Annotated in this window: 101 protein-coding genes and 1 pseudogene (2 of these 102 cut by a window edge); 53 read left to right on the top strand and 49 right to left on the bottom strand. The window is 38.3% G+C overall.

The genetic code is table 11. The features are described 5' to 3' along the window. On the top strand, window positions 1–312 hold the 3' end of the coding sequence (thiM, locus tag POD11_RS03890; protein ID WP_239969192.1) for a hydroxyethylthiazole kinase. The gene continues 516 nt to the left of window position 1, outside the view; only the last 312 of its 828 coding nucleotides appear in the window; its start codon lies off the left edge, out of view; it ends in the stop codon at window positions 310–312. Between the two features lie 27 nt (window positions 313–339). Here thiM and POD11_RS03885 read toward each other — a convergent pair whose 3' ends face one another. The 3 genes from POD11_RS03885 to POD11_RS03875 all read right to left on the bottom strand — a co-directional run bounded on the left by POD11_RS03885 (window position 340) and on the right by POD11_RS03875 (window position 3,389). Then, window positions 340–1,191, bottom strand: coding sequence for an AraC family transcriptional regulator (locus POD11_RS03885; RefSeq protein ID WP_239969191.1), 852 nt, complete (start codon window positions 1,189–1,191; stop codon window positions 340–342). 82 nt (window positions 1,192–1,273) lie between these two features. After that, window positions 1,274–1,633, bottom strand: a complete 360-nt coding sequence (locus POD11_RS03880) for a 5-carboxymethyl-2-hydroxymuconate Delta-isomerase (RefSeq protein WP_239969190.1) — start codon at window positions 1,631–1,633, stop codon at window positions 1,274–1,276. A gap of 43 nt (window positions 1,634–1,676) precedes the next feature. Next, entirely contained in the window at window positions 1,677–3,389 is a 1,713-nt protein-coding gene (locus tag POD11_RS03875; RefSeq protein WP_016140621.1) for an AAA family ATPase, read from the bottom strand. Between the two features lie 229 nt (window positions 3,390–3,618). Here POD11_RS03875 and mdh point away from each other — a divergent pair, with 229 nt between their 5' ends. Beyond that, window positions 3,619–4,791, top strand: a complete 1,173-nt coding sequence (mdh, locus tag POD11_RS03870; RefSeq protein WP_016140620.1) for an iron-dependent methanol dehydrogenase — start codon at window positions 3,619–3,621, stop codon at window positions 4,789–4,791. A 194-nt stretch (window positions 4,792–4,985) separates the two neighbouring features. Continuing rightward, complete coding sequence (locus POD11_RS03865; RefSeq protein WP_239969189.1) at window positions 4,986–5,954, top strand: alpha/beta hydrolase; 969 nt, start codon at window positions 4,986–4,988, stop codon at window positions 5,952–5,954. On the opposite strand, the gene POD11_RS03860 is transcribed toward POD11_RS03865, so the two are convergent. After that, the gene (locus POD11_RS03860; RefSeq protein WP_016140618.1) at window positions 5,951–7,141 is read right to left on the bottom strand and encodes a helix-turn-helix domain-containing protein; all 1,191 of its coding nucleotides are present in this window, start codon (window positions 7,139–7,141) and stop codon (window positions 5,951–5,953) included. The genes POD11_RS03865 and POD11_RS03860 overlap by 4 nt on opposite strands. A 142-nt stretch (window positions 7,142–7,283) precedes the next feature. Here POD11_RS03860 and exaC point away from each other — a divergent pair, with 142 nt between their 5' ends. The 5 genes from exaC to POD11_RS03835 all read left to right on the top strand — a co-directional run bounded on the left by exaC (window position 7,284) and on the right by POD11_RS03835 (window position 13,572). Continuing rightward, window positions 7,284–8,795 (top strand): acetaldehyde dehydrogenase ExaC, encoded by a 1,512-nt coding sequence (exaC, locus tag POD11_RS03855; RefSeq protein ID WP_224991302.1) that lies wholly within the window; start codon window positions 7,284–7,286, stop codon window positions 8,793–8,795. A gap of 225 nt (window positions 8,796–9,020) precedes the next feature. Then, a complete protein-coding gene (eat, locus tag POD11_RS03850) occupies window positions 9,021–10,457 on the top strand; it encodes an ethanolamine permease (RefSeq protein WP_262456451.1) in 1,437 nt (478 codons plus the stop codon). A 14-nt stretch (window positions 10,458–10,471) separates the two neighbouring features. Continuing rightward, on the top strand, window positions 10,472–11,857 hold the full coding sequence (locus POD11_RS03845) for an ethanolamine ammonia-lyase subunit EutB (RefSeq protein WP_262456450.1): 1,386 nt from the start codon (window positions 10,472–10,474) through the stop codon (window positions 11,855–11,857). Between the two features lie 10 nt (window positions 11,858–11,867). Then, on the top strand, window positions 11,868–12,683 hold the full coding sequence (eutC, locus tag POD11_RS03840) for an ethanolamine ammonia-lyase subunit EutC (RefSeq protein WP_262456449.1): 816 nt from the start codon (window positions 11,868–11,870) through the stop codon (window positions 12,681–12,683). 166 nt (window positions 12,684–12,849) lie between these two features. Further along, window positions 12,850–13,572 (top strand): glutamine amidotransferase, encoded by a 723-nt coding sequence (locus tag POD11_RS03835; RefSeq protein WP_262456448.1) that lies wholly within the window; start codon window positions 12,850–12,852, stop codon window positions 13,570–13,572. A gap of 408 nt (window positions 13,573–13,980) precedes the next feature. On the opposite strand, the gene POD11_RS03830 is transcribed toward POD11_RS03835, so the two are convergent. Beyond that, entirely contained in the window at window positions 13,981–15,708 is a 1,728-nt protein-coding gene (locus tag POD11_RS03830; RefSeq protein ID WP_262456446.1) for a glutamine--tRNA ligase/YqeY domain fusion protein, read from the bottom strand. 167 nt (window positions 15,709–15,875) lie between these two features. On the opposite strand from POD11_RS03830, the gene POD11_RS03825 reads away from it, so the two are divergent. From POD11_RS03825 to nfsB, 3 genes are all read left to right on the top strand, one after another. Then, a complete protein-coding gene (locus POD11_RS03825; protein WP_002122280.1) occupies window positions 15,876–16,385 on the top strand; it encodes a peptidylprolyl isomerase in 510 nt (169 codons plus the stop codon). A 15-nt stretch (window positions 16,386–16,400) separates the two neighbouring features. Then, entirely contained in the window at window positions 16,401–17,120 is a 720-nt protein-coding gene (locus POD11_RS03820) for a UDP-2,3-diacylglucosamine diphosphatase (RefSeq protein WP_262456443.1), read from the top strand. A 238-nt stretch (window positions 17,121–17,358) separates the two neighbouring features. Then, on the top strand, window positions 17,359–18,012 hold the full coding sequence (gene nfsB / locus POD11_RS03815; RefSeq protein ID WP_262456442.1) for an oxygen-insensitive NAD(P)H nitroreductase: 654 nt from the start codon (window positions 17,359–17,361) through the stop codon (window positions 18,010–18,012). A gap of 36 nt (window positions 18,013–18,048) precedes the next feature. Here the strand turns inward: nfsB and POD11_RS03810 are convergent, their stop codons facing one another. From POD11_RS03810 to tsaE, 5 genes are all read right to left on the bottom strand, one after another. Beyond that, the gene (locus POD11_RS03810; protein ID WP_262456440.1) at window positions 18,049–18,909 is read right to left on the bottom strand and encodes a DMT family transporter; all 861 of its coding nucleotides are present in this window, start codon (window positions 18,907–18,909) and stop codon (window positions 18,049–18,051) included. A gap of 140 nt (window positions 18,910–19,049) precedes the next feature. Continuing rightward, window positions 19,050–19,565, bottom strand: a complete 516-nt coding sequence (hfq, locus tag POD11_RS03805) for an RNA chaperone Hfq (RefSeq protein ID WP_016140609.1) — start codon at window positions 19,563–19,565, stop codon at window positions 19,050–19,052. A gap of 94 nt (window positions 19,566–19,659) precedes the next feature. Further along, entirely contained in the window at window positions 19,660–20,604 is a 945-nt protein-coding gene (gene miaA / locus POD11_RS03800; RefSeq protein WP_262456439.1) for a tRNA (adenosine(37)-N6)-dimethylallyltransferase MiaA, read from the bottom strand. 6 nt (window positions 20,605–20,610) lie between these two features. Then, window positions 20,611–22,560 (bottom strand): DNA mismatch repair endonuclease MutL, encoded by a 1,950-nt coding sequence (mutL, locus tag POD11_RS03795; protein WP_262456438.1) that lies wholly within the window; start codon window positions 22,558–22,560, stop codon window positions 20,611–20,613. Continuing rightward, window positions 22,553–23,026 carry a tRNA (adenosine(37)-N6)-threonylcarbamoyltransferase complex ATPase subunit type 1 TsaE gene (gene tsaE / locus POD11_RS03790; protein ID WP_262456436.1) on the bottom strand — a complete coding sequence of 158 codons (474 nt, stop codon included), beginning with the start codon at window positions 23,024–23,026 and terminating at the stop codon, window positions 22,553–22,555. Before tsaE ends, mutL begins: the two co-directional genes overlap by 8 nt. A gap of 120 nt (window positions 23,027–23,146) precedes the next feature. Between tsaE and POD11_RS03785 the strand changes: the two genes are divergently transcribed. From POD11_RS03785 to POD11_RS03775, 3 genes are all read left to right on the top strand, one after another. Further along, window positions 23,147–24,055 (top strand): pseudouridine synthase, encoded by a 909-nt coding sequence (locus tag POD11_RS03785; RefSeq protein WP_262456434.1) that lies wholly within the window; start codon window positions 23,147–23,149, stop codon window positions 24,053–24,055. A 111-nt stretch (window positions 24,056–24,166) separates the two neighbouring features. Then, window positions 24,167–24,475 carry a type II toxin-antitoxin system RelB/DinJ family antitoxin gene (locus tag POD11_RS03780; RefSeq protein ID WP_224991309.1) on the top strand — a complete coding sequence of 103 codons (309 nt, stop codon included), beginning with the start codon at window positions 24,167–24,169 and terminating at the stop codon, window positions 24,473–24,475. Window positions 24,476–24,573: 98 nt separating this feature from the next. Further along, window positions 24,574–25,017 carry a GNAT family N-acetyltransferase gene (locus tag POD11_RS03775; protein WP_016140603.1) on the top strand — a complete coding sequence of 148 codons (444 nt, stop codon included), beginning with the start codon at window positions 24,574–24,576 and terminating at the stop codon, window positions 25,015–25,017. On the opposite strand, the gene POD11_RS03770 is transcribed toward POD11_RS03775, so the two are convergent. Continuing rightward, entirely contained in the window at window positions 25,010–25,714 is a 705-nt protein-coding gene (locus tag POD11_RS03770) for a pseudouridine synthase (RefSeq protein ID WP_262456429.1), read from the bottom strand. The two genes, POD11_RS03775 and POD11_RS03770, sit on opposite strands and share 8 nt — an antisense overlap. A gap of 102 nt (window positions 25,715–25,816) precedes the next feature. Further along, window positions 25,817–26,035: a hypothetical protein gene (locus tag POD11_RS03765; RefSeq protein WP_016140601.1), complete on the bottom strand. Its 219-nt coding sequence runs from the start codon at window positions 26,033–26,035 to the stop codon at window positions 25,817–25,819. A 251-nt stretch (window positions 26,036–26,286) separates the two neighbouring features. Between POD11_RS03765 and POD11_RS03760 the strand changes: the two genes are divergently transcribed. Further along, on the top strand, window positions 26,287–26,739 hold the full coding sequence (locus POD11_RS03760) for a DUF441 domain-containing protein (protein WP_016140600.1): 453 nt from the start codon (window positions 26,287–26,289) through the stop codon (window positions 26,737–26,739). A 62-nt stretch (window positions 26,740–26,801) separates the two neighbouring features. On the opposite strand, the gene POD11_RS03755 is transcribed toward POD11_RS03760, so the two are convergent. The 3 genes from POD11_RS03755 to POD11_RS03745 all read right to left on the bottom strand — a co-directional run bounded on the left by POD11_RS03755 (window position 26,802) and on the right by POD11_RS03745 (window position 29,392). Continuing rightward, the gene (locus tag POD11_RS03755) at window positions 26,802–27,722 is read right to left on the bottom strand and encodes a LysR family transcriptional regulator (protein WP_224991312.1); all 921 of its coding nucleotides are present in this window, start codon (window positions 27,720–27,722) and stop codon (window positions 26,802–26,804) included. Between the two features lie 290 nt (window positions 27,723–28,012). Next, on the bottom strand, window positions 28,013–28,810 hold the full coding sequence (locus POD11_RS03750) for a DUF4198 domain-containing protein (protein ID WP_262456427.1): 798 nt from the start codon (window positions 28,808–28,810) through the stop codon (window positions 28,013–28,015). A 153-nt stretch (window positions 28,811–28,963) separates the two neighbouring features. Further along, complete coding sequence (locus tag POD11_RS03745) at window positions 28,964–29,392, bottom strand: hypothetical protein (protein WP_025470278.1); 429 nt, start codon at window positions 29,390–29,392, stop codon at window positions 28,964–28,966. A gap of 226 nt (window positions 29,393–29,618) precedes the next feature. Between POD11_RS03745 and POD11_RS03740 the strand changes: the two genes are divergently transcribed. Beyond that, window positions 29,619–30,818, top strand: a complete 1,200-nt coding sequence (locus POD11_RS03740) for an MFS transporter (protein ID WP_262456424.1) — start codon at window positions 29,619–29,621, stop codon at window positions 30,816–30,818. Window positions 30,819–30,843: 25 nt separating this feature from the next. On the opposite strand, the gene POD11_RS03735 is transcribed toward POD11_RS03740, so the two are convergent. The 7 genes from POD11_RS03735 to POD11_RS03705 form a co-directional block, all read right to left on the bottom strand. Continuing rightward, window positions 30,844–31,827, bottom strand: coding sequence for an ion transporter (locus POD11_RS03735; protein WP_262456422.1), 984 nt, complete (start codon window positions 31,825–31,827; stop codon window positions 30,844–30,846). A 123-nt stretch (window positions 31,828–31,950) separates the two neighbouring features. After that, window positions 31,951–32,385 carry a hypothetical protein gene (locus POD11_RS03730; protein ID WP_016140594.1) on the bottom strand — a complete coding sequence of 145 codons (435 nt, stop codon included), beginning with the start codon at window positions 32,383–32,385 and terminating at the stop codon, window positions 31,951–31,953. A 228-nt stretch (window positions 32,386–32,613) separates the two neighbouring features. Then, on the bottom strand, window positions 32,614–35,253 hold the full coding sequence (locus POD11_RS03725; protein ID WP_262456420.1) for a bifunctional aconitate hydratase 2/2-methylisocitrate dehydratase: 2,640 nt from the start codon (window positions 35,251–35,253) through the stop codon (window positions 32,614–32,616). A gap of 253 nt (window positions 35,254–35,506) precedes the next feature. Continuing rightward, window positions 35,507–35,869: a hypothetical protein gene (locus POD11_RS03720; RefSeq protein WP_262456419.1), complete on the bottom strand. Its 363-nt coding sequence runs from the start codon at window positions 35,867–35,869 to the stop codon at window positions 35,507–35,509. A gap of 135 nt (window positions 35,870–36,004) precedes the next feature. After that, window positions 36,005–37,240: a lactonase family protein gene (locus POD11_RS03715; RefSeq protein WP_262456418.1), complete on the bottom strand. Its 1,236-nt coding sequence runs from the start codon at window positions 37,238–37,240 to the stop codon at window positions 36,005–36,007. A gap of 318 nt (window positions 37,241–37,558) precedes the next feature. Further along, on the bottom strand, window positions 37,559–42,067 hold the full coding sequence (locus tag POD11_RS03710; RefSeq protein ID WP_262456417.1) for a translocation/assembly module TamB domain-containing protein: 4,509 nt from the start codon (window positions 42,065–42,067) through the stop codon (window positions 37,559–37,561). A 26-nt stretch (window positions 42,068–42,093) separates the two neighbouring features. After that, window positions 42,094–44,826, bottom strand: a complete 2,733-nt coding sequence (locus POD11_RS03705; RefSeq protein ID WP_262456416.1) for an autotransporter assembly complex protein TamA — start codon at window positions 44,824–44,826, stop codon at window positions 42,094–42,096. Between the two features lie 166 nt (window positions 44,827–44,992). Here POD11_RS03705 and POD11_RS03700 point away from each other — a divergent pair, with 166 nt between their 5' ends. Then, window positions 44,993–46,315: an MFS transporter gene (locus POD11_RS03700; RefSeq protein WP_239968555.1), complete on the top strand. Its 1,323-nt coding sequence runs from the start codon at window positions 44,993–44,995 to the stop codon at window positions 46,313–46,315. Window positions 46,316–46,318: 3 nt separating this feature from the next. Next, window positions 46,319–46,954, top strand: a complete 636-nt coding sequence (gene coq7, locus POD11_RS03695) for a 2-polyprenyl-3-methyl-6-methoxy-1,4-benzoquinone monooxygenase (protein ID WP_016140587.1) — start codon at window positions 46,319–46,321, stop codon at window positions 46,952–46,954. 45 nt (window positions 46,955–46,999) lie between these two features. Here coq7 and POD11_RS03690 read toward each other — a convergent pair whose 3' ends face one another. Next, window positions 47,000–47,548, bottom strand: coding sequence for a DUF2799 domain-containing protein (locus POD11_RS03690; protein ID WP_262456413.1), 549 nt, complete (start codon window positions 47,546–47,548; stop codon window positions 47,000–47,002). Window positions 47,549–47,955: 407 nt separating this feature from the next. Between POD11_RS03690 and POD11_RS03685 the strand changes: the two are divergent. Continuing rightward, window positions 47,956–49,379: pseudogene (locus POD11_RS03685) on the top strand (glutamine synthetase family protein). Between the two features lie 72 nt (window positions 49,380–49,451). Here POD11_RS03685 and POD11_RS03680 read toward each other — a convergent pair. From POD11_RS03680 to POD11_RS03640, 9 genes are all read right to left on the bottom strand, one after another. Next, window positions 49,452–50,168 carry a response regulator gene (locus POD11_RS03680; protein WP_049836999.1) on the bottom strand — a complete coding sequence of 239 codons (717 nt, stop codon included), beginning with the start codon at window positions 50,166–50,168 and terminating at the stop codon, window positions 49,452–49,454. 11 nt (window positions 50,169–50,179) lie between these two features. After that, window positions 50,180–52,834 (bottom strand): sensor histidine kinase, encoded by a 2,655-nt coding sequence (locus POD11_RS03675; protein ID WP_262456410.1) that lies wholly within the window; start codon window positions 52,832–52,834, stop codon window positions 50,180–50,182. Window positions 52,835–52,872: 38 nt separating this feature from the next. Next, window positions 52,873–53,478: a potassium-transporting ATPase subunit KdpC gene (kdpC, locus tag POD11_RS03670; protein WP_262456407.1), complete on the bottom strand. Its 606-nt coding sequence runs from the start codon at window positions 53,476–53,478 to the stop codon at window positions 52,873–52,875. 13 nt (window positions 53,479–53,491) lie between these two features. Continuing rightward, entirely contained in the window at window positions 53,492–55,531 is a 2,040-nt protein-coding gene (kdpB, locus tag POD11_RS03665) for a potassium-transporting ATPase subunit KdpB (protein WP_262456405.1), read from the bottom strand. A gap of 8 nt (window positions 55,532–55,539) precedes the next feature. Next, entirely contained in the window at window positions 55,540–57,249 is a 1,710-nt protein-coding gene (kdpA, locus tag POD11_RS03660; RefSeq protein ID WP_262456403.1) for a potassium-transporting ATPase subunit KdpA, read from the bottom strand. Window positions 57,250–57,507: 258 nt separating this feature from the next. Further along, on the bottom strand, window positions 57,508–57,945 hold the full coding sequence (locus POD11_RS03655) for a 2-amino-4-hydroxy-6-hydroxymethyldihydropteridine diphosphokinase (protein ID WP_262456402.1): 438 nt from the start codon (window positions 57,943–57,945) through the stop codon (window positions 57,508–57,510). Further along, complete coding sequence (gene folB, locus POD11_RS03650) at window positions 57,902–58,282, bottom strand: dihydroneopterin aldolase (protein WP_009391809.1); 381 nt, start codon at window positions 58,280–58,282, stop codon at window positions 57,902–57,904. Before folB ends, POD11_RS03655 begins: the two co-directional genes overlap by 44 nt. 15 nt (window positions 58,283–58,297) lie before the next feature. Next, window positions 58,298–59,596 (bottom strand): ABC1 kinase family protein, encoded by a 1,299-nt coding sequence (locus POD11_RS03645; protein ID WP_016140583.1) that lies wholly within the window; start codon window positions 59,594–59,596, stop codon window positions 58,298–58,300. A 58-nt stretch (window positions 59,597–59,654) separates the two neighbouring features. Further along, window positions 59,655–60,431 (bottom strand): HesA/MoeB/ThiF family protein, encoded by a 777-nt coding sequence (locus POD11_RS03640; RefSeq protein WP_262456399.1) that lies wholly within the window; start codon window positions 60,429–60,431, stop codon window positions 59,655–59,657. A 172-nt stretch (window positions 60,432–60,603) separates the two neighbouring features. Here POD11_RS03640 and POD11_RS03635 point away from each other — a divergent pair, with 172 nt between their 5' ends. Next, a complete protein-coding gene (locus tag POD11_RS03635) occupies window positions 60,604–61,182 on the top strand; it encodes a flavin reductase family protein (RefSeq protein ID WP_262456397.1) in 579 nt (192 codons plus the stop codon). A 129-nt stretch (window positions 61,183–61,311) separates the two neighbouring features. Here the strand turns inward: POD11_RS03635 and POD11_RS03630 are convergent, their stop codons facing one another. Together POD11_RS03630 and POD11_RS03625 are read right to left on the bottom strand one after the other, a co-directional pair. Beyond that, entirely contained in the window at window positions 61,312–62,448 is a 1,137-nt protein-coding gene (locus POD11_RS03630) for an acyl-CoA dehydrogenase family protein (RefSeq protein WP_262456395.1), read from the bottom strand. A 19-nt stretch (window positions 62,449–62,467) separates the two neighbouring features. Continuing rightward, window positions 62,468–63,238 (bottom strand): 3-hydroxyacyl-CoA dehydrogenase, encoded by a 771-nt coding sequence (locus tag POD11_RS03625; RefSeq protein ID WP_262456393.1) that lies wholly within the window; start codon window positions 63,236–63,238, stop codon window positions 62,468–62,470. Between the two features lie 169 nt (window positions 63,239–63,407). On the opposite strand from POD11_RS03625, the gene POD11_RS03620 reads away from it, so the two are divergent. The 3 genes from POD11_RS03620 to POD11_RS03610 all read left to right on the top strand — a co-directional run bounded on the left by POD11_RS03620 (window position 63,408) and on the right by POD11_RS03610 (window position 66,481). After that, window positions 63,408–64,436: an AraC family transcriptional regulator gene (locus tag POD11_RS03620; RefSeq protein WP_262456385.1), complete on the top strand. Its 1,029-nt coding sequence runs from the start codon at window positions 63,408–63,410 to the stop codon at window positions 64,434–64,436. A gap of 227 nt (window positions 64,437–64,663) precedes the next feature. Then, window positions 64,664–65,638, top strand: a complete 975-nt coding sequence (locus tag POD11_RS03615) for an aliphatic sulfonate ABC transporter substrate-binding protein (RefSeq protein WP_262456383.1) — start codon at window positions 64,664–64,666, stop codon at window positions 65,636–65,638. A gap of 3 nt (window positions 65,639–65,641) precedes the next feature. Next, window positions 65,642–66,481 carry an ABC transporter permease gene (locus POD11_RS03610; RefSeq protein WP_262456382.1) on the top strand — a complete coding sequence of 280 codons (840 nt, stop codon included), beginning with the start codon at window positions 65,642–65,644 and terminating at the stop codon, window positions 66,479–66,481. Between the two features lie 2 nt (window positions 66,482–66,483). Here the strand turns inward: POD11_RS03610 and prmC are convergent, their stop codons facing one another. From prmC to POD11_RS03595, 3 genes are all read right to left on the bottom strand, one after another. Further along, a complete protein-coding gene (prmC, locus tag POD11_RS03605) occupies window positions 66,484–67,299 on the bottom strand; it encodes a peptide chain release factor N(5)-glutamine methyltransferase (RefSeq protein ID WP_262456379.1) in 816 nt (271 codons plus the stop codon). Beyond that, window positions 67,299–68,387 carry a peptide chain release factor 1 gene (gene prfA / locus POD11_RS03600; protein ID WP_262456377.1) on the bottom strand — a complete coding sequence of 363 codons (1,089 nt, stop codon included), beginning with the start codon at window positions 68,385–68,387 and terminating at the stop codon, window positions 67,299–67,301. The genes prmC and prfA overlap by 1 nt, the downstream gene beginning before the upstream one ends. A 293-nt stretch (window positions 68,388–68,680) precedes the next feature. After that, complete coding sequence (locus POD11_RS03595) at window positions 68,681–69,520, bottom strand: type 1 glutamine amidotransferase domain-containing protein (protein ID WP_262456376.1); 840 nt, start codon at window positions 69,518–69,520, stop codon at window positions 68,681–68,683. A gap of 119 nt (window positions 69,521–69,639) precedes the next feature. Between POD11_RS03595 and POD11_RS03590 the strand changes: the two genes are divergently transcribed. The 5 genes from POD11_RS03590 (at window position 69,640) to POD11_RS03570 (ending at window position 73,755) form a co-directional block, all read left to right on the top strand. Next, window positions 69,640–70,545: a LysR family transcriptional regulator gene (locus tag POD11_RS03590; protein ID WP_262456375.1), complete on the top strand. Its 906-nt coding sequence runs from the start codon at window positions 69,640–69,642 to the stop codon at window positions 70,543–70,545. A gap of 192 nt (window positions 70,546–70,737) precedes the next feature. Further along, entirely contained in the window at window positions 70,738–71,157 is a 420-nt protein-coding gene (locus tag POD11_RS03585; protein ID WP_016140574.1) for a glycine zipper domain-containing protein, read from the top strand. A 240-nt stretch (window positions 71,158–71,397) separates the two neighbouring features. Continuing rightward, window positions 71,398–71,904 (top strand): hypothetical protein, encoded by a 507-nt coding sequence (locus POD11_RS03580; RefSeq protein WP_016140573.1) that lies wholly within the window; start codon window positions 71,398–71,400, stop codon window positions 71,902–71,904. A gap of 133 nt (window positions 71,905–72,037) precedes the next feature. Beyond that, window positions 72,038–73,042, top strand: a complete 1,005-nt coding sequence (locus POD11_RS03575; RefSeq protein ID WP_262456374.1) for an LLM class flavin-dependent oxidoreductase — start codon at window positions 72,038–72,040, stop codon at window positions 73,040–73,042. A gap of 149 nt (window positions 73,043–73,191) precedes the next feature. Continuing rightward, window positions 73,192–73,755, top strand: coding sequence for a flavoprotein (locus tag POD11_RS03570; RefSeq protein WP_262456372.1), 564 nt, complete (start codon window positions 73,192–73,194; stop codon window positions 73,753–73,755). A 40-nt stretch (window positions 73,756–73,795) separates the two neighbouring features. On the opposite strand, the gene pgaD is transcribed toward POD11_RS03570, so the two are convergent. The 5 genes from pgaD to ppsR form a co-directional block, all read right to left on the bottom strand. Continuing rightward, window positions 73,796–74,254 (bottom strand): poly-beta-1,6-N-acetyl-D-glucosamine biosynthesis protein PgaD, encoded by a 459-nt coding sequence (gene pgaD / locus POD11_RS03565; RefSeq protein ID WP_239976528.1) that lies wholly within the window; start codon window positions 74,252–74,254, stop codon window positions 73,796–73,798. Continuing rightward, window positions 74,251–75,498 (bottom strand): poly-beta-1,6-N-acetyl-D-glucosamine synthase, encoded by a 1,248-nt coding sequence (pgaC, locus tag POD11_RS03560; protein ID WP_262456371.1) that lies wholly within the window; start codon window positions 75,496–75,498, stop codon window positions 74,251–74,253. The genes pgaD and pgaC overlap by 4 nt, the downstream gene beginning before the upstream one ends. After that, the gene (gene pgaB, locus POD11_RS03555; RefSeq protein WP_262456370.1) at window positions 75,498–77,324 is read right to left on the bottom strand and encodes a poly-beta-1,6-N-acetyl-D-glucosamine N-deacetylase PgaB; all 1,827 of its coding nucleotides are present in this window, start codon (window positions 77,322–77,324) and stop codon (window positions 75,498–75,500) included. Before pgaB ends, pgaC begins: the two co-directional genes overlap by 1 nt. Next, window positions 77,324–79,762, bottom strand: a complete 2,439-nt coding sequence (gene pgaA, locus POD11_RS03550; RefSeq protein WP_262456369.1) for a poly-beta-1,6 N-acetyl-D-glucosamine export porin PgaA — start codon at window positions 79,760–79,762, stop codon at window positions 77,324–77,326. Before pgaA ends, pgaB begins: the two co-directional genes overlap by 1 nt. 385 nt (window positions 79,763–80,147) lie before the next feature. Then, complete coding sequence (ppsR, locus tag POD11_RS03545) at window positions 80,148–80,984, bottom strand: posphoenolpyruvate synthetase regulatory kinase/phosphorylase PpsR (RefSeq protein WP_002119749.1); 837 nt, start codon at window positions 80,982–80,984, stop codon at window positions 80,148–80,150. Window positions 80,985–81,131: 147 nt separating this feature from the next. On the opposite strand from ppsR, the gene ppsA reads away from it, so the two are divergent. From ppsA to alr, 12 genes are all read left to right on the top strand, one after another. Further along, window positions 81,132–83,519 (top strand): phosphoenolpyruvate synthase, encoded by a 2,388-nt coding sequence (gene ppsA / locus POD11_RS03540; protein ID WP_224991330.1) that lies wholly within the window; start codon window positions 81,132–81,134, stop codon window positions 83,517–83,519. 64 nt (window positions 83,520–83,583) lie between these two features. Beyond that, window positions 83,584–84,339, top strand: coding sequence for an RDD family protein (locus POD11_RS03535; protein WP_016140565.1), 756 nt, complete (start codon window positions 83,584–83,586; stop codon window positions 84,337–84,339). A gap of 316 nt (window positions 84,340–84,655) precedes the next feature. After that, window positions 84,656–85,708, top strand: a complete 1,053-nt coding sequence (gene cyoA / locus POD11_RS03530) for a ubiquinol oxidase subunit II (RefSeq protein WP_016140564.1) — start codon at window positions 84,656–84,658, stop codon at window positions 85,706–85,708. Between the two features lie 3 nt (window positions 85,709–85,711). Further along, window positions 85,712–87,703, top strand: a complete 1,992-nt coding sequence (cyoB, locus tag POD11_RS03525) for a cytochrome o ubiquinol oxidase subunit I (RefSeq protein WP_224991331.1) — start codon at window positions 85,712–85,714, stop codon at window positions 87,701–87,703. A 4-nt stretch (window positions 87,704–87,707) separates the two neighbouring features. Beyond that, entirely contained in the window at window positions 87,708–88,328 is a 621-nt protein-coding gene (gene cyoC, locus POD11_RS03520; RefSeq protein ID WP_016140562.1) for a cytochrome o ubiquinol oxidase subunit III, read from the top strand. Beyond that, window positions 88,328–88,657, top strand: coding sequence for a cytochrome o ubiquinol oxidase subunit IV (locus POD11_RS03515; protein WP_016140561.1), 330 nt, complete (start codon window positions 88,328–88,330; stop codon window positions 88,655–88,657). Before cyoC ends, POD11_RS03515 begins: the two co-directional genes overlap by 1 nt. Before the next feature lie 10 nt (window positions 88,658–88,667). Then, window positions 88,668–89,546, top strand: a complete 879-nt coding sequence (gene cyoE / locus POD11_RS03510) for a heme o synthase (protein ID WP_239968520.1) — start codon at window positions 88,668–88,670, stop codon at window positions 89,544–89,546. A 181-nt stretch (window positions 89,547–89,727) separates the two neighbouring features. Further along, on the top strand, window positions 89,728–90,111 hold the full coding sequence (gene rpsF, locus POD11_RS03505) for a 30S ribosomal protein S6 (RefSeq protein ID WP_002119610.1): 384 nt from the start codon (window positions 89,728–89,730) through the stop codon (window positions 90,109–90,111). A gap of 11 nt (window positions 90,112–90,122) precedes the next feature. Next, a complete protein-coding gene (gene rpsR / locus POD11_RS03500; protein ID WP_000090661.1) occupies window positions 90,123–90,350 on the top strand; it encodes a 30S ribosomal protein S18 in 228 nt (75 codons plus the stop codon). Between the two features lie 8 nt (window positions 90,351–90,358). After that, a complete protein-coding gene (rplI, locus tag POD11_RS03495) occupies window positions 90,359–90,805 on the top strand; it encodes a 50S ribosomal protein L9 (RefSeq protein ID WP_000382591.1) in 447 nt (148 codons plus the stop codon). A gap of 197 nt (window positions 90,806–91,002) precedes the next feature. Then, window positions 91,003–92,448 (top strand): replicative DNA helicase, encoded by a 1,446-nt coding sequence (gene dnaB / locus POD11_RS03490; RefSeq protein ID WP_016140559.1) that lies wholly within the window; start codon window positions 91,003–91,005, stop codon window positions 92,446–92,448. Between the two features lie 32 nt (window positions 92,449–92,480). Then, window positions 92,481–93,551, top strand: a complete 1,071-nt coding sequence (gene alr / locus POD11_RS03485; protein WP_262456367.1) for an alanine racemase — start codon at window positions 92,481–92,483, stop codon at window positions 93,549–93,551. A gap of 59 nt (window positions 93,552–93,610) precedes the next feature. On the opposite strand, the gene POD11_RS03480 is transcribed toward alr, so the two are convergent. From POD11_RS03480 to POD11_RS03465, 4 genes are read right to left on the bottom strand one after another with little or no spacing between them, the layout of a single operon-like run. Next, entirely contained in the window at window positions 93,611–94,345 is a 735-nt protein-coding gene (locus POD11_RS03480; protein ID WP_016140557.1) for a proteasome-type protease, read from the bottom strand. A 16-nt stretch (window positions 94,346–94,361) separates the two neighbouring features. Next, window positions 94,362–95,141: a transglutaminase family protein gene (locus tag POD11_RS03475; RefSeq protein ID WP_262456366.1), complete on the bottom strand. Its 780-nt coding sequence runs from the start codon at window positions 95,139–95,141 to the stop codon at window positions 94,362–94,364. Between the two features lie 2 nt (window positions 95,142–95,143). Then, complete coding sequence (locus POD11_RS03470; protein ID WP_262456612.1) at window positions 95,144–95,740, bottom strand: alpha-E domain-containing protein; 597 nt, start codon at window positions 95,738–95,740, stop codon at window positions 95,144–95,146. A 22-nt stretch (window positions 95,741–95,762) separates the two neighbouring features. Beyond that, window positions 95,763–97,313 (bottom strand): circularly permuted type 2 ATP-grasp protein, encoded by a 1,551-nt coding sequence (locus tag POD11_RS03465; protein ID WP_262456364.1) that lies wholly within the window; start codon window positions 97,311–97,313, stop codon window positions 95,763–95,765. A gap of 225 nt (window positions 97,314–97,538) precedes the next feature. Between POD11_RS03465 and POD11_RS03460 the strand changes: the two genes are divergently transcribed. Then, window positions 97,539–98,546: a helix-turn-helix transcriptional regulator gene (locus tag POD11_RS03460; protein WP_224991339.1), complete on the top strand. Its 1,008-nt coding sequence runs from the start codon at window positions 97,539–97,541 to the stop codon at window positions 98,544–98,546. Between the two features lie 377 nt (window positions 98,547–98,923). Here the strand turns inward: POD11_RS03460 and mnmG are convergent, their stop codons facing one another. After that, a complete protein-coding gene (gene mnmG / locus POD11_RS03455; protein ID WP_016140552.1) occupies window positions 98,924–100,804 on the bottom strand; it encodes a tRNA uridine-5-carboxymethylaminomethyl(34) synthesis enzyme MnmG in 1,881 nt (626 codons plus the stop codon). 231 nt (window positions 100,805–101,035) lie between these two features. On the opposite strand from mnmG, the gene POD11_RS03450 reads away from it, so the two are divergent. The 11 genes from POD11_RS03450 to POD11_RS03400 all read left to right on the top strand — a co-directional run bounded on the left by POD11_RS03450 (window position 101,036) and on the right by POD11_RS03400 (window position 111,559). Further along, window positions 101,036–101,329, top strand: a complete 294-nt coding sequence (locus POD11_RS03450; RefSeq protein ID WP_151988521.1) for a hypothetical protein — start codon at window positions 101,036–101,038, stop codon at window positions 101,327–101,329. A gap of 155 nt (window positions 101,330–101,484) precedes the next feature. Next, window positions 101,485–102,390 carry a 50S ribosomal protein L11 methyltransferase gene (gene prmA, locus POD11_RS03445; protein ID WP_262456361.1) on the top strand — a complete coding sequence of 302 codons (906 nt, stop codon included), beginning with the start codon at window positions 101,485–101,487 and terminating at the stop codon, window positions 102,388–102,390. 12 nt (window positions 102,391–102,402) lie between these two features. Beyond that, a complete protein-coding gene (locus tag POD11_RS03440; protein WP_262456360.1) occupies window positions 102,403–103,248 on the top strand; it encodes a zinc-ribbon and DUF3426 domain-containing protein in 846 nt (281 codons plus the stop codon). A gap of 376 nt (window positions 103,249–103,624) precedes the next feature. Continuing rightward, window positions 103,625–103,894 carry a DNA-binding transcriptional regulator Fis gene (fis, locus tag POD11_RS03435; protein WP_001086304.1) on the top strand — a complete coding sequence of 90 codons (270 nt, stop codon included), beginning with the start codon at window positions 103,625–103,627 and terminating at the stop codon, window positions 103,892–103,894. Between the two features lie 85 nt (window positions 103,895–103,979). Continuing rightward, complete coding sequence (purH, locus tag POD11_RS03430) at window positions 103,980–105,554, top strand: bifunctional phosphoribosylaminoimidazolecarboxamide formyltransferase/IMP cyclohydrolase (protein ID WP_025465553.1); 1,575 nt, start codon at window positions 103,980–103,982, stop codon at window positions 105,552–105,554. Between the two features lie 123 nt (window positions 105,555–105,677). After that, window positions 105,678–106,964, top strand: coding sequence for a phosphoribosylamine--glycine ligase (gene purD, locus POD11_RS03425; RefSeq protein WP_262456359.1), 1,287 nt, complete (start codon window positions 105,678–105,680; stop codon window positions 106,962–106,964). Window positions 106,965–107,447: 483 nt separating this feature from the next. Beyond that, complete coding sequence (locus POD11_RS03420) at window positions 107,448–108,320, top strand: MetQ/NlpA family ABC transporter substrate-binding protein (protein WP_262456357.1); 873 nt, start codon at window positions 107,448–107,450, stop codon at window positions 108,318–108,320. A 75-nt stretch (window positions 108,321–108,395) separates the two neighbouring features. After that, window positions 108,396–109,421 carry a methionine ABC transporter ATP-binding protein gene (locus POD11_RS03415; RefSeq protein ID WP_016140547.1) on the top strand — a complete coding sequence of 342 codons (1,026 nt, stop codon included), beginning with the start codon at window positions 108,396–108,398 and terminating at the stop codon, window positions 109,419–109,421. Further along, window positions 109,418–110,113 carry a methionine ABC transporter permease gene (locus tag POD11_RS03410; RefSeq protein ID WP_016140546.1) on the top strand — a complete coding sequence of 232 codons (696 nt, stop codon included), beginning with the start codon at window positions 109,418–109,420 and terminating at the stop codon, window positions 110,111–110,113. Before POD11_RS03415 ends, POD11_RS03410 begins: the two co-directional genes overlap by 4 nt. Before the next feature lie 152 nt (window positions 110,114–110,265). Beyond that, window positions 110,266–110,997: a hydroxyacylglutathione hydrolase gene (gene gloB, locus POD11_RS03405; protein ID WP_239968507.1), complete on the top strand. Its 732-nt coding sequence runs from the start codon at window positions 110,266–110,268 to the stop codon at window positions 110,995–110,997. A gap of 358 nt (window positions 110,998–111,355) precedes the next feature. Further along, complete coding sequence (locus POD11_RS03400; protein ID WP_002119766.1) at window positions 111,356–111,559, top strand: hypothetical protein; 204 nt, start codon at window positions 111,356–111,358, stop codon at window positions 111,557–111,559. Between the two features lie 162 nt (window positions 111,560–111,721). On the opposite strand, the gene POD11_RS03395 is transcribed toward POD11_RS03400, so the two are convergent. Together POD11_RS03395 and POD11_RS03390 are read right to left on the bottom strand one after the other, a co-directional pair. Further along, window positions 111,722–113,020 carry a dicarboxylate/amino acid:cation symporter gene (locus tag POD11_RS03395; protein ID WP_016140544.1) on the bottom strand — a complete coding sequence of 433 codons (1,299 nt, stop codon included), beginning with the start codon at window positions 113,018–113,020 and terminating at the stop codon, window positions 111,722–111,724. Between the two features lie 447 nt (window positions 113,021–113,467). Continuing rightward, window positions 113,468–114,040, bottom strand: a complete 573-nt coding sequence (locus POD11_RS03390) for a TetR/AcrR family transcriptional regulator (protein ID WP_239967268.1) — start codon at window positions 114,038–114,040, stop codon at window positions 113,468–113,470. Window positions 114,041–114,174: 134 nt separating this feature from the next. On the opposite strand from POD11_RS03390, the gene POD11_RS03385 reads away from it, so the two are divergent. Continuing rightward, a protein-coding gene (locus tag POD11_RS03385) for an MFS transporter (protein WP_262456352.1) crosses the window boundary here: on the top strand, window positions 114,175–115,343 show its 5' portion. The gene runs 34 nt beyond the window's last position; only the first 1,169 of its 1,203 coding nucleotides appear in the window; it begins with the start codon at window positions 114,175–114,177; its stop codon lies off the right edge, out of view.

Below are 115,343 nucleotides of genomic sequence, written 5' to 3'. Positions count from 1 at the left end.
GAGTCAGATTACATTTTATCTAAAGAATTAGACATCGTTATCCAAGTAAATGGTGGAAGTCCATTACAACCCAAAATTACTGCAACTGGCTGCGCTTTGGGTGCATTAATTGCAGCATATAGCACTGTGACTACCCCAAGCATTGCCGCACTTTCAGCTCATGTTCACTTCGCTATTGCAGGTAAACTGGCAGCAAATCAAGCACAAACTATGGGAAGTTTTAGTACCCTCTTTATGGATTATATCCATATGTTAGATGCCAACTTAATTGAGCAATATGCTGATATCAAACTTTTAAACCTACAGGCATAACCTAAGTTAGACCTGTATCACTTACACTTACTTTAAAAGTAAGTAGATATCTGTAATAAGCTCGGACTCTTTCACCTCATGTACAAAATTGTGATAGTGAAAGAAAACAGGATAATCCCCAGCTTCTTCTGATTGCTCGGATAACCAGTTTCTAAAGATGTAATACACACTATCTTTAATCTGGTCATGACTACCAACATGCCTTACGGTTGCATAACGACCAGCAGGAATTTCTCCTGTTTGTACGCCGTAAGTATTTTCAGGTACAGCCTTTTTAATTGAACCCGCAATATCAAATCTAAACTCTTCAGATGGCGTCTGTTCAGGGTCAGCAAACGGAATACCATAAGTTCTAGATTTGGTCACAGGTGATAAACCCGTTTCTTTACGCCAAGCAATAAAACGTGCAGCCGTTTCAAAGACTTTATCTGGACTGCCTAAATGCGACAGATAGGCAATCTTTTCAGCAGGCCGCTCAACAATATTTACATTCATTTTTAACTCACTTTTTGGAATCGTAAAAACAAACTTCTGGTGCCAAGATTCCCAGTCTGGTTTCTCTCTAAAAGCCCGAGGAGTTTGATCAAATGAACGCTTAAATGCACGAGTAAAAGCTTCTGGACTATCAAACCCTGCTTGCAATGCAATCTCAATAATTTTGAGATCAGGTTCAAATGCCAGTTGAAAAGAGGCCCGCTTTAAACGAGAAAGTTGAATAAACTTCATCACATTTAGGCCAATATGAATGGCAAAAATTCGATGAAAATGAAACTTGGATAAGGCCGCAATCTGGCTCAATCGATCAACATCTAAATCTTCATCTAAATGTCTTTGAATATAATCGCAAACCAGTTGCAGCTTTTGTATATATACAGCCATACATTTATGTCTGTTCATTCGATAGCACTACTTTTACATAGTGCTCATCTCTATTCTTGATCGAAATTGCGCTTTTTTAGTGTTATACAACTTGCTTAAAATAATCTTCTCTTGGCATATCGATAAGCTCAACGCACAATTGAATTTCTTTATTAAAATCTGGTTGTAGATATTTTTTGTTGCTGAGTGCCTCTAATAACTGCTCACCCATAAGTTGTTTTTGTTCGGCTGTTCTTCCTGACAAAATGTAGGCTTTTACATGAATATAGGCTTGATCAGCCCCTAAGCCAATGAGGAAAAAATCATCTTTACGCGCACGGCTTTTAATATCTTCTGGGCTGAATAGCTCTGTCTCAATAAGCGTGGTATTAATTTCTTCAAGTAATTGTTTTGCGTTTAATCCAGTTAAATTTTCTGAATAATCAACTACAACGTGCGGCATAGCCACCTCAATTTATATAATAAGTCATTAAGCGAATTAAACTTTACTCAATAAATAATAAAGCTAATCGAACTTGATCATATCCCATCCGAGGGCTGGTTGCCTCAACAATTGGTCTTAGTTTGATCGAACCATCATCAGAAAAATGATCTGGATTTTGGCGTTTTTTAAGCTTCTTATAAATTTTACGAATTTCTTCGACCACTTCTTCACCCGGATGGGCAACCGAAATATCTAGCTTTTGCTCTTTATGAAGTCGAGCCAAGTGATTAATAATCGTCGCTGGGGTTAGTCCACGTTCATGCGCGATATCTTCAATTTCATAGCCTTCTTCAAACAAGACACGTGTCTCGTCTAGCGTTGCCGTAGCGTAATTTTGCTTGCCACCTTTTGCGAGTTTTTTCTCATTACGAGAAATCTCAGTTTCATTTAAGGTACCCCCACAGTGACGTATAAAGGCTTTATGCTGAGCAGTTAAATCTACATCTGCAAAGTTATCTTCGGCTTCTTTAGACAGCTCTTGAAAACGGCGATCGGCTTTGACAGCTAAACTGTCTAATTCTAAAGCTTGCTCATTAATACCTAATAGCTTTAACCCCGTTAAAGATTTTAAGCGCGAAAGTGCAACATAACCCTGACCTTTTTCAAAAGTGTTCATGAGGTTAATTTCGGCAGCTTCTAAAGTCATACCTTGGCTTTTATGAATGGTAATCGCCCATGCTAAGCGAAGTGGAATCTGCTGAAAACTTGCAATAACCTTACCTGCTTCATTTTCAACTGACCATGTTTCAGGAGCAACCAATAATGTTGTGCCATCGGTCAATTTTACTTTCGGCAGTAAGCCATTTTCGTCATCTTCTTCAAAGCCGATGACTTCGCCTAAACTTCCGTTGATATAACCCATATCAAAGTTGTTTTTTACAAACATGACTTTGGCATGCTTTTTAAGCGTTAACTCTTCTGGCGCACGAACAGAAGATTTTAAAGTTTCTAATAGTTTTTCATTACCATCTAAAACAGCATTGAATTGGTGCCCTTCATTATCAATTTCATTTAGGTGCTGATAATTGATATTGTCGACATCCATATTGTGCGTGTAAAGACGCGTAAAGGTCTCACCAATATCGTGTGAGCGTGATTGACGTAGTGCTTGTAAATGATCTGCTTGAATATTTTGCGCGCGAATAGCATTTAAAATCTGGTTCAGAATTTCATCGTCTTGACGGTGCTGTTCTGTTAAATAACATACGCGAAATTTAGCTTCGACCCATGCATCTGACATAAAACAGAACTTGTCTCGATTGGCTTCACCATTACGGCCAACAGGTGGCAGCTGGAAGAAATCTCCAGCCACAATGACTTGAATGCCACCGAATGCTTCATCACTTTCTTTAAAATATTTTAGAACTTGGTTGACCAAATTAAGCTGCTTCGCATGGAGCATTGATATTTCATCAATCACAAGAACTTGCGCATTTTCAAGGTGTTCCTTGAGGTATTTACGCTCTTTCATGCGTTTTAGATCATCATCGGTTAACTGATCTTTAATGCCGATACCAGCCCATGTATGAATAGTCATACCGTTCATATGCGTTGCAGCAATACCTGTAGATGCCGTAATCGCTACAGGCACTTTACGTGCTTTTAGGTATTGGATGTACTGATTAAGTGTATAGGTTTTCCCTGCACCAGCCGAACCGGTTAAAAAGACATTTTCACCTGCTTTAAGCAGTTTAAGCGCAGTTTCCTGTTTCATAATCTCATAAGTACATCTTCAACAGCCCATAGCTTAACGATTTTCCCGAAAGAATTAAATGAATGTGCCAAACTTTCTAAAAAGCATCCATAAATCAATAATTAATAAACAAATAATATTTGGTAGGTTTTTGGTAGGTAGGAAAATAATCTTCACATCACAATACTAAGGCCATGGTGAGGCTCACCTGTAATAACAAACAATGGATTTATGGAAAAGGAATCACTCCATGGCTTTTAAAAATATTGCAGATCAAACAAACGGTTTTTATATTCCATGCGTATCACTCTTTGGACCAGGATGTGCCAAAGAAATAGGTATAAAGGCACAAAACCTCGGCGCAAAAAAAGCATTAATTGTGACCGATGAAGGCTTATTTAAATTTGGTGTTGCAGATCTTATCGCGAACTATTTAACTGAAGCAGGCGTCGCGAGCCATATTTTCCCAGGTGCAGAACCTAACCCAACCGATATTAATGTTCACAACGGTGTGAATGCCTATAACGAAAATGGCTGTGACTTTATTGTCTCTCTAGGTGGCGGTTCATCTCATGACTGTGCAAAAGGGATTGGCTTAGTTACTGCAGGTGGTGGTCATATTCGTGACTACGAAGGCATCGATAAAAGTAAGGTTCCGATGACGCCATTGATTGCAGTGAATACAACGGCTGGTACTGCATCTGAAATGACTCGTTTCTGTATTATTACCAATACAGACACTCACGTAAAAATGGCAATTGTTGACTGGCGCTGTACCCCACTTATTGCGATTGATGATCCGAAACTTATGATTGCAAAACCGGCAGGTTTAACCGCTGCAACAGGTATGGATGCGTTAACCCATGCAGTTGAAGCATATGTTTCTACGGCGGCAAATCCAATTACTGATGCCTGTGCAGAAAAAGCCATCACGATGATTAGTCAATGGTTACAACCTGCAGTTGCCAATGGTGAAAACATCGAAGCGCGTGATGCAATGAGCTATGCACAATACTTGGCTGGTATGGCATTTAACAATGCATCTTTAGGTTATGTTCATGCAATGGCGCACCAGTTAGGTGGTTTTTACAACTTACCTCACGGTGTGTGTAACGCAATTTTGTTACCACACGTATGTGAATTTAACTTAATTGCTTGTCCAGATCGTTATGCAAAAATCGCTGAGTTAATGGGTGTGAATACTCAAGGGCTGACTCTAACAGAAGCTGCGTATGCTGCAATTGATGCCATTCGCAAACTGTCTTCATCGATTGGTATCCCATCTGGTTTAACAGAGCTTGGAGTAAAAACCGAAGACCTTGCTGTCATGGCCGATAACGCTCAAAAAGACGCATGTATGCTCACCAACCCTCGTAAAGCAAACCATGCACAAGTTGTGGAGATTTTCAAAGCAGCACTTTAATACTGATGTAATGGCATATCCCTCTAGTAAGTCAAATCCCTCCGACCGTTGACTTACTTTTTTGGGAATACTTAGCTCCAGCGGTATTCCCTTTTTTTAGTACCTTTATTCCAACCTTCTCTAAACCTGATTGACAATTCGCCCATTTCATTGAAGGATACTCTGCATGACTTAATGACAATAGCTCGATAAAAATGAATACATCTTCAGCTAATCAAACTTATGTTCCAGATATTTTAGGTACTGGCTACGAACAGCTCACACTCAACTTTCCTAGTGATTATGAAGGTAAAGTTGTAGCAACTTTAGTGCGTAAAAAGGCCTCTCAACCGTCTCAAAAAGCCGTACTTTATGTTCATGGTTTTTTAGATTATTTCTTTCAAACCGAAATGGCTGAGCAATTCAATGCCCATGGTTATGACTTCTATGCACTCGATCTCAGAAAATACGGCCGTTCAAAGCTGCCTCATCAAATTTTCTATAATGTGCTTGATTTAAATGAATATGATGCCGAAATTACTCAAGCATTAGAAATTATTGGCAAAGAGCAACACAATCAAGTTTTACTTGCAGGGCATTCAACTGGCGGTTTGACAGCAACACTTTATGCTGCCCATCATCCAGCTCATCCTCTTATTAAAGCGCTCTGGGCGAATAGTCCGTTTTACGACTTTAATTTAAGCTTGGTCGAGAAAAAATTCGGTATTCCAGTGCTCAGTCGAGTAGGAAAATATCTGCCTAAGGTTAAATTTCCAAGCAAACTTAACAAATGGTACACCACCAGCCTTCACAAACAGCTTAAGGGTGAATGGGACTTTAATCTGGACTGGAAACCTACCTCTGCCCCTACGGTTCAACTCAGCTTTCTACATGCAATTCATACGGCACAAAAAGAAATACACCGCGGCGTTAAACTGAATATTCCCGCACTCATTATGCATTCACATCAAACTAAAAACCCTAAAAAATGGGGAACAGATGCGACTCAAAGCGATGTGATTTTAGACGTTAAAGACATTGCGAAATTTGGTAAAAAAATCAAAGGCGATGTCTCTATTGTCCCTATTCAAAATGGATTGCACGACTTAGTTCTTTCGGCCCAGCCAGTACGAGAACAAGTCTATCAACAATTGTTCCAGTGGCTGGATCAAAAAATCACTTAACTGAGTTTAGGTGAATCAAGGTATTTCACCAGCAATTGATGCGCAGGATGCTCACTCGGTAATAGCTCCATCAGGCGTTCTACCGCATCGATTGCTTCAGGGAAATGGGCGAGATGCTTAAGTAATAAATCTGTTTCTTGGGTTTTAAAAATTGCATCGCTCAAACGTGACTCAAGGCAGTCACGCCATGCACATAAAAATGGACTTTCAGTTTTTGCCAGAAATACGCCTGTGTAAAGCTGCAAAGCAGAAGCCGCATATCCTGCATCCAGTGCCTGTTCAGCTTGTAAAAAATCGGCTTCAACATGCACAAGCAGACGATAGGGACGAGAACCAAGTAAGCCCCCCAAAATATCTCGTAGTTGAGACATTTCAGCTTTAAGTGTACCCATGCTGACTTTACGTTCGCCATAGAGTGCCTGATAAAGATGCTCTAAAGTTAAGCCATGTGGACATAAGGCCAATATCGTCAAAATTTCAATTTGACGCGGCGTTAATAACAAGCTTTTGCCGTTAAATTTGACTTGCGGTGTCGAAAATGCACGAATATGTAACTGTTGACGCTGCTGCTCTAGCAAAGCGGATTGAATAATAGATGCACAACGTTCAGCAGCCAATATTCCTAAACTATTATGATTCTTCCAAGTCGTCGATAAATCAACGACACCAAGAGTTTGTTTCGAGTATGGATCGATAATTGGTGCCGCATAACACACCCAATCATGAATTGATTCCATATAATGTTCATTTGAAAAAACACAGCTTGATTGTTGAGTTTTTAAAGATAAAGCCAAAGCATTAGTGCCTACAAATTCTTCACGCCACTGTCCACCTTGTACAAAATGCACACGCTCAGCAGCACTTTGCATTTGAGCACTTGGCGCCGTCCAAATAATGGTACTACCGATATCACCGACAGCAATCACCATTGAAGATTGCTCTGCAATATGACGCAAGTCGTCGGCACATTGGCTTAAAGCCAGATCTAAAGCATTCTGTGAAGCAGTTTTTTTCTCGACTAATGGAGCAGCAAAACGTTCTTTAGGAATCGCAGCAGAAGCTGATCGTTCCCAAGAGCTTGCAATACTTTGGCCGAGTTTGGCAGCGTTTTGAGGAGAGAGACTATTTTGCGTGCGCAGTTGATCAATCAACGTCCGTTGCTGCAATAAATCCTTTTTTGTGAACATTTGTAAATTCCTTATATATCCACATTTCTATTCCAACCTTTCTCCAACCTTCTTCTTTATATCCTAATTATACAAAGTACGAAAGTACCTACTGACAGGGTTCTTGTTAGTCTTTAGTCCTAAAAAGCAAAGGAATATTTATATGCGCTATATCGATCCAAATCAACCAGGCTCAAAAGTTCAATTCAAATCACAATATGAAAATTTTATTGGCGGTGAATGGGTAGCACCTATAAAGGGTGCATATTTTGATAATGTATCTCCTGTTGACGGAAAAGCTTTTACACGTATTCCACGCTCTAGTGCCGAAGATATTGAGCTCGCTCTAGATGCAGCGCACAAAGCGAAAGCAACATGGAATAAAGCTTCACCAACGGTACGCTCAAATATACTTTTAAAAATTGCTGATCGTTTAGAAGCAAATCTTGAAATGCTTGCTGTTGCAGAAACTTGGGATAACGGTAAAGCAGTCCGTGAAACTTTGGCAGCTGACCTTCCACTTGCGATTGACCATTTCCGTTATTTCGCAGGATGTATTCGTGCTCAAGAAGGCGGTATCTCTGAAATTGATGAAGATACCATTGCTTATCATTTCCATGAACCACTCGGTGTTGTTGGCCAAATTATTCCATGGAACTTCCCAATTTTAATGGCAGCATGGAAACTTGCACCTGCATTAGCAGCGGGTAACTGTGTGGTAATTAAACCAGCTGAACAAACTCCAGTGGGTATTTTGCTGGTCGCTGAACTGATCCAAGACATTTTACCGCCGGGTGTCCTTAATATTGTTAATGGTTTCGGTGCAGAAGTCGGCCGCCCGTTAGCGACAAATCCACGTATTGCCAAAATTGCATTTACAGGGTCAACTCAAACTGGACAAATGGTGATGCAATATGCGACCGAAAATATTATTCCAGTAACGTTAGAACTGGGCGGTAAGTCACCAAACCTTTTCTTTGAAGACATCATGGATAAAGAAGATGACTTCTTGGAAAAAACGCTTGAAGGTTTTGCCATGTTTGCCTTAAACCAAGGTGAAGTATGTACTTGCCCTTCTCGTGCTTTAGTACAAGAAAGTATTGCTGACCAGTTCTTAGAGATGGCTGTCGAACGTGTAAAACGTATTAAGACTGGTCATCCACTTGATACTGAAACCATGATTGGTGCTCAAGCATCGCTACAACAACAAGAGAAAATCTTACGTTGTATTAACACGGGTCGTGAAGAAGGCGCAGAACTTTTACTAGGTGGTAGTGGCCGTAAAGAAGTAGGTGATGGTTACTATGTTGATCCGACTATTTTTAAAGGTCACAACAGCATGCAAGTTTTCCAAGAAGAAATTTTTGGACCTGTACTTGCTGTGACAACATTTAAAGACTTTGACGATGCAATCAAAATTGCCAATGACACCATGTATGGTTTAGGTGCAGGTGTATGGTCACGTTCAGCTCATATTTCTTATCGTGCTGGTCGAGCTATTGAAGCGGGTCGTGTTTGGACAAACTGTTATAACATCTACCCTGCACATGCTGCATTTGGTGGTTATAAGAAGTCAGGTATTGGCCGTGAAAACCATAAGATGATGCTTGATCACTACCAACAAACCAAAAACTTGTTAGTGAGTTATTCAACTAAACCAATGGGCTTCTTCTAAGTTTCGCACCAAGTTGATACCAAATTATCAACATTAGAAAGAAGTAAGGTCATTAATTATATTAAAAGCCGGTAATTTAGATTGCTGGCTTTTTTATTTAGTACAGTCAGCTCTCAGACTTTTACTATCCGGAATAAAAAAGCGTCATCTAATATTTAAAGCACATCATTTAGGCATTGCTTTTGCATTCATTCATTCATACAAACCCACTCGCAGGAGTATTGTATGAATCAACCAGAAACAGCTTCAGTTATTTCTTCAAGTGCAGAAGTCTCATCAGCAGAATATTTTGCTCAGCGTCAACTTAAACAAGGTACCGTGGGTTGGTTACTCCTGATTGGTTTAGGCGTAGCTTATGTGATATCGGGTGATTTTGCCGGTTGGAACTTTGGTATAGCTCAAGGTGGATGGGGTGGCATGTTTATTGCCACTGCCCTCGCTGCAATTATGTATCTGTGCCTGTGTCTTTCTATGTCAGAAATGTCCACCATGATGCCAACAGCAGGTGGCGGTTATAGTTTTGCACGTGCTGCCTTTGGTCCTTTTGGTGGTTATTTAACGGGCACAGCTATTCTAATTGAATACGCAATTGCCCCCGCTGCGATTGCCGTATTTATTGGCGGTTATTGCGAATCTCTATTTGGCATTAATGGCTGGATGATTTATCTTACCTGCTACGCCATTTTTATGGGCATACATCTAAAAGGTGCTGGTGAAGCCTTAAAAATTATGTTTGCGATTACTCTTGTCGCAGCTGTTGCTCTAGTTGTGTTTATTGTCGCAATGATTCCACATTTTAATGCGCAAAATTTGTTAGATATTCCAGTTGGCACAGCAACTGGTGCAAGTCGTTTTCTACCTCATGGCTATTTGGGTATCTGGGCAGCAGTTCCTTTTGCAATCTGGTTTTTCCTCGCAGTTGAAGGTGTTCCTTTAGCAGCTGAAGAAGCAAAAGATCCAGCTAAATCTCTCCCACGCGGTTTAATCGGTGCAATGCTCATATTAACGGCGTTTGCTATGCTCATCTTATTCTTGGGTGCAGGCGCAGCAGGTGCAAGTACTTTACAAAACTCAGGCGCTCCCCTCGTCGATGCATTGGTTAAAGTTTATGGCACCAACACTTGGCTTGCGACTTTTGTAAATTTTGTGGGTTTAGCTGGTTTAATCGCAAGTTTCTTCTCAATTATCTATGCCTATTCACGTCAAATCTTTGCATTGTCACGAGCTGGTTACTTACCTACTTCACTCTCGTTAACTAACAAAAATAAAGCCCCTTATCTTGCAATTATTATTCCGGGCATTATCGGGTTCTTGCTTTCACTGACCAAAGAAGGCGATTCACTGATTTTAATCGCAGTTTTTGGCGCAACCATTTCTTATGTGTTGATTCTCTTATCTCACATCAAACTCCGTCTATCTAAACCCGACATGCCTCGTCCTTATAAAACTCCTGGAGGAATCGTTACTTCAAGTATCGCCTTGGTTCTAGCAGTCGCTGCTGTAGTTGCAGGCTTTATTGTTAATCCGAAAGTTTGGTTTATTGCTGCCGCTATCTATATCGTATTTATTGCTTACTTTTTATTCTACAGCCGCTATCATTTAGTGAAAGGTACACCAGAAGAAGAGTTTGCAAATATTAAAGCCGCAGAACAAGAACTATAAAAAAGGATGCAACTATGAGTTATCGCAATATTGTCGCCAATCAACAGTATCACTTTGCTGACCTAAAAACGTTAATGGCCAAAGCTACACCACTACGTTCTGGTGATGAATTAGCAGGTGTTGCAGCCAGAGATGCAACTGAACATGTTGCGGCACAAATGACTTTGGCCGATGTACCACTTAAAACCTTTTTAAATGAGGTTCTGGTCGATTACGAAACTGATGAAATTACACGACTAATTATTGATGAACATGATCTGGCGGCCTTTGCCCCTATTTCACACTTTACAGTAGGCGATTTTCGAAACTGGTTACTTGGAGAAGATGCCACTGCCCAAAGCTTAAAAGCTTTAGCATCGGGTTTAACTCCAGAAATGGTGGCTGCTGTCAGCAAAATTATGCGCAATCAAGATTTGATTTATGTCGCCAGTAAATGTGAAGTGGTCACCCAATTTCGTAACACGATTGGTTTAAAAGGCCATCTTTCTACCCGTTTACAACCGAACCACCCGACCGACGATGTGCTCGGTATTTCTGCCAGTATTTTAGATGGTTTAATGTATGGCAATGGTGATGCAGTGATTGGTATTAACCCTGCCACAGATAACCTTCATAATTTATCAGAGCTACTGAAATTGCTTGATCATGTGATTCAGGAATATCAAATTCCAACACAATCTTGTGTACTCACACATATCAGCTCAGGTATTCAACTGGCTGAAAAAAATGTACCTATTGATTTAATGTTTCAATCAATCGCTGGCACCCAACTGGCAAACGAAGGTTTTGGAATTTCACTCGATTTACTACAAGAGGGATATGAAGCCACGCTCGCACTTAAACGCGGAACCATTGGACAAAATGTTATGTACTTTGAAACGGGTCAAGGCAGTGCCCTATCAAGTAATGCTCATCACGGCGTGGACCAGCAAACATTAGAAACGCGTGCCTATGCTGTAGCCCGAAAATATAACCCGCTTTTAGTAAATACAGTCGTTGGTTTTATTGGCCCTGAGTACCTCTTTAACGGTAAACAAATTATACGTGCAGGTTTAGAAGATCACTTCTGCGGTAAGTTACTTGGTGTACCGATGGGTTGCGATATTTGCTATACCAACCATGCCGATGCTGACCAAAATGATATGGATGTTCTCCTCACTTTATTTGGCGCCGCGGGCATTAACTTTATTATGGGAATTCCGGGTTCAGACGATGTCATGCTCAACTACCAAACGACTTCGTTTCATGATGCTTTATATTTAAGGCAACTTTTAGGTTTAAAACCCGCTCCTGAGTTTTCCGCTTGGCTTGAGCAGCAAGGTATTTTTAAACAACAAAACTCTCAAATCTGTTGGGCAGACCACATGCCTGACCAATTCTCTCGTCTGCTCATGAACTAGGGAGAACACTATGAAACTGAACCGTGATATTCAATATCTCTCAAACACCCATCAAGATCAGTGGGAAAAACTTAAACAGTTTACTGATGCTCGTATTGCTCTGGGCCGTGCTGGTTGTAGCATTCCAACACGCGCTTTACTTGAGTTCCAGTTGTCGCATGCGCAAGCAAAAGATGCGGTTTATCAAGATATGGATGTTTCCTCTTTATCTGAGCAATTAGCGCAACGGCAGCTGCAAAGTCTTCATGTTCAAAGCAATGCATCTAATAAAGAAATTTATCTTAAACGCCCGGATTTAGGGCGCCAGCTTTCAGATCAATCAAAAGATGTCTTAATTAAGAAGTATGCAGAAGACCCTCAACAATACGATGTTTGTATTGTGGTTGGTGACGGACTTTCAGCAAGAGCGATTGAAGCGAATGCTATTCCATTTATTACCGCGCTAAGTGAACACATTCAGCAAGAAAACTGGAGCCTTGCACCAATTGCACTAGCTACAGGTAGCCGAGTTGCTTTGGGTGATGAAGTCGCAGAAATCTTTAAAGCATCCATGCTAGTGATGCTGATTGGTGAGCGCCCTGGTTTAAGCTCTCCGGATAGTATGGGAATTTACTACACATGGAATGCATATTCGGGTTGCCTTGATGCCAAACGTAATTGTATTTCTAATGTTCGCTCAGCAGGTTTAAGTATTCCAGTTGCAGTACAACGTTTAGTGGCATTAATGAAAAAATCAAAACAGCTCGGCTTTTCAGGAGTTAATTTAAAAGACGAACATCAACTTTCAGATATAGGTCTTGAGGGAACTCAAAAGCTATTATTTTAAGCAATAGAATATGCAAAGAGATTTATTGAAAAATAGATAATCCTTTGCATAACAATATTATCTTAACGAAAAATATCAATTTTCAGGTATTGACGATTTATACAGATATTTTCTTCTTTATATTTATCGCTATACTCCACCTATTGATCTTCTATGAATCATTTGTATGAACACAACAAACGCCTTCCCTAAAACTATTTATGCCATCCAGCATCTTGCTTTCGAAGACCTAGGTTCATTAGAAGATGTCTTTTATCAACTTGGATTTCGCGTCCGTTATTTTGAGGCCGGTGTAGATGATTTAACTGCTGCTTTTACACACGATGGATTAACTATTATTTTAGGTGGACCAATCGGGGTTTACGAAACCGAAGATTATCCGTTTTTAAAAGATGAAATCGCTTTACTCAAACAACGCTTGGCAGCAGACAAACCTACACTTGGTATTTGTTTAGGTGCGCAGCTTATTGCTCATGCACTTGGCGCAAAAGTATATGCAGGACATCAAAAAGAAATTGGCTGGGGAGCCTTAAGCTTAAGTTTACGTGCCAATCAGGTGTTATCTCCTTTGCTTAATAATGTGCATGTTCTACATTGGCATGGTGATACTTTCGATCTTCCTGAAAATGCTGTGCTATTAGCTAGCTCAGAGATTTATACCAATCAGGCATTCGAAGTTGGGAATAATATTCTTGCATTGCAATTCCATATTGAAACGACAGAAGAAAATTTTGAGAAATGGCTGATTGGCCATACATGCGAACTTCGCAATGCCAATATTTCAATTCCAAAACTTCGAGAAGAAAACTTACAACATGCTCAAGCACTCGAACATGCAGCATTTGAAGTAATTCAAAAATTTCTAAAACGCATTGGATATAGTGGTTAATAATATAAGTTAATCTACAATTTAATATATTAATCAAATTATATTTATAAACTGAATGTTTATTTTTTACCCAAAGATAGATTATTAATCTATCTTTGGGAACATTTACTTTTAAATTACGTGTATTATAAATTTATTAATTTTGTAACATAAAATATACGCTGATTTACTATGGACATCTGGAAATTTATTAAAAGCTTTAATACGGTAAATACCTATTTATTGCTTGCATGTATTCTTCTTACCGTATTAGTTCTTTATTTTTATGTGATTAACCCAACCTAAGCTACTTTGCCAAGGACGTTAATCATAAAGAAAAAGAAAATATGAGAAGACATCTAACAAAAAAGCCCAACTTTACAGTTGGGCTTTTTTGTTAGCTAAAATTTAATCAAAATATGTTGGGTCTTACTTTTTCTCAGGCTTAAAGCTGTCTTTTAAATCAAGAACACGGTTAAACACAGGCTTTTCAGGAGTGTGATCGTATTGATCAGCAACGAAATAACCTTCACGCTCAAATTGGAAACGATCTTCTGGCTTCGCTTGAGCTAAAGCAGGTTCAATGACTGCCTGAACTACTTTCAAAGAATCTGGATTTAAGTTTGCTAAGAAATCATCACCAGTTTCTGGGTCAGCTTCTGTAAATAATCGATCATAAATACGTACTTCAGCAGGAATACCTTTAGTTGCAGACACCCAGTGAATCACGCCTTTTACTTTACGACCTTCAGGGTTTTTGCCTAAAGTTTCAGGATCGATTGAACACTTCAGCTCAATCACCTCACCGTTTGCATCTTTAATTACTTCATCACATTTAATGACATAAGCATGGCGTAAACGTACTTCACCATCAGGAATTAATCGTTTAAAGCCTTTTGGTGGTACTTCTTCAAAATCTTTACGGTCAATATAGATTTCCTTAGTTAAAGGAATCACACGATCACCCATATCCACATTAGGATGGCGAGCATGAGTAAGATCCATATCTTCAGGTAAGTTAGTTAAAGTCACTTTAAGTGGACTTAAAACAGCCATACCACGCGCAGCAGTATTTTCTAAAGATTGACGAATACAGAACTCAAGCATTGCAACATCTACAATACCATCAGTTTTTGACACGCCTACACGTTTACAGAAATCACGTAAACCTTCAGGAGTAAAACCACGACGGCGCATACCTACTACGGTTGGCATACGAGGGTCATCCCAACCATTTACATGGGCACCTTCCACCAATTTACGTAGTTTACGTTTTGAAGTGATGGTGTAATCAACGTTTAAACGTGAAGATTCATATTGATGTGGAACTGCTTTAGATTTTACTTTTTCTACAACCCAGTCATAAAACGGACGGTGATCTTGGAATTCCAATGTACAAAGTGAATGAGTAATCCCTTCAATGGCATCAGACAATGGATGAGCGTAGTCATACATTGGATAGATTTTCCATTTATCGCCAGTTTGGTGATGCTCTGAATGCAATACACGATATAAAATCGGATCACGCATGTGTACATTTGAACTTGCCATATCAATCTTGGCACGTAAAACTGCTTCACCTTCTTTAAACTCACCATTACGCATTTTTTCAAAACGAGCAAGGTTTTCTTCAATAGAGGCATCACGGTATGGAGAGTTTTTACCCGGTTCAACAAAGCTACCGCGGTTTAACTTAATTTCTTCTGGAGATTGTAAATCTACATATGCATCGCCCTGTTCAATCAATTGAACTGCCCATGCATATAATTGATCAAAGTAACCTGATGCATAGCGTGGTTCACCATTCCAGTTAAAACCAAGCCATTTCACATCATTCGCAATACCATCAACATATTCTTGTTCTTCAGCATCAGGATTTGTATCGTCAAAACGCAAATTACATAAACCATCAAACTCTTCAGCCACACCAAAGTTCAAGCAAATTGCTTTTACATGGCCAATATGTAAATAGCCATTTGGTTCTGGTGGAAAACGCGTTACGATCTGTTTTGCACGACCCGTTGCTAAATCATCAGTAATGACTTGGCGAACAAAATCTAAGCCAGCCTGTTGTTCTTGCTGCGCAGAATCGACAGAGGCATGAGTATTCGGTGTCGGGTTATTTGGCAGGTTCGAGACAACATCATTAGGCTTCATAGTGTATCAATCACTTCTTTGTAGATAAATTTCGAAAAATTTAAACGCTATCTTCATTTTTCACAAAGATTTTAACGTTTTTTACTTGCCTTGTAGTTTACAGTTTGCTTATGCTTCTCTCAACCAAAAACCCATGGTCATAAGCCCATGTTTAGGAGATTAATGTAATGAGTTTTCCTCAAGTCGAATTAAACACCAATAAAGGTCGTATTGTTCTTGAACTAAATACTGAAAAAGCACCAAAAACAGTAGCAAACTTTTTAGAATATGTACGTGACGGTTTTTATGACGGCGTTATTTTCCACCGTGTCATTGATGGTTTCATGATCCAAGGTGGCGGGATGGATGAAAACTTCAAAGAAAAAGCAACTCGTGATTCTATCGAAAACGAAGCGGACAACGGTTTAAGCAATGATGTTGGTACGATTGCTATGGCACGTACTCAAGCACCTCACTCTGCTTCTGCACAGTTCTTCATTAACGTAAAAAACAACTCTTTCTTAAACCATACCTCAAAAACTGCTCAAGGTTGGGGTTATGCTGTATTTGGTAAAGTTGTTGAAGGTATGGACGTTGTTGAAGCGATCAAAGGTGTTCGCACAGGCAACCGTGGTTACCACGCTGACGTTCCTTTAGAAAACGTTGTTATCGAATCTGCTAAAATTATTTCTGAATAATTTTAGGAATAAGCTGTGACTTATCTGTTTATTTCAGATCTACACTTGTCACCTGAACACCCTCGACTTGTTCGAGGGTTTTTAGATTTATTGGTGCATTATCAAAATAAACAAACACAGCTTTATATTTTAGGTGATTGGTTTAACGCTTGGATTGGCGATGATTACTCAGCACCATGGCTCGATGAAATTGTTGAAGCATTAAAAGAATTTAGCAAAAAAGGAAATCGGGTTTACTTTCAAGTTGGCAACCGTGATTTTGCCTTAAATCAGGTTTTTCTTAATAAATTTAACGGTGTATTACTACCTGACATTTATTATCTCAACATTGCTGGACATCAGTACCGTTTAGAACACGGTGATGCTCTATGTACAGATGATATTTCTTATCAAAGATTTAAGAAGATTATTCGAAATCCGCTCTTAGTTGCTCTTTTACGCCGGACACCTCTCAGTTTTCGTACCAAACTGGTGAATGGTTTTCGTAAAAGAAGCTCTGCTGATAAAGAGCAAAAAAGCTATGAAATTATGGATGTGAATGAACAAGCTGTTATTTCTGCTTTAGAAGATGTAGATATACTGATTCATGGGCATACTCATCGCCCTTCAATTCATCAGGTACAAGCTAAACAACGAATTGTTCTTGGCGATTGGCGTGAAGATCAAGCTTATATTTTGGAAATTGATCCATCTACAAATACGAAACAGCTTGAATTGGTTGTCTGGAATTATTAGCTAGAGAAGACTCAATACAAATGCAAAAATTAGAAAGGCTTTAATAATTCTAATTTCTCGCAGTTTACTTTTTCGATTAATTGATATTAATTCAAACATTTTCAAAAAATTAGTAAAAATTTTATATAAGTATTATATTTCCTTAGCACATTAAAATGCAGAGGTTTTTCTCTAAAATCGCGTATGATGCCAAAGATTAGAACCCTTCCATTGTAATAAGATTAATATGGAGTAAAGTATGGATTTATTAAATACGGTAAAAAGTCGCTACACTACCAAAGCGTACGATCCTGAGAAAAAAATTCCTCAAGAAAAACTTAATAAATTATTAGAAATATTACGTTTCACTCCCTCTTCAGTAAATATTCAGCCTTGGCATTTCGTAGTTGCAGATAATCTCGCTGCTAAAGAACGTATCGCGAAAGCCTTAACAGGCAAATATGCTTACAATGCACCCAAAGTGCTTGAGTCATCACATACAATTGTTTTCTGCACAAAAACAGATATTTCATCTGAATATTTAAATCAATTACTTGAACAAGATGATTTAAGTGGTCGTTTTAAAGATGAAAAAGCAAAGCTTGGCCAAAAAGATACTCGCCATGGCTATGTTGAATTTTATCGAAATGAACAGAAAAATTTATATGGATGGATGGAAAACCAAACATTCATTGCTTTAGGACAGTTACTGTTTGCTGCCGGGTTAGAAGGCATTGACGCAACTCCAATGGGTGGCTTTGATGAAGAAGTTTTAAATACTGAGCTCGGATTAACTGAAAAAGGCTTAAGAAGCTCTGTGATTGTTTCACTAGGCTATCGTAGTGAAAGTGACTTTAATGCCAAACTTCCTAAATCACGTTTGCCAGATGAAGTGATTTTCACATACTTATAAAGATCTAAATAGTTCAAGAGGTTCGACTCTCTTGAACTATGAAGCCATCGCACTTGCCAAACAAATTACCCCACTTATTCCTAAAAGAATCCCCAAAATAGTAGGCCATTTTAATTTTTCTTTATATAAGATCACTCCACTGACAATCCCCAATAACACCACAAGAATATTCATGCTTGCAAAAACAATTGCAGGTGAATCTTTTAAAAGAATATGAGCCTTTACATATAAAGCAATATTCAAAAAATTAAGTACACCTAATACTAATCCAGCTAGCGTACTTTTAAATTGCCACTTTTGATTTTTCTGTACGAGTAAATATGAAATCGATAATATAAAACCAGTAATAAAAATAAGATTTAAAGTAAGTGTAAACTGAAGTCCTAGACTACTTGTATATTTTAAGAGAATGTCTACTGCTGCATAACCACACCATACACTTAATAGAGCAAATATCGCTTTTTGAGATTGATGATTTGAGAAAGAATTCATTTGCCCAAATAAGACAAGTAAGACTGCAAAAATTCCTAGGCCTATTCCCCATAGTTTTAATGCATTAAATTGCTCATGAAAAAAGAAATATGCTGCAAGTAAAGAGAGAACAACCGAAAGTCGTTGGGCAAGTTCTGTCTTAACAATTCCGGCATATTCTAATGATTTAGTAAGACATAAAAAAATACTAGGTAAAATTATCCCTAAGGCAATAATTAGCCACCAAGGCGTATGTTGTATTGAAACATGTTGAATATCAGGCTGAAACCACAAAAAACAAAGCAGACTTGCGCTTGCATAATTCCATGCAATCATTTGTAAGGGTTGATAACCTTTTCTCTTTAAATTTTTTAATAGGATAGACACCAAGACACTGCTTAAAGCAGCAGCTAATATTAATATCATTTGTTAAGCCCTATTTATTTAAATATATTAGCTATCATGTTCAAATCCTTACCCATGACCAGTTAAATATTTGGAAGCAACTTTTAAATACACATAAAAAAACCAGTCATTATCTGACTGGTTTCTTTTTTAGATTTCAATTAACGATTATTTTCGTCGTCTTGACCATCTTCAAATTTAGTATCGTTGTCAAAACCACCTTGATGACCGCCGAAACCGCCTTGACCACCGAAGCCACCTTGACCACCGAAGCCACCTTGACCACCGAAGCCGCCACCTTGACCACCGAAGCCGCCTTGACCACCGAAGCCGCCTTGAGCGCCGCCGAAGCCACCTTGAGCGCCGCCGAAGCCGCCGCCTTGAGCACCGCCGAAGCCGCTACCTTGACCACCAAAACCGCCTTGAGTGCCACCTTGTGCTGGGAAGCCTGTACCTTGAGCGCCTGCTGGACGTGGGTTACGTGCTGGAACAACAGTTGAGATCGCGTGTTTGTAAACCATTTGACTTACAGTATTTTTTAATAAAACAACATATTGGTCAAAAGATTCAATATGACCCTGTAATTTAATACCGTTCACAAGGAAAATAGAAACAGGGATACGTTCTTTACGGAGAGAATTTAAGAACGGATCTTGTAAAGTTTGACCTTTAGACATTTTTAACTCCAAAAAAAAATTTTTAAATCAGCGCAAAAAAACTATCTTTATTTTTCAACTAAAAATTATAAAAAGACAGTGTGCAAATTTTGCTTTATCCATAAGAGTTTCGCAAGTCTTCTTTCGCCTGCTTTATCGTCAAGTAAGTTTTAAAATCGTGTATTTCTTGCAAAGAACGTAACCACGTATATTGACGTTTGGCAAGTTGTCGTGTTGCAAATAAAGCTTTATCCTCCATTTCACGTTTACTTTTGAGACTTAAGTCACTTTTTAATAAAAATTCTAGTGCTTGTCGATAACCCACTGAACGCATTGAGGGTAAATTTTCATCTAAATCGTATTTTTCAATTAGAGCTTCAACTTCACTCAAAAAACCGATATCCCACATTTTGCTTAATCTTTGCTCAATGCGTTGATGTAATTCTACCCGATCTGGAAGCAAAGCATAGTTATGAAATATGTATCGATATGGTACGTTTTTTGGTTGTTCTGCCTGTAATTTAGTAATTGGTTCGCCCGTTATTTTATAAACTTCTAAAGCCCGAATAATCCGTTGCTTATCAGTCACATTAAACTTTATAGCTGCAGCTGGGTCTACAGAAACTAACTCATCATAAACTGCCTGCCATCCTTGATTTAGAGCTTTCTCTTCAATTGCAGCTCGAATTTCTGCATCTGCGCTTGGCAAATTACCAGACAAGCCCTCTAATAATGCCTTGAAATACAACATTGTCCCTCCTACTAAAATAGGAGTTTTCCCACGCGAATGCATTTCATCAATTAATTTACAGGCATCTTCAACAAATTGAGCAGCTGAATAGACTTCTAAAGGAGTAATAATATCAATGAGGTGATGAGGATAGAGCGATTGTTCTTCACGTGTTGGCTTAGCAGTACCGATATCCATATCTTTATAGACGAGTGCAGAATCAACAGAAATTAGTTCAAAATTTCCACGCTCATATAATTCACATGCCAAAGCGGTTTTCCCGCTCGCAGTTGGTCCCATTAAATTGATGACGGGCAATTGATTTGACATGTAAAACTACTCTCCTCGAGCAAATAATTTATCTAGTTGAGATAATGGAAATGCACGCCAAGTTGGCCGCCCATGGTTACATTGGCTCGCAAATTCGGTTTGTTCCATTTGACGAAGTAAAGCATTCATTTCTGAAAGACTGAGTTGTCGATGTGCACGCACTGCCCCATGACATGCCATTCCAGCGAGTAACTCATCTCTTTTTTGAAGTAATCCTTGTGCTTCATCATTCGGATCTAAATCGTTTAAAAGTTCTGGAATGAGATTTTCAAAATCAGCTTTTTGCAAAATGGCTGGCACACCACGAACAATAACCTGCTCATCACCGTATAAATCAATTTCCAAACCTAGGCGCTCAAGCTGAGGTTTTAATTCCTCAACCCTAACAGCTTGCATACGGCTAATGGAAATCACTTTAGGTATAAGCAATTGCTGAGATGTCCAAAATTCCGGTTTATCCCAAGCATTTTTCATTTGCTGCAATAAAATACGCTCATGGGCCGCATGCATATCAACAATAATAAGCCCTTCGGTATTTTGGGCTAAAATATAAATTCCATGTAGTTGAGCAATTGCGATCCCTAATGGAAACTCATCTACTTTAGCAACTGGCTCTATATCTTCATTTACCGAGAAACTCGCAGGTTGATCACGCAGAGGCGCTAAATAAGTTTTTAAAGCATTATTTAATTGAGCAGAACCATTATATTTGGGTGTTTGATCTGCATACTGAACTGCTTGCGGACGGCTAGCGTTAAAATCGGTTAACAACTCTGTTGGCGCAGGCTGGGTTCGTTCTTCGTTATCTGGGTTTAAAGCTTCCTTTGCTCGGTGCAATGAAAATTGTTCTTGATATTTAGGCTGCGGTTGTACTGAGTAATCTGAGCTTTCATCCGCTTTCATCGCTTGAGCTAGATCAGCACTCGCTGTCTGAAATTGCGCTAGAGTTTCTTTTGCATAATGCCTTACAAACTCATGTACTTCTCTTTGATTTAAAAAGCGAATTTCATGTTTAGTCGGATGGACATTGACATCAATATTTTCAGGATCAACTTCTAAGAAAAGTAAATAAGATGAATGTTGATGACCATGCAAAATACCATCATAGGCCATGCGTAGGGCATGTGAAATTGTTTTATCTTTGACAATACGGCCATTCACATAGACATATTGCATGTCGGCCTGTGCACGTGCATCTGAAGGATGACCAAGCCAACCTGATAAGCGCATGCTAATACTTTCAGCATCAATCCAATATGCATTTTGTACGAATTGTGAGCCTAATAACTGCTGAACTCGCTGAAAACGCAGTTCTCCACTATCTGCTATAGGTAAATTAATTCTAATATTATCATTATGTTCAAGCACAAAACGTATATCGAAATGTGTTAGGGCTAGACGGCGAACGATTTCTTCAATATGACCAAATTCAGTGGTTGGTTTTTTTAAGAATTTACGACGTGCAGGAACATTAAAAAATAAGTCCTGAACTCGAATATGGGTACCTTTTTGTGCTGCAACAGCTTGTACCTCTTGATGATCAAATGCTGTACCGTTTACTTCAACCTGGTGACCAATACCACTTTCATCTTGGCTGCTGGTTAAAGTCAATCTTGAGACAGCAGCAATCGAAGCTAGGGCTTCTCCACGGAATCCCAAACTTACAATCGCATGTAAATCTTCAGCGGTTTTAATCTTACTTGTGGCATGACGCATGACAGCAAGCGCCAAATCGTCCGGATGAATACCGTGCCCATTATCAATGATTTCGATTAAAGTCGAACCACCTTGAGCAATTCGTACAATCAGTTCAGTCGCGCCGGCATCGATAGAGTTTTCTAATAATTCTTTGACCACAGAAGAAGGACGCTCAATTACCTCACCCGCTGCAATCTGGTTCGCTAACGCTGCGTCTAATGTATGGATACGACGTTGTGTTAGCTTTTCATCAGTCATGAAGCTGTTCCTGCAAAATCTGGTATAAATTTTCTGTTGGTACAGTTAATGTTACGAACCGGCTCAACTCATCATCTGACTTTTGAATGTCAATGATGATATCCGCTTGTGGAATTTCATCACCACCTTTAGATGGCCATTCAAACAAAAATAACGCATCAGTGATATCTAAATAGTCACGGATTCCCATTAATTCAAGTTCATACGGATCATTCAAGCGATACAAGTCAAAATGAAAAATTTCTTTATCATTAATTTTATATGGCTCAACGAGTGTATAAGTTGGACTTTTAACAGAGCCTTTATGACCTAAAGCCTGTAAGAAATAGCGCGTAAGTGTGGTTTTACCCGCGCCCAAGTCCCCAATTAAATAAATTACACCCGACTGAACATGCTGCGCCAAAGCTTGAGCTAAACGCTCAGTATCTTCTTCATGATTTAAGACCAATTTCAATGAATACGACATAGCACACATAACATGATTCGAAATAATCGATATGATAACATTGCCCTGCCTTAAAAGCCTACTTAAGCCCTAGAAGTTGGCTTTTTTTATATCAATTTTCTTAAATATTCATACTTTCTTATGTCTAGTCCAAATGAATTTCTTCCCCCCATGATTGATGGAGTAAGTGCGAGTCAAGTCTATCTTCCTCCGCAAAAAGATACTCAAACGATTTATGAGTATCTATGTGGTCATTTTGCACATATTAGAACAGATGAGTGGAAACAAAGATTTCAAGACGGGCTTGTATATGCAGCAAATGGGGATAAATTAACTTTAACTAGTCCCTATGTAAGCAACACCCATATTTTTTATTATCGCTTTCTTGCCTATGAACCGCATGTTCCATTTGAACATCGGATTTTATTTGAGAATGATGATTTATTAGTGGTCGATAAACCACATTTTTTAACAATTAGCCCGACTGGACAATATGTTCAAGAAACACTTTTAGTTCGTCTCAAAAAACAAACAGGTAATGAATTTTTAACCCCTATTCATCGTTTAGACCGTGAAACTGCTGGCGTGGTTTTATTTTGCAAGCGAGTTGAGTCACGCGGTATTTACCAACAATTATTCGCAGAGCGCCAAGTAAATAAAATTTATCACGCTGTTGCACCTTATAAAAAAGATTTAAATTTTCCTCAAACCTTACATTTGCATTTAGATAAAGGTCGTCCTTTTTACACCATGCAGGTTATAGAAAATGCTAAAGCCAATACTCAGACTTATATCGAGTTGATCGAGCACAATCAGATTTGGGCAAAATATCGCTTAACCCCAACAACTGGGAAACAGCATCAACTTCGCGTGCATCTTAATTACTTAGGCATTCCGATTAAAAATGACCCATTTTATCCAATAGTTCAGCACAAAGCTGAAGATGATTTCTCGGAACCCTTACAACTTTTAGCTAAGCATATTTCATTTATAGATCCTCTAACAAAAGAGGGAATGTCTTTTAATTCTAAGTTTGAATTGACATTGTAATGCAACCGTAATGACAAAAAGATTATTTTTTATGCCAAATAACATTGAAATTACATTGCGATGGTTTAAAATGAATTCCTAAAAATTAAAAATCATTTGGTTTTGTTATTCATGCGAAAAACAGAAGTTTATCAGGTTCGACTTGACTCCCAAGAAAAAAAGCAGGCTTTTGCTGTTTTTAAACAACTTGGAATTACCCCTGCCCAAGCGGTACGACTTTTTTTCAAACAGGTCGTACTCACTAAATCTATTCCTTTTGCGATCGAAAATCAGAATATTAATATGGAACAATTATTAAAGCTGAGAAAAGCAAAAGCATCTTCATTGAACCAAAACCCTTTGACTTTAGCTGAAGATGACGACCATGAAGATTTATTTGAAGAACTGAATGCTCTTCTTGGTGAAAGCGACAAAACTTAACACTGTTGCATTTATAAACAAGTTTTAACGTCAAAAAGCTCTTTTTTTCGTTATGCTCTCTTTGTAAAAACATAATGATAAGTTACAAGGAGTGCCAAATGATCGTTAGACGAGCGACTTTTGAAGATTTAGAGCAACTCGCCGTTTTATTTGATGAATACCGCCAATTTTATGGGGCCTCTTCTAATTTTAATGAATCTCTTCACTTCCTTAAACAACGTTTTGAGAACAGAGAAAGTGTGTTCTTCATTCATATTAAAGACGAGAAAATTACGGGTTTTATTTTACTCTATTTAGGTTTTTCTTCAGTTGCTTGTTCAACTTACTATATCTTAGATGATGTCTATGTTACACCCGTTTTCCGTCGTCAAGGTTCAGCTAAACAACTAATTGACACAGCAATCTTATTTGCAAAACAAGAAAATGCTTTGCGGATTAGTTTAGAAACCCAAAGTAACAACCATGAATCTCATCGTTTATATGAACAAATGGGATTCATTCGAGATAGTGAGTTCCAAACTTTTCATTGTTTCCTCAAATAATATTTTGAGCGAGCTGTTTTTGTTGTTCAGATAAATACACCCATTCTCCATCTTCAAGTTCAGGTAAAACCAATTGCCCTACTTGATGGCGATGCAATGCTTCTACTTTATTTCCTACAGCTGCAATCATTCTTTTTACTTGATGATAAACACCTTGATGAATTGTCATAGTCAATTGATGAGTTGCTAATATCTCTACATCCGTTGCAGCAAACACACCTTTTTCTTGATGCAAACTTACGCCTTGTCTCAACCTTTCAATTTGCTCAGGTGTGACTGGATCTATAGTCGTAACATGATAGACCTTTGGAACATGTTTACGAGGATGGGTTAAAGCTTGAAGATATTTACCATCATCGGTAAGTAAAAGTAAGCCTGTGGTATCTTGATCTAGACGGCCAATGGCTTGCACGCCACGTTGAATCATGATTTCCGGTAAAAGGCTAAATACACTTTGATGATGGTGAGGCTGATGTGAACATTCAAAACCTTTTGGTTTTTTTAAAGCGAGGTAAACTTTTTCTCTATATTGATAAGTTTCTCCAAAAAGAGAAAATTCTAAATTTTCAGGAGAGAATTGTTTTTTAAGTTCACTTACAACCTCTCCATCAATACTTACAGATCCATTTTTTATTAACTGCTGACAATATTTACGTGAACCAAACCCTTGTGATTGTAAAATTTTTTCCAGCAGCATGAAGTTTTCTCATTAGAACTAAGCTGTTATTTTAACGTAGTTTCTATTTTTTACTAAACACTACTCTCTACTGTTTTCATCTATTTGATTTAAGGCACTCTCTTACTCTTCCACTACTCGATAAATATTTTCGTTTTGTTCACTTTCGAACAATAATTCAGTGGTAGGCAAAATAATTTCATTATCAACAATAATATGCTCAATACGTTGGCTCAGCTTTAAAGGCTCATTTTCATGTTCCACTAAATTTTTCTTTAGTTGCGCTTTTGCATCATGAATCTGGTCAAACTGATCTTTGATCTTAATATCTATAATATCCATAAAATTATCCTGTACTCATGAGTAATGACTATTTTTATATCACAACTTTAAGAAACTAATTTTTTTAACTTGTTAATTTATATAACATTGTTTCCAAGCGTAACCAGAAATTAAAAATCTTTATCATTTATAGATATACAATGATTTTTTATCAAAAATAAGATTTAAAATCAGCTATATCTTTTAAAGCGTTCACATCAACACTCCTAAATATTATACAATTCCACTTATTTACTTCCTCTGCACTCCCCATGCTTGCCCAATTTGATGTGAATTTAGTTGTTTTACTCGTCCTGCTGATTTGCGGCTTATTAAGTCAAAATGCAGCTGTAACGATTGCAGCAGGTGTGCTCATTGTCGTTAAAATTACGCCATTAAATGAGTTTTTTCCCTATATTCAAGCTCACGGTCTTAATTTAGGAATTCTTATTTTAACAATTGGTGTACTTACTCCAATTGCCAGTGGCAAGCTCAGCGGCGAGAGTATTTTAAAATCATTTATTAGTGTTAAATCACTGGTGGCTATCGCAATTGGCTTATTAGTCGCTTGGTTAGGTGGTCGTGGCGTAAAACTAATGTCGAGTCAACCCGATGTGGTTGCAGGTTTACTCATTGGTACGGTCGCTGGTGTTGCTTTACTCCGAGGTGTACCAGTCGGTCCTCTGATTGCAGCAGGTTTACTCTCTTTATTCATTGGTAAATAAGAAGTCGAAATAAAAAGGTGCAATTAAGCACCTTTTTAAATACTTAGGCTAAATTAAATGTTTTAGCCGGAATAATAGGCGTTTCGTTTTAAAGAGAACTTTTCCAACTGCTTTAAAAAGCCTTCAAAATAACTTTTCTCTTTTTCTTCAGTTCGATAACCTGCATATAAAGTACGTCTTAAACCTGTAGGAGAAACACAATCTAAACGACGACTTGTGACCCATCCTTTTTGTTCATATTCATTTACGACCCAATCAGGTAAAGCAGCAATACCGCGTCCACTTGCAACAAGTTGAATAAGCATTTGGGTTAAATCTGTTGTTCGTATTTGCTTAGGCTGAATATTCGTAGGAATAAAAAGTTTAGACATAATATCTAAACGATGTTTATCAACTGGATAAGTAATTAAAACTTCTTCGGCCAGGTCTTGAACTGTAATATTTTCAGCCCGCACCAAAGGATGAGTATTTGATAGGACTAAACGTGATTCGTATTCAAAAATTGGAAAATACTCAATTCCTTTTAAAGCAATTGGGTCAGCTGTAATCAATAAATCAAATTCTGCATTTTGTAAAAGTTCATGCGGATTGGCCTCAAAACCTGAGGCAAAGTCTAAATCAACATCTGGGTATTGCTGACGGTACTGATTTAACAAAGGCATTAACCAGTCAAAACAACTATGGCATTCTGATGAAAAAATAATTCTACCTGTCTGCCCATGCACAATACGTGTGATATCACTATGAGTAATCTGAATTTGTGGCAAAACATCATCAGCTAACTTGAGTAACCGTTGTCCAACATTAGAAAAGCTAACAGGCCTGCTTCGACGATTAACCACTTCTACCCCATACCAATGATCTAATTCTTTTAATTGATGGGAAATTGCAGATGGTGTTAAACAAAGATCGTTAGCTGCCGAAACTAATGAACCATGCTCACGTAAAGCAACTAAAGTTTTAAGGTGACGAATTTCTAACATGGGCCAAGCCTAAAAAAGAGATTTATCTACAAATGGATAAAGCTCATCTTTACTTTTCCATAAAACTTTCGACAAATCTTTATTAATGAATTTTATTCACTTTAACACAAAATTAGTTAGTTTGTCTCAACATGAATTTTATTTCACTATTTTTATTTACGATGAATTTTGGTATCTCCAAAAAAGTAGGAAAATTAACACGATTTTATGAAGATTTTTTTAAGTCGTTAAAAAAGTATGAAAAACTAAAATAGACCTTATAAAGGTCTATTTTTTTAAAACATTAAAAGCTACTGTGGTAATACATTTAAACTAATAATTATATAGCTCTGATCTTTAGGTTTTAATTTCAAATTTAAAGGAGCGGTTACTTCTACTAGATATTCTCCAGCTTTTGGAAATGCAAGCTCAACCTGACCGTTGTTCTCTGCCTTAAACTGCTGAACCTGTTTGTCAGTTGCACCCTTTTCTCTTAAATTAACTTCCGCATAAGCTAAAGGTTGTCCTTTTTCGGTGATAGCTAATTTAACAGGTTGAGCAGCTTTAATCTGGTTTGGGTGTACAGAGAAATTAACTTTAATCGGTGTATTTGGAAGCTGAATATTTGAAACTTTTCCTTTAGAAAGATAACTCTGCAATATCCACTCACGTGTTACTTGCTCTGTTTTAATTGTCTTTGTTTTAAAATCAGTCGGAATCAAATATTCACGTTCTGCTTTAGGGGGAGCTTTGTCAGCTGGCAAATCAAAAAATAAATGCCAAGCTTTTTGGTTATATACATATTTTAAAGGATAACTCGCTTGAGTTTGAACAATATATGTACCTTCTTCAGGTAGATCTACATCAAACACACTTACAGACTTATGCAAAGCTTCTGAGTTGACAGTTTTAACCTCATTTTTAGGTGTGATTACGGTAAGTTTCGCGTCCTTTAAAGCATATTCACTATTTAATGCTTCTTCAGCATAACCAGCAATTATGGGCACTTGGGTTTGTTCGGTTTTATAAGCTATAGGTGCTACATATGGTTCGTGAGCGAAGCCTGTTGTACATATCAATGCAAGTGACGTTATTAGAAATCTATTCATTATTACAAAATCCTGTTGTACACAAAGTTAAATAATTTCAGACAAAGTATAAGCGCATACAGTATACACAAATAAAAATAATTCTTATTATCATTAATGGGTTTAATTTTATACAAAAAAAGACCCGTAGGTCTTTTCTTATTTAATTTGATTTTATTGCTGCTTCACTTTTGGAAATGTCTGTTCGAAATCAATTAGCTTATAGCTTTTCACTAAATCATCTGGTCCGTAAGATACTTCGTATGAGGTTTCTTTACCATTAAAATATGCTTCTGTTGGAGTCCCAAAAACCTCCCAAAGGCCGATTGAAGCCACATCTGCTACACCATGACCAAACGCTCTGCCAACTTTGACCCACTTTGAATACCCTTGCTGAAAAGTATAGATCTCAACACGTGTTCCATCACGGTATTCTGAAAGTACAGGCGCACCAAACTCGGCAATCACATAATTACGAGAGCTGCCTGGATTTAGAACATTTAAATTTTTTTTACTTGGTTGATTACCTGCCATAAATACTGCGCAACCAGACATAGATAACATAGCCATACCTATAAGACAGGTAATAAATAATTTTCTCACGTTTTAGCATCTCTATTTTTTGGATATTTATACAACTTGTTGTAATGCCTAAAGTATTACGCGCTAATCATATATAATTTTTAAAAGTTTTTCGATGAATTATTCCATATAAAATTTAAATTTACTTTATCCGAATATGTAATCATTCTCTCAATATTTTAGTTTTTTATTATTCTGTTCACTTTTCCCTTATACTTCTCTTTTATGTGTTTTTCCTTAACTTATTATGGCGTCCCCACAATCCCCTCTTTCTACACATCAACATTATTCTCTCTTTTTAGCAATTTTCTCACTCGCTGTGGGTGGTTTTTGTATTGGAACCACTGAATTTGTCGCAATGGGACTCATTCAGGAAATTGCAAATAATTTACATATTACAGTACCTGAAGCTGGCCACTTTATTAGTGCCTACGCATTAGGGGTAGTTATTGGTGCTCCTATTATCGCTATTCTTGGAGCCAAAGTACCTAGAAAAACTTTATTACTTAGCTTAATGCTTTTTTATGGAATTGCTAATGCTTGTACCGCTTTGGCTCATACTCCTGAAACTGTCTTAATCTCACGTTTTATCGCTGGTTTACCACACGGGGCATATTTTGGAGTTGGTGCGTTAGTTGTAGCTGAACTAGCGGGTCCATCAAAAAGAGCTTCTGCAGTTGCTCAAATGATGATGGGACTTACTGTCGCAACTGTAATTGGTGTTCCTCTCGCAACGTGGTTAGGCCAGAACTTTGGTTGGAGAGCAGGTTTTGAATTTTCGGCCACCATTGCTTTTGTTACTTTAATTGCTGTTGGCTTCTTTGTACCTAATATTCCAGTCCAAGCTACTGCCAGTATAAAAACAGAATTAGCTGGCCTTAAAAATATCAATATGTGGTTAACACTAGCAGTAGGTGCCATCGGTTTTGGAGGCATGTTTTCTGTTTATAGCTACGTTTCCCCAATTTTGACTGAATATACACAAGTTAATATCCAAATCGTTCCAATTGCCTTGGCTATTTGGGGTATTGGTATGGTTATTGGAGGTCTAACGGCAGGATGGCTTGCAGATAAGAACCTCAACAAAACTATAGTAGGCGTATTAATTAGCTCAGCTATCGCTTTTGTGGTTGCTAGCTTCTTAATGAGTAATATCTATACTGCTATTGCCTCTTTATTCTTAATTGGTCTCACAGTAATGGGATTAGGTGGAGCATTACAGACTCGTCTAATGGATGTAGCGGGCGATGCTCAAACTTTAGCAGCATCACTCAACCACTCTGCCTTTAATATGGCTAATGCCTTAGGTGCATTTTTAGGAGGTTGGGTGCTCAGTCACCAAATGGGTTGGATCGCACCAATCTGGGTGGGTTTTGTTTTAAGTCTCGGCGGTCTTATCATTTTACTTATTGCATTTGCAGTAGAAAAAGCTAGCAAAAAAGCTTAATTAAGAGTGAAGCTAACTTATTTTTCTAATCAGTTAGCTTTCCACCACAGTGTGGACAATAACATTTTTTCTCTCGGACCGACTCTTCTTCCTCTAATACTTTTTCACGCATAATTTGAATAATCAAGTTATGCGCTTGCTCTTTTGGTAATCCCACTTTTTGACGAACTCGTTCTAGTTCAATTTCATCATGTAAAATATCAATACCTCGTGCTTGAAGTAACTCACGGAACTCTTGCTCTAATCTTTGATTACGTTGATTAAGCTCATTTGCGAGCCCAGATGCCAAAATACCGGCTGGTAAAGCCGCAATACCCACACCCAAAATAGTAATAAGAGCCCCTAATAACTTTCCTAGGCTAGTTACAGGAGTGACATCGCCATAGCCTACTGTAGTTAAGGTAACCACCGCCCACCACATAGATTTAGGTATTGAACTAAAGGCTTCTGGCTGAGCTTTATTTTCAACCACATAAATTCCAGAAGCAGTCATAATAATCATGATAATTAAAATAAAGATAACGGCTTGAAAAGATCCCTTCTCACGTTTAATCACACATAACAATATCTGTAGTGAGATGAAATAGCGCGTTAATTTTAATAAACGAAGTAAACGTAAAATCCGAAGCATACGAAGATCGATTCGTACAAAGAAATTTAGGTAAGCCGGTAAAATTGCCATCAAATCAATTATCGCTTCACCGCTTTTCATCCAGTTCAAGCGGGTTTTCCATGAGGGCTGTGTCGTATCCCGATCAGCAATACTCCACAATCTTAATAAATATTCGATACTAAAAATTGCGATAGAAATATTTTCAAAGTAGTCAAACCAAATACGATAACTTGTGTACAGATCATTTACTGTTTCCAATAAGACCGCAGCGACATTACCAATAATTAAAACAACTAAAAAATAGTTAATGCATTTACTTACCCTAGTTTCATAGTCATGGTTATGAAGATTATTATAGAAAAACTTACGCAATCCCTTCAAAGCTGAATTTTGCATATGGCTCTGACCACTTGATATTGTAGTTATAGTAAGCGCTTAGTCTGTATTCACCAATATAGTCTCTAACAATTTTTACTTTTACTTACATCCATATTTAAGACTTAAACTTTACTTCGTGCATCAATCCGCGGCTACACACCGGAATTCATTTTCTTCCCACCACATCACATCGTAGATGCCAGGATGTGATTTTAAAATAATATTTATATAGTTTTGCAGCACCATAATATGATGAGTAATATCAAGCTTTCTAAATAGAAATTTTCTTAAAATTGGAGTATTTGGAGAAATAAAAATTGCGAATCCATTGCTATATTCTTCATAAACGCTGATTCCAAGATACATTGTTATTTCAGGTAGTGGAATCTCAATTTGCCATCCCCATTTCTCACTATATAGTTCTATATTTAAATGATATCTATTCTTTAATATACTAAAAATATATTGCGCAATATCTTCAGTTTTTTGAACTAAAATACCGCCTTCATTAGCATAAGATTTTTGATCATATAATTGATAATCATCAAATTTAAATTCAACAATTGTCTTTAACATTCTTAAGTTCCCTATATAAAATACTCATATTTTTTTTAATTATTATTAAGTTCATTCAATTATTTTAAAGCAAAAAACGTTTTAATATCTAGAGTAATATTTATTTTTACATTTTCATTAAATAAAATTTGATCTATTTATTATTTTTAAAACTAATTATGTATAAAGTCTCATTTAAATAAAAAAGGAGCTGAATAATCAGCTCCTTTTTTGTACTAAATCGACATATTAAGTCAATTGAGCAGCTTGGATTTTCTTAGTATCAACTTGATCAGCTTCTTTAGTATATTCGCTCATCTTATCGAAGTTTAAGTATTTGTAAATGTCAGCAGATGCGCTGTCAATTTGTGACGCATACTGTTGATATTCTTCTGGGCTTGGTAATTTACCAAGAACCGCAGCTACAGAGGCAAGCTCAGCAGACGCTAAGTAAACATTTGCACCTTGACCTAAACGGTTCGGGAAGTTACGAGTAGAAGTCGATACACAAGTTGTGTTCGGTGCTACACGTGCTTGGTTACCCATACATAATGAACAACCAGGCATCTCTGTACGTGCACCAGCACGGCCATAGATGTTGTACAAGCCTTCTTCCATTAATTGATGCTCGTCCATACGAGTTGGTGGAGCCAACCATAAACGAGTAGACAATGAGCCACCAGGTACTTTGTCAAGTAACTGACCAGCTGCACGGAAGTGACCGATGTTCGTCATACAAGAACCGATGAATACTTCATCAATCTTGTCGCCTTGAACGTCAGAAAGAAGTTTCGCGTCATCTGGATCGTTCGGGCAGCAAAGAATTGGCTCTTTGATATCAGCTAGGTCGATTTCGTAAACTTTTAAGTATTCAGCATCCGCATCCGCTTTTAACAAGCTTGGGTTATCTAACCACTTCTGCATGTTTTCAGCACGACGAGCAAGTGTACGTGCATCGCCATAACCTTCTGCAATCATCCACTTCAACATAGTGATGTTAGAACGTAGGTATTCAGCAACTTTCTCTTCAGAAAGTGTGATTGAACAGCCTGCAGCAGAACGTTCAGCTGACGCGTCAGAAAGTTCGAATGCTTGTTCAACAGTCAAGTCATTTTCCATTTCTGATAAATCGATCTCAAGGATACGACCAGAGAAGATGTTTTTCTTACCTTTCTTCTCTACAGTTAAATCACCCGCTTGAATTGCATAGTAAGGAATTGCATGTACAAGGTCACGTAAAGTGATACCAGGTTGCATTTTACCTTTAAACTTAACAAGTACAGACTCAGGCATATCAAGTGGCATAACACCAGTTGCTGCTGCGAACGCAACAAGACCTGAACCCGCTGGGAATGAAATACCGATTGGGAAACGAGTATGTGAGTCACCACCAGTACCTACTGTATCTGGAAGTAACATACGGTTTAACCAAGAGTGGATAATACCGTCACCTGGACGTAGAGATACACCACCACGGTTCATGATGAAGTCAGGTAATGTATGGTGAGTTGTTACGTCAACTGGTTTTGGATACGCAGCAGTGTGACAGAAAGACTGCATCACTAAGTCAGCTGAGAAGCCCAAGCACGCTAAGTCTTTTAACTCATCACGAGTCATTGGACCTGTTGTATCTTGAGAACCAACAGTTGTCATTTTAGGTTCACAGTAAGTCCCTGGACGGATACCTTGGCCTTCTGGTAAACCACATGCACGGCCAACCATTTTTTGAGCTTGTGTGAAGCCTTTGCCAGTGTCAGCAGGTTGTACTGGGGTACGGAACAATGTAGACGGTGCAAGACCTAATTCTTCACGTGCTTTAGCAGTTAAACCACGACCAATGATCAAGTTAATACGACCACCAGCACGTACTTCGTCTAAAAGTACAGGAGTTTTAAGTTCTGCTTCAGAGATTTGTACACCATCTTTAAAAGCAGTTACTTTTGCAGCAGCATGGTCAATCTTCAATACTACTTCGTCGCCCATGTTCATGTTAGCAACGTCGATTTCTACAGGTAATGCACCTGCATCTTCCATAGTGTTAAAGAAAATTGGAGCGATCTTAGAACCTAAGCACACACCACCATCTTTTTTGTTTGGGATGTGTGGAAGTTCATCACCAAAGAACCAAAGAACAGAGTTAGTTGCAGACTTACGGCTTGAACCCGTACCAACAACGTCACCTACGTAAGCAACTTGATTGCCTTTCGCGATAAGTTCTTTAATTTGGCTTAATGGACCAACTTCACCTGGTTTTTCAGGGTTGATACCATCACGCTCGTTTTTCAACATCGCATTTGCGTGTAATGGAATGTCTGGACGGCTCCAAGCATCTTGAGCTGGAGACAAGTCATCAGTGTTTGTTTCACCAGTTACTTTAAACACAGTGATTTTGATTTCTTCTGGAACGTCAGGACGGCTAGTGAACCACTCTGCTTCAGCCCAAGATTTTAAAACAGCTTTAGCAGCTTCATTACCAGCTTTTGCTTTATCTGCTACGTCATGGAATGCATCAAATACAAGAAGAGTTTTCTTTAATGCTTCAGCGGCTAAGCCTGCAAGTTCAGCATTGTCAAGAAGTTCAACAAGTGGTGCTACGTTATAACCACCTAACATAGTACCGAGTAAGTAAACTGCACGTTCTTTAGAAACGAGTGGTGAAGTTGCTTCGCCTTTTGCAATCGCTGCCAAGAACGCTGCCTTTACGTAAGCTGCTTGGTCAACACCTGCAGGAACACGGTTTTCAAGCAAATCAACCAAGAACGCTTCTTCGCCTGCTGGTGGATTTTTTAGTAATTCAACAAGCTGAGCTGTTTGAGCGTCATCAAGTGGCTTCGGTGGGACTCCGAGTGCGGCACGTTCTTCAACGTGTTGGCGGTAAGCTTCTAGCACGGTGTTCATTCCTCTTTTTTTGAAAAATTACTTGCAAATTCCAGCTTTCTTAAAAGCTTCACAAGTAATATGGACTACAAAAGTTTACTAGAGTTCAAGGTAAAAGTTAATGAGCGCGGGGTGTTTCTCCGTGATGCCCATTATTTTGTATCTAAATACCCGTGTATAAATAATGAGCATATTGGGCTAACTTGAACTATTTTTAAGCAAAATGAGCTTTAGCTGGATAGAAATTCAATAATCTGCTCTTCAATTAGAACGATTTATATTTTGGCATTTTGTCATGAGGTGTTGCCAAACATTCATCCATCATTTGCTTTCTAACTTTTTCTTGAATTGCTTGAGAATCTTTTGTCAGTTCTTCTTTTGGAATTGCGTAAACTTTTTCAATAATATTAAGTATGAATTTTTTAGTTATCTCATCTTCAATCTTATTTGCATGCTCGACAGCCTGAGTTTTTTCAATAGCTTGTTGACGATCAAAAACAATACTTCTAGCTGCATTTCCTACACTAGTACAAAAGCCGTGCCACTGCTCTTCTGGCGTTAACGGCTTCTTTTCTGAACAACCGACAAAGAACAAACTCACTGCAATCCATAAAATCTTTTTCATCACTTCACTACACTAATTATTGCTGTTCATATCATACGGAAAATCATCATTTTTGCAAAAACTGCTATAAAAAAACCGAGATAGCACAACCTCGGTCTTTTATTTCAGGCACTAGAAATGCCAGTTTCATGATTCGGATTAATTAAAGAACTTAATATCCGTAGGTGTTGATATTTTTGCTGCATCACCAGCTGGTTTTAAGGTGCCATTTTTTGCGTCAAAACGGAATAAACTAATGTTATTACTAAAAACATTGGTCACATATAGATATTTACCAGATGCATCGAATGAGAGCGCGCGTGGTTCAATACCATTGGCTTCATAAACTACTGGTTTACCAAGCAATCCATTCTGTTGGATTTTAAATACCAAGAGTTTATTGTCCGCCCCCCGATTGGCAGCAATCACATATTTACCATTTGGACTAAGAATAATTCCACTCGCACTCTTAAATTCAGGTGTTTTGTCCTCATGGATCAGTTTCAGCTCAGCCACTTTTTTCAAATGACCATCTTGCACGTTAAATGTCACAATCTCACTTCGCATTTCTGCGGTAACGTACGCTTGTTTGCCATTTGGTGAAAAGACCATATGGCGTGGGCCAGAACCATGGATAAAATTCACATCTCGAATGCTATCCGCTTCGAGTGGTTGAGGCTTGTTAGGGTTATAACGGAAGGTGTAGATTTTGTCATTTCCAAGATCGCTAGCATATAGATACTTACCGTCTGGGCTGAAGGTTGTCGAATGTGCATGACCACTGTCCTGACGACCTTTGACGTGACCAGAGCCTTCGTTAAAAACGATATTTTGTACTTTTTCACCTAAATGGCCATTTGGTAAAATTGGTAAAACAGCCACACCACCACGACCTTTATCAAATGCCGAATAGTTCGATACAAACAGGAATTTACCGTCCAAACTGATTGATGCATGTGTTGGGTGCCCACCATGGCTATCCACAGTGTTCAACACTTCCACCTTTCCATTTTGAATTGATAATGCAGTCACCGCTCCTTCATTTTCTTCATTAGTGGTATATGCAAAACGCCCATCTTTCGACTTCACAATCCAAGAAGGACTTTTCATTTTCAACACATTAACTGGAGTTAAAGTTCCATCGCTATTTACTTGAAGCTGATACAAACCTTCACTGGCTTGTTTTGGTTTTTGCACAAGTGGCGCATCAGGAATTGATGTCCATGTTCCGACTAAAGCAATTTGTTGTTGTGCGGCATTTACGGCGGAACCCCATCCCAATGATAAAAGCGTCAATGACAATGTTGCTGTTAACTTTTGAATTAGTTCACGATATTTAATATTTGTATCGCTTTCCTTGCTATATTTAATTTCAACACAAGTATCTATTTTCACTAGTATATCCTTGAAAAATTACCTTATTTGCACTTATCAACAAGGTATTATTAATTTAATTTCGTTTGATAATTCTGAAAACTAATTTATAAAACAGCAATTTTCAAGTGAATTTTCTTTAATCATAAGCCTGATCAAGGTTTACGGACGTAAAGGAGAATGGATCGTGTATAAGATAAATATTCAAATTTTTAAGTCTTATGAAGATATTATCAAATAAAAAGCCCACTTGAGGTGAGCTTTTTATTTATGAGTCGTATTGAAACCCATTAAGGCATTTCCGATACTAACGTACTTTTAATGTTTGATTTCCAACCACTAAAAACGCCAGTTATAGAAAAGGTCGATTGCTCTTTCTAAAGACTGACTCGCTTCTAGATATAAACGTCGATTCATTTGATAACGTAAAGTGAGTTTATTTACTGGCGTAAATACTCCGACACCATAACGAATAAACAGATCTGGTGTGATATAACCCGTTAAACTCACTTGCGTATCATCACCTGTACCTTGTGCATCTAAAGCAAGGCCGCTCAAACCGAACGTACGTCCAATCTGATTCGTTAAAGCACGTGTACCACCTAAGCCCATACTAATACCTGCAGCCGCAATGGTGTTGTTTACATCAGATTTAAAGCCCTCTGCATTACTCAAGCCACTCGAACCTTCATTAATACGTCCAGTAACAAGCGCATTTAATGCTTCTTGTTCAGATAGACCTGCATCGTTATAAACCTGAATGTTTGGTGATGTCGCCGTACCTGTTACACGAACACCAACCATACTACCCTGAACATTTTTATTCGCATCGATATCTAAAGTCGGGTTTGCCAATGGTCCATTAAAACGGGCAATTGCTCGGTTCAAGTCTAGACTTTGTCCATAAGCTTCAATTTTCACTTTTTGGCTAACACCAATCGCGCCGTTAGCTCTCATTGCCGTCTCATAACCACGTTGGCTCAAGTTTAGACGGCCAACCAATGGAATATTACTGTTAAAGCCTTGGAATATGACTTGTTTTCCAATATTAACAGAAATATCAGCTCGAATATCCCAAGGTTTAGCAGCCCGTAAAATTGCAAGTGGGTCTTGACCTTGGCGTACGATACGAACATCTGATGAGGTATTAATAATTGGTGCAGTTGTTTCAGGCATTGAAATACGTGCGCGAGGAACATCTACAGATCCTTTTAAACTTAATCGCTTATCAAAAGGATACATATCAAGTGTCAGGTTCGGGTTGGCAATTGCGGTAATTAATGGAGCTTGACGCACCAATAAATTATCACCTTTCAGATTTAATTGAAGGCGTGGTGCATCTTTCCATTCAAAACTACCCTTAAGTAAACCCACACCTTGTCCACTGTTAAATGCTCCATCAATTGTTGCCATATCTTGACGAATTGATGAGTAAACCTGAACATTGGTTAAATTAACTGGCAAAGAAATCATACTGATTGCACCATTTTTCAGACGCATTTCACCAGTAAACTGAGGTTGAGTTAACGTACCGTTGATTTTACCCGCCAAGGCTAAGGTACCACTCATTGAACGGACATCTTGGATAAATGGTTTTAAGACTTTTAATTGGACATCATTAAAAGCCACCTCACCATGCATTGGCATTGATGACTGGAATGGATTAACAATAACGTTCGCATAACCCGTACCAATATCAGGTGTTTTAACATCAACTCGGAATAACAGCCCTTCTGATACACTTTTTGCAATCACACCCAATTCATCATAAGCCAGAGTAGTTGCAGGGTCTTGCGGATCTTCAGCGGCTAAACCAATTTCACCTTTACGCGTAATTAAACGTGCATCAAGTTTTGGATTACCACCATTTACCCATGATGCCTTGGCATAGCCATTTAATTGTCCAGTCATTGCCAAACCTTCTGGCATAAATGCCGCGAAGTCGCTTAAATCCATGTTCTGAGTTACAAAGGAAACATTACCTCGTGCTTTACTCACTCGTACTGGCTGATCGAAACAGAGTTGACTGTTAGTACTTTGCCAGCAATGTTGACCCACATATAGCTCAGACTTAGCAGAAGAAAAAATTACTGGAGCATTTTGATTTTGTGCCAGACGGATACGTCTTGAATCAAAACTTCCTTTTTGGATTTGTCCTAACCAATCATTATTTTGGTTAAAACCGCCAGCTAACTGAACATAGAATTTAGAAATACTATTATTGCCGAGTACTTTCAATAAATGCGCTTTTCTTGTTCCTGTTAAATTCACTTCCGCAGACTGAATTTGTCTATTTCCGCTACGCAAATTATCTAATTTTGCGGTTAATTGAGTCGGTGTTGTTTCCGAAGTTGGAAGCTCACCTTGAATACTCAATCTCTTTACGCTGACTAGTGTATTAAAAGCAAAATTATCTACTGCAATATTTGCTGTTGCTTTTAAACGTGGTTGAGATTGAACATTCAGATCACCATAAGCTCGACCACGTAGCCCTGGATATAACTCGTAGAGTGCTGGTGCATTCAGCTTAATTTTTAGATTTTGTGCATTGCCCGTAGCTTGTAACTGGTTCTGCCCATACACTAAAAATAAGTTATTTGCTTCAAACTGCTGAGGTAAAAAGCCATTTTGATTGGAATCCATCAATAGAGATAGATTACCTTTACCTCGAACAGGTTTATTATTTAAAAAGCCTGCAAGATTCAATTGCTGAATATTAATTCGCTTCAAGTGATCAGACCAAACCCCTTGAGTTTTCAGATTCCCTGAAATTTCACCTTTAACAGTTGAGGCAAAATATTGAGGTTTAAAGCGTACCAATGAACTATTAATATCCCATGCGATACGGTCTTTTAAATTTACAGAACCAGTAGCATAGATTTTCCCAGCCACACCATCATGTTGTAATTGGCTAATTCGAATAAAATCCGGTGTGCCGGCTATAGAAAACTTCAACAAACCATTTGCTTGTTTTAAGGCTTTTAAAGACCCGTCATAATTAACTGCAAAGCCTTTAAAACCGCCACCAGCTTTCACATCATGAAATAATAATGCAGCAGTACTTTTTCCACCTAAACTTACAGTTTCTTGACCTGCTTGAGCCAATCGACCCGTTAAATCAATTTTCTCAAATTGGATAATTTGCTGGTTTGGTTTAGCAAAACCATTTGCCTTAATTGAACCATTTAACAAATTAACTGGCGCTGCGGCCTGAATACTTTGCGGATTAAAATCTTTTGCATTTAACAAAGCATTCCAAGCGAGCTGACGTTTTTCAGTAGGTAATAAAACTTTAGCCTGACCCGTTAAGCTACCTTTTTCAGCAGTGAAACTAAAATTAGGAACATTTAAGATATTATCTTTAACATTTAAATTGGCTAGATATTGTCCTGCTGGCAATAAAGTTTTTTCATGCTGATATACTTTTGTTGCAACTTTAATATCTTGCTGACCCTCACGTAATGTTAAATCGACTTGCCCATTATCACTGCTTAACCATCCAATATAAGGCATTGCACGGTCTATTTTCGTCCAAGCTACATTCATGAGCATTGGCTGAGGTTTATTATTCTTTTCTGGAGCCTGATTAAGTTTGAGTTTCCACGACTCATACCGGTCAAAATCAATGTTAGCAAATAATTCTGTACCTTTTTCCAAAGACCCAGTTGAGGCAACAGCCGCATCTAAACTTGGCGGTAAAAAGTCTTGAACCACCTGAGGAATTGCTTTGTCTTTAGGATTAATGTGATCTAAACGGCCTTTAATATCCCAAGTAACATGATCTTTCCAATTCACTAGACCTTTAAGGTTAACGGCACCTTTCATAACTTGGCCGTTAAAATTAGTAATATTAAGCTGATGAACCAAATCAGTATTCATTAAAGCGTTGTACTGACCTTCAGGTAAATTTTCACCTTTTAAATCTGTATCAAGTGCCAAATTAAGTTGTTTAATATCACCTTGAAACTTGATCACACCATTTTTTGCAAAGAGTTTTTGCTCTTCTAGCAAAGGTAAGTGATAGTTTTTTAGCAATAATTCTCCCTGCATTGGAACTTCATCGCGAACAGGATGCAGTACAACCCAACCCGTCAATAGATCAGGAGTGGTTGTTGCTACACCAGCTTTTAAAGTATCTAAACTTCCGCGAGCTGCAACTTTAATATTTTGAATATTTAAACTGTTTAAAGATGGGATTCTTAAATCTGCCGTAGCATTTAATGGATATTTACCACTAAAATCCATTTTCCCTGTCGCGTTATGGACTGAGAGATAGCCCATATCCATACTGGATTTTTCAAACTCTAGTTTGGTCTCTGACCAGAGCGCATCTTGCAAATGAACGTCATGAAAACTTATATCTGAGGTTGCTAATTTAATCTCTAAATGATCAACATCCCCTTCATCTACCCGCAAGACGAAAGGTAATTTAATCGGTTTAAATTCAAAAGGTTTACCAGAAGGCGGAGTTTTATTAATAATACGTAAGTTACGTACATCCGCATGGCTTAAATGCACTTCTTTTTCTAATAATAAAGAGCGCCATCCTAAACCTACATCAGCTCGATCTAATGAGACATCAACATCTTTTAATTGCACCAACACATTTTTGAGAATAATGCCCCGCAGTAAGTTGCCACCTTCATATTCATATTTAATTATTTTCTGAGCTTCTAAAACCCGATCTAATAAAAAACGACTTCCGCGATCTGTTGACATCATAATGACCAACGAAGAAGCCAATAATAACAATATGATCAATATCGTCAGTAAGAAGCTACGCAAAATGCGACGCTTCTTCTTAGGAGAGCTAGGTGCCGAAGTGGGCTGCTGTTCTACTTCCGCCATAAAATAAACCTAATAAAATTTTATTTTTAAAGTTGTGGGCCTATAAAGAAATGTAAACGAATCGGATGATTTTCATCTGAAATACCCGAAGCAACATCTAAACGGATTGGCCCGATTGGAGACTTCCAGCGAATTCCGACCCCAACGCTATAAGCCGCCGGATTATTAAAGTCTTTATCGTAAGCATTACCAAAGTCAGAGAAAACAGCTGCTCGCCATCCATCTTTGAACTGATAATTATATTCTAAAGAACCTACAGCTAAAGCTTGGCCCCCAATTTTATATCCATCTACTTCTGGGGAAAGACTCTTATAGTCAAAACCACGAATTGTTTGGTCACCACCAGTAAAGAATCGAAGATTGTACGGAACTTTATCAAAGTCATCCGTAAAGATGTAGCTAAGATCAGATCTACCAACGAATTGGTGATCATCATTTTCACCTAGAGAATAAATAAATCTCCAACCTGCACTCGCAATTGCCATATTGGCATCAGATAGTAAACTCTCACTACCTAGTTCTAATTTATAGGTTTGTTTAAAAGCTTTGGTTGGGTTTAAACGTGTATTACTCGAGGTTTTAGATGTTTCATAACTAAATAATAATGCTTCTTGCTCAGATGCAGCCGTTTTAAATGCATCCGGTAACTCAGAAATATCAACATCCCCTTGTTGGGTCAAACGGTCTAAACGATAGCGGACCCCAATAGTATGTTGCCAATTTCCTAATGGACGTTTGATTACGCGCTCGCCACCCACAACAGCAGATTCAGTTAACAGACTTACATCTGGACCAATATCATCACGTGTTTCACGCTCATATCCGCCGACAATATTAAAATAGTCATTTAACGGGTGTTTATAAGGAATACTATATCGGCCATCAATAGATTGACGAATTTGTGAGACTTCCAAGTTGGCATCAAAAGAATGACCATACTTATTTACAATAGAACGGCGATACTGACTACGTAGACGCGCCCCCGTATCGGTGCCGTAACCAATACCAGTTTCCAAACTATTTAGCTTATCTGCATTTAAAGTCACAATAACCGGAATTCTTTTTGTTTCTCTGGCTTGGGCTTGTAAACGGTCTTGTTCTGTTTCTTGCTCGTCTTGTGAAACTGCTGCACTTTGCAACATCGCTGTTTGAGGCTCTGCCTCTTTTGCATTTTGTGTGCCAGCAAACTGTTTTTCATCTACTACGTTTTGTGTAACTTCTTTATTCGACGTTGCTAATTGACGCGCTTTAGCAAGTTGTCGTTGTTCTGGTGATAGTAAATTAGACTCATCAACATCGATGTTTTGTTCATCAACCAAAGCTTGTAAATCTGGCGGTAGCTCAAGTGGTTTTTCAATCGGATCTGGTTTAATACTGTCAACCAAGGTGTAATTAAAATAACGTGAGTTGGTTAGATTGTTTGCTAATACATTCACACGCCAGAAGGCATAGTCATCACCCTCTTTCCAAGGTGCCATACTCTCTAATATATTTTGATTTAAAGGTAAAGGTTTCGATGGATCACTCATACGAAACTCGACCTTATCTAATTTATAACGCTCGCCTGTCTCGTAGCGTAAATTGATATCGGCTTTATTTTCTGGTTGACTCACTTTCACGTCGTGTAGTCGCCAATAGGCATCAAAATAACCATTATCAGATGCTGCATCGACAATACGGCTTTTAGTGGTTTCATATAAACCATGGTTAAAGATATCACCGACATCTTGATCAGGAACTAAACGAATAACCTGAAATTGCGGCTGCTTTTCACCTGGACCTGTAAACTCAATATTTTGCTCATTAATCCGTACTGGCTCATTTGGCGTAACTCGGACACGCACCCGAGTCGGACTTAATTTTTCAAATCGGAACTCAGCATTATAGTAACCAACAGCTTGAGCAGCTTGATTACTCAATGTTCTAAGCTGAGGTAAAGCAGCATTAAAGTCTTCAAAAGATTCTTGGGTAAATGTTGATAATTTACCTTTAATATTTTTAGCCAGCACATCTGAAGCGCCTTCCACTTCTGCACTAATACGCGGTACTTGTTCCATCGGAATTGCACGTGGCGGACGCACTTTATTTAAAATACGCTTAAAGAAGCCGGCTTGTTCAGGCGGTTCTTCAACTTCTGGCGTTAATTCAGGTAGTGTTTTCCCAGTCTCATTGGCTTCGACAACAATCTTACTATCAGATTTAATCTCCTGCATGAGCTGATCAATATTTACAGGTGCCTGATTAATTTGATTTAATTCAGATTGAGTTGCATCGCTTACAGTAACTTCAGGCTGTTTTTGTGCCCCATTTTGAAAGTTCTGTGCTTCACTTTTAGCTTCTTCCGCTACCCTATAAATTTCATTTGCCATGTTTTGGTCAACAGGCAAGTCGGGTAAATCTTCAAGATTATCAAGAGTAATTGGCTTAAATTCATCAATTTGATTTGGAAATTGTTCTTGTTGTTGCAATATAGCCAAGCTATCTTGTTGCTGCTGAGCTTGGGTTACAAGTGTAGCAATATCTGTAACTGGAGCGGAGTATTGTTGATTAGTCTGAGTTAATTGTTCAGTTGACTCATCAGATACAGTCTGGTTTAAAGTGGATGAACTATTCTCAACAGAAGTTTGAGCAAAACTTGGCGTTACACAAACACTTAACAACAAGCTGCTACAAATAAGTTTAGGAATGCCCTGCATTTTTAAAATTAAATGCATAGAATGTGAGAGAGTTGACTGTTTAAACTTAATTTTAGAAGGCATAGAAAACTCTAGACTTATTTTTTAATAAAACGCACCAAGGTAAGTGTAAAACTCACTCAAAACCATTGATTTTTCATTTAATCAAGCGTTAAAAATATCATACATGGTTTTCGATGCAAATTAACACTCGGTCACATTTTTTTATAAAACACAATGAAGTTTGCACATGATGAAACAAGATGAGCACCTGATGACCTCACGTCGGTTTGTACCGATGTTTTTTACCCAGTTTTTTGGCGCATTAAATGATAACGTTTTTAAGCAAGCTTTATTATTGGTGATTACTTATGGATGGATTCAGCAACAATCTGCTCCTGTAAGCACACTTAATAATTTGGCAGCCCTCTTATTTATTTTGCCGTATTTCTTTTTTTCGGCAACTGCTGGGCAAATTGCAGATAAATATGAGCGTTCTCAACTCGTCCGTGGCATTAAAATTTTAGAAATCATCATTATGCTCATCGGTACTGCTGGTTTTATGTTGGGTCACTTATGGCTACTTCTTTTCGCTTTATTTTTAATGGGTACACATTCGACATTCTTCGGTCCCATTAAATACGCAATTTTGCCTGAAATCTTAAAACCGAATGAGTTAATGTCAGGTAATGCGCTATTTCAATCTGGCACATCCATGGCAATCTTGTTCGGTATGATTTTAGGTGGTGCCGTAATTGCCTCATCAGATGGAAATTTATTGTGGATTAGTATCACCGTAGTGGCTATTGCTTGCATAGGCTATTTATTTAGTCGCTTCATTTTGCCACAAAAAGTTGCCGCGCCTGACTTAGATATTGATTGGAATTTCATTCGTACCAGTTTCCAAACGATTAAATATGCCAAAAGTTTACCGTTAGTATTTACTATTTTGCTAGGCAACTCATGGTACTGGTTTTATGGAGCGACTTATTTAACTCAAATTCCGCAGTTGACCCAACAAAATCTGCATGCATCAGAAAATGTCGTTAGCCTCTTGCTGACTTTCTTCTCAGTAGGAATTGGTATCGGTTCACTGCTTTGCCGAAAGATTGGCGGTTCAGAAATTAATATTAAAATGGTACCGATCGGTGCAATTGGTCTTACTATTTTTGCGCTTTACCTTGCCGCCAGTTTAGCTTTTGTACCTGAACGAACTGGAGCATTACTGACTTTAAAAGATATTTTCACTCAAGGCTGGGTTTACTACCACGTCATGTTAGCGGTGACTTTACTGGGTATTAGTGGCGGTTTTTATATTGTTCCTTTATATGCCATGATGCAGGCTTACTCACCACGTTCACATCGTGCTCGTGTTGTTGCAGCAAACAACATTTTAAATGCTGTATTCATGGTTTCTTCTGCAATTTTCTCAATCTTAATCTTAAGTGTTTTAAAAATTGATATTAAAATACTATTTATTATTACAGCTGTACTTAGTGCAATCTTTAGTATCTGGCTTCTTGCTCGACTAAAGCCAATGCTTGCCACAGCACATCTTTCTTTGGAGGACTAATTTATGCGCCACTATACTGGAATTGATCAGCTTATTAACTCATTTGATCAAGCATTACGTAGTCTTGTTCCGGGTGCAACAGCAGCACAACGTCAAAACCCAGCTGAAACAGTAGAAACAAAACTTGGTGTAGAGGATGCTCGCCATGTTGCAGGCCTAATGCGTGTTAATCATAGTGGTGAAGTATGTGCCCAAGCGCTCTATCATGGACAAGCCTTAACAGCGAAATTACCCAATGTACGCCGTGAAATGCAGCAAGCAGCAATTGAAGAACAAGACCATTTAGCTTGGTGTGAAGATCGTTTAAAAGAGTTAAATAGCCATACAAGCTTATTAAATCCTATCTGGTATGGCCTCTCATATGGTATGGGCGCTCTTGCAGGTATTGCTGGTGATAAATATAGCTTAGGATTTGTTGCTGAAACTGAGCGTCAGGTAAGCATGCATTTGCAAGACCATTTAAATCAATTACCAGCTCAAGATGAGCGCTCTCGTAAAATTTTAGAGCAAATGAATGAGGATGAGTTGCACCACCGTCATACTGCGCTTGAAGCAGGTGGTGTTGAATTACCTTATGCAGTAAAAATCAGTATGACTGCTATTTCAAAGTTAATGACAAAAACGAGTTATTACCTTTAAAAAACAAAGGATTGATCTTAATCAGATCAATCCTTTTTTCAAATATTATTTTAAACCGTGATCATATTTGAAACGTTCGATATCTCGAATTGAATTCCAATAGTTGCGATTAATACGGTCACGATCAATTTGTAATTCTCTTAAAAGTTTACGATAACGTTCCCGCTCTTCTGGCTTTAATTTTTCGTTATAAGCACTGTCAGAATATTGCTTAAACTTTTCGTCATAACGATCATATTCATTTTTTGCATTATAGTAGTCAGAAGCTGCCTGATAATAAGGTCTTAAACGATTACGCTGCTCAACTGGGCACACATTGATATTGCCACTACCTTCTAAAGCACTATAAAAAATATTTGTTGGCTGGCAATAATACCCTAGACCTTCTTTATATCCCCGTTCATATGACTTTTGATCTGGAACAATATTGGCTTTTCCACATGCTTTGTAATATTGATCTAAACGTGGAGACGAACCTTTTGAACCATCTTTCTCACCCACTAATGACCAATTCGCAGTCTTACATTCTTCTACGCTCATTGCTGCACAACCTGAAAGGCTGATTGCTAGAATGGCTAAACCGATATTTTTCATATTAAGAGAACTCAAAAAAATAAATTAAAAAAACGCAAAAATAAAATTCCAGTAAACACCCTAAAAGGTCCTGCTCTATTCAAGACTTCAAAAATAAGTGATTCACTGGATAAGCCTTAAGTTTAAATCAGTTTGACTATGTCACCAAATTGAAAGGTCATAATTCTTAATATTATTTAATTAAAAAAATCAAATTCGCAGAAATTTGCTCACTCTTAAACTACCTTTATACACTAATTTTACTTAAGATGATTACCTCAAAAATTAATTACAAGTTTATGATTATTAAAAATAAAAAACCAAAACCAATCATAAATTATTCTTTAATCATTTTACTCTTTTTTTACGCGATTAACTTCCAAGGCTAAGGTAGGATTTTAGCTAAATAACCACCAAGGTTTTTTATAATGAGTATGCATATTTACCCAAGTTTAAACTTACAAAATCCTCACTTTAAGGCATTTAAAATATCAGATGATTTTATTCCTCCAACACAACCTCATATTTTCAATTCCGAGCTTTTTTTAAAAGAGGTTGATGAATATTTAAATTTATATCCTCAGACTCAGCACATTGATATTTGTCTGCACGACTTGAACGGACATATTCGCGGGAAACGGATTGATGTTAAAAGTTTAAAGAATCTCTCCAACGGATGTTATTTTCCACTTTCTGTTTACGCCATGAGCCTTGATGGAAAAGTGATTGAAGAGACAGGTTTAGGAAATATATAGGTGAACCAGACAGACTTTGCCTACCCATTTTAGGCAGCTTGCAACCAAGTGCATTATCTCCTGAATTGAATGCTCAGCTTTACCTATCCATGCAAGAAGAAGATGGTTCAGATTGTCACTATGAACCACGCAATATATTAAAAAAGTTATTAAATCAGTTACAGGTTACCAATTATTTTCCTGTCATGGCTGCCGAACTAGAGTTTTATCTTTTCTCACCTCAGCATCAGTCTGAAACCTGCATAGAAAACCAATGTTTCGATATTGATGCGCCGAATAACTATCAGCAGGTCCTAGATGAAGTTGAGAAAGCAGCCCTACTTCAATCTATTGAAATTACCGCTATTGTTGCGGAGTCATCACCTGGACAATATGAATTAAACCTCCAACATAGTCATGATATTTTAAAGCTCTGCGATCAAATTAATGCTTTAAAAAGAATTGTAAAGCAAGTCGCAAGAAAGCATGACTTAACTGCTTGTTTCATGGCGAAACCGAACTTGGCAAAAGCCGGAAGTGGCATGCATTTTCATATGAGTCTGCTTAATCAATATCATGAAAATATATTTAGCTCAGAAGTAGAAAAAGATGAGCTTTCCGTCAAATTACTAAACGCGATTAGTGGACTCATTGAGTTAATGCCTGCATCTATGGCGATTTTAGCGCCTAATATTAATTCTTATAGACGTTTTAAAATTGGTCATCATGTGCCATTAGAAGCCAATTGGGATACCAATAACCGTAATGTCGCAATTCGCATTCCATGCTCAGATGTACAAAATCAACGTTTAGAATATCGTGTTGCTGGAGCCGACTGTAATCCTTATCTGGTTGCAGCGACTATTTTAGCTGGCGTGTCTTATGGCTTATCTCACAAGTTACCACTGCCAAAACCTGCACATCTTTTAAAATTTCAAGACGAGCATATTCTATTAGCCAATACCCAACCAGAAGCCTTAAAAATATTTAAAGGAAGTCTGATTTTAAAAGGATATTTAGGGGCCGACTTTGTAGAGCATTGGTACACAGTGAAACAAGCTGAATATCAAAATATTTACAGCCAAATGACTGAAGCAGAACAACATTGGGATATATAAATAAAAAAAGCTAAAAAACTATAAATCACTTTGCAAACCCTTAGGGAGAAATACCCTAAGGTTTTTTTATATCTAATAATTTTTCTGTTGAGCTAAAAAACGTAATCCAACACCAGGTTCAGTAGCAATATAGCGTGGTTGAATCGCATTATCTCCCAGTTTGCTTCGCAACTTACCCACCAAAATACGTAAATAATGCGTATCTTCCTGATGGGTTGGCCCCCAAAGTTCTTTTAAAAGTTGTGGCTGTGTTAAAAGCTGACCTTGATAGCGCATTAATAACGTCAAAAGTTGAAATTCTTTTCGAGTTAAAGTAATTGGCTGTTGCTCAACCCAAACTAAACGTTGTGTGACATCAACTTTAAGATAACCATCGTCATACACATGTGCTTCTTGCTGAATCGGTTGGTTTCTTAAAATGACACGTATGCGCGCCAAAAGCTCTTGCACACTAAAAGGTTTGGTCATGTAATCATTTGCGCCAGCATCGAGCAGAGCAACTTTTTCATATTCATCGGCACGTACAGATAACACAATGACAGGTACATTCGACCAGCTACGTAATTCTTGGAGTACTTCTTTCCCGTCTAAATCGGGTAAGCCTAGGTCAAGAATAACCAAATCAGCACCTTGGGTCGCCAATGTTTCTAGGCCTTTGTAACCCGTTTCGCAGAGCGTGGTTTTGTATTTTTGTGTTCTTAAGGCGATGTCTAAAAATTTACGGATTTGAGGCTCATCATCAATAATCACAATACGTGTTTCTACAGGTGATGTTTCTGAACTTATCATGACTTTACAACTTATTCTTTTACTGGATGAATGGGTAATCTGATTTGAATTAAAGTACCTTTATTTTGGCGCCCTGAAAATGCTTCTATTGTACCCATATGAGCACCAATAATCGCTTTTACGATTGTAAGCCCTAAACCTGTACCAAATTTTCCACGATCTCCGCGCTCCATGGTGTAAAACATATCAAAAATGCGGTTTCTTTCGTCTTCAGGAATTCCCGCACCTCTATCTTCAATTTCTATTTTTACTTCATCCTCTGATGAAAGATGAGCACGAATCATGACTGGTTCATCTGGAGGTGAAAAGTTTGCTGCATTTTCTAAAACATTAAAAATGGCTTGCTCTACCAGTGCTGGGTGTACATATAAACTAATCGCTTGTTCAGGTAATTCAACCGACACTTGAGTATCTGGTTTATAGCGCTTTAAACGGCGGGTTGCAGAACCAATTAATTCATCCACACCAATCCAGTCTCTTTTTAAAGATAGACCTTCATGCCCCAAACGTGTCATATCAAGTAGATTTTGAATATAACGGTCTAAGCGTTCGCCTTCTAAATGAATGGTTTCGAGTAAATCCTGTTGGTCTTGTTCTGACATATCAGCTTTAAAATGGGCAAGCGTGTCTGCTGCACCAATAATAGAAGCAAGCGGTGAACGTAAATCATGCGATACCGAAGATAATAAAGCCGAACGTAATCGCTCTGTTTCACTGGTGACTTTTGCTTGTTCAAGTTCATTGACCAATTGGGTGCGAAGAGCTGCTTGTGCAATATACTCAATTACACTTTCCGTCAGTTTCTTTTGCTCAAAATTTAGAGAAACCACATCATCCTTAAAGTAAATTCCCACAATACCTAGGCTATTTTTTTGCTCTAAAAGAGGTAAAAACCACCAGTTTGACTGACTGAGTGTATCGGTAAAACGTCCACATGGTTGTTGATGTTTTAAGCACCAATCTGCCGCGACTTTTTCTTTATCGCTTAGCTCTATATCAGATGAAATGACTCTATCTTGAATAGAAATCCACACCTTCGTTTGAAGTTGGGTTTCTAAAGTCATACGACCTGTTTGCATAACCTCTTCAAGATTTACTGCACTAGAAAGTTTACGCGCTAAGTCTTGCATTACCGTAGTGTAGGCATTTGCTGCTTTTAAGGATAAAACCTGCTGACGTAATTGAGAGGCCAAACGCCCAGCAATTAAAGCTGCCGCAAAAAAAGCCACGACAGTAACTACACCCTGGTGTGCTGAAATTTGTAAGGTAAAACGTGGAGCAATAAAGAAAAAATTATAGGCTAAGAAACAAATAAGAGCGGCTACTACAGCAGCGAGCATTCGAGTTCTGGTTGCTACAATTAAAACTGAAATAATGAAAATGACGGAAAAGTCTTCAATACCTAAGAGAACTTCGGCAAAGTGAGCGATAAAAATACTGGCACATGTAACAGCTAGAACAAAAATACTTTCTTTTAATGATAAAAATGATGGCTTTTCAATTTGAGTTGTTTTTTTTGTACCCTGTTCTGGATGCAAAATGGTTAAAGCAATCGAGTTTTCTTGATTTAATAATTGCTGAGCTAAATTTTTCTTAAATAACTTTAACCACCACGGCGAAATACTTTTACCAATGACTAAATTGGAAATACCTCGATCAACGGCGGCATCCATTAATACTGACGCAACTCGATGGCCATATAAAACTTCTGTTCGACCACCGAGTTGCCGGGCCAATTCAAATGCACGATCAATCTCAATATATTCTTTTTTATATGAATTTGCTGAACTCTGTCCAAAGTCCAAACTTTTAGCAACATTCACTACAGTCCACGTAGCACCATTACGCTCTGCTAATCGACAACCTGCTCGTACTAAATACTCAGAAGAACCTTGTCCATCTATCGCAATCATCAATTCATTTTGCAGTGAGATAGACTTCAAACCTTTAGAAGCATAACTCTCTTTTAAATCTGAATCGACATGCTCAGCAACGCATTGCATTGCCAGTTCACGTAATGCTGTTAAATTTGAAATGCTAAAAAAGCCTTGCAATGCCAGATTCGCTTGCTCTGGCACATAAACTTTTCCTTGGTGGAGCCTTTCAATCAGTTCACTGACGGGTAAATCAATTAAGCGAATGTCTCGAATACGATCAAATACCCGATCTGGTACCGTTTCATTTACTCGAATCCCCGTAATCTGGTAGACCACATCATTTAGGCTTTCTAAATGCTGAATATTAATGGTCGTAAATACATCTATACCTGCGTCTAGCAATTCATTGACATCTTGCCACCGTCTTTCATGACGACTATTCGGTACGTTGCGATGAGCCAACTCATCGACCAAAACAATTTCTGGATGCCGAAGCAGAATAGCATCCAAGTCCATTTCTTCTAATGTATGCCCCTGATATTGCATTTCCTTTCTAGCAATTTCAGGTAAGCCTTCCAAACTTTTTAGAGTTTCTATTCTTCCGTGGGTTTCAACAATACCAACAACAACATCTGTGCCCTGTTGAAATAACTCTTTGGCACGGGCAAGCATGGCATAGGTTTTTCCAACACCAGGTGCCGCACCTAAAAAGACCGTTAGTCGACCGGCTTGATATCTGTTGACATGATTTAATAAGGCCTCAGCCTGATTTTCGCGATTGCTTTGCACTTGATATCATCCGGTAAACTAACAACTTTATTTTTAAGTTAATGTGTAGATTGTAATTGATCTAAAGCAATATTGAGCTGTAATACATTAACACGAGCTTGCCCCAATACACCAAACTGCTTCGGTTCAATATGCTTTTGCAAAAGCTCTTCCACAATCTTAGGGTCTAAATGACGCGCTTGCGCCACTCGAGCAACCTGTAACTGAGCAGATTCAGGACTAATATGCGGATCAATACCACTCCCCGATTTAGTCACCAAATCAGTTGGAATTGGTGTATTACCTGTGTGATCTTGTTTTTTCACCACAAGACTCTGAGCATCAATTTGTTGCTGTAGTTCAGGATTAGTACGAGCTAAATTTGTACCCGCCATAGCCATCGGGTCATAAGCGACTGCTGAAGGACGTGGATGAAAATAAGCCTCTCCCACAAATGGCTGAGCGACTAATTTTGACCCTAAAACTTTATGATCTATTTCAATCAAACTACCATTCGCTTGATTGTTAAATAGCACCTGTCCCGCACCTGTAGCAATCGCACTATAAACAGCACCACAGCCAACTAAGGTAAAAATTAATAATCCCAAAGATGCTCTTAAGGCCTGACCCAAATTTGCTTCTGAATTTTGTGCATAAGTTTTCATTTCAAACTCCAGATTACAAACCAAATAATTGAACAATCACAACATCAATCGCTTTAATGGCAATGAATGGTAGAACCACGCCACCCACACCATAAATCAACATATTTCGACGTAGTAACTGAGTTGCCGTTGACGGTTTAAATTTCACGCCTCGGAGTGCGATTGGAATTAATAGCGGAATAATAATCGCGTTAAAAATTAATGCAGATAAAATCGCACTGCTTGGACTTGCTAAGTGCATTACATTCAATACTTGCATTTGTGGAATCGCAGCAGCGAACAATGCAGGCAAGATGGCAAAGTATTTAGAGACGTCGTTTGCTAACGAAAATGTTGTTAAAGCACCACGGGTAATCAGTTGCTGTTTCCCAATCTCAACTACAGCGAGTAGTTTGGTCGGGTCAGAGTCTAAATCGACCATATTGCCGGCTTCTTTTGCAGCTTGTGTACCCGAGTTCATGGCTAAACCGATATCGGCTTGTGCTAATGCTGGCGCATCGTTGGTTCCGTCACCGACCATTGCAACTAAACGACCTTGTTGTTGTTCGGTGCGAATACAAGCCAATTTGTCTTCTGGTTTTGCTTCGGCAATATAATCATCTACACCAGCTTCAGCAGCAATCGCGGCCGCAGTTAATGGGTTATCACCTGTAACCATGACAGTTTTAATACCCATTTCTCTTAAACGGGCAAAACGTTCTTTAATGCCGTGTTTAATTACATCTGAAAGCTCAATCACACCCAATACATGATGTTGATTTGCTACCACTAATGGTGTTGCACCTTTTTTAGCAACTTGTTCAACACGTGCTTTTAACTCTAAATCTCGAGAATAATCTTCATCTACAAACTTTAAGATTGCATCTAAAGCACCTTTACGAATTTGCTCACCATTCGGTAAATTCACACCAGAAATTCGAGTCGAAGCACTAAAAGAGATAAATTCGGCTTGCTCAGGTTCTTGCTGTTTTAAACCTTGCTCTTTTGCTAACTTAACAATCGACTTCCCTTCTGGTGTTGGGTCAGCAAGTGAACTTACCCAAGCAGCAGCTCTCAACTCAGACTCGGTTACCGAAGTTAAAGGATAAAAAGAAGTTGCTTGACGGTCACCATAAGTAATGGTTCCTGTTTTATCGAGTAAAAGCACATCAATATCACCCGCGACTTCTACCGCTTTACCTGATTTCGCCAAAACATTGGCTTTGAGGGCACGGTTCATCCCTGCAATACCAATCGCAGGTAACAAGCCACCAATGGTTGTAGGAATCAGGCAGACCAATAATGCCACGAGCACAACTGGATCAAGTTCAATATGCAAATACTTGGCAATAAATGGCAAGCTAATCACGACAATTAAAAACGTGATTGTCATCACCATTAACAAGAAGCCAAGTGCAATCTCATTCGGAGTTTTCTGGCGATTTGAGCCTTCAACCAAAGCAATCATACGGTCTAAGAAACTTTGACCAGATTCAGCAGTCACTTGCACAACAATACGATCTGTAAGTACTTTGGTTCCGCCAATAACACCTGAACGGTCTGTTCCAGCTTCACGTAACACAGGTGCTGACTCACCTGTAACAGCCGATTCATTAATAGTGGCAAAGCCTTCTACAATCTCACCGTCGGCAGGAACAAGCTCACCTGCATGTACTTCAATAAAATCATTTAAATGAAGTTCAGTAGCTGCGATTTGAGTGGTTTGACGGTCTGTCAAAGAGTTGAGTCTTCGAGCCGTTAAATTGTCTCTTGCTGCACGTAATGAAGATGCCTGCCCACGGCCTCTGGCCTCTGCAACTGCTTCGGCATAGTTAGCAAATAAAATCGTAATAAACAGAATTGCTGTAACCACTAAACCAAATAATAGCGTGGTGTAACCCAAGACTGTACTAATTGCAGTAACCACTGTTCCAAGCCATACAATTGCCATCACAGGGTTTTTAATTGCATGCTGCGGTAGCAGTTTCACAAATGCATTTTTCCAAACTTCAAAATTTGGCACTGCCATGGTTTGTTTATGGCTATTTACATGAGTTTGTGTATTCATTTTCACTCGCCTCCTTAGCCTTTAACCAACAAAAGTTGATCGGCAATAGGCCCAAGGACAAGAACTGGCATAAATTGTAATAAGGTAAGCAACACAACAATCGTAATCAGCGTTAAAGCAAAGGTTGGAGTTTCAACCTGAAGACTACCTGCTGTTTCGGGTGCTTTTCTTTTTGCTGCTAAACGTGTTGCAATCATTAATGGCAAAATTAATGTCGGGAAGCGTCCTAACAGTAGAGCAATACTACAAGTAACATTCCACCATACAGTGTTGTCTCCAAGACCTTCGAAACCTGAACCATTGTTTGCAAATGCAGAAACATATTCGTAGAACACTTGGCTAATACCATGTGGTCCTGGATTACTAATTCCAGATATGTCTGGAACGCTGAGGCTTAATGCGGTAAATGCAAGAATGACTAAAGGTTGAATCAAAATAATAATCGCGAGCAACTTAATTTCTGCGGCTTCAATCTTGCGCCCAAACAATTCAGGGGTACGACCTGTCATTAAACCTGCAATAAATACTGCGAGTAACAGATAAATCATAAACTGTTGCAGACCACAGCCCACACCACCCCAAATGGCATTAATCAGCATGTTAATGAGTTCGACTAAACCGGTAAGCGGTGCAGAAGAATCATGCATCATATTGACCGAGCCGTTATTCACCTGCGTAGTGATCGCTGCCCAAACTGCTGATGCAGCTGGTCCAAAACGTTGTTCTTTACCTTCCATTACGGCAAGTTGAGATGCTGTCGATGACATACTCTCAGACCAGACAGCCGCCGCACCTGAAATAATCGACATGAAAAGCATGCTACCAAACACAAAGTAAGCAAACTTTTTACGCTGGGTAAAATGCCCAACCATAAAAATCACGGTAAGTGGAATAAGTAATATCGCAATCATTTCTAATAAATTAGAAAGTGGTGTCGGATTTTCTAAAGGCACACTACTATTTGGACCATACCAACCACCACCATTACTCCCCAATTGCTTAATCGCTACCATTGGTGCAACTGGCCCTAAAGGAATTTTTTGGGTTTGAACTGTATTGGCTTTATCAATCAGCTGTACTTCTGGCCCGCCTTGGAAAGTCGCTGGTACGCCTTGGCTGTTGAGCAATAAAGACCAGACAAAACAGAGCGGAAGCAAGAATCGGACTGTAGGGCGAATTACATCTGCCCAATAGTTCCCAATTAAAATTTGGTCTGGCTGTTCGGCAACATCGGCTGCAATATGGCTTGGGCGCTGATAAAAGAAAGCTCTTAAGGTCGCGACCACCAAAGCCAGCCCCATCATTGGAGTAATGACTTGCAAGCCCACAATACCTGTCATTTGCGACAAATAAGATAACTGAGCTTGGCCAGAATAATGCTGTTGATTGGTATTGGTTAAAAATGAAATAACCGTGTGTAATGCTAAATCCCAACTCATATTTGGTGCATGATTTGGATTTAATGGTAGCCATGCTTGTGTCATAAAAATAGCAAAAACGGCCACAGCTAGAACAACACAGCTCACAACAAATGCTAGCGAATATTGTTTCCAGTTCATTTGTTGTTGTGGGGATATACCTAATAAGCGATAAACAGGATTTTCAATCCAGCGAAATAATCCATCACCCCCCATCGGCTGATTTGTCATCACTTTGGATAGATATTTACCGAGGCACCATGCTAGAAAAATAGCAATAAATAAAACAAGTATAAGTTCTAACATGGCTATTCTCCTCTATACCCCTTGGCTTGATTTGCCAAACTGGAAATAAGGAGAGATGAAGAAATATCATTTGTTTTAAGTCCGCATAAGACAATGCCAGACTGATGCAAGATGCGCATTTGAGAATTTATAAGCATCTTTATTGTCCTGAAATAACACTAATTTAGTGAATTTCAGTATGGATAAAATGCCCGTAAATTCTCTATTGAGGAAATTAAAGACCGCGTAAAGTTTGCGTAAAATCTAGTTTGAAAGCCTTTAAACTTTAAAATTAACGACTGGATAAAGCATGCTATCAGCCTTTAAGGTTTCACAAGGCCAAAGCTCATATAAAGGTATTTTTACATCGAGTGCTAAAGGTAGTTTTTTAGAATTAAATTGCATATGGTCCAGATCACTTCCCCATGCAATCAAATCTACATCTAAAGAAATATGATGCGATGGACGAACACGCCCAGAATCTGATTCGAGTTGCTTTAGAAAAGATTCAATTTGGTCACACGATAAAGTACTTTTTAATAGACATGCTGAATTCCAATAATCATCTCCAATACCATCTCGGCATGGAATTTGATAAACAGATGAAAACTGCACTTTCCCCAAAGTTGCTAATTGCGTATACGCAAAAGTAAAGTGCTGATCTGCGTCTAAATTACTCGCTAGGGCGAGCGCAAAAATTGTTTCTGGTGCGTTCAAGACGAATTCCTACAGCGTTTGCTTCTGCAATGATGGCTGGCTTACGGATGGTTATGGTAATTTTTTCAATTGTTGGAAAGGTTTCAAATAAACATTGCAAAACCAGATGAGCTGCGTGCTCAATTAACTCAGGTTTGGCTTGCTGAATGGTTTGAGCCGATAACTCACAAATCTGAGCATAGTTGAGTGTATCCTCAAGTTTGTCAGACTCTGCTGCTCGGCTCAAATCATTATGGATGGTTAAATCCAACATTAAAGGTTGAATAATTTGTCTTTCCCAGTTGAAACAGCCAATCACTGTCTCAACCTTCAAGCCTTCAATAATAATGGCATCCATAAATTTAAACTGACCTTAGTGCTTTAACAACGAAGCAGGTTCCATATTTTGAACCATTTTCAAACGTTGGTCTGCATAAATATCAGTATATGGTGCGAGTACGCGCATAAAACGATCGAAATAAAGCATTTGCTTAAATAATAAAGCAAAATCACGTGGGAATTTAATCCCGTGGCGCTCACCAACCCCAACCATATCCATCATGATATCGTTTAAATCGGCTGGATTTGAAGACAATATCTGCTGTGGGTCGGCCATTAATACGCCATTAAATAAACGCTCTAGATCATGAGCCAAAACCTGAACATCAATTTTGTTATGGGTCATACCCATTTTCAGCATATTTTCAGCCATTGCCTGATAATCGGTCTTTTGTAAGGCGTCCATAAACGCAATACATGCTGTCCAAACTTCAGGCTTTAACTGCCCCACGATACCAAAATCGATAAAACCAATACGTCCATCTTCAAGCAACATTAGGTTCCCAGCATGTAAGTCAGCATGGAAACTCTTACACAACATGAGACTACCAAACCATGTATTCATGGCAGTAATCAATACTTGCGATGGATCTTTAGCATATTGTTTTACAACACTAAAGTCAGTCAAAGACACGCCGTATAAACGCTGCATGGTCAAGACACGGCGCGTAGAAAACTGATGATAAACTTTAGGTGCAGTCGCAGCTTTATTTTGTGAAATGTTCAGATATTCCACAAAATCATCCAAGTTTTGTGCTTCTTCAATGAAATCGACTTCACGAACCATACGGCTTTTAATTTCATCAACAATTTCAGAAAGAGCAGCAAATTTAATCTTTGGTACTGCACGCTCAAGCAGCTTAGCAGCCCAATGCACTACACTTAAATCAGTATATAAAATGGTTTCAACACCAGGCTTTTGTACTTTAATAACTACATCTTCACCTGTAGTCAGCTTAGCGGCATGAACCTGAGCAATTGATGCAGAAGCTAATGGCTTTTCATCGATATAGCTAAAAATCTGGCTTAAATCGCGTCCTTCAAACTCAGATGCAAGCACACCTTGAATATAACTAAATGGGAGTGTTGGAGTCTGGTCTAAACAACCTTGAAATTCTTCTACATATTCACGAGGGAAAAGCGATGGTGTACTTGCAATAAACTGACCAAGCTTAATATAAGTTGAACCAAGTGACTCAAAAGTCTCTCGCATAAGTTTGGCATTACTGGGTTTTTCAGTTGCGTATTTAATTCCAGCTTTGGCCGCAACCACTGCTGTTTCACCAATGCGGGCGACGGAACGTAACCCATCAAACAAAATATTTTTTTTCATATTTCTTCAAAACCAAATCATTCAGGTTGAGTGTAGCAAATTTTGTTTCATTTACTGATTAGCTTGCCTGACAAAGTGGGCAATTTACATCTTTATCAAAACTAACAATACGTTGTGTCATGTTTAAACCATCCCACAATAATAGTTTCTGCTTTAAAGGTGCACGATTTAACCCTAAATACAGTAAAGTGTGATGTGTTTGTAATGACGCTATCATTACAGGTGTGGTTGCAAGTACCCCAGACTCAGCACAGCGAAGGCCTTCATTGGCATGTTGTTCTTTTGGAAAAAGACATTCATAACAAGCTGAATCTCCTTCAACCATAAACATTTGTGCCTGAAAACCAATTGCTGAAGCACTAATTAATGCGACCTGATGTTTCTTACAAGCTGCATTTACCAAATAGCGAGTTGTAAAATTATCGCATCCATCTAAAACCACATCTTGGTGTTCAACAAGTCTATCAATGTTATGTTCGTCTAAGCGTTCGTTATAGTATTCAACACAGATATAAGGGTTAATTTTCTGTAAACGTTTAGCCAAAATTTCTGCTTTATAACGTCCGATATCTTCATGACCAAATGCGATTTGGCGCTGTAAATTACTTATCTCGATCGTATCTGCATCAATCAGTGTAATTTTCCCAACCCCTGCTCGCGCAAGTAGCTCCGCGCTGCTACAGCCTATTCCACCCGCACCGACAATCAACACATTAGCAAGTTTGAGTTTTTCCTGAGCTTCAATATCCCATCCATCGAGTAAAATCTGACGGCTATAGAGATGCATTTCTTCATCACTTAACTCTACAAAATCGATATCTTGAAGCTCGGTCACTTGTTAATCCTTTCACTTAGAAGCGAAATGATTTTATGATTAAGTCAATCATTATGAAAGCTATAAAATAGAAACAAGTTTTTATTCTTATAAAGCTTGTTTAATAACATTGCATCTATAAAGCTTTCTGCAACAATAGAAATATCTATTTTCTTTATTACTTAGGCTAAATATGACGCAATCATATATTGCACCAGTAGAGTTAGAAAAAGCTTATCGTTTGTTAAATCATGGTCCAACTGTCCTTGTTTCTGCGCAACATGGCGATGACCGCAACGTGATGGCTGCGGCTTGGGCATGTGCCTTAGAGTTTAAACCAGCCAAAGTGTCTGTGGTTCTCGACAAAAGTACTAAAACCCGACAGCTCGTTGAGCAAAGTGGTTATTTCACCCTACAAGTTCCCTGCTATGCACAGCTTGATATGACCAAGCAACTTGGAACCATTAGTAAGTTGGATGACGCTAAAAAGCTTGAACATTGTGGTACTGAATTATTTTACCAAGAAGGTCTTACCAGTCCGCTTGTATCAGGATGTATTGCATGGCTCGTATGTAAACTTATTCCAGAACCGCATAATCAGTCAGCACATGATTTATTTATTGGTTCTGTTGTAGGTGCCTGGGCAGATAGTCGCGTTTTTAGAGATGGGCACTGGTATTTTCAAGATGCACCGAAAGAACTTCGGAGTCTGCATTATATTGCAGGAGGAACGTTTTATTTAATTGGTGAAGAAGTCAAAGCTCAGCTTTAATCATCAAAAAGCTAGCTTTAACATTCTAAATCTCATTGAAATGAGTTAAAACTAGACAGTTTTAATTGCAAAAGACCGCATAATAACTGCGGTCTTTTGCATTCAGTGACTATTTTTAAAAACTTATACTTAAACTTGGGTTACTTCTCGAGCAATCACTAAACGTTGAATGTCAGAAGCACCTTCATAAATCTGACTTACACGAACATCCCGATAAATTCTCTCAACAGGGAAATCACTGACGTAGCCATACCCTCCATGAATCTGAATCGCATCCGAACATACTCGCTCAGCCATAGTAGACGCAAATAGCTTTGCCATTGAAGCCTCTTTTAAACAAGGCAATCCCGCATCTTTTAAAGTTGCAGCATGTAAAACGAGCTGATGTGCAGCTTCAATCTGGGTTGCCATATCGGCTAAACGGAAACTCACTGCCTGATGTTGGACTAACTCTACACCAAAAGCTTTGCGTTCATTTGCATATTGCACCGCCGCATCAAAAGCAGCTCTTGCCATTCCAACAGATTGAGCAGCAATCCCAATACGTCCAGCTGCTAAATTAGATAACGCAATTTTATAACCTTCACCTTGTTGCCCTACCAAATTTTCTAAGGGAATTCGACAGTCCTCAAAAGTAATAGTTGCTGTGTCTGAAGCATGTTGGCCCATTTTGTCTTCAATACGAGTGACCAAGTAACCTTGTGTATTGGTCGGCACAAGAAAAGATGAAATTCCTTTTTTACCAGCTTGTTTATCTGTAACCGCAAAGACCAAAGCCACTTGGGCGTTTTTACCGCTGGTAATAAATTGTTTTACGCCATTTAAAACCCACTGGTCGCCATCGCGCTCGGCTTTACATAAAATCGCACTCGCATCGGAACCGACATGTGGCTCAGTTAAACAAAAACATCCTAGCCATTCACCAGATGCAAATTTTGGCAAATAGGTTTGTTTTTGCTGTTCTGAACCGTATGCCAGTGTAATACCGCAAACTAAGGAATTTTGTACACTTACGATAGTCGAAATAGCACCATCACCTGCGGCAATTTCTTCAATTGCAAGCACCAAAGATACATAGTCCATTCCGGCACCGCCCCATTCATCAGGCACAGTCATCCCCATAGCACCTAGTGCACCTAAATCTTTTAATTCCTGCGCAGGAAATTCATGGGTTTTATCGCGATGTGCGGCTGTGGGTTTTAACTGATTTTGCGAGTAATTACGCATCATCTCCTGAACCATACTTTGTTCAGCATTTAAAATCATTTAAATATCCTTATTTTTATTATTTTGCTGCCATACGAATTGCACCATCTAAACGAATAACTTCACCATTTAAATAGGAGTTTTCAGCAATATGAGCAACTAAACGAGCAAATTCTTCTGGTTTTCCTAAACGAGATGGGTACGGTACCATTTGCCCTAAAGCATCTTGTACATTTTGTGGCATACCCTTAAGCATTGGAGTTTCCATAATTCCCGGTGCAATGGTCATAATACGAATGGCATGACGCGCTAACTCACGAGCAATCGGCAATGTCATCGCCACAATAGCCCCCTTAGATGCAGAATAAGCTGCCTGCCCAATTTGACCGTCAAATGCCGCAACAGAAGCAGTGTTCACAATAACACCACGGTCCTCTTCACCTGCTTCAACTGTATTTTTACTCATTGCATCTGCTGCAAAACGCAGCATGTTAAATGTACCCGTGACATTAATATTTAAAGTCTTTGAAAATAATATCAAATCATGCACACCTTCACGACCAACCACTTTTGCAGAAGGACCAATACCTGCACAGTTAACTAAACCATGCAAACTGCCATGTTTTACCAAAACATCCTTAAAGAACTGTTCAGCAGCAGCTTCATCGGTTACATCAAGTTTTACAAAGTCAGCTTTTGACCCTAGTTGTTTCGCCTGTTGCTCGCCTGCTTCTACATTCATATCAACCAATGTGACTGAAGCACCTTGCTTTACCAAATGCTCAGCTGTAGCAGCACCTAGACCAGAGCCACCACCAGTAATCACGAAATGTTTTCCTTGAATTTTCATTATGGAACGTCCTATAAAAATATTCTTTAACTTTAGTTGTGAGAGTAAAAGTTGTTGTTTTCCGATACAATTTCAAAAAGCCTCAAAATGTTTGCAGCTTTTGATCAATCCAAATTTTAAATATGAAATATTTCACTTGAAATATATGAAGAAAATATGAGTCTTTGACATGGTTGTCCAGTCTTCTTTAAGTAAAGGCACAATTTCGATTGCACTAGTACATGAAGCACTGAGTGCGGCTTATGCCAAAGGTCTAAATACACAAATAATTCTAAATAAAGCAGGCATCCCCGCTGAATTACTGATGTCTCCCAAGGCGCGTGTGCCTGTTACAACCTATGCCCAATTGTGGATAGAGCTTGCCAATGCCATGAATGATGAGTTTTTTGGCATGGATAGCCATCCCATGCGGCGTGGAAGCTATAAGTTACTGACTAAACTCGTCAGTACGGCTGAAACTTTAGAAAATGCACTCTACGATATTTTGAAGTTTTTTAACTTTGTGCTTGATGACATACGTGCAGAACTCATTCGAGAGCAAGAAAAAGCTTATTTGGTTATTCATGATCGTGGACAGCCTAAACGCATGTTTACCTATGCAACCTTTTTAATGTTGGTACATGGACTTATGTGTTGGTTAGTTGATCAACGAATAGGCTTAAATAATATTATGGTGCGCTGCCCTAAACCTCAGGATATTCAGGATTATCTCGTACGTTTTGGTGAAGATATTCAATTTAATGCTGAGGTAAATCGAGTTGAATTCGATGCTCATTACTTAGATATTAAAATTAAAAAAGATAAAAAAGCGCTTTATGATTTTTTAAATCAAACGCCGCAAAATCTTTTAGTTCGTTTTAAAAATGAGAATGCATTGAGTGTTCTTATTCGTCGCCATTTATTAAAACTCCACCCTGCGCACTGGCCAGAACTCAAAGATGTCGCACAACAACTTAATATTTCCGAAGCCACTGTCCAACGCAGGCTGAAACATGAAGGAGTTAGTTATCAACAAATTAAAAATGAAATCCGGTGTGATATTGCGGTTGAACGCTTAAGTAAAACGAATGACTCAATTCAAGATATTAGTGAAGATCTAAGCTTTCATGACCCAAGTGCATTTCATCGTGCCTTTAAAAAATGGACAGGTGTTAGTCCAGGTGCTTATCGAGATAATTTAACTGCACACAAGCAATAAAATCCACCTTCAATGAATCTTAAGCTTATGATATTTATGTATTTTAAATTCAATATTTCAGATAAGTGCATTACTTAAAAGTTAATAATCACTATAGAAACAGTGATTTATAATTTTATCTAAACTTTTATCTTTCAATCTGATTTATAAATCAAAATAACTAAGTTTGTAAGCCATTAAACGCGTGAAAGGATAATCTCCTATTTCATTTCGGTTCTATTTTTATCATGTCTTTAAAATCAAAATTTTCTTTATCAAAGACTTTGTTGGCATCAACATTGGGGAGTGTATTTGCTTCATCTGCTTTTGCAGCAATTCCAACTACACTTAAACTTGATTATGCTTACTATGCACCAACTAGTTTAGTCGTCAAAGATCAAAAACTTCTTGAGAAAGCACTCCCCAATACTCAAATTAAATGGGTTTTTAGTCAAGGCAGCAATCGTTCATTAGAATATCTCAATAGTAATAGCATCGATTTTGCTTCTACCGCTGGATTAGCAGCTGTATTAAGCCGAGCAAATGGTAGCCCAATTAAAACTGTGTATGTACAAAGCCAACCTGAATGGACCGCCCTTGTTGTTGCAAAAGACTCACCGATTAAAAGTCTAAAAGACTTAAAAGGTAAAAAAATTGCAGCCACCAAAGGCACAGATCCATTCTTATTTACACTCCAAGCGCTAGACACTGTAGGCTTGAGTAAACGCGATGTACAATTGGTTCATCTACAACACCCAGATGGAAAAACTGCATTAGAACGCGGTCAAGTAGATGCTTGGGCTGGACTTGATCCGTTAATGGCTTCAGCTCAAATTCAATCTGGTGCCAAATTGCTTTATCGTAATGTTGGATTTAATAGTTATAGTGTACTAAGTGTTAAAGAAGACTTTGCAAAGCAAAGCCCTGAAGCGGTTGAAGCCGTTATTAAAGCCTACGAACAAGCCCGAAAATGGGCAAAAGCCAATCCAGATAAAGTGGCAGCAATTTTAGCTCAAGAATCAAAACTTCCTCTACCTGTGGCTAAGCTACAATTGAGCCGAACCAACTTCGATCAAAGCATTCCATCGGCAACTCAAGCACAAGCGCTAAAACGTTCTGGGAAAATTTTGACAGAAGAAGACTTGGTTAGAAAAGGTACTAACGTCAATCAAGTGGTTGATCAGGTATTAGATCCACGTTTTGCTCAAAAAGTCGTGAAATAGTATATGAGTGATTCATTTAACAAAGCTGAGCTAAATCATTTCTTAGCTCAGCAGGCTTTAAAATCGCAGAAAAAGCATTTAAACAACAAATTTACACGTTGGTTTAAAGCGCTACTCATTCCCCTCATCTTTTTAGCGGCTTGTGAGGTTTTAGTCAGAAATGGCTATATTGACACTTATCTACTCCCTGCACCGACTAGTTTATGGCAATCTTTTTTAGATTTAGCTCATAGCGACCTATTTTCCCATATTTATATTAGTACGTGGCGTGTTCTATTCGGCTTTATTATAGGAAGCGGTTTAGGTTTAATTTTTGCAATTTGGGTTGGATTAAGTAAAGAAGCAGAAGCTTATTTAGAACCGACCTTTTCAGCAATTAAGTCGATCCCAAGTCTTGCATGGATCCCTCTGCTATTACTTTGGTTAGGAATTGATGAGGGTTCAAAAATTACATTGATTGCAATTGGAGCATTTTTTCCAACCTATACCAATACAGTTGCAGCAATTCATAATGTAGATAGAAAGCTCATTGAAGTTGGAAAAGTCTATCGGCTTAATGCTTTTCAGCGGATAATATCTATTATTTTACCGGCAGCATCTCCGGGCATTTTAACGGGTTTACGCAACAGCTTAAGCTTATCTTGGATGTTTATGATTGCAGCTGAACTGATTGCAGCCACTCAAGGGATTGGCTATTTACTTAGTGATGGCCGAGAAACGTCTCGACCAGATATTGTTATCATTGCAATTATTTTATTAGCCCTATTGGGTAAAGTAACCGATACTTTAATGAAACTTATCGAAAATTGGTTATTACGTTGGCGGGATACATTACAAAAGTAATTTTAAATCCAGCATGCCAAAGTGACTCGATCATTTTGGCCATAGTCTTGAATGGTTTTAATCTGACTAAAACCATACTCAGCAAATATAGTTCGAACAGCTTGCCCCTGATCATAACCATGCTCTAGTGCAATCCAGCCTTGCGGTTTTAACCAGTTTTTCCCTTGAGAAATAATAATTTCAATATCAGCCAACCCCTGACGATCTGCAACTAATGCACGGCGTGGTTCTGTTTCCAAAGCTTGCATGTGCTCATCTTCAGGGTCAATGTAAGGCGGATTAGAAACAATTAAATCAAACTTTTGTGGTTCCAGCGCTTCAAACCAAGCTCCAAGAGCAAATTTCACATGTTGCAAATCATGTGCTTGTGCGTTTTCTTTTGCGACTTCTAAAGTAGGTGCATAAATATCCGTTGCCGTGACTTGCCAATCTGGACGTTCACTCGCTAACGCAAGTGCAATTGCACCTGTTCCTGTTCCCAAATCCACAATATTTGCATTCTTTGGCAAATTCAGATTTAAAACGGTTTCAACTAAAACTTCAGTATCTGGTCGTGGTACTAAAGTATCTGACGTTACTTTTAAATCGAGCGTCCAAAAAGGTTGTGAACCAGTCACGTAAGCTAAAGGCTCACCATTTTGAATACGTTCAAGACCAGCCAAGTAGTCTTGCTCTTGTTGGGCTGTTAGCTCTTGCTCAAGTCTAAACTTTAATTCAAGCGAATTGATTTTTAGAAAATGCTCAAGTAACCAAGCATTTTCTTGTCGTTCATAACTGTCAGGCTCACCACGAATTGTAAGCGCTTGAGCAATATTCATTAGCCGCCATTTTCCTGTGCAAGCATCGCTAACTGATCTGCCTGATATTCACGGTGTAAGCTATCAAGCAATTCAGTTAAATCACCTTCCATAATCGCGTCTAACTTATATAAAGTTAGGTTAATACGGTGGTCAGTCATACGACCTTGCGGGTAGTTATACGTACGGATACGTTCAGAACGGTCACCAGAACCTACTAAATCACGGCGCATTTCTGAAGTTGCAGCATCAGCCGCTGCACGTTTCGCATTTTCTAAACGCGATACCAAAAGAGCCATCGCTTTTGCTTTGTTTTTATGCTGTGAACGTTCTTCTTGACACTCAACTACTGTACCTGTTGGAAGGTGGGTAATACGTACCGCCGAATCGGTTTTGTTAATGTGCTGACCACCTGCACCAGATGCACGGTAAGTATCAATACGTAAATCTGCCGGATTAATTTCGACATTTGTATCAACATCAATTTCAGGCAGAATCGCAACTGTACAAGCTGAAGTATGAACACGGCCTTGTGATTCAGTCGCTGGAACGCGTTGCACACGATGCGCACCACTTTCAAATTTTAAGCGGCCATAAACGCCATCACCATCTACACGACAAATGACTTCTTTAAAGCCACCATGCTCACCTTCATTTTCAGAAAGTACTTCAATACGCCAATTTTGTGTCTCGGCATATTTACTGTACATGCGGAATAAGTCACCAGAGAAAATTGCAGCCTCATCACCACCTGTTCCGGCGCGAATTTCTAAATAAGCTGCATTAGAGTCATTTGGATCTTTTGGAATCATCAAAATATTGAGCTGGCTTTCTAACTCTACAAGCAAATCTTTATTTGCTTGAATTTCTTCTTCTGCCATATCTTTAAAGTCAGGATCAGACTTCATCATTTCAGCAGTTTCAATATCTTCTTCTGCTTGACGGTATTTGCCCCAAACTTCGGTAATTTCAGATAAATCACTATGTTCGCGAGACAATTTACGGAAACGTTTGTTATCGGAGATCACTTCAGCATCTGCAAGCAATGCAGTAAGTTCTTCATGTCGATCACAGAGTTGATCAAGTCGTAAACGGAGTGACGCTTTCATAAGAGGAAATATCTCAAAAGTCCAAAAAGCTTATCGAACGCTATGTAAGTATAGAAGATAAGCAAAATCGTAAAAATAGCGCATAGTTTACAGATTATGGCGCTTAAATGACATATATAATCAGCCAATTCATCAACTTTCATAGTCAGTAGCGGTATATCAATACAATGATTTCAGATGAGATTTATCGAGTAATCTAGAATTTTGCTTTTTATTAAGAATAATAAATCAGCTTTTTAAAGCGCCTATGACAAGAGAGGCTTTATTTCTAAAGCCTCTCTATCACGGTTATCTTATTTTAATTTCCCTAACAAAGTTTTACCGACAAGAACAGCCGAGGCTGGATTTTGTCCAGTAATAAGCTCACGATCTACCACCACGTTTGGAGTCCACGCAGTTGTATTACTTTGATATTTACCTCCTATAGACTGTAGAGCCGTTTGCGGATAGAACTTCATTTCACCACCTTTTAACAAAGCTTTTGCTTGCTCTTCTTCTTGATTGCTGATCACCGTCATTCGATAATTTTTATAAATCCATTCACCAGTTTTGACTGTTTTACCTTGTTCTAGTTGGCTAACTACTTCCGAGGCATTAGGCAAAGTTGACATTAAAGCGATAGGACCATGGCAAACCAATGCGGTAGGTTTTCCAGCTTTATGAAAAGCCGTAAGAACTTTGCCAAGCTGTTTATCTTTTAATAAGTCTTGCATGGGCGCATGTCCACCCGGAATATAAATCGCATCAAACTTATCAAACCCAATTTGCTCGATACGAGACAAACTCAAAACTGGAGAATCTTGAGGAGAGGTTAACTTTAGATTATGCAATAAACCTGCATATTGCTTTAACGCTTTTTCATCTTGGTTAAAATACATTGCACTATTTGATGACTCATCTAAAGTCGGAGCTTTCCCATGAGGGGTCGCAAAAGTTACTGTGTGACCTGCATCTAAAAGCATTTTTGTAGGCTGCATCAATTCATTAAGATAAAAACCTGTTTTAAAAACCTGATTATTCTTTAGCTCTAATTGGGCTTTATCAGACAACACAACCAATACATGAGCTGCATTTGCACTTAACGCTGCTGAAGCGGTAATCATTGCAAATATGATTTGATTTAACATCTTCATTATTCGACCTTCATTCCAAGCATTTACTGGATTTATAACTGGGATGGATATATTCTATTTTTGCTGATGAGGTAGAAAAACAACTCTATTTACAAATATTTTTTGCGTTTGAGGACAAAATGTCTCGTCAATTTGACCATCTTGCCGATGTTGAAGTGTTTTTAATTGTGGCCGAGAAGCTTTCTATTAGCGTAGCGGCGATTTATTTGTCCACCACACCCTCGGTTATTAGTAGAACAATTACACGGCTAGAGAAAAAACTAGGGATTCAGTTTTTTAGACGAACGACCCGCCATTTAAGCCTGACCGAAGCTGGTCAACTTTATTATGAAAAAATGCAACATGCTTTTCAGTTAATTGACCATGCAGAACGTGTGATTCAAGGTGAACAACTACAAATTTCTGGAAAGATTAAATTAAGTGTTCCTACAACTTATGGGCATTATCGGTTACCTCCCTTATTAGAAAAATTTCTTTTGCAATATCCGGACATTCAAATTGAAATCAGTATTTCTAATCGAAACGTTGATTTAATTGCTGAAGGATTTGATTTAGCTATTCGTCAAGGACATCTTCCAAATAGCTCTTTTGTAGCTCGACCTTTAGAGCAGGCCCCTTTAAAACTTGTTGCCTCACCCACTTATTTAAAACGTATGGGTATTCCAAAAACGCTAGAAGAATTAAATCATCATCAATGTATAGCCTTTGAGTTACCAAGTAATGGTAAGGTCACTCCATGGTTTCTTAAAGATATAGATCAGGAAATTCAGTGGATACCAACAAATCGGATTTTAGTAAAAGAAGATATTTTAGGAGTCGTGTCTCTTGCTGAAAATGGACTAGGGATATGCCAGAGTTACGACTTTATCGTTAATGAAAAAATTCAACAAGGAACGCTACAGCCTTTACTTGAGCCATATGCAGGTCACACACGCCCTTTCTCTTTACTATATGCACAACATAAGCATATGTCTTCCGCCACACGAGCTTTCATTGACTTCTTGTGTTCAACTGACCGTAAATAAACTTAAGAATGTTAAATGAGAATTACTTTTTCTATATGAGCATTAAATACTCTATTTTAATAGAAAACATACAAACCAGACACTAAACTGCAATACTCAAAAGATGGTTCTCCATATTTTAGGAGAAGTGTTTTGTTACATTTGCCGTAACAAAAGATTAGGGGTCCTGCAGTTAAGGACACGGAGTAGAAAATGAAATTAAATGCTTGGTTATGTAGCGCTGTTTTAGCAACTTCTATGGTTACTGTAGCGCATGCTGACAATACAACACATGTAGCAGCTGCTTCTGCTCTAGGTAGTGTCGCTGGTACTGCAATTGGTAAAAGTATGGGCGGTACATCTGGCGCAACAATTGGTGCTGCTTTAGGTGGTGCTGGTGGTGCAGCTGTTGCAAGTGATCGTCGTCACCGTACAGAATCTGCAATTGGCGGTGGTTTAGGCGGTGGTGCTGGTTATACCGTTGGTAAAAGCATGGGCGGTACAAACGGTGGTTACATCGGTGCTGCTTTAGGCGCGGCAGGCGGTTCTGCTTTAGGTAATAAAATCTCTAAAGACCGTGATGCTGATAGATCATCTAAGCACTGGAAGAAAAAACACCGTCGTCATCACTAAGCAAAAAAGTTGATGAATAGACATTTAAGCACCTTCGGGTGCTTTTTTATTTTTGATAGATTTTCACGCTACCCTTTTGTATGCACATGATTTATCCACATATTAATACAAACCATACAAACCGACACAAAACACTCGTATCTCCGTTTGGCTTCTCCATAATTATCACGAAATTTTTTATTACATTTACCTCAAGATAAAAATACTGTCCTTTCAGTAAAAAGGACATGGAGTTCCAAGATGAAAATGAATATTTGGTTAGCTAGTGCAGTACTTGCAACGTCTTCTATGGTAACAGTTGCACATGCAGATAATGGTACGCGTGTTGCTGCAACATCTGCTTTAGGTAGTGTAGTTGGTACAGCGATTGGTAAAAGCATTGGTGGTACATCTGGAGCGACAATTGGTGCTGCTTTAGGTGGAGCTGGTGGTGCAGCTGCAGCGAGTGACCGTCGCAATCGTACAGAAGCTGCGATTGGCGGTGCATTAGGTGGTGGTGCTGGTTATACCGTTGGTAAAAATATGGGCGGTACAAATGGTGGCTACATCGGTGCAGCAGTAGGTGCAGCTGGTGGTTCGGCACTCGGTCGTAAAGTAGCTGAAGACCGTAATTACGATGACCGTTATGACCGTGGTCGTTATGATCGTGATGACCGTAGATATTACGATGGTGACCGTCGTTATTATAAAGGTGGTAGCCGTCGCCATGACAATGGCTTACACCGTGGCTGGTATAAAAACCGTTAATTTATATATGAGTCAAAATAGCACCTTCGGGTGCTTTTTTATTGCATGATAAAAATTAATATCGAAAAAAAACGATATACATCGAACTTCATATATCGTAGTATTTCGATATATCCTTATTCGAGAATATCGCATGCGATCACTTCAAGATACCAAGTTTTCAATTTTGGAACTTGCTCCCATTCGTAATGATAAAACTATCGAATTTTCATTACGCCACGCCCTAGAATTAGCACAACATGCAGAAAAGCTGGGTTATGAACGTTTCTGGCTTGCAGAGCATCACAACATGGATGGTATCGCAAGTTCAGCTACAGCCGTCTTGCTCGGTTTCATTGCAGCACATACACAGTATATTCGTTTAGGTTCGGGCGGAATTATGCTCCCTAATCATGCCCCTCTCGTTGTTGCAGAACAATTTGGGACACTTGCTACACTTTATCCAAATCGTATTGAACTTGGTTTAGGTCGTGCTCCTGGTACAGACCAACTCACAATGCGAGCTCTACGTCGTGGTCATCAAGAAACAGAAGATCAATTTCCAAGAGAGGTTGTCGAAATTTTAAAATATTTCGATGTACCTCAGGCAGGTCAAAAAATTATTGCAACACCTGGACAAAGCACACATGTTCCTGTTTGGTTACTGGGATCTAGCCTTTTTAGTGCACAACTTGCGGCAAAACTTGGGCTTCCGTACTCATTTGCCTCGCATTTCGCACCACGTATGTTGGGCCAAGCGATTCAACTCTATCGAGAGAACTTTGAGCCCTCTGAATACCTAGATAAACCATATGTTTCAATGGGTGTGCCTGTTGTTGTGGCAGACACAGATGAAGAAGCACAATATTTAGCAACCAGCGCATACCAACGCGTACTAGGTTTAATCCGAGGAGAAAGCTTAAAGCTTAAACCACCGGTTGAATCAATGCAGGGATTATGGAATACAGCAGAACAACTGTCTGTCGAAAACTTCTATGCAATGGCGCAAATTGGTTCTGTAGATACAGTTCGCACTGGTTTACAAAAGCTTTTAGCAACATACGATGTTGATGAGTTTATTTTTACATGTGATGTATACGATACAGCTAAACGTTTAGAAAGCTTTACCCAGCTCATGAATGTAAAAACAGAACATTAAAACTCCGTTTCACATTCCCATACTTGAATTGATTTTGAGTATGGGACGACCATCTATCTGAAAAGACTTTACCCCAACTTCCTGCTTGGTTATTTATATTAAAACGATAAAAACATCATGATTTAAAAACCAAAAGGACTTTTGGAAAAATGAGTATTAATATTAAAAATAACACTTCAAAATCAGTAATTTTTCAGAATACTTCTCAAGATTTTGAAGGTTTTACTGGACAAGTGATTTCATCAAGTTCAATTAAAGAATTTGACTTTTCACATTCAACTGTCGCAATTATTGGTACTAATCAAGATAGCGTGACGCATCTTGAAAAAATCTGTCAGCAAGCAAAATTTGTGACTGTATTTCAAATCACACCACACTTTATTTTGCCCCACAGTCAAATGGGCACAAATAAGTTAATTACCCATCCACTCATTATCAAAAACCGGAGATTATTTAACAATCGAGTAAAAAGTCTTTTGGCCTTACGTTTTCTTGACACGCAAGTGAGTGAAACGTGGCTTAAACGCCTTTTAACCCCCAATATTGCAACCACCAAAAAAGTGTTTTTTAAATCTGATAGCTATTATGCTGCACTTCAAAAACCTAACTGTAAATTACAAACTTGGCCCATTGTTAAGATTACCCCTACTTCTATTCATAGTATGGACGGTATAGAACACCCCATTGATATCATTATTAGAACCACCACATAAAAATAAAAAAAGCATGGTTTTTAAACCATGCTTTTTTTATTTACTCATATTTTTGCAAATTACCATGATCATCGTAATGCAAAATGATGCGTTGTTTTTTTTGCAACTCAGTTAACATCTCAGGCGTAACCAAAAATTGGGCGGCTAGTAATTCAACTGAACTATTAGGTGCCTTAGCTCGTCGATCTTCGCCACTAAATCTAATCCAGTTATAGCTCGCCCACAAAATTAAAATGAGCGCACTAATCCCGATGAGCAATGCTAAGTGTAGTAAGGTCTTAACTTCTGATATATGGTCAACCCAGACGTAGTCATAAATTAAGTGCCCTTCAAACACCCATAAAAACAATGAAACCAACGGAAATAGCAACCACATTAAACAGAACCAACCCACTGTTTGTAATGTATAGTTTGCCGTTTTATTTTTGACATATTCTGGCTGGTCAATATATTCAGGAATATCTAGCGCTTCGATATTCTTATTTTCCTCAGGTTTCATGGGTTATCTCCACGGAAGCCTCGGTCTGGACTTACCCAGCGAGCACGTTTTTTAGTATTAAATAAAGTTTTTGGTACCGCCACAACACTTGTAAATAATGTCAGTAACCAGAAAAATAACGGATACCAAATGACCCAAAAGTAATTTCTAAAGAAGCGTCCTCGGTCATAGCGCTGGTCAATCCACAAACTCACTAAAAACTGAATTAAACATGTTCCGCCGAGTATTACACCGTACCACTGTGGCATAAGCGTTTTGATTTGCCATTGTTGAGACAGTTCAACAAATAATCCCACAAAAAATAGCGTGAAGATCATAATCATGACATAAGACCAGATAATGCTGACTAGCGCCTCAATCATGACAGGCCACATTCTGCGAACACGCAGTTTGAACATTTGTGGAATATATTCTATAAGAACCTCTACCCCACCTTGTGCCCAGCGAAGACGTTGTTTCCATAACCCTTTAAATGTCTCAGGCATATAGATATAGCAAAGCGCTTGCGGAATATACTGAATATCCCAATGGTCGAGCTGTAGCTTCCATGAAATATCAATATCTTCGGTAATTTTATCGTCTGACCAAAATCCCACTCGAACCAGTGCTGTTTTACGAAATGCTGCAATCACACCCGATACTGTAAAAATACGACCATATGTACGCTGTGCACGTTTAATCAAACCAATAATCGAAGAAAATTCACCTACCTGTAATTTTCCTAAAATACTAGATCGGTTTAAAATTCTTGGATTACCCGTTACGGCGCCAATTCGCGGGTAATTAATAAAGGGCTGCATTAACCAAAGTACCGCATGCGGATGTAATAACGCATCGCCGTCAATACAAACAAGATATTCGTATTTACTCACCAATACTCCTGATCTTAAAGCTACGGCCTTACCCTGATTTTCTGCTAAGTGTACAACCCGAAGTCGTGAATCTTGCGCTGACAATTCATCAAGTATTTCAGCTGTTCTGTCACTACTTCCGTCATTAACAGCAATGACTTCAAAATTTGGATATTGGGTTTGTAGCGCATAACGAATTGTTTGGCGTACTTGCGCTTCTTCGTTAAAACACGGAATGATGATACTGCATCCTTCGCCTGTAGGTTCAGGAAGCGCTTGTTCACGGTATTCTCTTTTAAAGAAGAACCAGAGTCCGCCTACCATCCATGTCCATGCCATCAGTAAGGGATATAAAAAGGCAAAAGCAAACAGAATATCGAGCAATACTCTCATTACTTTTTCCCCTCTACCAATCCAGCAAAAGGCTGATACATCACAGGGCTAGCATTCAAACTAATCGGATTATATAAATATTGATGAACATCTTTTGATTTTTCAAAATCATAGCCATCAATACCAAATTTCTGAATGCCTATCCGCTGAATAGCAAAGAGGGCTTGCTGCACTTCAGTCCAAGCAGTTTTTTGCGATTTTTCTGGTAACGCTAAAGTCAGCATTAATCTTTGCTTATCATTTTCATCAAGTGTATTTAAAAGCATTAACAACTGATTAAATTGCTTTTTCTTGCCAATCACATCGAACTTTAAATTGACTAAATCATGTTGCAATAAAAGCGTTTTTATAAGCTCAGGTAGATTTTCGATATGATCTAAATCAGGTGTAAGCAATAAACTAAACTGTGCCTGATTACTCATATTTAAATAAGGTTTAACTGCTTTTTTAGTCAGCTGGGCAAGTTGTGCGAGCTGTTTAGATTGTTCAATGCAACTATTTTCCTGAACTGTGATTTTTTGCATTGCGCAATTTAAAGATGTTTCCGCATTAAGTTGAATACCACTTAAATTACTGTTAAAGCGTGCTATATCCTTAGCCAAATCTACAGTTAAAAATGGTTTATCTTTTTGCGGATAAGCTGGTAATTCTAATATTACCGATTGACCCGCACGAGTTTGAGCCTGCCATAAACTACGGTTTAAAATATCTTGTTGGACAGACATTTTATTTGTAGGGAAATAAGCAACATCATATTGCCCATCCCCATCTTTATCCTCTAAAGGCTTTAAGATTAAAGCATTGTTTTTTAAGCTATATAATTTTGATAACAACTGCCCTAATTTTTCATCGGTCTGAGCATTTTGTTGAGCTGCCAACTCCTTTAAATCCATACTTACAAAGTGACGAGGTTGCTTAAATAAATCTGACTCTTCGAAATTCAGAATATTTATCATGCCTTCTGTCAGTTGTTCGGCCGTAGGATTATTAATGACCAAGCTGCGGTTAAAAGTTGAGTCACTTACGCGATTCATGCCATCACGCCCCAGACTGAACGAAAATTGAAAACCTGCCCGTTGTGCTAGTTTTTCTAATTGCTCATTTACCGCGCCATATGGCCAAATAATTGCTTTAGGATTAACACCTATTTCTTTTTTTAAAACTGCATAAGATTTTTTTAAATCCTGCAAAATACGTTGTTGATATTCTGCATCTGTTTCATAACGTGATTGCGATTTTAAATAGGCATAAGAAGTTGCAGCCGGTTGCTCATTGCCTTGAGGATTGGCCAATACGCCATGATGTAAATCATCGCTATGGCTTGCAAACTCTGCTAAACCAGAGGCTTGCATTTCACGAACTTGAGCCCAGTTCACCAAATTACCTTGCCCATAAGCTTCATAACCTGCTTGAGTATTACCATTTAACCAACTGGTTGGAAGAGCAAAAACTGCTGGAATCTGATATTGCTTAAGTAAAGGAAATACTCGGCTGTAACTACTCAAAGCACCATCATCGAAGGTGAGTAGAATAGAGTTATGAGGTAATTCTTTACCTTGTTTACGCGCCTCTTCAATGTCTTTTAAGCGAATTGGTTTCCAGTCAGACTGACTGAGCCAATCAAGAAACTGCGCCAGATTATTGGTCTGAATTGCATAAACATCACGATCACCTTCCTTAAGTACGTCATCTCGGACATCATGAAAAGTTAAAGAAACCGTATGATTTTTTGGTAGTTCAGTTTCAACGTGGGCATAGGAAAATTGTACGGGTAATAATGTTGAGGCAAACACACAACTCAACATTTTTGACATCATATTATTCATTAAAAACGCCCTTCAAATCCGAAAATACCGTAGGTATGTTGTTCATCATGACCATCGTATGGATGGTATTGCCAACCAATTCCATAATTAAGTTGCCAAGTCCGTGAGAGCTGCCATTGATGTTGATATTGCAAAGAGTATGTTGGTCGAGCTGAGTAATCTGCTTGTTTATAAAGCCCTACTCCAGCTTCAAAATGCTGTTTAAATGAGCGTTCATATTCTCGCCAAGTAACCCAGTCATGACTTAAATTCAGCTCAGCGCTGTAATGATTGCTTGGGCTAAAGTAAGCGGTCTGATCTTGGCTATTGCTGCCATAAAACCCACGCACCGTTCCGTAGGTAATATGATGAGGTGCATCAAATAATCGCTCGCGCCAAAAAGTAGAAAACTCTTGTTGTTTATTACCGTCACTTATATCGGTTAAGCCATAACTTGCCCCAATTTGACGTGACTCATCTTTTTGCCATGTCAGAGCAGCACGGTAAGCTTGTCCATCCTCACCATCATCAATTGCCTGTAATGGAATATTAGCTTGGCTGTCATATTGCAATTGATATTGCCAGTGGTCGTTTAACCATTGCGACCAATCAAGACGAACACCTGCTTGTCCACCATCCGTACTTTGCGACAAGATTGCCGACAATGCCTTACGGTTTGCTTGCCACTCAGCGCCAACCCCATAACGTTGGTCATGCACATCTCCAAAACGGTATTCTCCGTAACGATCTTGATGCCAAGCAAATAGACGATAATTATCTTTAATCCACGGGCTATTAATACGAGTTTCCATTTCACGGTCTTTCAAACCATTTTGCCCACTCACAGAATCACTGTTCTCTGCTTTACTTTGGCCCCAAGTTGTTGAGTGCGAGATCGTTGCTCTATCACGATCATCCAACTCTTTTCGACTTTTAACTACCCCGCTATCTTCAGGATAATATTGCAAAAGGCTTTCTGTGCTTTTGCGCCACTCAGGAATATTCCCTAAAGCCTGAGCATTTTGCATTTGGTTAATACGCGTATCTTTAGCAACTGGTGTTAAGCCATTTAAACGATCAATTGTTTGCTTCGCCTGTAATGGCTTATCTCTCCAGCGTTCAACACGAGCAAGGTTATTAATTAAACCTTCATTAGCAGGTGCAAGATCTACTTGTTTCTGAAAGTGCTTTTCTGATTGATCCAAATGGTTTGCATAAGCTAAATGCATACCTTGTAAAGCAATATAATCATCACGATCAGGATGGCTTGATTTATCTACGCCTTTCGCTTGACTATATTTATACGTAGGAATCAACCGATCAACGTCACTCAAAAGTTGTTCAGCTTGTTTATATTTTTCTTGTTCAATATAAGAGTAATAAAGCCCCGTATATACCGTCATATCTGAGTAGTTTTTTTCGGTAAGCAGGGTTTTAAAAGCAAATTCAGCTTGCTGCGGTTTTCTTTCAGCTAAATAACTATCAGCAATCGCATGACGCACATAAGCCGGGAGTTTTTCTAAAGGCATATTTAATTTAGCAAACTCATCTAATACTGTACGGCTACGCCCACGAAAGTCCAAAGCATACAAATAGTCATAATGAAATCTTAAATAATTAGGGTCTAAAGATTGAATCAAAGGCTGTATTTGTTCACCTTGCTTCAATACCTCATCTAACTCTGCAAAACCTTCACTATCCGATAAACCTTCTCGATTGAGATATTTATAGCGAGTAATTGAATTATTTACTCGTTGAGAAAACTCACTGACCTTTAACCAATGCTGAAGCGATTCAGTTTGTACATTTTTATCGCTGGCAAGCAATAACTGCTGAGCTTTTTTATAGGCGCCTACAGCGGCTAAGTCGTAAGTATATTCTTGCAAAACTGCAAAAGACTTTGGTTGTTGCTGATAAGCTTGCTCAATTGCAGATAAAGCATCTACGGGTGAATTAATGAGTCGATACGCATAGGCAACTTGAACAAGTTGATCTGCTGTAAGTTTTTTACTTTTAATATTTTTTAAGTGTAGTTTTGCATTTACAGTATCTTGAGCCTCGGCATATAAAACTGCTAACAAAATCTGCCCATCAGGCGTTTTTTGAATATTAAATTTGGTTGACCATTCAATCGCATTTTTAAAGTGTTTAAAATCACGGAAATTACGTATTAATGGAAATTGCCCATATTCTGGAAAAGTCACATAATTAATGTTTGCTAAATGCTGAGAAAAAGTCATTAGATCTTTTTTCTCACTTGACATTACAACTAAATAATCGGCTAGCAATCTTTGGTCATGCGGGTACTTATTTAGCAATTGTTCTAGTTGCAATATTGCTTGTTGGGTTTGTCCAGTTTTGTAAGTGTGAATAGCTTGCTCTCGCAATTCATCCACTTGAGCGGCATATAAATTAAGTGGCAAGATATATACCAATGAAAAAACACATTTTTTTAGCATTTTGATAATCGGATAGTCCCATATCGAGGTGGGAAAGTATAATTAAAATCAAAAGTTAATCACACAACACAATAAAAGTGTGATTCATTTAACATTTTGTGAATTATGGATTTTTTATGGATGATTTTTAAAAATATTTAGAAAAATTAAATAATTACTATTTTTTAGTGCAATAAAAAACATACACTTCTTTTCAATAGTATTATTTAAATTTACAAATTAGTTTCAAAAAAACTACGGGTTTATAACTAATAAAAACTATTTAATAATATTTAGTTTTATATATAAAACTTTTATTTTTCACTATGATATATATTAAAAACCATTCAATTTATCTATAAGTTAATATAAAAAATTGAATGGTTAAAATAAATACTTGATTAAATTAACCAATACGACGTTTTAATCCTGTCATTTGTAAAATACGTGTTGAAATCTCTTCAATTGACATTTCGGTCACGTTTAAATATTTAATGCCTTCTGAAATATAAATCCCTTCAATTGCTCTAAGCTCCATTTGGCATTGACTAAAACTTGCATAACGGCTATTCGCTTTACGTTCACTACGAATCGCAACTAAACGCTCAGCATCAATCATTAAACCAAATAGCTTACTACGATGAGCTCTTAATACTGCTGGTAAACGGTTATCGTCCAAATCTTCTTCAGTTAATGGATAGTTTGCAACACGAATCCCGAATTGAAGAGATAAGTAAATAGAAGTCGGCGTTTTACCCGAGCGGGAAACTCCAATTAAGATTAAATCCGCTTTATCGTAATGACGAGTACGTGCCCCATCATCATTATCAAGCGCAAAATGAACAGCATCAATACGGGCTTTATAGTATTCAGAATCGGTTACCGCATGGGTCTGCCCGACCAATGTTGTTGGTGGTGTCCCAAGCTCCTGCTCAAGTTTACTAATTAAGCCTTCAAATACATCCAGATTCACCGCTTTAGCCGTATTAATAATCTCTCGTACATGCGGATCGACTAAAGTATCAAATACTAAAGGGAGACAACCATCTTTGGTTTGACATCGATTAATCTCAACCACCACATCCATTGCCGCCTCTTCAGTGGTAATATATGGCATGATATGGATATCAAAATCTACATTGGGAAATTGAGCTAATAACGAATGTCCAAGGGTCTCGGCAGTAATTGCAGTTCCATCAGAAATAAAAAAAACACTCCGCTTAAACTGTTTACTTTCTGACATTAAAATTCTCCTTAAACATTTGTCTTAGTGCTATATAATCTTTATAGTAAACTGATCTTACATGACTGTCGCTTAGTATAATTCTCAACTAAGCACTTTATTTTTATAATTTCATGCCAAGATAGACATTAATACTGCAAAAGTGGAGTGAAAACTTTGGAAGCGCGCGTAATCGGTCTAGAAAAATTAGGGAAACACGATGTCGAACTCGTAGGTGGGAAAAACTCATCTTTGGGTGAAATGATCAGCCATTTATCAAATGCTGGTGTATCGGTACCTGGTGGCTTTGCAACTACTGCTGCTGCCTATCGTGAGTTCTTAGACCAAAGTGGTCTTAACGCTCGAATTCAAGCAGAACTTGCTCAACTCAACGTTGATGACGTAAATGCTCTTGCAGAAACAGGCGCTAAAATTCGTCAATGGATTGTAGAGACTCCACTCACTGCAACCTTAGAACAAGAAATTCGCGCCGCTTTTACAGCACTTTCTAACGGCAATCCTGATATAGCGGTTGCCGTTCGTTCATCTGCAACTGCTGAAGATTTACCAGATGCATCTTTCGCGGGTCAACAAGAAACTTTCTTGAATATTCGCGGTATTGATAACGTACTTATTGCGATCAAAGAAGTATTTGCTTCTTTATATAATGACCGTGCAATTTCTTACCGTGTACACCAAGGCTTCGATCATGACGTTGTGGCATTGTCTGCTGGTGTACAACGTATGGTTCGTTCTGAAACTGGCGCTGCGGGTGTAATGTTTACACTTGATACAGAATCTGGTTTCCGTGATGTTGTATTTATCACAGCATCTTACGGTTTAGGTGAAATGGTTGTACAAGGTGCTGTTAACCCTGATGAGTTTTACTTATCTAAGCCATTATTAAATGCTGGTAAACATTCTGTTTTACGCCGCAATCTTGGTTCTAAACACCAAAAAATGATTTATGGTGAAGAAGGTTCTGCGGGTAAATCTGTTGTTGTTGTTGACGTTGAAAAACAAGAGCGCCAACAATTCGCTTTAAATGACCACGAACTACAAGAGCTTGCAAAACAAGCACTTATCATCGAACAACATTACGGTGCGCCAATGGACATCGAATGGGCAAAAGACGGTGATGATGGTCAAATTTATATTGTTCAAGCTCGTCCTGAAACTGTAAAAAGCCGCCAAAATGTAGGCACTATGGAACGCTACCTTCTCAAACAAAGAGGTACTGTTCTTTGTGAAGGCCGTTCAATTGGTCAACGTATTGGTTCTGGTAAAGTCCGTATTGTTAACTCAATTAAAGAAATGGACAAAGTTCAAGAAGGTGACGTTCTTGTATCTGACATGACCGATCCTGACTGGGAACCGGTAATGAAACGTGCTGCTGCAATTATCACTAACCGTGGTGGTCGTACATGTCACGCAGCAATTATTGCACGTGAACTTGGTGTACCAGCTATTGTTGGTTGCGGTAACGCAACAGAAGTATTAACTGACGGTCAAGAAGTAACTGTTTCTTGTGCTGAAGGGGATACAGGTTTCATTTACGAAGGTGCATTAGATTTCGAAGTTCAACGCAACTCCATTGAATCTATGCCTAAACTTTCGTTCAAAATTATGATGAACGTAGGTAACCCTGACCGTGCATTTGACTTTGCTCAAATTCCAAACGAAGGTATTGGTCTTGCTCGTCTTGAGTTCATTATTAACCGTATGATCGGTGTGCATCCTAAAGCCTTACTCAACATTGACAGCCTACCTCGTGAAACTCGCGCTGCGGTTCTAACGCGTACCGCAGGTTATGCATCACCTGTAGACTTCTATGTTGAAAAATTGGTTGAAGGTATTGCAACTCTTGCTGCTGCATTTGGTGACAAGCCAGTGATCGTTCGTATGTCTGACTTCAAGTCAAATGAATATGCAAACTTAATTGGCGGTAAGTTATACGAGCCTGAAGAAGAAAACCCGATGCTCGGTTTCCGTGGTGCTAGCCGTTATGTATCTGATAACTTCCGTGATTGTTTCGAATTAGAATGCCGTGCACTTAAGAAAGTTCGTGATGAAATGGGTCTTACCAACATTCAAATCATGATTCCTTTTGTACGCACAGTATCTGAAGCAAAACGCGTTATTGAATTACTTGCACAAAATGGCTTGAAACGTGGCGAGAATGGCTTAAAAGTAATCATGATGTGTGAATTACCAACTAATGCCTTGTTAGCTGAACAATTCCTTGAACACTTCGATGGCTTCTCTATCGGTTCTAATGACTTAACTCAGTTAACATTAGGTCTTGACCGTGACTCAGGTATTGTTTCACATTTATTTGATGAACGTGACGCAGCGGTTAAAGCACTTCTTTCAATGGCAATCCATGCCTGCCGTAAAGCAGGTAAATACGTAGGTATCTGTGGTCAGGGTCCTTCAGACCATCCAGATCTTGCAAAATGGTTAATGGAACAAGGTATTGAATCTGTGTCTCTTAACCCAGACTCAGTTTTAGATACATGGTTCTTCCTTGCTGAAGAAAAAATCAAGCAAATCTAATAAGTTATAAAAAAAGGCCCATCCGTGGGTCTTTTTTCATCTTTAGAATAGAGAATTTTTATTTATGCAAATTTACTTGGCACGTAATAATCAACAAGCTGGGCCTTATACTTTAGAACAAGTAAATCAAATGTTGGCAAGCCAACAAATTTTGTTAACTGATTTAGCTTGGCATGAAGGCATGACAGAATGGAAAGCTTTAGGAGAATTAACCCAAGGTAAACTTGTATATCAACCTATTGGTTATTCTGTACCTCCAATAAACACGAATACTTCACCTAATGAAACTATTCGTCAAATTCGTGTAGAACCTAAAGTTCATGAACTTGCGTCTATCCCAGCTCGGGCTTTAGCGAAAATTATTGATTTATTGCTATGGTTACCAATCGCTGCAATTCCTTCTTTTTTCTTTAATGAAGCTCAATATAAGCAATTATTCGAATTGCAAAAACAAATGCAATCTGCAGAAGTTGCATCAACTAAGGCTGCAGAATTGCAACAGCAACTTTTTACTTTAATTCCGATAGAAGCTTGGCATTCAATGCTTGTTTACGTCGTAATTATGCTTGCAATTCAAGCCATCCTTTTAACAAAGTTTGGGCAAAGTATAGGTAAGAAAATCGTTGGAATTAAAATTGTAGATGCTGAGGATAATAGCAAGGTTAATTTAACTCGTATCTTCTTATTAAGAAGTATTGTTTTTATTATATTAAACTTACTGTTTATGCCGATCAGTACAATTATTGACTACGCTTTTGCATTAGGACAAAAGCGACAAGCTTTACATGACAAAATTGCAAGAACAAAAGTGATCAAATGATAGTGAATGACTCATTCATTTAATGTCTAAAAAAAGAGGAGGCACCCCGCCTCCTTTTTTCTATAGAGAGTTGATATTTAAATAAAAGCTCTTTTGAAATTAGATACCCTACAAAAAAAATCGGGTTTTAAAACAATTATTTCAGCCTACTTTATGTATAGCTTAGTTTGTCGATATGAGGCATAATGCCCTACAACGTAGCGGTGTCATATAATTGAGAAGTCTAAATTTTAGAATTAGCGTTCTCAATCATGCGACACTTTAATCGCTATCCCATATTTAATTAGGGAATGGGACTCTTCACCGAGGTTGTAAAATGAGACAAACGATTTTAGCTGTATTGTCTTTATCAACGCTTGCCGCACTTTTGACTGGGTGTGGTGGTGATATGGTACTTCTAAACTCTAAAGGTCCAGTTGGTCAAGGTCAAAGTGACCTTATGATGACTGCGATCTATTTAATGTTACTTGTGGTGATTCCTTCAATCATCATGGCATTATGGTTTGGTTGGAAATATCGCGCGTCAAATAAAGATGCAGACTATAAACCTACATGGGCACACTCAACTGCAATTGAAGTTGTAGTATGGGGTATCCCTGTCATTATTATTGGTATTTTAGCTTGGTTAACTTGGTGGGGTTCCCACAAGTATGACCCATACCGTCCTTTAGAATCAGATAAAGCACCTTTGACTATTCAAGTTGTTGCTGAACAGTTTAAGTGGATCTTTATTTATCCTGAACAAAACATTGCAACAGTTAACGAAGTACGTTTCCCTGAAAAAACTCCGTTAAGCTTTAAAATCACTTCTAACTTTACAATGAACTCATTCTTCATTCCACAGTTAGGCGGCCAGATTTATGCAATGGCAGGTATGCAAACTCACCTTCATTTGTTAGCAAATGAAACTGGTGTATATCGTGGTTTCTCTTCTAACTACTCAGGTTACGGTTTCTCTCAAATGCGTTTCAAGGCGCATAGCGTTACAGAGCAACAATTCAATGAATGGGTAGCAGCGGTTAAAGCAGGTAATGGTTCAACCATTAACCCAGAAGCAGTTCAAAAAACTACGCTTGACCAAGCTGAATTGGCAACCTTACGTGATGGTGACCGTTCTAAGCATCAGATTGAGCATTTAGTAAATCGTGCTAAAGCTGCTGGTGATCAAGAAGCGCTTGCTAAAGCTGAAGCTATGAAACCGTTCCCGACTAAGCCACACCCTGTGACTTATTACTCTTCAGTTGAACCAAAATTGTTTGAAACAATTATCAACCACTATATGAGTAACTATCATGGTGTTGACCACTCTGCTGAACACGCAACAGCTGACACTCATGCTGCAGCTGAACACGCTGCTCAAGGGGAATAAGACATGGATATGATTTTTGGTAAACTGGGTTGGGACTCTATCCCGACAGAGCCAATCGTACTTGTCACCATGGTCCTTATGGCAATTGGTGCAATTGCAGTGCTTGGCGGTATCACCTATTTTAAAAAATGGGGATATTTGTGGAATGAGTGGTTTATTACGGTAGACCACAAAAAGATTGGTATCATGTATATCATCGTATCTGTTGTCATGCTTCTGCGTGGTTTCGCTGATGCGATCATGATGCGCTTACAACTTTTCCTCGCTAAAGGTGGCGGCGAAGGTTATCTACATCCTGACCATTACGACCAGATCTTCACCGCACACGGTGTAATCATGATCTTCTTCGTAGCAATGGGTCTCGTTGTAGGTATGATGAACATCTCTGTACCTTTACAGATTGGTGCTCGCGACGTTGCTTTCCCATTATTAAACTCTTTAAGCTTCTGGTTATTCGCTGGTGCTGCTGGTTTAATGATGCTTTCACTTGTATTAGGTGAATTTGCTGCGACTGGTTGGATGGCTTACCCTCCTCTATCTGGCATTCAATATTCTCCTGGTGTAGGTGTTGACTACTATATCTGGGCACTTCAGGTTTCTGGTCTAGGTACGCTTTTATCTGGTGTTAACTTCTTCGTTACCATCATTAAAATGCGTGCACCTGGCATGAAATTAATGGACATGCCTATTTTCACGTGGACTTCACTTTGTACGGCTGTATTAATCATTGCATCGTTCCCTGTATTAACAGGTACTCTTGCAATGCTTACTCTTGACCGTTACTTCGGCTTCCATTTCTTCACAAATGAGCTTGGCGGTAGCCCAATGCTTTATGTGAACTTGATCTGGACATGGGGTCACCCTGAAGTATATATCTTGGTATTACCAGCATTTGGTCTATACTCAGAAATCGTTGCAACCTTCTCTCGTAAAGCGTTGTTCGGTTACAAGTCTATGGTGTATGCAACTATCGCGATTACTGTTCTTGCGTTCGTTGTATGGCTTCACCACTTCTTCACCATGGGTGCTGGTGCGAACGTTAACGCGTTCTTCGGTATCATGACCATGGTTATTGCGATTCCTACTGGTGTGAAAATCTTCTCTTGGTTATTCACCATGTATAAAGGTCGCATCACCTTTACTACTCCAATGTTATGGACGCTTGGCTTCCTTGTAACATTCGGTATCGGTGGTTTAACTGGTGTACTTATGGCTGTTCCACCTGCGGACTTCTTGGTACACAACTCATTATTCTTGATTGCTCACTTCCATAACGTAATTATCGGTGGTGTGGTGTTTGGTATGTTTGCCGGCATCATTTACTACTGGCCAAAAATGTTTGGTTGGAAGCTCAATGAAGCATGGGGTAAAGCTGCGTTCTGGTTCTGGTTCTTCGGTTTCTATTTTGCATTCATGCCACTTTATATCCTTGGTTTCATGGGTATGACTCGTCGTTTGAATACATATGACAACCCTGAGTGGGATCCGTACCTCGCAATTGCATTATTTGGTGCTGTTCTTGTTGCAATTGGTATTGCATGTTTCCTAATGCAAATCATCGTTGGTTTCTTACAACGTAAAGACAACATGGACCTTACAGGCGATCCATGGGATGCTCGTACGCTTGAGTGGGCAACCTCTTCTCCTGCTCCGTTCTATAACTTTGCGCATGAACCAGATGCAAGCGGTATCGACCGTTTCTGGACTGACAAAGAAAACGGTGTAGCATACGCACGTAACACTAAATATGAAGACATCCACATGCCGACTGATCGTGCTGCTGGTTTTGTCATTGCAATGTTCATTACGCTTCTTGGCTTTGCACTCATCTGGCATATTTGGTGGCTCGTTGTTGTTTCATTCGTTTCGGCTGTTGTTAGCTTGATCGTAAGCTCATTCACTAAGAATGTTGATTACTATGTTCCAGCTGCTGAAGTTGAGCGTATTGAAAACGAACGCTATGCTTTACTTGAAAAACACTTGAAGAAGGACTAAGGAAATGGCTGAAGTACTTCATCACGACAACCACGGCCATGACGGTCATCATGAACATGATGATACTGATTTAACGGTTTTTGGTTTCTGGACATACTTGATGAGTGACTTGATTCTTTTCGGATCACTCTTCATTGCGTTCGCTGTATTAAGCAGTCATGTTCCAGCAGGGACTCCAAGTGCATATGACCTATTCCATGAGTCATTAGGCTACGTGTTAACTGAAACATTTGCCTTATTGATTTCATCGGTAACTTTCGGTTTTGCTGTACTTGCATCTTATAAAAAGAATGTAAATCAAGTGATCACTTGGTTATTTATTACATTCCTTTTTGGTGCGACCTTCATCGGTATGGAACTCTATGAATTCCATCACCTTGTAGAAGAAGGTCATGGTCCAACTCACAGTGCATTCTTATCATCGTTCTTTACTTTGGTTGGTACACACGGTATCCACGTAACTTCTGGTTTAGTGTGGATGCTTGTATTAATGTATCAAATCAAAACTAAAGGTTTGACTTTACCGAATACACGTCGTCTTGCTTGCTTAAGCTTGTTCTGGCACTTCCTTGACATCGTTTGGATCTGTGTATTCAGCGTCGTTTACTTACTGGGAGTTCTCTAATGAGTAGTCATGAGCATAATGCTGCTGGTGCGTCACACGGTAACTTTAAGCAATACACTGTTGGATTTATCCTTTCTGTTATCCTCACCATCATCCCGTTCGGGATGGTGATGATGGGTGGTTTCAGTCGTGGTCTTTTAGTTACTGTGATTGCGATCACTGCGGTTGCTCAGGTTCTTGTACAACTTGTGTACTTCTTACACATGAATACATCATCTGAACAACGTTGGAATATGATTGCATTTATCTACACAATCCTATGTATCGCTGTACTTTTAATCGGTTCTGTGTGGATTATGAATTACCTTCACTACAATATGATGATCTAAACTGATTGTCATGTTGAAAAAATATCTATTCCTGACTAAACCAGGAATTCTCTTCGGTAATTTCATTACCACCTTGGGCGGCTTTTTCTTAGCCGCCCAAGGCTCTATAGACATCTCATTATTACTTCTTACCCTAATTGGAACAACTTTAGTTGTGGCCTCTGGTTGTGTGGTTAATAATGTTATAGATCAAGATATTGACACAAAGATGCAGCGCACCCAAAACCGCGCACTTGTTAAAAAAACAATCTCTCCTACTGTTGCGCTGATATATGCATTAGTGCTTGGAGTAATTGGTTTTAGCATTTTATGGTTCGGTGTAAATGGTTATGCATTTTTGTTTGCAATGATTGGTTTCATTGTCTATGTCGGTTTTTATAGTTTGTGGACCAAACGCACCTCAATCCATCAAACCGTCATTGGTAGCATCTCCGGAGCGAGCCCTCCTGTTATTGGTTATACCGCAGTAACTCATCAATTTGATGTAGCAGCCTTGCTTTTGTTTTTAGCATACGCTTTATGGCAAATGCCTCACTCTTGGGCAATTGCAATTTATCGTTTTGATGATTACAAAAATGCGGGAATTCCAATTTTGCCTGTAGCACGTTCTATTTATCGTACGAAAATTGAATGTGTCATTTATATCCTATTATTTGCAGCTGTTTTGAATGGGTTATATTGTTTTGGCTATACCAATATCTTCTTTTTAATTACCTTTAATGCTTTAACAGCTTATTGGTTATATTTATCAGTTATTGGATTTAAGGCCGAAAATGATCAACTCTGGGCTAAACGATTTTTCCTCTACTCGGTCATATTAATTACCCTGTTAAGTTTGAGTTTTAGCTTTACCTATCAATCCCCTGCTCCAAATCTTCCTCTCTTTTAAACAAGAGAGGATTTCCTCTTTATAGTAAAGAAGTTTTACTTTTCTGATCAAAAGATTTGTTTTTAGTCGAACTTTTACCTATAATTCAGCCTTCGCAATTTTTGCGACATAACTTATTAAGTTATGACTCCTTGCTTCTAATTTTTTGATTAGGGGCTGTTTAAACCGTAAGGAGCTGACAATGCGTCATTACGAAATCGTACTTTTGGTACACCCAGACCAAAGCGATCAAGTTGTAGGTATGGTTGAACGCTATATCTCTCAGATCAAAGAAGCTGAAGGTCAAATTCACCGTTTAGAAGATTGGGGCCGTCGTCAATTGGCTTACCCAATTAACAAAATTCACAAAGCGCACTACATTCTTATGAATGTTGAATGTGGTCAAACTACGCTTGATGAGTTAGAAGAATTATTCCGTTATAACGACGCGATCATTCGTAACCTTATCATCCGTCGTGAACACGCAATCACTGAAGAGTCATTGCTTGCTAAGAGTGCTGAAGAAAAGCGTGCGCGTAAAGCTCAACGCGAAGAAGCACAGCAAGTTGCTCAAGAAGCTGAATAAGGAGAACATCAATGGCACGTTTTTACCGTCGTCGCAAGTTCTGCCGCTTTACAGCTGAGAATGTTGCGTACATCGACTACAAAGATATCGACACTTTAAAACAGTACATCACTGAAAACGGCAAGATTGTTCCTAGCCGTATCACTGGTACTAAAGCTCGTTATCAACGTCAATTAGCACTTGCTATCAAACAAGCTCGCTATTTGTCTTTGATTCCGTACACTGACAACCATAAGTGAGGTGATCTGTGGACGTTATCTTATTACAACGCATTAAGAACCTTGGTAAATTAGGCGATAAAGTATCAGTTAAAGCTGGTTACGGCCGTAACTTCCTTATCCCTCAAGGTAAAGCAGTTGCAGCTACTGAAGCTAACACTGCTGCTTTTGAAGCTCGTCGTGCTGAACTTGAGAAGCAAGAAGCTGAAGTTTTAGCTGCTGCTCAAGCACGTGCTGAACAATTGAACGAAGTTAACATCGTTATCACTGCTAAAGCTGGTGACGAAGGTAAACTGTTCGGTTCTATCGGTACTCGTGACATCGCTGACGCATTAACGAATGCTGGTCTTACAGTTGACCGTGCAGAAGTTCGTTTACCAAATGGCGCGCTTCGTCACACTGGTGAATTCAACATCGCAATTCAATTGCACCATGATGTTGTTGCAGAAGTTCTCGTTACTATCGTATCTGAGTAATTTCTCATCAAAAAAAGAGCATGCTTTTGCATGCTCTTTTTTTATGTTTCAAATTTTAAAATAAGATATATTAATTCCTGATCAGTTCTTCAGTTTAATTGGTTTTTTAATTAGGTAGTTTATTTAATTTTGTTTTAAGATAGTTCTCGGCTTTACAGCCACGTTGTGTACACCCTTCTTTATCATCAGGTCTAATTATGTCTCAGGCGAATGCCACTTCTTTAGCGCTTTCATCTCCAATAGAAAATAAAACGAGTGAATCAGGCCAACTTAAAGAGTTTCGCACTCCCCCACACAATTTAGCCATTGAGCAGGCTGTTCTGGCTGCTTTGATGACAGTTGCCGAATCCTTTGAGCAAGTCAACGATGTACTAAAAGAAAATGATTTTTACGCGACTCGTCATAAATATATTTTTCGTGCAATCGAGAAATTAGCACAAGAAAACTCACCCTATGATGCTGTCTTAGTAAGTGACTGGCTCCTAAAACAAAATTTACTTGATGCTATTGGTGGCGAAGAATATTTAATGCAGCTCATGGCTGATTCACCATCAAGTTTCTATAACTTAGAAACCTATGCCACTAAAATTAAAGAATTTTCTACTCTACGCAGTATGATTAAAGTTAGTACTGAAATCTTACAAAATGCTTATGACACAAAAGGTCGTGGTGTTAGTGAAATTTTAGACTTAGCTGAAACGAGTATTTTCTCTTTAGCAGAACAGCACAATAATAATAAAAAAGATGCAGGCCCTAAATCTATTAGTTCTGTTACCGCAGACGTTATTAGTAAGCTAGACGAGCTTTCAAAATTAGACGGCAATATTACAGGTTTAACGACAGGTTTCTTAGAACTTGATAATAAAACATCGGGTATGCAACCTGGTGATTTAATTATTGTTGCTGCACGTCCATCGATGGGTAAAACTACCTTTGCCATGAATTTGGTTGAAAGTGTTTTGCAATATAACAAACTACCTGCTCTGGTATTTTCAATGGAGATGCCAGCAGACTCGATTGCGATGCGTCTTATTTCTGCAATGGGTAAAGTTCATCAAGGACATTTACGTTCGGGGAATTTAGATGCAGATGAATGGACCAAGGTAACCGGTACAATTTTGCAGCTTCAACAAATGCATTTGTATATTGATGACTCATCTGCTCTACCTCCAACTGAACTCCGTGCCCGTGCCCGCCGCGTTGCCAAAATGCATGATGGTAAAATTGGTTGCATCATGGTCGATTACTTGCAGCTTATGAAAGTTCCAGGTATGGGTGATAACCGTGTAGGCGAGATTTCAGAAATTTCTCGTAGCTTAAAAGCACTAGCGAAAGAAATGCAATGTCCTGTTATCGCACTTTCCCAGCTTAACCGAAGTCTGGAAAACCGTCCAAATAAACGCCCTGTAATGTCCGACTTACGTGAATCCGGTGCGATCGAGCAGGATGCCGACTTAATTATGTTTATTTACCGTGATGAGGTTTATAACAAAGAGTCGAAAGAAGCCGGCACTGCAGAAATTATTATTGGTAAGCAGCGTAACGGTCCAATTGGTTCAGTTCGTCTTGCTTTTGAAGGTCAATATACTCGATTTAGTAATCTCTCTCCTGAGTATTACAGCCAATATGATGATGAAGAATAAACTCTATCTCTAGCCCAAAGGAGTAAATGAGGGTGCGCCAAGCAACAGTTTATATTGATCGCAATGCACTTCAATATAATTTAAACCGTGTCAAACAACTCGCAACAAATTCAAAAATTGTAAGTATGGTGAAAGCTAATGCTTATGGACATGGAATCAAAGACTGTTTAGCAGCCTTAAATGCCTCAGATGCCTTTGGTGTCGCCTGCCTACAAGAAGGTTTGGAAATTCGTCAACACGGATTCCAACAACCCGTTACTTTAATTGAAGGGGTATTTTCTGAAGATGAAATGCCAATTGCAATTAAACAAAAATTTGAATGTGTGATTCACCATCAACAACAATTTGAATGGTTAATTAAACACAAACAAGCCTACATTACCCAAGGTTTAAAAGTTTGGGTTAAGCTTAACAGCGGCATGAACCGTCTAGGTTTTAAAAATCCAGAAATTATTGAAGTTATTAAAACTTTAAAATCTGAAGGATTTACTTGTGTGCTTGCAATGCATTTCGCAAATGCAGATGTAGACCATCCACTGAACGAGCAACAAAAACAACAATTTTTACAAGTTAAACAAGCTTGTGATCCTGTTTTAGCATCTTGCTGTAACTCAGCTGCTATTTATAAATGGCCAGAATTACATTTTGATTATGTTCGTCCAGGTATCATGCTTTACGGCGCCTCACCTTTTGCAGAACAAACAGTCCATGATCTTGACTTAAAACCAGTAATGACTTTTTCAGCAGAAGTCATTGCCCTAAACCATATTCAACCTGAGGAACATGTCGGTTATGGTTCTACTTTCTGTGCAAAGCAAGCCATGGATATCGCCATTGTTTCTATAGGGTATGGTGATGGCTATCCACGCGCTTATATTAAACAAAACTATGTCGCTATTGATAAACAGCTCTGTGCAGTTGTAGGGCGAGTGAGTATGGATATGCTTGCAATTGACGTAACAGGTCTGCAAGTGAAATTAGGTACACCAGTTGAACTTTGGGGTTCCCACCGCCTCGTTGATGATGTTGCGGATGCTAACGGAACGATAGGTTATGAATTACTCTGCCGCCTAAGTAATCGCCCTACTCGTAAAAGCAGTTAAATAATAAAATATAAAAAATCCAAGCTTGCTTGGATTTTTTTATTTAAATATTCAATATTTTATCGCCAGTAATCATCTGTTGGTTTTGGCATTTCTTGTAAGCCGCGACGTAGAGTATCTGACCATTGCCGACTAATTTGTGAAAAATAAGGATCGTCTTCTGTAATTCGTTTTCCCATCGGAATAACAAAACTATCTTTCTTATAAATCAATGCATCAAGTGGTAAGCCAACAGATACATTTGAACGTAAAGTTGAGTCAAAAGAAATCAGGCTACAACGTAATGCATCATCTAATGGCATTGCATAATATAAAGCTCGATCTAGAATCGGTTTGCCATATTTACTTTCACCAATTTGAAAATAAGGTGTATCAGTCGTCGCACAAATAAAATTGCCTTGTGGATAGACATTATAAAGCTGCATGTCACCACCTTTAATCTGACCACCGACCAAAATACTACAGGCGTAATTCATTTGTTCTTGAGTGTCTGAACTAATATCCTCTAAAACAGCTTTTAAAGTTTTCCCTATCAGTTCGGCTGCCTCAAACATTGTATTAACACTATACAAATTAGGCTCTTGCTGCAAAGTAAGCGCATTTTGCAAATGACCTATAACAGCTTGCGTTGTTGCTAAGTTGCCTGCTGTTTGCAACGCCATAAAGCGCTCTCCAGTAACGCCGAAAGTATGCAATTTTCGGAACACAGAAATATGATCAACCCCTGCATTGGTTCTTGTGTCACTGATAAACACTAAACCCTGTTCCAATCTTAGCGCACAACAATAGGTCATTTCATTCTCTTTACATTCAACATGCCAACACTTGAACCACAGACATCATGTTTTCAATTCCACCTTGCTCTCTTACACCACGAATAGGTGCTACATCGAGATAGTCACGTCCTACAGCAAGGTAAATATGATGTTTGGGTGTAAACAACTGATTGCTTACATCAAAACAATACCACTGATTTTCTAAAAATACTTCCGCCCAAGCGTGACTGGCAAGGTGCGGATAGTTTTGATCAAATAGATAACCCGAGACGTAACGTGCAGGTAATTGTAACGCACGGCACATCGCAATTAAAATGTGCGCATGATCTTGGCATACACCTTGTCCAGCATGAAATGCTTCGATCGCAGTTGTCTGAACTGAAGTACTTTCAGGCTGATAAAGTATTTTCTGTAAGATATATTCACTTAATAATGCAATATGTTGTCGGTCTTTAGTCACCACAATATTTTTTGCAAAGTCCAACATTTCCGCATCACATCGAGTTGCACCTGTCATTTGCAAAAACAAATTAGCGGGTGTAGAGAGATTTACACAACCCATTTCCACGTTTTGAAGCTCAACAATTCCTTGAGCCATAAAGGTTAGATGTTGGTATGAATAACGCTGACTAGCCGTCATCCATACATTATTAAATATATCTCTTTTGATGGTTTTATCGCCCGGCACACTAATTGCCCAATTCATAACATGCTGATGAGCCGATGTTTGAGGCATCATTTTAATATACTGAATGCTATTTCGAGCAGTTTCAGTATAGCTATAATGCGTTTGATGATTAACCATCAATTTCATAATCAGCCCTCAAACATATTTTCCAACTGCTGTGTAAAAGTATAATAAGCGTCCCAAGTGAGTTGTTGCTTTAATACTTGCCAATTTTCATCTATATTTTCCCAATTCAAATGAGCAAGCTGTCGCACCACAACATCTAGCTCTGATACGAGAGCTGATAAATCTTGTCCAAAACGCAGTTTTATATCAAATTGCTCTATTTTTTGGCCTAAATACAAAAATAAATAAATATCTTCATGTTCCGCTTCTAGTATTTGAGTGCAGTGTTCAACAGCTTTTTTCAATGCATCAGGTTGAGGTTGAAGCGTATTAATCACATTATTTAATTCTGCATAAGCATGTGCCGACAAAATCCCTCTTAGTTCCTGAATATTATCTTTAGCAATAATGAGCTGGTTCAGTAATGAAAATGTTTGCTTCTTGTCTAACATATAGTGATTTAGTAATTCAGCATTTTCTATAGCTAAACCAAACGCTGCTGCAAATTTTATTGCTTTCTCATCTTCTATAAAGGGTAAATGAGAGGCTGCAAATTTAACTCGCATCAAATATCGACCCAACCAATATATTTGATGCGCACTCGAATTGAGTAAAACCATAAAGTTCCTCTTTAACCCACAATCAGGAATGTAATGTTTCGACAACCCATGTATCTTTTATACCGCCACCTTGAGATGAATTTACGACCAAAGAGCCAGCTTGCATGGCCACGCGTGTTAAACCACCAGGTACAATCTCTGTACGATAAGGTGAACTCAACACGAACGGACGCAAATCAATATGACGCTCAGCTACTCCTCCCGTCGTTAAAGTTGGAGCAACAGATAAAGCCAAAGTAGGTTGTGCAATGTACATATGAGGCATAGCTATTAATTTTTTTTTAAATTCATCAATTTCGCATGAGCTTGCTTTAGGCGCGATCAACATGCCATATCCACCTGAACCTTGTGCTTCCTTAACGACTAATTGATCCAGATTAGAGAGTACATAGTCTAAGTGTTCTTCTTTACGGCACTGATAAGTAGGTACATTTTTTAGAATTGGTGTTTCATCCAAATAATATTGAATCATTTGGTCTACATAAGGGTAAATAGATTTATCATCTGCCACACCTGTTCCAGGTGCATTTGCAATCACCACATTTTTCTGCAAATAAGCAGACATAAGACCAGCTACTCCTAAAGCACTGTCGGGTCGAAATGCTAAAGGATCTAGAAAATCGTCATCTAAACGGCGATAAATTACGTCTACTTTTTGACGTCCACGAATAGTTTTGACAAATACTTGATCATTTTCTACAAATAAATCTCGATTTGTAACCAATGGCACATCCATTTCGCGCGCTAGAAAAGCGTGCTCATAATAGGCACTGTTAAAACGCCCTGGTGTTAGTACCACGACAAAAGGTTGGTCCGCGGAAGAATTTTCTTGCAATATCTCTTTTAAAAGTTTTGGATAATGCTCAATCCCCTGTAAATTATTGGCTGTACATAGCTCAGGCATTAATTTCTGGCTAATGTTTCGGCTTTCAATCATGTAAGATACGCCAGAAGGTGTTCTTAAATTATCCTCCAATACAAAAAACTCTCCCTCACCATCGCGGATAATATCGATACCACTAATTTGTGAATAAATTTTTCCCTTTAAAGAATGCTTAAGCATATGAGGTTGGAAAGCATCATTTCCCATAATTTGTTCTTCGGGAATAATGTGTTCTTTTAAAATATGTTGTCCATGATAAATATCATCTAGGAAATAATTTAATGCCTTAACACGCTGTGCACAGCCCGAGGCAATTTTTTCCCATTGTTTTTTCTCGATTACTCTTGGAATTAAATCGAAAGGTATGGTGCGCTCTGTTCCTTCTTTATCGCCATAAACATTAAAGGTAATCCCTTGATAAAGAAAATGCTGCTTCGCCTGAGCATTTAGCTCTTTTAACTCATCTAAAGTGCGGATACTCAACCATTGTTCAATTTTTTTAGAAGCTGCACCATTCGATGTTACATCATCAAGCATCTCGTTAAAGAACTGTGATTTTAGTTGTTCAAAGAGATTGGTTTGCACAGAAATATGTTCTAAAAAAGAGGTTGGATTAATAAGTGCCGTTGTTGTCTGCTCTTGTATAAAAAAATCGTTATCTAGATGTAATTCATGCTCTTGTTCTGACATAACCACCTCGTCTTATCATTTATCTATATTTAATTTTTAAATAAGCAATTTCAGTGCCACTTATATATCTGTAATACTTTTACGGCATCATTGTTATAACTTTCTTCTAAATCTTATCATCCTTTGTCCAACGGGCTATAAACTGAATCTGACAAACTTGCTAAATCTGTAAAGATTTTTTATTGTGTTGACACCAAAGCAATTGGATATAGATGTATTACGCTTATGTCTGTAATAGAAAAAGAAACTTCGAATAGTTTATATCGCCAATGGCAGATCTTGTCTCGCCTACCCACCGGTAAATGGATCGGAACTCGAGAATTACAAGAAATGCTTGAGCGCGAAGGTATTGAAATCAGTTTAAGGACTATTCAGCGTGACTTAAATCAAATTGCTCAGCGTTTTCCGATAGAGAGTAATAAAGCCGTACCTCAAGGCTGGCGGTGGCAGTCAGACGCTCCTATCCAGAGTTTACCTCACATGACAAGCTCTCAAGCAGTGACCTTTATGATGGTTGAGGAACACCTAAAGCACTTACTTCCTCCAAGCCTGCTTGATGAGATGGGTCCATGGTTTGATTTAGCCAAACGCAGCCTCTCTACTCAAAATAATGTGAGACAGTGGATTAACCGTGTACGCATTGTTCCTGCAAGTCAACCGCTTATTCCACCTGTAGTGGATCGTGGCGCTCAGCAGGCAATTTATGAAGGTCTACTACAAGACAAACAGATTGAGTGTGTTTATCGGGCCCGTGTAAATCAAGGCGAAGATAAAACTTATATTTTAAACCCTTTAGCTTTGGTACAAAAAGGTGCAGTCATTTATTTGATTTGCACACGGCATGACAAAACTGAAGTGCAAACATTTGCTCTGCACCGTTTTAAATCAGCAAAAGTATTAGATAGTCGCGCCCTACATCCGGTCAATTTTGATATTGATCATTATATTGATTCAGGCGCTTTAGGCTTTAGAGTGGACTACAACCAGCCAACTGAATCAATTCAGCTCACTTTAACCATGACAGAACAAACTGCGAAAACTTTTTATGAAAGTCAGTTGAGTAAAGACCAAACGATTACTCCACTTGAAGAAAATATCGTAGAAGTTACAGCTACCGTACCTTTTACATCTCAACTGGTGTGGTGGCTACGTAGTTATGGTAAAAAATTACTGCATATTGAACCAGTTCAAGTACACAACGCTGTACGTGAAATTGAAACTGATAGTAAGTAGTTATAAAAAAGAGAACCATACGGTTCTCTTTAGATTTTGAATTATAATTTTCTTAATTTTATATTCTTCTTATATTTTTACTTGTTTCCAGATCAAGATTTTCTCCCCCACCAAAACTGATCCGCTCTTTCTTTTACGCTATTTTGAACATGAGCATTGGCATGCCATTTCATATCCATTGTAGCGAATTGATTTCATTGTCATGGTTAAAGCCCTCTTGTTTGAACGTGAATTTAATATAACTGGCGGCTTAAAATATGTGAAATAAGAAAAAAAGGAAGCGAAATCTCTTTTCTTCCTTAGGAAGTTTCCATATATTTTTTGAACAGAAAATAAAAAAGCCCAGTCTTAACTGGGCTTTTTATATACTCAAATGATTAAGCTGTTTTCTTAATCATATTGTTCTTACGAATTGTGATCATGACAAGCTGAACAGCTGCTGGCGTAACACCAGGAATACGGCTTGCTTGAGCTAAAGTTTCTGGAAGCACTGTTTTTAACTTCTGTGTAATTTCGCGTGATAAACCAGACACGTTATCATAATCAAAATCGGCTGGTATTTTAGTTTCTTCAAGACGCTTTAATTGAGCAACATCTTCATGTTGACGGTTGATGTAACCTTCATATTTCACAGCAATTTCGATTTGCTCACCCACTTGCTCTGAAACTTCAGAACCCGTAAGTTCTGCAATTTGACCAAAGTTGATATTAGGACGCTTAAGCAAATCAATTGCGCTGCATTCCTTACTCAAATCTGCACCCGTCATTTCAACGAATTTTTTACCCATAGGGTTATTTGGTGCTGCCCATATATGTTGTAAACGAGAGGTTTCACGCTCAACTGCTTCCATTTTTTCACAATAAGCAGCCCAACGTACATCATCAACTAAACCAAGTTCACGACCAATAGTTGTCAAGCGTTGATCCGCGTTATCTTCACGCAACATCAAACGATATTCAGCACGTGAGGTAAACATACGATATGGTTCTTTAGTACCCAACGTAATGAGGTCATCAACTAACACGCCCATATAAGCTTGGTCACGTTTAGGTGTCCACTCTTCTTGCTCCCACGCACGGCGTGCAGCATTTAAACCCGCAAGTAAACCTTGGGCACCCGCTTCTTCATAACCTGTTGTACCATTAATTTGACCAGCAAAATACAAGCCATTAATCGCTTTAGTTTCGAGGGTAAATTTCAAAGCTTGCGGGTTGAAATAATCATATTCAATTGCATAGCCTGGACGTAAGATATGAGCGTTTTCCATACCACGAATTGAGCGTACAAGCTCAAACTGAACATCAAACGGTAAAGAAGTCGAAATACCATTTGGATAAAGCTCATGTGTATCTAGACCTTCTGGTTCCAAGAATACTTGATGTGAGTCTTTATCAGCGAAACGGTGAATCTTATCTTCGATTGATGGACAGTAACGTGGACCTACCCCCTCAATAACACCCGTATACATTGGTGAACGATCTAAACCACCGCGAATAATATCGTGAGTTTTTTCGTTTGTATGCGTGATATAACAGTTCACTTGTTCAGGGTGCATAGACGCATCACCCATGAATGACATAACTGGAGACGGGAAATCACCCGGCTGCGGAATCATGACTGAAAAATCAACCGAACGTGCATCAATACGTGGTGGAGTACCAGTTTTTAAACGACCAACAGGTAGTTTTAATTCACGTAAACGCTGAGCAAGTGCAATAGAAGGCGGATCACCCGCACGACCACCACTTGATTTTTCTAAACCAACGTGGATTACACCGCCTAAGAATGTACCTGTAGTCAACACAACAGTTTTTGCATCAAAGCGAATACCCATTTGGGTAACAACACCTTTAACAGTATCGCCTTCAACAATCAGGTCATCAGCTGCTTGCTGGAAAATATCAAGATTTGCTTGATTTTCCAAAGTGTCGCGGATGGCAGCTTTATAGCGCACGCGGTCAGCTTGAGCACGTGTTGCACGCACAGCTGCACCTTTACGCGAGTTTAAAATACGGAACTGAATACCACCTTTATCGGCAGCTAAAGCCATTGCACCACCAAGTGCATCAATTTCGCGTACTAAATGCGACTTACCAATACCGCCGATTGCTGGGTTACAACTCATTTGGCCCAAAGTCTCAATGTTATGGGTCAAAAGCAAAGTCTGTCGTCCCATACGCGCAGCAGCAAGGGCCGCTTCCGTACCTGCGTGACCGCCGCCGATAACAATAACATCATAAACTTTAGGGTAGTGCATGAGTACAAAACACCAGAAAAAAAAGACGGAACATTATAGCAAAATTATCTGCTTATTGATGTACATAATTACAAAATTGTCTTCACATGATTTACGGTACTCCACATGTTTTGACATTTTGTTGCATGAATTCAATACAAAGTGAATGTTTTTAAGAATCTTTCATCTTAGAATAAAAAATGTACAGCACTTCTACGACTTTAAAATTAACGCAACGAGAAGGAACACAAAATGAAAACGACTATGTTAAAAATCTTAACTGCATCCCTCCTTTGTTTTTCAGGCGTAACGTTTACCCACGCTGCGACGAATCATACTGCTAAATCGACTCATACGGCTAAATCAAGTAAAACAGCTAGTCATACTGCAGATTCAAGCAAATCAGTGATGCAAAAAGAACTTAGAGCTTGTGTGAAAAAACAGCAAGGTGAATGGGTATCTTATAGCCATAATGGTGTAACCTTTAATGGTACTTGTGAACCAAACGAAAACGGTAAACTACAATTTAAAGCCCCTGCTCCTTAAGCGGTTTTGACATAAGGTAGAGAAGAAGTCATTTATTTTCCGCCACATCTCATCAGGATTTTCAAAGACGGCTCATTAAAGATGGGCCGCTTTCTTTTTTAAAATGGTCTAGTCCGCTACAATACGCCTTTAAATAAAATTTTTAGGTCCTTTTCGTGAAGTGGTTACAAATACACATTACCGTTAATCAAGAACAAGTTGAGTTCACAGAAACACTTTTAATGTCTCTAGGTGCGGTAAGCGTAACTCTGGATGATGCTGAAGATCAGGCTTTACTTGAACCATTACCAGGTGAAACACCTTTATGGAATAAAGTGATTGTGACAGGCATCTATCAACAAGACGAACAAGACCCGATTGATGTCGACACTTTAGAAGCTTTCTTAAAAGCTCAACTTCCAGATGTTCCTATGCGCCATGAAGAACTTGAAGATCAAGTGTGGGAACGCGCATGGATGGATTATTATGAACCAATTCAGATTGGGGAAAAGTTCTGGATCGTACCTGAATGGCTAGAGCCACCAGAAGCGGACGCTACTAATATTAAGTTAGACCCAGGTCTTGCGTTTGGTACAGGTAATCACGCAAGTACTTTCCTATGCTTACAATGGCTAGGTAAAACTGATGTTAAAGATAAAATCGTGATTGATTATGGCTGTGGTTCAGGCATTTTAGGCGTAGCGGCTTTATTATTAGGCGCTAAAAAAGTATATGCTACCGATATTGACCCTCAAGCTGTTTTAGCAACAAAACAAAATGCAGAACTTAATGGTATATTAGATCGCCTATATGTAGGTCTTCCGGAAGAATTCGATCAAGAGTTCAAACCTCAGCAGGCAGACGTTTTAGTTGCAAATATTTTAGCGGGTCCATTAATGGCACTTGCATCTGAGTTTGCAAATTTAATTAAATCTGAGGGTGAGTTCGCACTTGCAGGTGTAATCGAAGAGCAAGTTACTGATGTTTCACGTGTTTATTCTGAATTTTTTGATATATTAGATGTCGAAAAACGCGAAGAAAATTGGTGTCGCATTTCAGGAAAACGTAAAACAATAAATTGAGACTTCTAACTCATGAATGAAAAACAAACCCGCTGCCCTAAGTGTTTAACAGTATATAAAGTATCTCTTACTCAATTGACTGTTGCTCAGGGTATGGTTTGTTGCCCAAAATGTAATTCGAATTTTAATGCATTAACCAATCTGATTAATATTGAACAGCCAGCCATGGTTAATTCATCTACTTTAGTTAATGGTTCAATGCAAACACGATATATGACACATTCACATGTGCTAGATATCTTTGACCAAAAAGTTGAGAACTCTAATATTGATCTATTAACCTATCTCAACAACTTAAACTACTTTCATAATGAACCTATTAATGCTTTACCAAACCTTAATTTGGCTGAGCAAGTATCCCCACAAGAACAAGACAATAATAAAAGACATAGTTGGTTGTACTATACGCTCTGGAGCTCTGCCAACCTTATTCTGATTTTAGTTTTTACTTTCCAGATTCTCTGGTTTAACCCTAAACTCATGCATACAAGCCCTACCGTTAGTCATGCATTTAATTATGTTTGCCAAATACTACATTGCAATAAAACAGCAGAACTGTATCAACTTATCCATATAGAAAAGATAAAAGTTCGTAGAATTGATGCAAACCACACCCAATTCTCAGGCATATTACTTAATCAGAATGATAAAAGTATTGAGCTTCCTAACTTAAAGTTAAGTTTTGCGACAGAACTAAGCAAAACTGAAGAAATTATACTAACTCCTCAGCAATATTTAGTAGAGAACTTACGGGGTATTCAGCGCATTCCATCAAACACCCCTTACCGATTCCAATTTGAGCTAAACAAAAGCAAAAAAAGCCTAGTAAATTATCGATTAGAAATTGTCCACCCCTAAAATGTAAAAAAAGTGAAAAAAAAATAAAAAAAAATGCAGTTAATTTGCTCACTTTTTCCTAGACAATGTTATGATACGCGCCACGAAAGCTTTGACTCATATACTCCTCGCTCTCAATCCAAAAAAAATACTGTTAAGCATGTGTGCTTTTCTACTTTAAGCGCATAGCCTAACTTTTTTTGTTTTTGAGGGGGCTGTAACAAATATTTAATTATTGTTACGCTTATTTTTTATTCAATACGAAGAAATATGGCAAGCTAATTGTTCTTATGTTTTAGAGTCACTGTTTTAGGATCTAAAACAGGACTCCGTATTTTTAGACCACATTTATATACTACTTTACCCAAGTTAGTATTTGATTTTCGGATTAACTCGCATGAATAGCAAATCTCCTATTTTTACTGCACAATCTGATGTTGCTCTTCGCATCCACGTGGATCGCGCAGTTCGCCATTATTTTGCACAATTGCAAGGTGAGCAACCATCTCAGGTATATGACATGGTGCTAGCAGAAATGGAGAAACCTCTTTTATCTGTAGTTCTTGAATATACACGTGGTAATCAAACACGTGCTGCAGAGATTCTTGGACTCAACCGTGGCACTTTACGTAAAAAGTTAAAAGCTCACGGTTTAATGAGTGAATAAATGATAAAATGCTCACGACGTCGTGGGCATTTTTTTATGCTTATTGGTTTTAATCCGTAGACTTGAAATTGTTGAATTAAACATCATGACTATTAAACGTGCTTTGATTTCTGTATCTGATAAGACAGGAATTGTCGAATTTGCTCAAAACCTTGCAGCTCTAGGGGTAGAACTATTATCTACAGGCGGCACATATAAGTTGCTTAAAGATAATAATATCGCGGTTGTAGAAGTATCTGAACATACGGGCTTCCCTGAAATGATGGATGGTCGTGTTAAGACATTACATCCAAAAATTCATGGTGGTATTCTTGCTCGTCGCGGTTTAGACGAAGCAGTTATGGAAGAACACAACATTGATCCGATTGATCTTGTTGTTGTAAACCTTTATCCATTTGCTGCAACTGTTGCAAAACCAGACTGTACTCTTCCTGATGCAATCGAAAATATCGACATCGGTGGTCCTACAATGGTTCGTGCAGCAGCTAAAAATCATGCTTCAGTGGGTATCGTTGTAAATGCTTCAGATTACGACACTGTAATCAATGAATTAAAAACCGCTGGTTCACTTTCTTATGAAACGCGTTTTGATTTAGCAGTTAAAGCATTTGAACATACAGCTCAATACGACGGCATGATCGCTTCTTACTTAGGCGCTCGCGTTGGTAAGACCGAAGGTGAAGCTGATTTATTCCCTCGCACATTCAATACCCAATTGAACAAAGCACAAGATTTACGTTACGGTGAAAACCCACATCAATCTGCAGCATTTTATGTTGAAGCAAATGCAAAAGAAGCTTCAGTTTCTACTGCAAAACAGTTACAAGGCAAAGAATTGTCTTATAACAATATTGCAGATACAGATGCAGCACTTGAATGTGTTAAATCATTCGCAAAACCTGCTTGTGTTATTGTAAAACATGCTAACCCTTGTGGTGTTGCTGTTTCTTTAGACGGTATTAAAGCTGCTTATGATTTAGCTTACGCAACAGATCCAGAATCTGCTTTTGGCGGTATCATTGCGTTTAACCGTGAGTTAGATGTTGCAACTGCTCAAGCAATTGTAGAGCGTCAATTTGTTGAAGTCATTATTGCTCCAAGCATTGCCGATGGCGTACTTGAAGTAACTGGCGCAAAGAAAAACGTACGTGTTTTAGTATGTGGTGAATTACCTGCAATTGATGCACGTGCACCGCAACTTGACTACAAACGTGTTAATGGCGGCTTACTTGTTCAAGATCAAGACTTGGGCATGATCACTAAAGATGATCTTAAAGTAGTTACTAAGCGTGCACCAACTGAGCAAGAAATTGATGACCTCATCTTTGCTTGGAAAGTTGCGAAATATGTGAAATCAAACGCAATTGTTTATGCTAAAAACCGCCAAACTATTGGTGTAGGTGCAGGTCAAATGAGCCGTGTTAACTCAGCTCGTATTGCTGCCATTAAAGCTGAACATGCTGGTTTAGTTGTTGAAGGCGCTGTAATGGCTTCCGATGCATTCTTCCCGTTCCGTGATGGTATTGATAATGCGGCTAAAGCTGGCATTAAATGCATCATTCAACCAGGTGGTTCTATGCGTGATGAAGAAGTAATCGCAGCAGCAGATGAAGCTGGTATTGCAATGGTCTTCACTGGTATGCGCCATTTCCGCCACTAATTTAAATTTAGTCCTCCCTAACCCTCCTTTTATTCAGGAGGGTTTTCCACAATAATGGAGCTAAACTCCACCTTGAGGGATAGAGGGGGATGAAAAGGATTAAAGTTAAGGAACAAATTAAAAATGAATATTTTAGTTTTAGGTAGTGGTGGTCGTGAACATGCTTTAGCATGGAAAATCGCGCAAGATACCAAAGTTACTCAAGTTTTCGTTGCACCTGGTAATGCTGGTACAGCAACAGAAGACAAATGTGTAAATGTTCAACTTGATATTTTAGACAACCCTGCAATTATTGCTTTTGCTAAAGAAAACAATGTTGAACTGGTTATTGTTGGCCCAGAAGCACCTTTAGTGAATGGTGTAGTAGATGCTGCACGTGAAGCAGGTCTAAAAATTTGGGGACCAACTCAATACGCTGCTCAGCTTGAAGGCTCAAAAGCATTTGCTAAACATTTTTTAAAGCGTCATAACATTCCAACTGCTTTTTACGAAGTATTTACCGAAGTTGATGCAGCTAAAGCTTATGTTGAAAAAAATGGTGCACCAATTGTAATTAAGGCAGATGGTCTTGCTGCTGGTAAAGGTGTAATCGTTGCAATGACTAACGAAGAAGCTTTTGCAGCAATTGATGACATGCTTGCTGGCAACAAATTCGGTGATGCTGGTTCACGTGTGGTAATTGAACAGTTCCTTGCAGGCGAAGAAGCTTCTTTCATTTGTATGATTGATGGTAAAAACATTTTACCAATGGCAACTTCACAAGATCACAAGCGTATTTTTGAAGGTGACCAAGGTCCTAATACTGGTGGTATGGGTGCCTACTCTCCTGCTCCAGTTGTAACTTCTGATATTTTCGAACGCGTTATGACTGAAATCATGCGCCCGACTGTTGAAGGTATGGCTGCTGACGGACATGTCTACACTGGTTTCTTATATGCTGGCTTAATGATCGATGAACAAGGTCAACCACGTGTAATCGAGTTCAACTGTCGTTTTGGTGACCCTGAAACTCAACCCATCATGATGCGCTTAAAATCATCTCTTGTTGAATTGGTAGAAGCAGGTATTGCTGGTAACTTACCAAATGAAGCTGAATGGGATGAGCGTAAGTCAATCGGTATTGTACTTGCAGCAGAAGGTTATCCTGATAGTGTACGTAAAGGTGATGTAATTTCAGGTATTGGACAATCACCTGAAGATACTAAAATTTTCCATGCAGGCACTGCAACTCGTGAAGACGGTCACATTGTGACTTCTGGTGGTCGAGTTCTTTGTGTAACTGCTTTGGGTGACAGCGTTCTTGAAGCGCAAATCAATGCACTTGAAGTATGTGGCCAAGTTACATTCACAGGTATGCAATATCGTAGCGATATCGGTTATCGCGCAATTGCACGTGAAAAAGCTGAATAAAAGTTTAAATATAATGAAGCTCTCTTTGGAGGGCTTTTTTATTTTTCGTCTTCACTTATCTTAAATATTCATATTAATCTTAATTTTTATTCAATTGTGATGATTAAGATCGAAAGATGTCCACTATATTGAATATGTTTTTATTGATATGATTAGTTAAAGCGTTGGAACTTTCCATAAAGTTAATGTGTCTTTAAATATTAGGGCACATCATCTAATTCTGTTAAAGATAAGCGTTATTTTTAACACTCATACTTTTAGAGACCGTTTAAAAACTGAGAATACAAGATAAAACTGTTGTAAAAATAGTTTTATTTAGCTCAGATGAATGCGGTAAATCAAGTGTCTGAAGAATTAGAAAAGAGCTATAAGTAATAACCTTTAGCCTTGAAAACTTTGTGACGTTGCAACAAAACTCATTTCTTTACTAGTCGAGAGCCAACTTAAATAGTTGATCTCTCACTTAATCAGGACTTTTTTTACATGAAAAAGCTGATCAGTCTTTTTTTAATCGTGTCTGTGCTATTACTTGCAGCCTGCGGTAAACAACAAAGTGAACCACAAGCTGGAAAAAGCGGTGATTCATCACAACTTCAAACTGTGGTTATTGCCTCAACGGGTTCTGACGCTGACATCTGGCGTTATATTTCAACTTTACCGGAAACTAAAGCTGCTGGTATTAAGCTTGAAGTGAAAAACTTCACTGATTATGTTGCAATGAATACAGCTGTAGCTAATAAAGAAGTTGACTTAAACGCATTCCAATCTTATGCATATTTAGTTGCTTTCAATGCATCAAACAAAGATAAAATTGCACCAGTTGCTACAACTTATCTTGAACCAATGGGTATCTACTCAAGTAAACACAAAAAAGTAGAAGAATTCCCTCAAGGTGCAAGCATTGCAATTCCTAATGATGCGGCGAATGAAGCTCGCGCGTTATTGTTATTACAAAGTGCTGGATTAATCAAGCTTAAAGCTGACTTCGATCCTGCGAAAGGTACGCCAAGCGATATTATCGATAACAGCAAAAAAATTGATATTAAACCAATCCAAATGGCAACTGCTGTACGCGTAAAAGATGAAGTTGATGCAATCGTTTTAGGTAATACTTTGGCGCTGGAAGGTGGTCTAAATGTACTTAAAGATTCTATCTACTATGAGCCAGTTGATCAAAGTACTAAACTCAATGTAAATATTCTTGCGGCAGCAGAATCTCGTAAAGATGACCCAATTCTTCAGAAGGTTGGTCAGCTATACCACACTGAAGCTGTTAAAAAATACGTTGAACAACACTTTGGTGGTACAAAAGTTGACGTGAATCAGCCAATCAGCTACCTCACGGAAGCTAAATAGTAATATAATACCGGCAACGCGAAACAGGCAAAGTCTCTTTGCCTGTTTTTTCTTTTTAGCATAGTTTTTGACGACATGATTCAATTTAAAAACATTTCAAAGCACTATCAGCTTAAAGGCCAAACCATACGAGCTCTGGACCAAATTAATTTGGAAATTCCAGAAGGAAGTATTTTTGGGATTATTGGCTATAGTGGTGCAGGTAAAAGTACTTTAATCCGCCTGATTAACTTACTTGAACGACCAAATGAAGGTCAGGTTATCATTAATCAAAAGGACTTCACTGCTTTGGATGCGCGTTCATTACGTCAGGAACGTGCAAATATTGGTATGATTTTCCAGCACTTCAATTTGCTACAAACCAAGACGGTTGCTGAAAATATCGAAATGCCAATGCGTCTGCTGAATTACAATAAGGCAGAACGTGAAAAGCGCTTGAATGAATTATTGGAGTTCATTGATCTTAAGCATAAAAAAGATGCTTATCCAGATGAGCTTTCTGGCGGCCAAAAGCAACGTGTCGGTATTGCTCGTGCTTTGGCAAATCATCCAAAAATTCTTTTGTGTGATGAAGCAACCTCTGCCCTCGACCCACAAACAACCAAGTCTGTGTTAGAGCTACTCAAGAAAATCAATCAAGAGCAAAAAATCACAATTGTTATGGTGACCCATGAAATGGATGTCATTGAAACTGTTTGTGATCATGTGGCTGTGATGGAAGCAGGTAAAGTCATTGAACAAGGTTCAACGATTGATATCTTTAGTAAACCTCAACACCCGACGACTAAAAACTTCATTCAAACTGTTTTACATCAACAGTTGCCTGTGAATATTTTAAATCAACTCGAGAATCAGCATCATCATAGCATCTACTGTTTACAGTTCTTAGGGCGCTCGGCTCAAGAGCCAGTAATTCAGTCACTGATTAAACAATTTGATATTAGCTTAAATATCTTGTTCGCAAACATGACTGAAATTAACGGTACTGTGATTGGTCAAATGTTTGTGCAGCTTCTAGGCGATCCTCAGTTGATTAAACAGGCTATCGAATTTCTAGAACAAAATGAAGTAGGTGTAGTTCAATCAGGAGATCAAGTATGAGAGATTTTATCGTACAATGGTTGACTGAACTTACTCAGCCTTTCTGGCACAGTTCCCTTTCAATTGACCAGTTTGTAACAGCGTTGCAAGAAACATTTCACATGGTGTTTTTTGCGCTTTTATTTGGTGGTATTTGGGGTTTCATTCAAGGAATTATCCTGCTTGTAACCCGTCCGGAAGGTATTTTGCCAAATAGATTCATTTATCATTTACTTAACCCGATTGTAAATGCGTTACGCTCTCTGCCATTTATTATCTTACTTATTGCAGTGATTCCTCTTACCAAGTTATTGGTAGGTACTTCAATTGGTACATGGGCAGCGATCGTTCCTTTAACAATTTATGTTGGGCCATATATGGGACGCCTGATTGAGACTTCCCTACTCGAAGTAAATGAAGGAATTATTGAATCTGCTCAGGCGATGGGTGCTACACCTTGGCAAATTATCTCCCGCTTTGTTTTGCCAGAAGCACGCAGTTCACTCATTTTAAACTTAACCACAGCGACCATCAGTCTCATCGGTGCAACAGCAATGGCTGGTGCCGTTGGCGCAGGTGGTATTGGCGATTTAGCTATTTCTTATGGCTATCAACGTTTTGATACAAGTGTGGTGATTTTAACAGTGATTGTTCTATTGCTCTTAGTACAGATTGTACAGACACTAGGCAACTGGCTCGCCAAGGTACGTTAAATCATCCATATAAAAAGCTCCCTACATGGGGGCTTTTTTGTTTTATATAAGTCCTTTTCATCAACTAGTTGAGTGCATAGGTTAATACTATTTTCTGTTATGATCAAAATTAGTGATTATTTACTTTTTGGATTTGGTTTTAGGATAAAACAATGCGTTATAGAATTCATTTTATTGATGTACAGAATGCCCTCCAAAACTATATCTGGATTTTAGAAGATACTGAAACCCAAGAAGCTGTTGCAGTTGATCCAACAGAGGCAGAACTCGTTACCCACTTTTGTCAGAATCATCAGTTAAATTTAAAACAAATCTGGCTTACACATTGGCATAAAGACCATATCGGTGGAGTTGCTGATTTAACTGCTGCTCAAAATATTACAGTGTATGGCCCACGTGATGAGCTTTCAAAAATTCCGGGGATTACCCATCCCTTACAGCATAATGACCATCTAAAGTTTAATGATTTAAAAGTAGAGATTATTGCGACCCCTGGCCATACTTTAGGTCATATTGTCTATTTTATTGAAGAGTTAGAAGCTGTCTTCTGCGGCGACACTTTATTTGCAATGGGATGTGGTCGATTATTTGAAGGTACGGCAGAACAAATGTATCACTCACTTAGTCGTTTAGCAGCATTACCCACACAAACCAAAGTATATTGCACGCATGAGTACACACTTTCAAATGCCGAATTTGCATTAACGGTAGAACCACACAATCATGCTTTATCTGAACGAGCTGAAGAAGTCCGTGAGCTACGTAAACAAGGATCAATCACCCTACCCAGTACCATAGAACTTGAATTGGCAACAAATCCTTTTCTCCGTGCAGAAAGTGCCGAAGACTTTGCTCACTTACGTGCCCTTAAAGATAATTTCTAAAATTAATCTTCAATAAAAGATACAGTTTCATTTTAAAAACTGTATCTTTTTGCATAGTACAGATTCATGGTAATTATTTTTTACATTTACTTTATTCTTATTTATTCAGCTTTTTTTAAAATTTCGCCAAATTTATAATTTTTTAAAAATCTGCTAAGGGACAATCTTTTTAAATAAAAAGTTTTTATTTTTTAGTTACATAACCTCTCTATAATTTTATAAAAAAGAAAACTTTTCTTTCTCTATCTTACTTTTTTTACAAGTTGCAAAATAAAACAAAGATTTCCCCCTTTAAAAAATCTAATTAAAACCCTATTAATAAATAAGATGTAATGCCACGGATAGAAGGAGTTCTCACGTGAAAAAGGTTGTTAAAGCTAAAAATTTGATTGCGTTTCGTATTTGGTTAGAAAAGTTAGGGTATTCAGTTAAAAATCTTGCTGATGGAAAAGGTTTTACTTTTAGTTTTAAAAAAGAATATGGTTTAGTGACCTGTGATTTGGCAGGTAATTCATTAGCGATGCAATTAGGTGAAGAGTTTGAGGATCACTTAAAAGCATAATTTTTTACAACTCATTTTTTATTTAAAATTGTCTTTTTTAAAAGATAAGTAATATTGCAGAACTTTAGAATGGTTTAATTAAAATATATTTTTAGACGTTAAAAAAATCTGTAGCCGGGCTACTCTCCCAAATTGCCCTTAGCTACAGATTTTTTTATAAGGTTATTCTGCTTTATGGTTCTTTAAGGCTTTATCTAAAAGATCTTTATCTAAAGCTTTATCCCAACGTGCTACAACGATTGTTGCGCAGGCATTCCCTACTAAATTTGTTAATGCACGGCACTCAGACATAAAACGGTCAATACCAAGAATTAACGCCATACCTGCAACAGGAACAGCCGGTACAACCGATAGAGTTGCAGCTAGAGTAATAAAGCCTGCACCAGTCACCCCTGCTGCACCTTTAGAACTTACCATCGCGACAAGAAGCAATGCAATTTGTTCACTAATGGATAAGTCCACGTTACACGCTTGTGCAATAAACAGAGCAGCCATGGTCATGTAGATATTTGTACCATCAAGGTTAAATGAGTAACCTGTTGGAATCACCAAACCGACTACCGATTTTTCACAACCCGCTTTTTGCATTTTATCCATTAAAGATGGTAAAGCTGCTTCAGAAGAACTCGTCCCTAAAACCAACCAAAGTTCATCTTTGATATAGCGAATTAAATGGATAATTGAGAAGCCGTTATAACGAGCCACAGCTCCTAAGATCACGATGACAAACAACACTGCTGTAATATAGAACGTCATAATTAATAGTAATAAATTACCAATTGATTCGATTCCATACGCACCGATGGTAAAAGCCATTGCACCAAAAGCACCGATTGGAGCTAGCTTCATTAACATACCAACTAGGTAGAAAACTGGAGCTGTTAAGTTATTTAAGAAATCGGTAATTGGACGTGCACGGTCACCCAATGCAGCCAAAGAAATACCAAATAACACCGCCACAAATAGAACCTGCAAAATTTCGCCACCTGCCAGAGGGCTGACTAGTGTTTGCGGGATAATATTCATGAAAAAGTCGGTAATATTTGTTGCGTGCGCCTTTTCAACGTAAGTATTTACTTTATCGTTGACTAAGGTAGCAGGATCAATATTAAGACCTTTACCCGGTTGGATAATATTTGCCACAATCATACCCACCACAAGAGCCAAGCTTGAGAAGGTAAGAAAATAAAGCATCGCTTTACCAGTTACACGGCCAACTCGGCTCATGTTTGTCATACTGGCAATGCCTGTCACAACAGTTAAAAAGATGACGGGAGCAATAATCATTTTAACAATCTTGATGAATGCATCACCAAGCGGTTTTAAACTTTCGCCAAGTTCTGGGTAAAAATGACCTATTAAAATGCCCAAAATAATTGCAAAGATGACCTGTACATACAAAATTTGGTGAAACTTCTGTTTTTTCTGTACTGTTTCTTGGTCAAGGGTATTGAAATCCATTATCTAAATACCTTTTCGATGGGGATAAAAAAAATAAATATAAAGCGTACACCACAAGCTGCTTTATCAAGGAAAAGCCATTGTAAAGAATAAAAAACGGCCTGTGTTATAAATTTAAAAAATGTCAAATTTAATAGTCATGCAATAAATTATATAAAATCATTTTTATTTTTAAGTTTTAAAAATTAAAAATGCAACTAAAATTAATCATAAGTATTTATTTACTTTTATTATTTTTGATAAAAACTATATTCATATTGCCTATATGAGCTTAATTAAGCCATACCACCCAAACATTTATTAAATAAATGATTTTATAAAAAACATGTAAATTAAAAATTATGAAAATTTAATTTAAAAATAATAAGAAAAATTGATATAAAATTTTATAAATAAGATAAATTTTTGCCTATTTTTATAAAATATTTAGATTTGCAGCCGTTTCAATTAAATTACATCAGAATGTGCTTTGAATAAACGTGCTAATAAAGTTTGGACATAGTCTAAACCTAATGCTCGATCAGTGAATAAAATTCTGAACAGCATAGGTGCAATCACAGCTTCGATAATCTCTTGATTGTCTATAGTGAGTTCATTACGTGATTTAGCTCTGGCTTGAATAATATCAAGTTGTTGAATAATTAAAGTTTCACATTTTCGAGCATTTGAAGAGTCATTTGTATATAGCACATCTCGTAGCAATGTTTGACCAACTTCAGAAGAGTATTCTTCAAAATATTGTTCAATCCATGCAGTGATATCAAGCTGAAATGAACCTAAGTCTTTCGGTTCCATGTCTGGCTTCAGTTCATTTAGGGCTACATCTGAAAATAGCTGATTGATATCGCCCCAACGGCGGTAAATTGTTGAAGGCGTTACACCTGCTTCATTAGCAATCATAGGTATAGTAATTTGGCTTTGTTCCAAATTTTTTTGAAGCTCTTTTACCGCTTGATGCACTGCGGTTTGAATTCTCTCACTACGACCACCTGGACGTAACCCAGTAACAACTTTTGCCATTAATCAGCTCTACTTTAAGAAAAAACAATTAAAATATTATTTGTATATACAAAATACACTAAAGCTAATGATTTGCTTTAATGTGAAAATAATGTATAAAAGCTAAATATTCGCTTTAATGTTATTCATCTTATATGAACAATTCAAGTTCAAAACGGTCTGGATCAGTTTTTCAGTTAGATTCAAAAGTCGCGTTGACCTTAAACACAATCACGCTCATGACCTTTATGGCGGCGTCTAGTGCCCCTACGCCACTATATCGTCTGTATCAGCAGACATGGCCATTTTCGCCTGTTACCTTAACTTTAATTTTTGCGACCTACGCGTTTACCTTACTTGCGTCTTTACTCATTATTGGTTCTTTATCTGATTATATCGGACGTCGGCCTGTCATTATTTCAGCAATTTTTTTGCAAATTGCTTCAATGAGTTTTTTCCTTTTTGCCTCAGATGTTTCGATGCTATTTATTGCGCGTGGCTTACAAGGTATTGCAACAGGTCTTGCTGTTTCTGCAATTGGAGCCGCAATTTTAGATTTCAGTAAGCATCATGGTTCCCTAATTAATAGTATTGCTCCCATGGTCGGCATGGCAGTAGGAATTTTTATTACATGCCTTATTCTGCAATTTTCGGTTCAACCTTTACATCTAGTTTTTGAACTCTTATGTGTATTGTTTGCAGTTGAACTCATTTTAAGTTTTTTTAATCCTGAAACAGTACGCAAAAGATCAGGTGCTCTTGCTTCTTTAAAACCCAACATGGCTATTCCACATCAAGCAAGGAGTGCTCTATTCAGTATTAGTCCTATTAATATTGCGCTTTGGATGGTCAGTGGTTTTTTCTTATCACTTATGCCCTCTTTATTAGCAAAAATTTTTCACACATCTTCAGCTTGGCTAAATGGCGTTATGTTTATGGCACTCGCCCTTTCAGGTGCAGCAGGGATTCTGACTCTTAGAAAATCTACCAACTTTCGTATTTTGCTCACGGGTACCTTATCCATCATTATTGGTGCAACCGTTTTATTTTTAGCGATCAATTTTACCAGTGCCGTAATTTTACTCTTGGGTTCTATTATTACGGGGGTAGGTTTTGGTACAGCTTTTATGGGTGCAATTCGTACAGTCATGCCTCTAGCTTTACCCGAAGAACGCGCAGGACTCATGGCTGCTTTTTTTGTAGAGAGTTATTTAGCTTTTAGTATTCCAGCAATTTTAGCAGGTTACTTTGTGGGTAAAATCGGACTTATGAACAGTGCCAACATTTATATGAGTTTAATTATTGGTCTTGCTCTGATTGCACT

It is taken from the genome of Acinetobacter sp. P1(2023) (genome assembly GCF_028367635.1).
GTDB classification, from domain to species: domain Bacteria; phylum Pseudomonadota; class Gammaproteobacteria; order Pseudomonadales; family Moraxellaceae; genus Acinetobacter; species Acinetobacter pittii_E.
This window is presented reverse-complemented; position numbering and strand designations above follow the sequence as displayed.

Bases quoted from the DNA above. Each gene is read 5' to 3' on its own strand.
- POD11_RS03885 (WP_239969191.1), bottom strand. From the start codon at position 1,191: ATGGCTGTATATATACAAAAGCTGCAACTGGTTTGCGATTATATTCAA.
- POD11_RS03880 (WP_239969190.1), bottom strand. From the start codon at position 1,633: ATGCCGCACGTTGTAGTTGATTATTCAGAAAATTTAACTGGATTAAAC.
- POD11_RS03875 (WP_016140621.1), bottom strand. From the start codon at position 3,389: ATGAAACAGGAAACTGCGCTTAAACTGCTTAAAGCAGGTGAAAATGTC.
- mdh (WP_016140620.1), top strand. From the start codon at position 3,619: ATGGCTTTTAAAAATATTGCAGATCAAACAAACGGTTTTTATATTCCA.
- POD11_RS03865 (WP_239969189.1), top strand. From the start codon at position 4,986: ATGAATACATCTTCAGCTAATCAAACTTATGTTCCAGATATTTTAGGT.
- POD11_RS03860 (WP_016140618.1), bottom strand. From the start codon at position 7,141: ATGTTCACAAAAAAGGATTTATTGCAGCAACGGACGTTGATTGATCAA.
- exaC (WP_224991302.1), top strand. From the start codon at position 7,284: ATGCGCTATATCGATCCAAATCAACCAGGCTCAAAAGTTCAATTCAAA.
- eat (WP_262456451.1), top strand. From the start codon at position 9,021: ATGAATCAACCAGAAACAGCTTCAGTTATTTCTTCAAGTGCAGAAGTC.
- POD11_RS03845 (WP_262456450.1), top strand. From the start codon at position 10,472: ATGAGTTATCGCAATATTGTCGCCAATCAACAGTATCACTTTGCTGAC.
- eutC (WP_262456449.1), top strand. From the start codon at position 11,868: ATGAAACTGAACCGTGATATTCAATATCTCTCAAACACCCATCAAGAT.
- POD11_RS03835 (WP_262456448.1), top strand. From the start codon at position 12,850: ATGAACACAACAAACGCCTTCCCTAAAACTATTTATGCCATCCAGCAT.
- POD11_RS03830 (WP_262456446.1), bottom strand. From the start codon at position 15,708: ATGAAGCCTAATGATGTTGTCTCGAACCTGCCAAATAACCCGACACCG.
- POD11_RS03825 (WP_002122280.1), top strand. From the start codon at position 15,876: ATGAGTTTTCCTCAAGTCGAATTAAACACCAATAAAGGTCGTATTGTT.
- nfsB (WP_262456442.1), top strand. From the start codon at position 17,359: ATGGATTTATTAAATACGGTAAAAAGTCGCTACACTACCAAAGCGTAC.
- POD11_RS03810 (WP_262456440.1), bottom strand. From the start codon at position 18,909: ATGATATTAATATTAGCTGCTGCTTTAAGCAGTGTCTTGGTGTCTATC.
- hfq (WP_016140609.1), bottom strand. From the start codon at position 19,565: ATGTCTAAAGGTCAAACTTTACAAGATCCGTTCTTAAATTCTCTCCGT.
- miaA (WP_262456439.1), bottom strand. From the start codon at position 20,604: ATGTCAAATCAATTGCCCGTCATCAATTTAATGGGACCAACTGCGAGC.
- mutL (WP_262456438.1), bottom strand. From the start codon at position 22,560: ATGACTGATGAAAAGCTAACACAACGTCGTATCCATACATTAGACGCA.
- tsaE (WP_262456436.1), bottom strand. From the start codon at position 23,026: ATGTCGTATTCATTGAAATTGGTCTTAAATCATGAAGAAGATACTGAG.
- POD11_RS03785 (WP_262456434.1), top strand. From the start codon at position 23,147: ATGTCTAGTCCAAATGAATTTCTTCCCCCCATGATTGATGGAGTAAGT.
- POD11_RS03780 (WP_224991309.1), top strand. From the start codon at position 24,167: ATGCGAAAAACAGAAGTTTATCAGGTTCGACTTGACTCCCAAGAAAAA.
- POD11_RS03775 (WP_016140603.1), top strand. From the start codon at position 24,574: ATGATCGTTAGACGAGCGACTTTTGAAGATTTAGAGCAACTCGCCGTT.
- POD11_RS03770 (WP_262456429.1), bottom strand. From the start codon at position 25,714: ATGCTGCTGGAAAAAATTTTACAATCACAAGGGTTTGGTTCACGTAAA.
- POD11_RS03765 (WP_016140601.1), bottom strand. From the start codon at position 26,035: ATGGATATTATAGATATTAAGATCAAAGATCAGTTTGACCAGATTCAT.
- POD11_RS03760 (WP_016140600.1), top strand. From the start codon at position 26,287: ATGCTTGCCCAATTTGATGTGAATTTAGTTGTTTTACTCGTCCTGCTG.
- POD11_RS03755 (WP_224991312.1), bottom strand. From the start codon at position 27,722: ATGTTAGAAATTCGTCACCTTAAAACTTTAGTTGCTTTACGTGAGCAT.
- POD11_RS03750 (WP_262456427.1), bottom strand. From the start codon at position 28,810: ATGAATAGATTTCTAATAACGTCACTTGCATTGATATGTACAACAGGC.
- POD11_RS03740 (WP_262456424.1), top strand. From the start codon at position 29,619: ATGGCGTCCCCACAATCCCCTCTTTCTACACATCAACATTATTCTCTC.
- POD11_RS03735 (WP_262456422.1), bottom strand. From the start codon at position 31,827: ATGCAAAATTCAGCTTTGAAGGGATTGCGTAAGTTTTTCTATAATAAT.
- POD11_RS03730 (WP_016140594.1), bottom strand. From the start codon at position 32,385: ATGTTAAAGACAATTGTTGAATTTAAATTTGATGATTATCAATTATAT.
- POD11_RS03710 (WP_262456417.1), bottom strand. From the start codon at position 42,067: ATGGCGGAAGTAGAACAGCAGCCCACTTCGGCACCTAGCTCTCCTAAG.
- POD11_RS03705 (WP_262456416.1), bottom strand. From the start codon at position 44,826: ATGCCTTCTAAAATTAAGTTTAAACAGTCAACTCTCTCACATTCTATG.
- POD11_RS03700 (WP_239968555.1), top strand. From the start codon at position 44,993: ATGATGAAACAAGATGAGCACCTGATGACCTCACGTCGGTTTGTACCG.
- coq7 (WP_016140587.1), top strand. From the start codon at position 46,319: ATGCGCCACTATACTGGAATTGATCAGCTTATTAACTCATTTGATCAA.
- POD11_RS03690 (WP_262456413.1), bottom strand. From the start codon at position 47,548: ATGAAAAATATCGGTTTAGCCATTCTAGCAATCAGCCTTTCAGGTTGT.
- POD11_RS03680 (WP_049836999.1), bottom strand. From the start codon at position 50,168: ATGATAAGTTCAGAAACATCACCTGTAGAAACACGTATTGTGATTATT.
- kdpC (WP_262456407.1), bottom strand. From the start codon at position 53,478: ATGAAAACTTATGCACAAAATTCAGAAGCAAATTTGGGTCAGGCCTTA.
- kdpA (WP_262456403.1), bottom strand. From the start codon at position 57,249: ATGTTAGAACTTATACTTGTTTTATTTATTGCTATTTTTCTAGCATGG.
- folB (WP_009391809.1), bottom strand. From the start codon at position 58,282: ATGGATGCCATTATTATTGAAGGCTTGAAGGTTGAGACAGTGATTGGC.
- POD11_RS03645 (WP_016140583.1), bottom strand. From the start codon at position 59,596: ATGAAAAAAAATATTTTGTTTGATGGGTTACGTTCCGTCGCCCGCATT.
- POD11_RS03635 (WP_262456397.1), top strand. From the start codon at position 60,604: ATGACGCAATCATATATTGCACCAGTAGAGTTAGAAAAAGCTTATCGT.
- POD11_RS03630 (WP_262456395.1), bottom strand. From the start codon at position 62,448: ATGATTTTAAATGCTGAACAAAGTATGGTTCAGGAGATGATGCGTAAT.
- POD11_RS03625 (WP_262456393.1), bottom strand. From the start codon at position 63,238: ATGAAAATTCAAGGAAAACATTTCGTGATTACTGGTGGTGGCTCTGGT.
- POD11_RS03620 (WP_262456385.1), top strand. From the start codon at position 63,408: ATGGTTGTCCAGTCTTCTTTAAGTAAAGGCACAATTTCGATTGCACTA.
- POD11_RS03615 (WP_262456383.1), top strand. From the start codon at position 64,664: ATGTCTTTAAAATCAAAATTTTCTTTATCAAAGACTTTGTTGGCATCA.
- POD11_RS03610 (WP_262456382.1), top strand. From the start codon at position 65,642: ATGAGTGATTCATTTAACAAAGCTGAGCTAAATCATTTCTTAGCTCAG.
- prmC (WP_262456379.1), bottom strand. From the start codon at position 67,299: ATGAATATTGCTCAAGCGCTTACAATTCGTGGTGAGCCTGACAGTTAT.
- prfA (WP_262456377.1), bottom strand. From the start codon at position 68,387: ATGAAAGCGTCACTCCGTTTACGACTTGATCAACTCTGTGATCGACAT.
- POD11_RS03595 (WP_262456376.1), bottom strand. From the start codon at position 69,520: ATGAAGATGTTAAATCAAATCATATTTGCAATGATTACCGCTTCAGCA.
- POD11_RS03590 (WP_262456375.1), top strand. From the start codon at position 69,640: ATGTCTCGTCAATTTGACCATCTTGCCGATGTTGAAGTGTTTTTAATT.
- POD11_RS03585 (WP_016140574.1), top strand. From the start codon at position 70,738: ATGAAATTAAATGCTTGGTTATGTAGCGCTGTTTTAGCAACTTCTATG.
- POD11_RS03580 (WP_016140573.1), top strand. From the start codon at position 71,398: ATGAAAATGAATATTTGGTTAGCTAGTGCAGTACTTGCAACGTCTTCT.
- POD11_RS03575 (WP_262456374.1), top strand. From the start codon at position 72,038: ATGCGATCACTTCAAGATACCAAGTTTTCAATTTTGGAACTTGCTCCC.
- POD11_RS03570 (WP_262456372.1), top strand. From the start codon at position 73,192: ATGAGTATTAATATTAAAAATAACACTTCAAAATCAGTAATTTTTCAG.
- pgaD (WP_239976528.1), bottom strand. From the start codon at position 74,254: ATGAAACCTGAGGAAAATAAGAATATCGAAGCGCTAGATATTCCTGAA.
- pgaC (WP_262456371.1), bottom strand. From the start codon at position 75,498: ATGAGAGTATTGCTCGATATTCTGTTTGCTTTTGCCTTTTTATATCCC.
- pgaB (WP_262456370.1), bottom strand. From the start codon at position 77,324: ATGAATAATATGATGTCAAAAATGTTGAGTTGTGTGTTTGCCTCAACA.
- pgaA (WP_262456369.1), bottom strand. From the start codon at position 79,762: ATGCTAAAAAAATGTGTTTTTTCATTGGTATATATCTTGCCACTTAAT.
- ppsR (WP_002119749.1), bottom strand. From the start codon at position 80,984: ATGTCAGAAAGTAAACAGTTTAAGCGGAGTGTTTTTTTTATTTCTGAT.
- POD11_RS03535 (WP_016140565.1), top strand. From the start codon at position 83,584: ATGCAAATTTACTTGGCACGTAATAATCAACAAGCTGGGCCTTATACT.
- cyoA (WP_016140564.1), top strand. From the start codon at position 84,656: ATGAGACAAACGATTTTAGCTGTATTGTCTTTATCAACGCTTGCCGCA.
- cyoB (WP_224991331.1), top strand. From the start codon at position 85,712: ATGGATATGATTTTTGGTAAACTGGGTTGGGACTCTATCCCGACAGAG.
- cyoC (WP_016140562.1), top strand. From the start codon at position 87,708: ATGGCTGAAGTACTTCATCACGACAACCACGGCCATGACGGTCATCAT.
- POD11_RS03515 (WP_016140561.1), top strand. From the start codon at position 88,328: ATGAGTAGTCATGAGCATAATGCTGCTGGTGCGTCACACGGTAACTTT.
- cyoE (WP_239968520.1), top strand. From the start codon at position 88,668: ATGTTGAAAAAATATCTATTCCTGACTAAACCAGGAATTCTCTTCGGT.
- rpsF (WP_002119610.1), top strand. From the start codon at position 89,728: ATGCGTCATTACGAAATCGTACTTTTGGTACACCCAGACCAAAGCGAT.
- rpsR (WP_000090661.1), top strand. From the start codon at position 90,123: ATGGCACGTTTTTACCGTCGTCGCAAGTTCTGCCGCTTTACAGCTGAG.
- dnaB (WP_016140559.1), top strand. From the start codon at position 91,003: ATGTCTCAGGCGAATGCCACTTCTTTAGCGCTTTCATCTCCAATAGAA.
- POD11_RS03480 (WP_016140557.1), bottom strand. From the start codon at position 94,345: ATGACCTATTGTTGTGCGCTAAGATTGGAACAGGGTTTAGTGTTTATC.
- POD11_RS03475 (WP_262456366.1), bottom strand. From the start codon at position 95,141: ATGAAATTGATGGTTAATCATCAAACGCATTATAGCTATACTGAAACT.
- POD11_RS03470 (WP_262456612.1), bottom strand. From the start codon at position 95,740: ATGGTTTTACTCAATTCGAGTGCGCATCAAATATATTGGTTGGGTCGA.
- POD11_RS03465 (WP_262456364.1), bottom strand. From the start codon at position 97,313: ATGTCAGAACAAGAGCATGAATTACATCTAGATAACGATTTTTTTATA.
- POD11_RS03460 (WP_224991339.1), top strand. From the start codon at position 97,539: ATGTCTGTAATAGAAAAAGAAACTTCGAATAGTTTATATCGCCAATGG.
- mnmG (WP_016140552.1), bottom strand. From the start codon at position 100,804: ATGCACTACCCTAAAGTTTATGATGTTATTGTTATCGGCGGCGGTCAC.
- POD11_RS03450 (WP_151988521.1), top strand. From the start codon at position 101,036: ATGAAAACGACTATGTTAAAAATCTTAACTGCATCCCTCCTTTGTTTT.
- POD11_RS03440 (WP_262456360.1), top strand. From the start codon at position 102,403: ATGAATGAAAAACAAACCCGCTGCCCTAAGTGTTTAACAGTATATAAA.
- fis (WP_001086304.1), top strand. From the start codon at position 103,625: ATGAATAGCAAATCTCCTATTTTTACTGCACAATCTGATGTTGCTCTT.
- purH (WP_025465553.1), top strand. From the start codon at position 103,980: ATGACTATTAAACGTGCTTTGATTTCTGTATCTGATAAGACAGGAATT.
- purD (WP_262456359.1), top strand. From the start codon at position 105,678: ATGAATATTTTAGTTTTAGGTAGTGGTGGTCGTGAACATGCTTTAGCA.
- POD11_RS03420 (WP_262456357.1), top strand. From the start codon at position 107,448: ATGAAAAAGCTGATCAGTCTTTTTTTAATCGTGTCTGTGCTATTACTT.
- POD11_RS03415 (WP_016140547.1), top strand. From the start codon at position 108,396: ATGATTCAATTTAAAAACATTTCAAAGCACTATCAGCTTAAAGGCCAA.
- POD11_RS03410 (WP_016140546.1), top strand. From the start codon at position 109,418: ATGAGAGATTTTATCGTACAATGGTTGACTGAACTTACTCAGCCTTTC.
- gloB (WP_239968507.1), top strand. From the start codon at position 110,266: ATGCGTTATAGAATTCATTTTATTGATGTACAGAATGCCCTCCAAAAC.
- POD11_RS03395 (WP_016140544.1), bottom strand. From the start codon at position 113,020: ATGGATTTCAATACCCTTGACCAAGAAACAGTACAGAAAAAACAGAAG.
- POD11_RS03390 (WP_239967268.1), bottom strand. From the start codon at position 114,040: ATGGCAAAAGTTGTTACTGGGTTACGTCCAGGTGGTCGTAGTGAGAGA.